The 115,343-nt window shown below is 67.9% G+C and carries 97 protein-coding genes (2 of these 97 cut by a window edge); 54 read left to right on the plus strand and 43 right to left on the minus strand.

Annotated elements, in window-relative coordinates:
- The 7 genes from RIF23_RS01015 to RIF23_RS01045 all read right to left on the minus strand — a co-directional run.
- A protein-coding gene (locus RIF23_RS01015; RefSeq protein ID WP_310910378.1) for a GntR family transcriptional regulator crosses the window boundary here: on the minus strand, positions 1-292 show its 5' end (the start). 473 nt of this gene lie to the left of the window's left edge; only the first 292 of its 765 coding nucleotides appear in the window; the start codon lies at positions 290-292; the stop codon falls past the left edge of the window.
- 222 nt (positions 293-514) lie between these two features.
- Positions 515-1,345 (minus strand): dihydrofolate reductase family protein, encoded by an 831-nt coding sequence (locus tag RIF23_RS01020; protein WP_310910379.1) that lies wholly within the window; start codon positions 1,343-1,345, stop codon positions 515-517.
- A 400-nt stretch (positions 1,346-1,745) separates the two neighbouring features.
- Positions 1,746-3,401, minus strand: coding sequence for an acyl-CoA dehydrogenase family protein (locus RIF23_RS01025; RefSeq protein ID WP_310910380.1), 1,656 nt, complete (start codon positions 3,399-3,401; stop codon positions 1,746-1,748).
- Between the two features lie 81 nt (positions 3,402-3,482).
- Complete coding sequence (locus tag RIF23_RS01030) at positions 3,483-4,262, minus strand: sirohydrochlorin chelatase (protein ID WP_310910381.1); 780 nt, start codon at positions 4,260-4,262, stop codon at positions 3,483-3,485.
- Positions 4,244-4,945 (minus strand): phosphoadenylyl-sulfate reductase, encoded by a 702-nt coding sequence (locus RIF23_RS01035; protein WP_310910382.1) that lies wholly within the window; start codon positions 4,943-4,945, stop codon positions 4,244-4,246. Before RIF23_RS01035 ends, RIF23_RS01030 begins: the two co-directional genes overlap by 19 nt.
- Positions 4,942-5,151: a hypothetical protein gene (locus RIF23_RS01040; protein ID WP_310910383.1), complete on the minus strand. Its 210-nt coding sequence runs from the start codon at positions 5,149-5,151 to the stop codon at positions 4,942-4,944. The genes RIF23_RS01035 and RIF23_RS01040 overlap by 4 nt, the downstream gene beginning before the upstream one ends.
- Before the next feature lie 42 nt (positions 5,152-5,193).
- Positions 5,194-6,894 carry a nitrite/sulfite reductase gene (locus tag RIF23_RS01045; RefSeq protein ID WP_310910384.1) on the minus strand — a complete coding sequence of 567 codons (1,701 nt, stop codon included), beginning with the start codon at positions 6,892-6,894 and terminating at the stop codon, positions 5,194-5,196.
- Between the two features lie 389 nt (positions 6,895-7,283).
- Here RIF23_RS01045 and RIF23_RS01050 point away from each other — a divergent pair, with 389 nt between their 5' ends.
- Complete coding sequence (locus RIF23_RS01050; RefSeq protein WP_310910385.1) at positions 7,284-8,681, plus strand: YhjD/YihY/BrkB family envelope integrity protein; 1,398 nt, start codon at positions 7,284-7,286, stop codon at positions 8,679-8,681.
- Positions 8,682-8,925: 244 nt separating this feature from the next.
- Entirely contained in the window at positions 8,926-9,507 is a 582-nt protein-coding gene (locus RIF23_RS01055) for a GNAT family N-acetyltransferase (protein WP_310910386.1), read from the plus strand.
- A 115-nt stretch (positions 9,508-9,622) separates the two neighbouring features.
- Here the strand turns inward: RIF23_RS01055 and RIF23_RS01060 are convergent, their stop codons facing one another.
- The 3 genes from RIF23_RS01060 to RIF23_RS01070 all read right to left on the minus strand — a co-directional run bounded on the left by RIF23_RS01060 (position 9,623) and on the right by RIF23_RS01070 (position 15,382).
- Positions 9,623-13,006: an NACHT domain-containing protein gene (locus RIF23_RS01060; RefSeq protein WP_310910387.1), complete on the minus strand. Its 3,384-nt coding sequence runs from the start codon at positions 13,004-13,006 to the stop codon at positions 9,623-9,625.
- 114 nt (positions 13,007-13,120) lie between these two features.
- Entirely contained in the window at positions 13,121-13,798 is a 678-nt protein-coding gene (locus tag RIF23_RS01065) for a uracil-DNA glycosylase (RefSeq protein WP_310910388.1), read from the minus strand.
- 21 nt (positions 13,799-13,819) lie between these two features.
- The gene (locus tag RIF23_RS01070; protein WP_310910389.1) at positions 13,820-15,382 is read right to left on the minus strand and encodes a serine/threonine-protein kinase; all 1,563 of its coding nucleotides are present in this window, start codon (positions 15,380-15,382) and stop codon (positions 13,820-13,822) included.
- A gap of 119 nt (positions 15,383-15,501) precedes the next feature.
- Here RIF23_RS01070 and RIF23_RS01075 point away from each other — a divergent pair, with 119 nt between their 5' ends.
- A complete protein-coding gene (locus RIF23_RS01075; RefSeq protein ID WP_310910391.1) occupies positions 15,502-17,403 on the plus strand; it encodes a protein kinase domain-containing protein in 1,902 nt (633 codons plus the stop codon).
- A 76-nt stretch (positions 17,404-17,479) separates the two neighbouring features.
- Here RIF23_RS01075 and RIF23_RS01080 read toward each other — a convergent pair whose 3' ends face one another.
- Positions 17,480-19,291, minus strand: a complete 1,812-nt coding sequence (locus tag RIF23_RS01080; RefSeq protein WP_310911199.1) for a glycoside hydrolase family 15 protein — start codon at positions 19,289-19,291, stop codon at positions 17,480-17,482.
- Between the two features lie 278 nt (positions 19,292-19,569).
- Positions 19,570-20,418, minus strand: a complete 849-nt coding sequence (locus RIF23_RS01085) for an alpha/beta hydrolase (protein WP_310910392.1) — start codon at positions 20,416-20,418, stop codon at positions 19,570-19,572.
- 274 nt (positions 20,419-20,692) lie between these two features.
- Between RIF23_RS01085 and moaA the strand changes: the two genes are divergently transcribed.
- From moaA to RIF23_RS01100, 3 genes are all read left to right on the plus strand, one after another.
- Complete coding sequence (gene moaA / locus RIF23_RS01090; protein WP_310910393.1) at positions 20,693-21,682, plus strand: GTP 3',8-cyclase MoaA; 990 nt, start codon at positions 20,693-20,695, stop codon at positions 21,680-21,682.
- Positions 21,683-21,809: 127 nt separating this feature from the next.
- The gene (locus tag RIF23_RS01095; protein ID WP_310910394.1) at positions 21,810-22,484 is read left to right on the plus strand and encodes a hypothetical protein; all 675 of its coding nucleotides are present in this window, start codon (positions 21,810-21,812) and stop codon (positions 22,482-22,484) included.
- A complete protein-coding gene (locus RIF23_RS01100; RefSeq protein WP_310910395.1) occupies positions 22,484-23,149 on the plus strand; it encodes a hypothetical protein in 666 nt (221 codons plus the stop codon). The genes RIF23_RS01095 and RIF23_RS01100 overlap by 1 nt, the downstream gene beginning before the upstream one ends.
- On the opposite strand, the gene RIF23_RS01105 is transcribed toward RIF23_RS01100, so the two are convergent.
- Positions 23,104-23,610: a GNAT family N-acetyltransferase gene (locus RIF23_RS01105; protein WP_310910396.1), complete on the minus strand. Its 507-nt coding sequence runs from the start codon at positions 23,608-23,610 to the stop codon at positions 23,104-23,106. The genes RIF23_RS01100 and RIF23_RS01105 overlap by 46 nt on opposite strands.
- Before the next feature lie 69 nt (positions 23,611-23,679).
- On the opposite strand from RIF23_RS01105, the gene mobA reads away from it, so the two are divergent.
- A complete protein-coding gene (gene mobA / locus RIF23_RS01110) occupies positions 23,680-24,315 on the plus strand; it encodes a molybdenum cofactor guanylyltransferase (protein WP_310910397.1) in 636 nt (211 codons plus the stop codon).
- A gap of 25 nt (positions 24,316-24,340) precedes the next feature.
- On the opposite strand, the gene pstS is transcribed toward mobA, so the two are convergent.
- On the minus strand, positions 24,341-25,447 hold the full coding sequence (pstS, locus tag RIF23_RS01115; protein WP_310910398.1) for a phosphate ABC transporter substrate-binding protein PstS: 1,107 nt from the start codon (positions 25,445-25,447) through the stop codon (positions 24,341-24,343).
- 431 nt (positions 25,448-25,878) lie between these two features.
- On the opposite strand from pstS, the gene RIF23_RS01120 reads away from it, so the two are divergent.
- On the plus strand, positions 25,879-26,088 hold the full coding sequence (locus tag RIF23_RS01120) for a dodecin (protein ID WP_310910399.1): 210 nt from the start codon (positions 25,879-25,881) through the stop codon (positions 26,086-26,088).
- 123 nt (positions 26,089-26,211) lie between these two features.
- Here the strand turns inward: RIF23_RS01120 and RIF23_RS01125 are convergent, their stop codons facing one another.
- From RIF23_RS01125 to RIF23_RS01135, 3 genes are all read right to left on the minus strand, one after another.
- Entirely contained in the window at positions 26,212-27,627 is a 1,416-nt protein-coding gene (locus RIF23_RS01125) for a metallopeptidase TldD-related protein (protein ID WP_310910400.1), read from the minus strand.
- Positions 27,624-29,111, minus strand: coding sequence for a TldD/PmbA family protein (locus RIF23_RS01130; protein ID WP_310910401.1), 1,488 nt, complete (start codon positions 29,109-29,111; stop codon positions 27,624-27,626). The genes RIF23_RS01125 and RIF23_RS01130 overlap by 4 nt, the downstream gene beginning before the upstream one ends.
- Positions 29,112-29,210: 99 nt before the next feature.
- Positions 29,211-30,044, minus strand: a complete 834-nt coding sequence (locus RIF23_RS01135) for a hypothetical protein (protein ID WP_310910402.1) — start codon at positions 30,042-30,044, stop codon at positions 29,211-29,213.
- A 697-nt stretch (positions 30,045-30,741) separates the two neighbouring features.
- On the opposite strand from RIF23_RS01135, the gene RIF23_RS01140 reads away from it, so the two are divergent.
- On the plus strand, positions 30,742-31,347 hold the full coding sequence (locus RIF23_RS01140) for a flavin reductase family protein (protein WP_310910403.1): 606 nt from the start codon (positions 30,742-30,744) through the stop codon (positions 31,345-31,347).
- A 7-nt stretch (positions 31,348-31,354) separates the two neighbouring features.
- Here the strand turns inward: RIF23_RS01140 and RIF23_RS01145 are convergent, their stop codons facing one another.
- Positions 31,355-32,959 (minus strand): LCP family protein, encoded by a 1,605-nt coding sequence (locus RIF23_RS01145; RefSeq protein WP_310910404.1) that lies wholly within the window; start codon positions 32,957-32,959, stop codon positions 31,355-31,357.
- 466 nt (positions 32,960-33,425) lie between these two features.
- Here RIF23_RS01145 and RIF23_RS01150 point away from each other — a divergent pair, with 466 nt between their 5' ends.
- Positions 33,426-34,106, plus strand: a complete 681-nt coding sequence (locus RIF23_RS01150) for an RraA family protein (protein WP_310910405.1) — start codon at positions 33,426-33,428, stop codon at positions 34,104-34,106.
- Between the two features lie 139 nt (positions 34,107-34,245).
- Positions 34,246-34,476: a hypothetical protein gene (locus RIF23_RS01155; RefSeq protein WP_310910406.1), complete on the plus strand. Its 231-nt coding sequence runs from the start codon at positions 34,246-34,248 to the stop codon at positions 34,474-34,476.
- 9 nt (positions 34,477-34,485) lie between these two features.
- Here RIF23_RS01155 and RIF23_RS01160 read toward each other — a convergent pair whose 3' ends face one another.
- On the minus strand, positions 34,486-35,166 hold the full coding sequence (locus tag RIF23_RS01160) for a FadR/GntR family transcriptional regulator (RefSeq protein WP_310910407.1): 681 nt from the start codon (positions 35,164-35,166) through the stop codon (positions 34,486-34,488).
- Positions 35,167-35,351: 185 nt separating this feature from the next.
- Here RIF23_RS01160 and RIF23_RS01165 point away from each other — a divergent pair, with 185 nt between their 5' ends.
- Positions 35,352-36,641, plus strand: a complete 1,290-nt coding sequence (locus tag RIF23_RS01165) for an MFS transporter (protein WP_310910408.1) — start codon at positions 35,352-35,354, stop codon at positions 36,639-36,641.
- A gap of 145 nt (positions 36,642-36,786) precedes the next feature.
- Here the strand turns inward: RIF23_RS01165 and RIF23_RS01170 are convergent, their stop codons facing one another.
- From RIF23_RS01170 to aceA, 3 genes are all read right to left on the minus strand, one after another.
- Entirely contained in the window at positions 36,787-37,626 is an 840-nt protein-coding gene (locus RIF23_RS01170; RefSeq protein WP_407659348.1) for a CPBP family intramembrane glutamic endopeptidase, read from the minus strand.
- Positions 37,627-37,955: 329 nt separating this feature from the next.
- On the minus strand, positions 37,956-38,240 hold the full coding sequence (locus RIF23_RS01175) for a hypothetical protein (protein ID WP_310910409.1): 285 nt from the start codon (positions 38,238-38,240) through the stop codon (positions 37,956-37,958).
- Positions 38,241-38,582: 342 nt separating this feature from the next.
- Positions 38,583-39,890 (minus strand): isocitrate lyase, encoded by a 1,308-nt coding sequence (gene aceA / locus RIF23_RS01180; protein WP_310910410.1) that lies wholly within the window; start codon positions 39,888-39,890, stop codon positions 38,583-38,585.
- Between the two features lie 150 nt (positions 39,891-40,040).
- Here aceA and RIF23_RS01185 point away from each other — a divergent pair, with 150 nt between their 5' ends.
- The 6 genes from RIF23_RS01185 to RIF23_RS01210 all read left to right on the plus strand — a co-directional run bounded on the left by RIF23_RS01185 (position 40,041) and on the right by RIF23_RS01210 (position 48,976).
- The gene (locus tag RIF23_RS01185) at positions 40,041-41,477 is read left to right on the plus strand and encodes a helix-turn-helix domain-containing protein (RefSeq protein ID WP_310911201.1); all 1,437 of its coding nucleotides are present in this window, start codon (positions 40,041-40,043) and stop codon (positions 41,475-41,477) included.
- Positions 41,478-41,629: 152 nt separating this feature from the next.
- On the plus strand, positions 41,630-44,260 hold the full coding sequence (locus tag RIF23_RS01190; protein ID WP_310910411.1) for a S8 family serine peptidase: 2,631 nt from the start codon (positions 41,630-41,632) through the stop codon (positions 44,258-44,260).
- A gap of 190 nt (positions 44,261-44,450) precedes the next feature.
- Positions 44,451-45,698 carry an acyl-CoA dehydrogenase family protein gene (locus RIF23_RS01195; RefSeq protein WP_310910412.1) on the plus strand — a complete coding sequence of 416 codons (1,248 nt, stop codon included), beginning with the start codon at positions 44,451-44,453 and terminating at the stop codon, positions 45,696-45,698.
- Positions 45,699-45,781: 83 nt separating this feature from the next.
- Positions 45,782-46,597 (plus strand): hypothetical protein, encoded by an 816-nt coding sequence (locus RIF23_RS01200; protein WP_310910413.1) that lies wholly within the window; start codon positions 45,782-45,784, stop codon positions 46,595-46,597.
- Between the two features lie 41 nt (positions 46,598-46,638).
- Complete coding sequence (locus tag RIF23_RS01205) at positions 46,639-47,289, plus strand: TetR/AcrR family transcriptional regulator (protein WP_310910414.1); 651 nt, start codon at positions 46,639-46,641, stop codon at positions 47,287-47,289.
- A gap of 643 nt (positions 47,290-47,932) precedes the next feature.
- Positions 47,933-48,976, plus strand: coding sequence for a tetratricopeptide repeat protein (locus RIF23_RS01210; protein WP_310910415.1), 1,044 nt, complete (start codon positions 47,933-47,935; stop codon positions 48,974-48,976).
- A 1,211-nt stretch (positions 48,977-50,187) separates the two neighbouring features.
- Here the strand turns inward: RIF23_RS01210 and RIF23_RS01220 are convergent.
- The 3 genes from RIF23_RS01220 to RIF23_RS01230 form a co-directional block, all read right to left on the minus strand.
- Positions 50,188-50,733, minus strand: a complete 546-nt coding sequence (locus RIF23_RS01220) for a GNAT family N-acetyltransferase (protein ID WP_310910416.1) — start codon at positions 50,731-50,733, stop codon at positions 50,188-50,190.
- A gap of 73 nt (positions 50,734-50,806) precedes the next feature.
- Complete coding sequence (locus tag RIF23_RS01225; protein WP_310910417.1) at positions 50,807-51,541, minus strand: 4'-phosphopantetheinyl transferase family protein; 735 nt, start codon at positions 51,539-51,541, stop codon at positions 50,807-50,809.
- 4 nt (positions 51,542-51,545) lie between these two features.
- Positions 51,546-52,937 carry an amidase gene (locus RIF23_RS01230; protein WP_310910418.1) on the minus strand — a complete coding sequence of 464 codons (1,392 nt, stop codon included), beginning with the start codon at positions 52,935-52,937 and terminating at the stop codon, positions 51,546-51,548.
- Positions 52,938-53,123: 186 nt separating this feature from the next.
- On the opposite strand from RIF23_RS01230, the gene RIF23_RS01235 reads away from it, so the two are divergent.
- The 3 genes from RIF23_RS01235 to RIF23_RS01245 all read left to right on the plus strand — a co-directional run bounded on the left by RIF23_RS01235 (position 53,124) and on the right by RIF23_RS01245 (position 55,048).
- Positions 53,124-53,306 (plus strand): hypothetical protein, encoded by a 183-nt coding sequence (locus RIF23_RS01235; RefSeq protein ID WP_310910419.1) that lies wholly within the window; start codon positions 53,124-53,126, stop codon positions 53,304-53,306.
- Between the two features lie 94 nt (positions 53,307-53,400).
- Positions 53,401-54,201, plus strand: coding sequence for a DeoR/GlpR family DNA-binding transcription regulator (locus RIF23_RS01240; protein ID WP_310910420.1), 801 nt, complete (start codon positions 53,401-53,403; stop codon positions 54,199-54,201).
- 46 nt (positions 54,202-54,247) lie between these two features.
- Positions 54,248-55,048 carry a polyprenol monophosphomannose synthase gene (locus RIF23_RS01245; protein ID WP_407659349.1) on the plus strand — a complete coding sequence of 267 codons (801 nt, stop codon included), beginning with the start codon at positions 54,248-54,250 and terminating at the stop codon, positions 55,046-55,048.
- Between the two features lie 47 nt (positions 55,049-55,095).
- Here the strand turns inward: RIF23_RS01245 and RIF23_RS01250 are convergent, their stop codons facing one another.
- Both RIF23_RS01250 and RIF23_RS01255 read right to left on the minus strand, forming a co-directional pair.
- Positions 55,096-57,711 carry an ABC transporter permease gene (locus tag RIF23_RS01250; protein ID WP_310910422.1) on the minus strand — a complete coding sequence of 872 codons (2,616 nt, stop codon included), beginning with the start codon at positions 57,709-57,711 and terminating at the stop codon, positions 55,096-55,098.
- A gap of 3 nt (positions 57,712-57,714) precedes the next feature.
- Positions 57,715-58,470 carry an ABC transporter ATP-binding protein gene (locus tag RIF23_RS01255; protein ID WP_310911202.1) on the minus strand — a complete coding sequence of 252 codons (756 nt, stop codon included), beginning with the start codon at positions 58,468-58,470 and terminating at the stop codon, positions 57,715-57,717.
- Positions 58,471-58,860: 390 nt separating this feature from the next.
- Here RIF23_RS01255 and RIF23_RS01260 point away from each other — a divergent pair, with 390 nt between their 5' ends.
- From RIF23_RS01260 to fabI, 4 genes are all read left to right on the plus strand, one after another.
- On the plus strand, positions 58,861-60,273 hold the full coding sequence (locus RIF23_RS01260; protein ID WP_310910423.1) for a sensor histidine kinase: 1,413 nt from the start codon (positions 58,861-58,863) through the stop codon (positions 60,271-60,273).
- Positions 60,270-60,950, plus strand: coding sequence for a response regulator transcription factor (locus RIF23_RS01265; protein WP_310910424.1), 681 nt, complete (start codon positions 60,270-60,272; stop codon positions 60,948-60,950). Before RIF23_RS01260 ends, RIF23_RS01265 begins: the two co-directional genes overlap by 4 nt.
- Before the next feature lie 190 nt (positions 60,951-61,140).
- Positions 61,141-61,845, plus strand: a complete 705-nt coding sequence (gene fabG, locus RIF23_RS01270; protein WP_310910425.1) for a 3-oxoacyl-ACP reductase FabG — start codon at positions 61,141-61,143, stop codon at positions 61,843-61,845.
- Between the two features lie 89 nt (positions 61,846-61,934).
- Positions 61,935-62,699 carry an enoyl-ACP reductase FabI gene (gene fabI, locus RIF23_RS01275; RefSeq protein WP_310910426.1) on the plus strand — a complete coding sequence of 255 codons (765 nt, stop codon included), beginning with the start codon at positions 61,935-61,937 and terminating at the stop codon, positions 62,697-62,699.
- A 272-nt stretch (positions 62,700-62,971) separates the two neighbouring features.
- On the opposite strand, the gene RIF23_RS01285 is transcribed toward fabI, so the two are convergent.
- Positions 62,972-64,861, minus strand: a complete 1,890-nt coding sequence (locus RIF23_RS01285) for a helix-hairpin-helix domain-containing protein (protein ID WP_310910427.1) — start codon at positions 64,859-64,861, stop codon at positions 62,972-62,974.
- Between the two features lie 85 nt (positions 64,862-64,946).
- Entirely contained in the window at positions 64,947-65,912 is a 966-nt protein-coding gene (locus RIF23_RS01290) for an aldo/keto reductase (RefSeq protein WP_310910428.1), read from the minus strand.
- 201 nt (positions 65,913-66,113) lie between these two features.
- On the opposite strand from RIF23_RS01290, the gene RIF23_RS01295 reads away from it, so the two are divergent.
- From RIF23_RS01295 to RIF23_RS01305, 3 genes are all read left to right on the plus strand, one after another.
- Positions 66,114-66,845, plus strand: a complete 732-nt coding sequence (locus RIF23_RS01295; protein WP_310910429.1) for an MSMEG_4193 family putative phosphomutase — start codon at positions 66,114-66,116, stop codon at positions 66,843-66,845.
- Positions 66,846-66,927: 82 nt separating this feature from the next.
- Positions 66,928-67,494, plus strand: coding sequence for a DUF3090 family protein (locus tag RIF23_RS01300; RefSeq protein WP_310910430.1), 567 nt, complete (start codon positions 66,928-66,930; stop codon positions 67,492-67,494).
- 11 nt (positions 67,495-67,505) lie between these two features.
- Positions 67,506-68,264, plus strand: a complete 759-nt coding sequence (locus RIF23_RS01305) for an SCO1664 family protein (protein ID WP_310910432.1) — start codon at positions 67,506-67,508, stop codon at positions 68,262-68,264.
- A 28-nt stretch (positions 68,265-68,292) separates the two neighbouring features.
- Here RIF23_RS01305 and RIF23_RS01310 read toward each other — a convergent pair whose 3' ends face one another.
- Positions 68,293-70,854, minus strand: a complete 2,562-nt coding sequence (locus RIF23_RS01310) for an HAD-IC family P-type ATPase (RefSeq protein WP_310910433.1) — start codon at positions 70,852-70,854, stop codon at positions 68,293-68,295.
- Between the two features lie 207 nt (positions 70,855-71,061).
- Between RIF23_RS01310 and RIF23_RS01315 the strand changes: the two genes are divergently transcribed.
- Positions 71,062-71,283 carry a hypothetical protein gene (locus RIF23_RS01315; RefSeq protein WP_310910434.1) on the plus strand — a complete coding sequence of 74 codons (222 nt, stop codon included), beginning with the start codon at positions 71,062-71,064 and terminating at the stop codon, positions 71,281-71,283.
- Between the two features lie 63 nt (positions 71,284-71,346).
- The gene (gene mshC, locus RIF23_RS01320; protein WP_310910435.1) at positions 71,347-72,591 is read left to right on the plus strand and encodes a cysteine--1-D-myo-inosityl 2-amino-2-deoxy-alpha-D-glucopyranoside ligase; all 1,245 of its coding nucleotides are present in this window, start codon (positions 71,347-71,349) and stop codon (positions 72,589-72,591) included.
- A 283-nt stretch (positions 72,592-72,874) separates the two neighbouring features.
- Here the strand turns inward: mshC and RIF23_RS01325 are convergent, their stop codons facing one another.
- The gene (locus tag RIF23_RS01325) at positions 72,875-73,726 is read right to left on the minus strand and encodes a PAC2 family protein (protein WP_310910437.1); all 852 of its coding nucleotides are present in this window, start codon (positions 73,724-73,726) and stop codon (positions 72,875-72,877) included.
- Positions 73,727-74,023: 297 nt separating this feature from the next.
- Between RIF23_RS01325 and metH the strand changes: the two genes are divergently transcribed.
- Both metH and RIF23_RS01335 read left to right on the plus strand, forming a co-directional pair.
- Positions 74,024-77,497 carry a methionine synthase gene (gene metH, locus RIF23_RS01330; protein WP_310910438.1) on the plus strand — a complete coding sequence of 1,158 codons (3,474 nt, stop codon included), beginning with the start codon at positions 74,024-74,026 and terminating at the stop codon, positions 77,495-77,497.
- Between the two features lie 82 nt (positions 77,498-77,579).
- The gene (locus RIF23_RS01335; protein ID WP_310910439.1) at positions 77,580-78,047 is read left to right on the plus strand and encodes a cellulose synthase; all 468 of its coding nucleotides are present in this window, start codon (positions 77,580-77,582) and stop codon (positions 78,045-78,047) included.
- Positions 78,048-78,293: 246 nt separating this feature from the next.
- Here RIF23_RS01335 and RIF23_RS01340 read toward each other — a convergent pair whose 3' ends face one another.
- The 4 genes from RIF23_RS01340 to RIF23_RS01355 form a co-directional block, all read right to left on the minus strand.
- Positions 78,294-79,730 (minus strand): threonine/serine exporter family protein, encoded by a 1,437-nt coding sequence (locus tag RIF23_RS01340; RefSeq protein ID WP_310910440.1) that lies wholly within the window; start codon positions 79,728-79,730, stop codon positions 78,294-78,296.
- 96 nt (positions 79,731-79,826) lie between these two features.
- Positions 79,827-80,561, minus strand: a complete 735-nt coding sequence (locus RIF23_RS01345) for a response regulator transcription factor (protein ID WP_310910441.1) — start codon at positions 80,559-80,561, stop codon at positions 79,827-79,829.
- Between the two features lie 4 nt (positions 80,562-80,565).
- The gene (locus RIF23_RS01350) at positions 80,566-81,852 is read right to left on the minus strand and encodes a sensor histidine kinase (RefSeq protein WP_310910442.1); all 1,287 of its coding nucleotides are present in this window, start codon (positions 81,850-81,852) and stop codon (positions 80,566-80,568) included.
- 81 nt (positions 81,853-81,933) lie between these two features.
- On the minus strand, positions 81,934-82,776 hold the full coding sequence (locus RIF23_RS01355) for a RecB family exonuclease (protein WP_310910443.1): 843 nt from the start codon (positions 82,774-82,776) through the stop codon (positions 81,934-81,936).
- Between the two features lie 257 nt (positions 82,777-83,033).
- Here RIF23_RS01355 and RIF23_RS01360 point away from each other — a divergent pair, with 257 nt between their 5' ends.
- Entirely contained in the window at positions 83,034-84,125 is a 1,092-nt protein-coding gene (locus RIF23_RS01360; protein ID WP_310910444.1) for a site-2 protease family protein, read from the plus strand.
- On the opposite strand, the gene RIF23_RS01365 is transcribed toward RIF23_RS01360, so the two are convergent.
- Positions 84,122-84,625: a hypothetical protein gene (locus RIF23_RS01365; RefSeq protein WP_310910445.1), complete on the minus strand. Its 504-nt coding sequence runs from the start codon at positions 84,623-84,625 to the stop codon at positions 84,122-84,124. The genes RIF23_RS01360 and RIF23_RS01365 overlap by 4 nt on opposite strands.
- On the minus strand, positions 84,622-85,965 hold the full coding sequence (locus RIF23_RS01370; protein ID WP_310910446.1) for a helix-turn-helix domain-containing protein: 1,344 nt from the start codon (positions 85,963-85,965) through the stop codon (positions 84,622-84,624). Before RIF23_RS01370 ends, RIF23_RS01365 begins: the two co-directional genes overlap by 4 nt.
- A 169-nt stretch (positions 85,966-86,134) precedes the next feature.
- Between RIF23_RS01370 and RIF23_RS01375 the strand changes: the two genes are divergently transcribed.
- The 16 genes from RIF23_RS01375 to RIF23_RS01450 all read left to right on the plus strand — a co-directional run bounded on the left by RIF23_RS01375 (position 86,135) and on the right by RIF23_RS01450 (position 105,616).
- Complete coding sequence (locus RIF23_RS01375; RefSeq protein ID WP_310910447.1) at positions 86,135-86,518, plus strand: hypothetical protein; 384 nt, start codon at positions 86,135-86,137, stop codon at positions 86,516-86,518.
- 149 nt (positions 86,519-86,667) lie between these two features.
- A complete protein-coding gene (locus RIF23_RS01380; protein WP_310911203.1) occupies positions 86,668-87,609 on the plus strand; it encodes a tRNA (adenine-N1)-methyltransferase in 942 nt (313 codons plus the stop codon).
- 185 nt (positions 87,610-87,794) lie between these two features.
- Positions 87,795-89,564 carry a proteasome ATPase gene (arc, locus tag RIF23_RS01385; RefSeq protein WP_310910448.1) on the plus strand — a complete coding sequence of 590 codons (1,770 nt, stop codon included), beginning with the start codon at positions 87,795-87,797 and terminating at the stop codon, positions 89,562-89,564.
- 136 nt (positions 89,565-89,700) lie between these two features.
- Positions 89,701-91,221, plus strand: coding sequence for a depupylase/deamidase Dop (gene dop / locus RIF23_RS01390; RefSeq protein ID WP_407659350.1), 1,521 nt, complete (start codon positions 89,701-89,703; stop codon positions 91,219-91,221).
- Between the two features lie 156 nt (positions 91,222-91,377).
- Positions 91,378-91,587, plus strand: a complete 210-nt coding sequence (locus RIF23_RS01395; RefSeq protein ID WP_310910449.1) for a ubiquitin-like protein Pup — start codon at positions 91,378-91,380, stop codon at positions 91,585-91,587.
- A 157-nt stretch (positions 91,588-91,744) separates the two neighbouring features.
- Complete coding sequence (gene prcB, locus RIF23_RS01400) at positions 91,745-92,602, plus strand: proteasome subunit beta (RefSeq protein ID WP_310910450.1); 858 nt, start codon at positions 91,745-91,747, stop codon at positions 92,600-92,602.
- Positions 92,603-92,676: 74 nt separating this feature from the next.
- Positions 92,677-93,453, plus strand: coding sequence for a proteasome subunit alpha (prcA, locus tag RIF23_RS01405; protein ID WP_310910452.1), 777 nt, complete (start codon positions 92,677-92,679; stop codon positions 93,451-93,453).
- A gap of 62 nt (positions 93,454-93,515) precedes the next feature.
- A complete protein-coding gene (gene pafA, locus RIF23_RS01410; RefSeq protein ID WP_310910453.1) occupies positions 93,516-94,874 on the plus strand; it encodes a Pup--protein ligase in 1,359 nt (452 codons plus the stop codon).
- A gap of 79 nt (positions 94,875-94,953) precedes the next feature.
- Positions 94,954-96,063 (plus strand): FKBP-type peptidyl-prolyl cis-trans isomerase, encoded by a 1,110-nt coding sequence (locus RIF23_RS01415; protein WP_310910454.1) that lies wholly within the window; start codon positions 94,954-94,956, stop codon positions 96,061-96,063.
- Between the two features lie 30 nt (positions 96,064-96,093).
- Positions 96,094-98,121: a helix-turn-helix transcriptional regulator gene (locus tag RIF23_RS01420; protein WP_310910455.1), complete on the plus strand. Its 2,028-nt coding sequence runs from the start codon at positions 96,094-96,096 to the stop codon at positions 98,119-98,121.
- Between the two features lie 280 nt (positions 98,122-98,401).
- Entirely contained in the window at positions 98,402-98,722 is a 321-nt protein-coding gene (locus tag RIF23_RS01425) for a twin-arginine translocase TatA/TatE family subunit (protein WP_310911205.1), read from the plus strand.
- Between the two features lie 113 nt (positions 98,723-98,835).
- The gene (tatC, locus tag RIF23_RS01430) at positions 98,836-99,714 is read left to right on the plus strand and encodes a twin-arginine translocase subunit TatC (protein WP_310910456.1); all 879 of its coding nucleotides are present in this window, start codon (positions 98,836-98,838) and stop codon (positions 99,712-99,714) included.
- A gap of 79 nt (positions 99,715-99,793) precedes the next feature.
- Positions 99,794-100,108 carry a DUF397 domain-containing protein gene (locus tag RIF23_RS01435; RefSeq protein ID WP_310910457.1) on the plus strand — a complete coding sequence of 105 codons (315 nt, stop codon included), beginning with the start codon at positions 99,794-99,796 and terminating at the stop codon, positions 100,106-100,108.
- Between the two features lie 740 nt (positions 100,109-100,848).
- On the plus strand, positions 100,849-103,803 hold the full coding sequence (locus RIF23_RS01440) for a DEAD/DEAH box helicase (protein WP_310910458.1): 2,955 nt from the start codon (positions 100,849-100,851) through the stop codon (positions 103,801-103,803).
- Positions 103,804-103,904: 101 nt separating this feature from the next.
- Positions 103,905-104,825: an MBL fold metallo-hydrolase gene (locus RIF23_RS01445; protein WP_310910459.1), complete on the plus strand. Its 921-nt coding sequence runs from the start codon at positions 103,905-103,907 to the stop codon at positions 104,823-104,825.
- 59 nt (positions 104,826-104,884) lie between these two features.
- Positions 104,885-105,616, plus strand: coding sequence for an alpha/beta fold hydrolase (locus RIF23_RS01450; protein WP_310910460.1), 732 nt, complete (start codon positions 104,885-104,887; stop codon positions 105,614-105,616).
- A gap of 146 nt (positions 105,617-105,762) precedes the next feature.
- On the opposite strand, the gene RIF23_RS01455 is transcribed toward RIF23_RS01450, so the two are convergent.
- The 6 genes from RIF23_RS01455 to RIF23_RS01480 form a co-directional block, all read right to left on the minus strand.
- Entirely contained in the window at positions 105,763-105,996 is a 234-nt protein-coding gene (locus tag RIF23_RS01455) for a hypothetical protein (RefSeq protein ID WP_310910461.1), read from the minus strand.
- A gap of 706 nt (positions 105,997-106,702) precedes the next feature.
- The gene (locus tag RIF23_RS01460) at positions 106,703-106,951 is read right to left on the minus strand and encodes a hypothetical protein (RefSeq protein ID WP_310910463.1); all 249 of its coding nucleotides are present in this window, start codon (positions 106,949-106,951) and stop codon (positions 106,703-106,705) included.
- Between the two features lie 77 nt (positions 106,952-107,028).
- A complete protein-coding gene (locus RIF23_RS01465; RefSeq protein ID WP_310910465.1) occupies positions 107,029-107,976 on the minus strand; it encodes an NAD(P)-dependent oxidoreductase in 948 nt (315 codons plus the stop codon).
- Between the two features lie 331 nt (positions 107,977-108,307).
- On the minus strand, positions 108,308-108,493 hold the full coding sequence (locus tag RIF23_RS01470; RefSeq protein WP_310910466.1) for a DUF397 domain-containing protein: 186 nt from the start codon (positions 108,491-108,493) through the stop codon (positions 108,308-108,310).
- 102 nt (positions 108,494-108,595) lie between these two features.
- Positions 108,596-108,808, minus strand: coding sequence for a DUF397 domain-containing protein (locus RIF23_RS01475; protein ID WP_310910467.1), 213 nt, complete (start codon positions 108,806-108,808; stop codon positions 108,596-108,598).
- Positions 108,808-109,650: a helix-turn-helix domain-containing protein gene (locus RIF23_RS01480; RefSeq protein ID WP_310910468.1), complete on the minus strand. Its 843-nt coding sequence runs from the start codon at positions 109,648-109,650 to the stop codon at positions 108,808-108,810. Before RIF23_RS01480 ends, RIF23_RS01475 begins: the two co-directional genes overlap by 1 nt.
- A 797-nt stretch (positions 109,651-110,447) precedes the next feature.
- Between RIF23_RS01480 and RIF23_RS01485 the strand changes: the two genes are divergently transcribed.
- The 5 genes from RIF23_RS01485 to RIF23_RS01505 all read left to right on the plus strand — a co-directional run.
- Positions 110,448-110,996 (plus strand): ATP-binding protein, encoded by a 549-nt coding sequence (locus RIF23_RS01485; protein WP_310910469.1) that lies wholly within the window; start codon positions 110,448-110,450, stop codon positions 110,994-110,996.
- Positions 110,997-111,246: 250 nt separating this feature from the next.
- Positions 111,247-112,395: a glycosyltransferase family 4 protein gene (locus RIF23_RS01490; protein ID WP_310910471.1), complete on the plus strand. Its 1,149-nt coding sequence runs from the start codon at positions 111,247-111,249 to the stop codon at positions 112,393-112,395.
- A gap of 69 nt (positions 112,396-112,464) precedes the next feature.
- Entirely contained in the window at positions 112,465-113,619 is a 1,155-nt protein-coding gene (locus RIF23_RS01495) for an acyl-CoA dehydrogenase family protein (RefSeq protein ID WP_310910472.1), read from the plus strand.
- Between the two features lie 189 nt (positions 113,620-113,808).
- Positions 113,809-115,053 carry an ABC transporter ATP-binding protein gene (locus RIF23_RS01500; protein WP_310910473.1) on the plus strand — a complete coding sequence of 415 codons (1,245 nt, stop codon included), beginning with the start codon at positions 113,809-113,811 and terminating at the stop codon, positions 115,051-115,053.
- Positions 115,046-115,343, plus strand: partial view of an ABC transporter substrate-binding protein gene (locus tag RIF23_RS01505; protein WP_310910474.1) — the 5' portion only. Its footprint extends 1,025 nt past the window's final position; the window shows 298 of its 1,323 coding nt (coding positions 1-298); its start codon is at positions 115,046-115,048; its stop codon lies off the right edge, out of view. The genes RIF23_RS01500 and RIF23_RS01505 overlap by 8 nt, the downstream gene beginning before the upstream one ends.

The following is a 115,343-nucleotide window of genomic DNA, read 5'->3' on the forward strand; positions in this document are numbered from 1 at the left end:
GACGGCCCCGGCCCCACAACTCGGCGGACAACCGCTTCGGGGCGTGCCGTCGTACCGGCCGGAAGGAACGCACGAAGTTTCCCGAACCACGGACGGGAGTGACGATTCCCTCATCGATCAGGGTTCGTAACGCCTGGCGAGCGGTGGCACGCGCCACTCCGTAGCGGCGCATCAACTCGTTCTCCCCTGGAACACGCTGCCCGTCCACCAGCTCTCCGGTGATGATGGACTTTCGCAGCTTGTCAGCGATCACACGGTAGATCGGACCTGTCTCGTCCTCGGATGTCGGCACTGGGGGTATCCTCTCGCCCGGTGCGTACCACCGCGGGCGAGTCAGCCCCGAGGCCGGATCTCGACGGCGGGGTGCGCAACGGGGCCCTCCACGGTGAGTACGGTCAGTACAGCCACGTCCGGCGGTTCCGATCCCGAGAGGCAGCCACACAGCCGTTGGGGTGACCGTGACCCTCGGTCGGGAACTGGAACTATGGACCGATATATCCGGATCCTCCGGAGATCATGCGTCCGAATCCGGGGTGAGTTCCTCCACGGCCCGCCGATACCGGGCGAACAGGGTCCCGTCTGCGGTGAGTAGATGAGCGAGGTCCAGACCCTGAGGGGCCGGGGTGCCCGATGGTGTGTCTCCGGCAATCACCCGCAGGGCGCCGGGGCCACAGAGCACGGGACTCAGGGTCAGGCAAAGCTCGTCGAGGAGCCCGCTGGAGGTGACCTCCCCCAGCAGGTGGGGACCTCCCTCACACAACACTCGGTACAGGCCGCGCTCCGCCAGCGCGGAGACGACACCGGGTATCGGGACGGACTCCCCGGAGGTGACCGTGTCGTCTGCGCTGTGGGCGCCGGTGGTCCCGTCGGTGTCGAGAACGACGACCTCCGCCCGTTCGGCCACGCTCCGGATTCGGTGGGGGGCTGCCCGCGACGTCGTGAACACGAGGGTTCGGGCGTCATCCGGCGCGTCCAGCAGTTCGGTGTGGAGGTTCAGAGTTCGGCTCACCACGGCAATGCGGGGCGTTGCGGGGCGTCCCCGGCGTAGTGGCTCCCATGTTGGGCGGGCGCGGACGGGACGATAAGCCTCGGCTCGCGCCGTCCCAGCACCGACCAGGATGACGTCACTGAGCCCGCGGAGCAGGGCAAGCACGGTCCGATCGGCAGCCGAGGAGAGTCCCCGCGAGCTGCCGCGGGAATCGACAGCGCACCCGTCGGCACTTGCGACCATGTTGGCCCTCAGCCACGGGCGGTCCGGTTCTTCGGGGTAGGCGTAGATCGCACCAAGATCCACCTCGTCGGTGGCGGCGGGCAGGAGCTGGCGAAACGTTGGGGAGGCTGACACGTGTGTCGAGGGTAGGGCATCCGTGCCCCGCGCCGGCGGGGCACGACACCAGGCTGTGTGGGGTGGACGGGCGTGGGCACCCCACATGGCGTGGTCCCGGCACGACAGGAGAGGCACCCCCGCAGCGAGACCACCACCGTCGCCCCACCGTCGGCGGGGCGTGTGGAGGGTGTTGCGGCCCCCGGGAGGCCGCTCCCGGGCCGGTCCACACACAATCCCGCGCCACGGGCCAACGGGCGGTGGACTCGGTCCTGCGGCCACCTCCGGGAGTGCTGTGGCCGCGGAGGGCCGCCCCGAAGGACATACTGGTGCCAGCCGGACCGGCGCAGGGCGACCGCCGAGGCCACCCGCCAGGCGAGCACTCCAGCCATCCCCGCCCACCCCGGCCACAGCAGACGTTCTAGGTGCGGGGGTGGCTGCGTTCCAGGATCGCCTCGGTGACGTCCGTGCCGCTGCGGGGGGACGACCGGGGCAGCGTGCCGTAGGCGTGACCACCCTCGGTGCCCAGGCGGGTGGCCACGAACGTGTCGGCGACCGGGCCCGGGGCGTGCCGAACCAGGAGAGCTCCCTGGAGGCACAGGGCCATACGTTCCACGATGTCGCGAGCCCGATACTCCATATCCTGCGGATCCGCCACGTCCGCACGCAGCTGCTTTACCGCCGCGTCGAGCACCGCGGAGGCCCCACGCGCGCGGTCCACCTCCGTGAAGTAGGCCTCGACCACCTCGGGACTGCGGGCCATGGCGCGCAGAACGTCGAGGGCAGCGACGTTTCCGGACCCCTCCCAGATCGAGTTCAACGGAGACTCCCGGAACAGCAGGGGCATGCCGCTCTCCTCCACATAGCCATTGCCGCCGAGGCATTCCAGTGCCTCTGCCGCGTGGCCCGGCAGACGCTTAGTGACCCAGTACTTGCCTACGGCCACTCCGATCCGTCGGATATTGGCCTCGGCCTCGTCCCCCTGGATGCCTCGGTCGGCGGCTTCGGCGAGACGCAGTGCCAGTGCGGTGGCGGCCTGGGACTCCAGAGCCAGATCGGCCAGGACGTTGCGCATGAGCGGCGCATCGACCAGCGGTCCACCGAAGGCTTCCCGGTGCCTTGCATGGTGCAGAGCCTGGACCAGGCCCATGCGCATTCCCGCTGCGGATCCGAGGACGCAGTCCAGTCGGGTCGAGTTGACCATTTCGAGGATCACCCGCAGACCGCGTCCCGCGTCACCCACCAGGTAGCCCACGGCGTCCGCATACTCCACTTCGGCCGAGGCATTCGACCGGTTGCCCAGCTTGTTCTTCAGGCGTTGCAAGAACATCGCGTTGCGGGTGCCGTCCGGGAGGACGCGCGGAACCAGGAAGCAGCTCAGCCCGGCCTCGGTCTGGGCCAGGGTGAGGAACAGGTCGCTCATCGGGGCGGAGGTGAACCACTTGTGTCCGGTGAGGCGGAAGGTACCGTCCGGTGCCGCGACAGCACGAGTGGTGTTGGACCGGACATCCGATCCGCCTTGCTTCTCGGTCATGGACATGCCGGCCAGAAGCCCCTGCTTGCCCTCGGGGGGTCGAAGGCCGAAGTCGTAACGTGTGGAACACAGCAGGGGTTCGTAACGCTCGGCCAGCTCGGGAGAGTGGCGCAGTGCCGGGACGATGGCGTAGGTCATGGACATCGGGCATCCGTGTCCCCCCTCCACCTGGCTCCACACGTAGAACCGGGCCGCACGTTCCAGATGGGCCCAGGGGCGGTCCTGGGCCCAGGGTGCCGCCTGGAGCCCCTGGGATACGGCCGTATCGCACAGCACATGCCAGGAGGGGTGGAAATCCACCTCGTCGAGACGATGCCCGAAGCGGTCATGTGTCCGCAGAACCGGGGTCTCGGTGTTCGCCTGCTCGGCCCAACTGCGCGCTCGGGGGCTGGCGGCCAGCCGGCCCAGCTCCTCGAGCTGTGGGCTCGTGGACGTGCCGACCGTGCGGTCGAGTGCCTCCACGAGCGTTGGTTCCGCTGCGAGGTTGTAGCCACACTCCTCCAGTGGAGGTGGCTGATTGCGGACCTCGTGTGTTGCCGGCATGAGGGCTCCCTCCGACGTCCCCGTGGGCGTGTACGCGTCCACAGTAGGCAGCCGGGAGCACAACCGCCGAATCGGGTTCGGTTATTGGGGGGCGCCGATACGGCCGGCCAGTGACCGCGCCTCGTCGTAGCGCAGCAGTGCCAGCTCCGCCAGCTCGGGGCAGTCTCCCAACGTCGGGGTTGTGGTCCACGCTCCGGCGGACCGTGCCTGACGTTCGATGCGGTCGGAAAAGAACCCGGGAGCGAGAAGGTAGGTCGCGGTCACGACTCGCCGGGCACCCCGCTCGTAGGCGGCGGTTACCGCCTCCGCGGGGCCGGGCTCTGTTGCCGAAGCGTAGGCCGCCGTCACGCTGTGCCAGCCCGCACGTGCCTCAAGAGCAGTGGCCAGGTCCCGAATGACCTGGTTCGCCGCCGGGTCGCTGGACCCGGCGGCCGCCAGCACCACCGCGGTGTCCGGGGACGCCGAAACACCGGAGCGGATCAGTCGCCGCTCCACCGCGTCGAGGAGGAGTGCGTGCGGGCCCAGCGTGTCGGCGTACCGCAGCCTCAACCACGGGTAGGTGTGCTGCACCCGTTCCAGCACCTGGGGCAGATCCACCTTGCTGTGGTAGGCCGACGTCAACAGTACCGGCGCCACCACGACCTCCCCGGCCCCCGAGGCAGCGAGGTCGCTGATGGTGTGGAACGGGTCCGGTGACACGTGGTCGAGATAGGCGCACCGGATGTCCAGCTCCGGACGTCGTGTGCGCATACGCGACACCAGGCCGTGCACGGCCGCAGCCGACCGCGGGTCGGTGCTGCCGTGCGCGACCGCGACCAGGGGTGTGGGATGGTCGCGGGTGGTCACTGGTGGATTCCGCATTCGGTCTTGGTCATTCCGGCCCAGCGGCCGCTACGCGGATCAGCCCCCGCCTCCACCCGCCGGGTGCACGGTGCACACCCGATGGAGGGGTAGCCGTCGTACTGCAAGGGGTTGACGAGGACACCGTTCTCGCTCATGTACGTGTCCACATCGTCCTGTGTCCACCGCGCGATTGGATTTACTTTGACCATCTGACGGCGCGGGTCCCACTCCACAACCCGAACCGACGACCGGGTCACGGCCTCATCCCGGCGAATTCCGGTGATCCAGGCCGAGTACGGCTCCAGGGCGCGCTGGAGTGGCTCCACCTTGCGCAGAAAGCAGCACAGCTCGGGGTTGCGCCCGTGCAGACGGGGGCCGAGGTCCCGGTCCTGCTCGGCAACCGTGCGCATCGGTTCCACGTTGACCAGGTTGATCGGGTAGATCGAGGCGACCGCATCCCGGGTCCCGATCGTCTCTGCGAAGTGGTACCCGGTGTCGAGGAACAGCACGTCGACACCCGGCTGTACCTTCGTCACCAGATCCACCATCAGGGCGTCGCTCATCGACGAGGTCAGGCACAGTTCGTCCGCGAAGGTCTGTGTGGCCCAGCGGATGATCTCGGTCGCGGGCGCGTCCTCCAACTCGGCCGCGGCCCGAGACGCTAAGGCCTCCAGGTCGGTTCCCTCAACTGCAACAGTCATGTTGGACCCTCCGTGTCACTGTCGGGGGTGGGCGGGGTGCTGGCGACACTGGCAGCACGGAGTCCCAGAAACTTGACGCGAAACACACGGGCACAGTCCGGGCAGGCCCAGGCGTAGCCGGACCCCTGCTCCCCGTCGCCCTCGTGCGGCCGCAGGTCCTCTTCGGCGCAGTAGGGGCAGTACATGGGGGCAGCACGTTCAGACATCGTTGGCCTCCCGTGGGGCGAAACGACCGGTGTGCGGGTGTCTCACTTGAGGTCTGCCTCCTCCGCGCGGGTCACCCAGGTGGCGAAGGCCTCCCCGTCGGCTCGCTGGTCCAGGAACCGACGCAGGACCCGTTCCACATAGTCCGGTAGCTCCTCGGCCGTGGTCTTGAGTCCCCGGACCTTGCGGCCGAATCGGGCGTTCAGACCCATCCCGCCACCGAGGTGCACCTGGTATCCCTCTACCTGCTGGCCGTTGGCGTCGGTCACCAGCTGGCCCTTGAGACCGATGTCGGCAACCTGAATCCGGGCGCAGGAGTTTGGGCAACCGTTGAGGTTGACCGTGATGGGCTCCGGGAAGTCCGGAAGCCGCCGTTCCAGCTCGGCGATGAGGTCCGCACCCCGCTGCTTGGTCTCGACGATCGCGAGTTTGCAGAACTCGATACCCGTGCAGGCCATGGTCTGGCGCCGGAACGAGCTGGGATTGACTTCCAGGTCTGCGTTCTCCAGTGCCGTGGTGGCCGATTCGATCTGCTCGGGTGCGACGTCGAGCAGCACCATCTTCTGGTCGGCGGTAGTGCGGACCCGGTTGGAGCCGTGCGCCTCGGCGATGTCGGCGATGTGGGCGAGGGTGCGGCCACTGACGCGGCCCACGCGCGGGGTGAAGCCGATGTAGTAGTTGCCGTCCCGCTGTGGGTGTACCCCGACGTGGTCGCGGCGCATGTTCGGTTCCATGGGCGGTTCGGGGCCGTCCGGCAGCGAGAAGCCGAGGTACTCCTTCTCCAGCACCTCGCGGAACTTGGCCGCGCCCCAGTCCTTGAGTAGGAATTTCAGTCGAGCGCGGTGGCGCAGCCTCCGGTAGCCGTAGTCACGGAAGATTGCGGTCACGCCTGCCCACACCTGACTGACCTGGTCGGGGCGAACGAAGGCTCCCAGTCGCTGACCGAACATCGGGTTGGTGGACAGGGCGCCGCCGACCCACACGTCGTAGCCAGGCGTGCCGTCGGGGCCACTCACCCCGACGAAAGAGATGTCGTTGACCTCGTGGTTGGTGCAGTAGTGCGAGCAGCCGCTGATGGAGCTCTTGTACTTGCGCGGCAGATTGGAGAACTCGGGGCTACCGATGTGTTCGGTGTAGACCTGTTCGATCTGTGGGGTGGCGTCCAGCACCTCATCCGCGGCCACGCCAGCCAGCGGGCAACCGAGAATCACCCGGGGCGCGTCACCACAGGCCTCGGTGGTGGACAGGCCAACGGCCTCCAGCCGTTCCCAGATCTCCGGAACATCCTCGATGCGGATCCAGTGCAGTTGCACGTTCTGCCGGTCTGTGACATCGGCGACGTCCCGGCCGTAGGTGGTGGAGATTTCGGCGATGGTCCGCAGCTGCTCCAGGTTCAGCTGCCCGCCATCGATCCGGATCCGCAGCATGAAGTAGCGGTCCTCGAGGTCCTCGGGCTCCAACACCGCGGTCCTGCCCCCGTCGATACCGGGGGCACGTTGGGTGTACAGCCCAAACCAGCGGAAACGACCGCGCAGGTCCGCGGGGTCGATGGTGTCGAATCCGGTCTTGGAGTAGATGTCGATGATCCGACGGCGGACGTTGAGCCCGTCGTCGTTCTTCTTGTTCTCTTCGTTCTTGTTCAGCGGCTCGCGGTAGCCGAGCGCCCACTGCCCCTCGCCACGCCGGGGCCGGGGCCGCTTCGTCTGGGAGTCGGTGCTCGATTGGGTGGAGGACTCGACAGGCACTGGTGGATTCTCCGGTGCGGTCACGGGGCGCGCGCCGAGAATTTCCGGACCCGGGTGGTCACAGCCGCACTGTGCGCGGCTGTGGGCAGCCCGGAGTCAGTCGCGAGAAACCGCGGAAACGTCGGCGCCGCGCCCGCTGCATGGGCGGGACAACTGGCTCGCGGAACTAACCGACGTTACGACAGATGGCGCTGCGGACCCGCAGCAGATCCACGTGCCGGCGCACGCAGAGCATCGGGTCCAGGCAGGCAATCATGGAACTGACAATGGCATGCCCAGATCTGGTTTGTCCACAGCAGACAGCTGTCTCGTAGGGTGATGCGTGTCACGTGCATGCAGGGTGGGGTGGGCTCCTGCCCCTCGGCCACCCGTCAGGGCATAGGTTGGGGATGATGCGGAACGTCACGCAGCACATACGGGACCGGGTCGAGGATTGGCGGAATCGTCATCCCCGCACGGGGGCGTTCGGCACCCTCGCCGTACGAACGGTCCGGGCCGTGCTGCGGATCCGCGTGGTGGGACTCGCCGCCGAGGCTGCCTTCTTCTCCCTGCTGTCCCTACCGGCCCTGCTCCTGGGCATCATCGGAACACTCGGACACCTCCAGGGACTGATCGGGACCCAAACGGTCCTCCAGATCCGCTCCTGGGTGCTGGAGTTGGCCGGAACCGCGTTGACCGAGGAGACCGTCGACAGCGTTGTGGGCCCGCTCGTCGATGATTTCCTTCAGGGCACCCAGGGCGGGCTCCTGTCGGTGACGTTCCTGGTGTCCCTGTGGTCGGGCTCGCGGGCCATGGACGTGTTCATCCAGACGATCACCATCGCCTACGGCTTGGAGCCGCTGCGGGGGCCGGTACGTCAACGCCTGCTGTCCTTCCTGGCCTACCTGGGTGGTCTCCTGTTCGCACTGGTGGTGCTGCCGGTCCTCGTTGCCGGACCCGGGGTGGTGACCGCCCTGTTTCCCGCCGCCAGCCCCTATCTACACCTGATGTACTGGCCGGTGGTCACCGCGCTGTCCCTGATCTGCCTCGTGGCGCTGTACACGGTCAGTGTCCCCGTACCCACCCCGGTGTGGCGCCACGTTCCGGGAGCGGTACTCGCAGCGGTTATCTGGCTTCTCGGATCGTTCGCCCTGCGCGCCTACCTCGAGGCCTCCCTTGGTCAGGTCTCCATCTACGGCTCGCTGGCGGCCCCGATCGCCGTTTTGATCTGGCTGTGGGTGACGGCGCTTGCGGTGCTGATCGGCGCGGCGTTGAACGCCGATATCGATGCCATGTGGCCCACCGAGCACACTGCCGCGGCCCGGGCACGGATCGCGGCCGAACGCCAGGAACGGGCCGCCCGGTTGGCGGAGCGACGCGAAGAAGCACTTCAGGCCCTGACCGGAGCGGACGAGGCCGAGACCTGTGACGATTCCGGTAGCGCGGGCGTCGACAGCGACAGCGACAGCGACAGCGACAGCGACAGCGCCGAGCCGGGGCCGGGGGGCCAGCGCCCAAGTCACGCTGCCCCGAAGGGGAGCGTGGCCGGTGCCCCGATCCCCAGGCGGCGGACGGGTGCGTCGGATCCGACATCCGCAGCAGCCGCGGATGGCGAGGCCCCCGACCCGGACGCGGAGCGTTCTGCTGATCCCAGGGAACCCCAGACCAATACCGCCCCGCGACCGCGGCCTGGCCCGGGAACCGTGGGGGGCGCCCAGGTCCGGCGCCCGTCGCCGCCAGCCGGTGCTGCGGACGGCCGGGAACACGACGACCGGGAGGGGGAGGACGGCGACGCGAACCGTCGCTAGCGCCGGGCAGACTCCCGCGCAGCCGTGTCGCACCGCGCCGGCGGGGAGATTCCAGTGCCTGGCGCCATGGTTGGGAGCGCAGAAGTATGGCAATATCCACAAGTGCTCCGTGTATCCCGATCCCCGGCGTGGAGAAACCGTGACCGTCGGCCGCAGCGGAGCGCTCGCACAATGCCGAGAGCTGATCCGCGCGGTACCGGCGTCGCTGGAGTGAGCCGCACGCCTGGAGTGGAGTCACATCCTGATGATCGATCTTCGCGCACTACGGGAGAAGCCGACCCTGCACGGCAAGCGGGTTCGCCTGGTCCCGCTCTCCCTCGACCACGCCCCGGATGTGTACCGGTCTGTGCTCGATGAGGAGACCCGACGACTTACCGGAACGCACCACGAGTTCACCTGGGAGGAGATCGAGGAGTGGTGTCGCACCCGACCCGACCAGCCCGACCGGTTGGACCTGGCGGTCCTGGAGGAGCCCACCGGACGTTTCGCCGGTGAGCTGTCGTTGGCGGACGTGAATCCGGACAACGAGAGCGCGTCGTACCGTATCGCCCTGTCCAGCAGTGAGTTCACCGACCGGGGGCTTGGTAAGGAGTCCACCCGCCTGGTCCTGTCCTATGCCTTCGACGTCATCGGCCTGCATCGGGTGGGACTGGATGTCTACGCCTTCAACATGCGGGCGGTGGCGGCCTATCGGGCCTGCGGTTTCAGTATCGAGGGCCGGCTGCGCGAGGCTCTCTACTGGGAGGGGCGCTGGCACGACACCTTGGTCATGGGCGTGCTGGACAAGGAGTTTCGCGCCCAGGAGAACACGGAGTTGTCCGAGTAGATGGGTCCCGCGCCGATACTTCGTGTCGACCGAAGCTCCGTTCGAACGAGTCGATCGGCGTTGGGAACGCGTTTCCGGTTTCACCCGGTACCTGCTGCGGAGAAACGGCCGGGGATCAGAATCCACTCTGCCGTTCGTCGGCCTGGGGCCAGGTCGAGGGTAGTGGGCGTCGGGGTGGCGGGGCAGACCCCCATGCCGCCTCGGGCAGCGGCTCGGGATCCGTGTCGAGACGGTGGTCCGGACCGGTCCGGGTATCTTCGTGTTCCGTGGTGAGCCGGATCAGGAGCGCGTGCAGCTCCTTGATTCCCGCAGCGCTGGGAAGTTGGGCACACAGGGCGTCGACCTCACGTTGGGGTACCTCGGTAGCGAGCCCACGCAGGCTGGGCTTCGTACTCACACCGTTGAGCACGTTGAGCAGGTGGTCATGGATATCGCCTCCCCGCGGGACGTCTGGGTTGCTGGTTTCCGTGAACCACAGGCGTAGCCCTTCTACGGCCTGGCGTAGCGCGAGCAGCTCGCGTCGCCCCAGGAGCGTGGATGCCGCCAGGAGTGCCCGCACGTGGTCCACACTGTGTCGGGGATCGGCAGTGATCGGAGCCAGCCGCAGGTCCAGCACCCGCTGTGCCGCCAGCTCCGTCGGTCGGGGCGGAGCCACCGACGTAGAATCCGGCGTCTCGGGGCGCATCGTGGGAGCCGTCCCGGTTGGATCCTCGATCCAGCGCAGCGGATCGGAGTCCACATGTTCCAGGTAGGGAAGCAGGGCGAGGGTTAACCTGGCGGCGGTCCCGTTACCGCGCAGTGCGATACTGCGCAACAACCGTGCGGTGACCTGCTCGGCCGGTAGCCACAGCCGGTAGGGATCGCACACGGCCCGGCTGTCGATGTCGGGCCCCGCAAGCAGGTCGAAGCCCACGCATTCGCCGACGTTGACCTGTTGGCCGCGTTCCCGCTCCAGTAGGGTCCGCGGTGTGTTGGTGCCGTGGCCGTATCCGAGGTGGCGCACCCGCACCACGGTCATCAGGCCGTACCACTCCTCGTCGGCCAGGCAGCCGCGCCACAGATTGGCTTCGCTCGTCCACGCCTCCAGGGGTGAGGCGTCGTCCGGCATCAGTTCGGTGATGTCGGTATGGGGGGTGGCGGCGTCCGGGTCGATTCCCGTTGCCTCCTCGGTGACCAGCGTGAGCAGCACCACCAGATTCGCGGTGTGCACCGCCTGTCGCGCTACCACCGGGACGCGTCGTGGTTCGTAGCCGGTGTGGGAACGGTTGGGGCGAGGATAGGGGGCGTCCCGGAACAGCTCGATCAACAGTTCCCGGTATTCTCGGGCCAGCTCTGGCTCTTCGGTGATTCGCTGGCGCAGCAGCTCGGTCAGGAACTCCAGCAGCTCCCCCCGGCCTGCGGTGACCGCGAAGGACGTCACCGCATAGAAGCGTCCGTCGTCCAGGGGGCGGGCATGCCGTCGCCGGCGAGCATGGGTGTGCTCGTGCAGAAGCTCCTCGAGTTCGGCAACGACCAGTCGCGCCACGAGGTATTCCCCGAAGGTCGCGTGTAGGAACTCGAACACCTGACGGTCGGTGTCCTGGCGGGCTCGGGACTCGTGGACGAAGAAGAAGCGTCCCAGCATGCGTTCGGCCGCACTCAGCTGTTGACGCATCCCGGTGTCGCTCGTACCGGCGGTGGCGAGTGGCGCCAGCACGGCCAGATCGGTGCCGAGCTCCTCGGCGGTGACCGACTGCCGGCGGCGCGCGAACATCGCCAGGGCGGTGACCTCCAGCCGGCGCATTTCGGATTCGGTTGCCTCATCCAGATCCGCGTCACTCATGCCAGGATCGTGCTTGTTGACCTCCCGACGGGCGAAGGAGGCCAGAAGCCGCTCGTAGAGCTGCGCCCGACTCAGGGCCGATCCCGGGCGTTGCAGCGCGTTGTCGTCAGCGTCGTAGAGCAGCAGCATCAGGAGTAACAGGGGCTGTTCGGCCAACTCCCGGTACTCGAGCAGGGTGTCCAGGGGCAGCGCGTGCAGATCGCGTTCCGCCAGAACCCGGGTGTTGGCTTCGGTCCACAGCTCGCGGAGTCGGGAGATGCGCGGTGTGTCGAAGGGTTCCAACCGGGCGAGCACTGTGCGTTCGGGGAACCGAAGCCGGTCGGCGACGACGGTGCGCGTGGTGACCAGCACCGCAACCGGTTGTCCGAACGCCTCCTGGTCTTCCTGGAACGCCTGGACCTGTTCCAGATAGTCGGAGCGTTTCACACCGGTGGCCTGGAGTAGCTCGTCCAGCCCGTCCAGCAGTACTACCGGCAGGGCAGTTCCGGACCCGTCCAGCAGGTCACGCAGGGACACATCCGTGTGCAGGGTCTCGGACAGCGCGTGCTCGACCTGTCGGCGCAACGGTGCCTCCGCCGGCACGGAACGCAGCTGCACCCGGATCGGTAGATAGTCGGTGGCGGGCAGCCGGGCCGCCAGCACCTCGGTGAGCTTGGACTTGCCGGACCCCGGGTGGCCCAGGATGACGAGTGGGCGCTCGGTGGCCAGCGGATGGGTGAGCCAGTGGGTGAGCTGGCGCTGAAGGTCAACTTCCTCGGGCTGGTCCTGCCACCAATGGTCCAGGTGTGGTTGCGGAGAATCGGTGGTGACCCAGGCGAATCGTGCCCGCGGGGTGAGGTAGGCCGTCGCCAGGCTCGGCATGGTAAAGCCGGTCGGGGTGTGCGTGCTGGACAGCACCGGGCGTTCCAGGCCGCGCCGGTACAGGGCCGCGAGTTCGCTGGCATACCGGCCAGCCCGACCCCCCGGAGAGAGTTCACCGAGCCGGCGCTCGACGTCGGACAGGGCGCCGTGCACCTGCCCCAGCCGGTCGTGGGTGGCGTGGTGCTCTGCATGCTGGGCCCACAGGCCGAACTCGGGAACCTCGGTGGCCAGGCGGTGGAAGGCCTCCAGATAGCGACGTTCGGCATGCTCGGGCAGTCGGTCCAGCCGGTGCCACAGGCGTGCGCGTTGGGTCTGGTCCAGCTGCTCGTGCGCGGCCAGTCCCCGGATGAAACGCCGCAGCGGTTCGATTCGGGTACCCGTGCCCCACAGCTGTTGGGCCATGTCCCGCACACCCCCCAGGGGCCAGGGGGGCAGATCCTCCCCGGACCCGAGCATCGCGGTGAGAATGTGTGCCTGCTCCTGCGAACTGAGTTCGAGGTCGGCCGCCGCCAGCGGGATGTCCGGAGCCGTGAGCACCTCGTCCAGGGCTTCGAACAGTGCTGTGGTGACGATGATCCGGTGGGCGGCCGCAATGCGTTGCGTGCGGTCGTGGCGGCTGATGCCGGTGATCTTCTCATGAATCGCCGTGAGCTGCTTACGCCCCTGAGTCAGCACCAGCTCCCGCAGGCCACCGAGGCTGGCGACACCGAGTGCCTCCAGACCGCCGGCGGTGAGCTTCTCCACGAAGTCCAGCGTGGCGGAGTCATGCTTGCCCAGAATACGCAGGGCATCTGTGAAGGTGAGGGGACGAGCCATGGGGGAGGGCCTGTTCCGTGGGATCCGTGCCTTGTCCGACTGCTTCCATAATGCCGTTTGATACGGGCATGTGTCGGCCCTGTCGTCCGGTAGTTCGCTCCCCGCCGGCGTTGGTCAGGGCAGGTGCCAGTCGACCGGCTCCGCGCCCTGTTCGCGCAGCAGCTCGTTGGTGCGGCTGAAGGGCCGCGACCCGAAGAATCCGTTGTGCGCCGACATCGGACTGGGGTGGGTGGACTGCACACACGGAACCTGCGGCATCAGCTGGCGCAGTGATCTGGCCTTGCTCCCCCACAGGATCGCGACCAGAGGCTGACCGCGTGCGGCCAGGGCCCGGATGGCCTGGTCAGTGACCTCTTCCCAGCCCCGGCCCGCGTGGGAGTTGGGTTGCCGGGGGCGCACGGTCAGTGTGCGGTTCAGAAGGAGAACTCCCTGCTTGGTCCACGGTGTCAGGTCACCGCTGCTGGGCTCGGGGAGGCCCAGATCGTCCCGGTACTCCTGGAAGATATTGCGCAGGCTCGCGGGCAGGGGATGTACGTCCTCGGCCACGGCAAAGCTCAACCCGATCGCATGCCCCGGGGTGGGGTAGGGGTCCTGGCCGACCAGCAACACCCGAACCTGGTCGAAGGGTTGGGTGAAGGCCCGCAACACGTGTTCTCCGGCAGGAAGGTAGGTGTTGCCGGCGGCGACCTCCTCGCGGAGGAACGCCCCCATATCCGCGATCCGTCCAGCGACTGGCTCCAGGGCCTGCGCCCAGCCGGGGTCCAGGATGTCGTGTAGCGGTCGGCTCGTCATGGGAAAACCTTACAACCGCGCCTACCGTGGTGGCGGCGTGTTGGGCGGAAGGTGCCCGGGAGGCTTCATCATGGTCGTATCCGCTCGACCGGAGCGCGCGTAGTGCTCCAGATAGCCGCGTGCCCGTCGGCTAACCTTGTCCTCGGGGCCGAGCACCCGGTCGAGATCGCGGCTGAGCTCCTCCAGCGCGACCACAGCCCGCTGCGGCTGACCACCGGCCCCGATGTCCACGGCCCAGCGAAGTCGACACAGCAGGGTCATCCGACTGTCCGGTCCGTGGCTACGGCACAGGTCGTCCAGGAGTGTCGCCTGCTCGCCGGCGGCTGTGTTGGGATCACCAGCCAGGCTGAGGTTGACGGCGCGGTAGTAGCGGGCAGTCAGGGTCTCCGCATGATCTGGGCTGTAGACACGGGCGAGATCACCAGCCAGCTCTCCGAACAAGTGGGCCGCCCGCTGAGGGTGACCGGCCTTCCCGGAGGCGTAGGCATGACGCCTGCGGACCCGCAGCGTCTCCGGGGCGCTGCTGCCGAACACACGCTCCGTCTCGCTGGTGAGTGTGTGATATCCATGGGCGGCGGCAGCGAAGGAGCCCTCGTCGAGTCGACGTTCCAGATCAGCGAGGCGCTGGTCCAGGTGGGAGCGTTCCGCGCTCATCTGGGTCCCGGTACGGGCCGTGGGTCTGGAATCCGGGGTGTTCTGGTGCGTCTGGGCCGCGTGCCGCAGCTGCTCCAGTTGTGCGACAACGGATTGTGCGCTCTTCGGGCGGCGTTCCGGTGCCTTCTCCAACAGCTGAAGGACGAGGTCGTCCAACCCCGCAGGCAGGTCCGGTCGGCTGGCGCGCAATGACTCGGGCGGTTGGCTCAGGTGTTGCTGGAGAATTCCGTGCGGGGTGTCGGCAACGAATGGCGGACGGCCCAGCACCATTTCGTGAAGCACCGCGCCGATCGCATACAGGTCACTCTCCGGCCCCACGGAAAGCCCCTGTATCCGCTCCGGGGACATATAACTGGGGGTTCCGATCACAGCACAGGTCTGCGTGAGGCGTTGACTCCGGGTTGCGGCCTCGTTGAGCCCCGCAATACCGAAGTCCACGACCTTGAGCTGGCCCGGATCGTCAATGGACACCACGCCATGGCTCAACACGAGGTTGCCGGGTTTGACGTCCCGGTGCACAACCCCGGTGGCATGAGCGGCCGCGAGTCCGCGGCATGCCTGGGCAGCCCAGGTTATCGCCAGGACGGTCGGCAACGGTGCGTGTGTACGGAGTACCGCCGACAGGCTGGGGCCCGGGATGAGTTCCATGACCGTGTACAGTGCTCCACTGTCCACATCGTGGCCGTAGTCGTGGACGAGGACCACGTTCGGATGGCCGGACAGGCGGGCGGTGAGGCGAGCCTCGCGCTCGAACCGGGAGCGGGACACAGCCTCCGAACGCGCCGTATCGGTGGCGGCTGGTTCGTGGTGCAGGAGCTTCACCGCTACCGGGCGTTGTAACAGTTCGTCCTGGGCCTGCCACACCTCGCCCATGCCGCCACTGCCGATTCGGCGCGCGAGGCGATACCTCCCGTTCAGGGTGCCGGACACGCTTGCTCCCATTAGCTCTGAGTTGCCCGCCGAGTCCCGGATGTCCGCGTGGATCCGGGCGATAGGCTATTCCTGGCGCACGACGCGCGTTCTGACCCCCCGATCGAATGAGTGTCCCAGTGAGTACTGCGCTGCATGTCGGTCCGGACTCCGAGCCGGACAAGTATCGGCTGATCCGTTCGGTCGGGCGAGGTGGAGAAGCCACACTGTATCTCGCGGAGGTCGCACTCGCCGGAGCAGCCGAACCGGTCGTGGTTAAGGTACTCCCCGAAGCTGCCGCGGATGGTCCCGAGTCCTTCCGGGAGCTCGGTGCACGCTGGAGCGAACAGGCCGAACTTCTGCGTTTTATCAACAGGATGGGCGTGGTCGGGGTGCGTGAGCACTTCGACGGACCGGCCGAACACCCCGCCACGGCGGCCGCCGAGCAGCCCCAACGGGCCCTGTACCTCGTGATGAACCATGTGAACGGAGTGGATATACGGGAATGGCGGGCCGAACACGCGGCGGAGGGAGCCGCGGGCCAGCGCTCAGCCCTGCGGTACTTGGAACAGGCTGCTGAGGTGCTGGACTGGCTGCACTCGGGCAGAGCCACCCCCTCGGGACGCGTCGTCCTGCACGGTGATCTGTCTCCTGGGAACATCATGATCAGTGCCGATGGCCAGGCCACCCTCGTCGACTTCGGCCTGAGTAAGATCGCCGCGCACCATCTCACCACGAGCCCCTGGTTCACCCCGGGCTACGCAGCTCCGGAAGTGGTCAGTGGCGAGTATTCGGCGGCAACCGATCGGTACGCCTTCGGGGCGGTGGTCTACTACGTGCTATCCGGACAGGAGCCACCTCCGGCACCAGAACAGCTCCGGGAGCGATTCGCCCAGCTGGAGCTGTTGAGCCAGGCGGGACAATCCATGCTCACCCGGGTCCAGGCGATGTTCGCGGTCGACCCGGAGCAGCGGCCAGGAGCGTTGGCCTGGATCCGGGAGCTCCGCTCGGTCAGTACCTCGGTGCCGTGGAGCGCCCCGGCCTCCGCACCGGTGCACGGCGGCACCGGTGCGGACGTACCGCAGCCCGACCCGAGCGGGCACGACTCCACCGCATCCGGTGCAGCTATGCGTCCCTCTGCCGCCCGCACCGTGGCCCCAGCCGAGGGTGCCCCGCCTCCCGAGCCCGGTTTCGGATCGCCGCCCCCCGCGGCGGAGCAACGGACGCCGCCTCCCAATCCACCGCCCCCACCCCCTGCCAACGCAGCCACCGGGCTTGGCCCGCCACTCCCTCCTGGAACGACGCCGGTCGAGCACGCTGCCGGGTCCGGAGGGCCGCCCCCCGGACCGGCGGCAGCGGCACAGCCGTCCGGCCCCCCGGCCCCAGCCAGCCGCCGTTTTCGCAAACTCAAGCTGGCCGGGCTCGCCGCGCTTCTCGTGCTGGGGATGCTGGCCGGAAGTGCCGGAACCTACTGGATTCTCGATATGTACGGAAGCACCACTCCGGTGGCTGCCGAGGACCATCAGCCTCCACTCGCCACGGTGACCCAGACAGCCACTCCGGCGGAACCGGTGACGGAGGATCCCGACGGCGTCGAGGACGGGAATGGCGACCACGATGCGGAGGACAGCGAGCGATCACTAACCCAGATGGATCCCGTAGACGAGTCCGAATCGGAAATCGCGGTTGTGGATCGGGCCGAGGTTGACGCCGACGTCTACTCACAGGCACTGGTCATGTCGACGCTGGGGCAGTACCACCGCGGTGCGGAGTGGACCGAATTCAACCTGAGACGCTCCTGGGACGAGCTCAACGTCACAGTCGGGCTCGACGACGCATCCTCGGCCGACATCCCGGTGACGTTCTCGGTCTACGCCGATGACGACAACCTCGCCTCCGAAAGCGTAGCCCTCGGGGAAACCCGGGAGATCACTGTGGACGTCTCCGATGCACTGCGGCTGCGACTGGAGGTGGAACGGGGTGACGGTGAGGGCGAGGTTGCCATCCCCGTGTGGTCCGAACCCACACTGCACCGTTCCTAGCTGGACGCATCCTGGTGGGTCGCTGCCCGCCCGTGGGGCGCGGTAACCGCCCACCAGGTGCGGTCCAGAGCCGCATTCAGCATGCCTCGGCGCGACGGTGCCCGTCGTGGTGGGAGAGATTGAGTGCCGTCGTCACCAGGGGAACGTGGCTGAAGGCCTGGGGGAAGTTACCCACCATGCGGGCCTCCTTCGCGTCGTACTCCTCGGAGAGCAGACCAACGTCGTTGCGCAAGGCCAACAGGCGGTCGAACAGATCGCGGGCCTCCCGCTCCCGACCGATCGCCAGCAGCGCGTTGGCCATCCAGAAGCTACAGGCCAAGAACGCGCCTTCGCCACCGGGAAGACCGTCGACCGACTCCTCCGCGTCGGCGCGGTAGCGGTGCACGAAGCCGTCCACCATCAGCTCGTCCCGGACGGCCTCGATCGTGCCGACCACACGGGGGTCGTCGTAGGGCAGGAATCCCACCTCCGGGATGAGGAGTAGTGCGGCGTCCAGCTCCTCGCTGCCGTAGTACTGCGTGAAGGTGTTACGGCGGGCGTCGTACCCGTACTCACAGACCTCCGCATGAATCGTGTCCCGCAGCGCCCGCCAGCGCTCCACCGGTCCCTCGCGACCGAATTCCTCAATCATGCGTACCGCCCGGTCCGCGGCCACCCAGGCCATGACCTTCGAGTGCACAAAGTGTTGGCGGGGGCCGCGCACCTCCCAGAGGCCCTCGTCCGGCTCGTCCCAGCACCATTCCAGGTAGTTCACCAGGGACCGTTGGAGGCCCCACACGTGCTCGGCGCCCTCCAGCCCGGCCAGCCGGGCCAGGTGCAGAACGTCCATGACCTCACCGTAGACATCCAGCTGGTACTGGCCCACCGCGGCGTTACCGATCCGTACCGGGCGTGAACCTTCGTAGCCGGGCAGCCAGTCCGCTTCCCACTCCGACAGTCGCCGTTCACCACGGATGCCGTACATGATCTGGATCCGCTGCGGTTCGCCGGCCACGGCACGCACCAGCCACTCCCGCCAGGCCGCAGCCTCCTCGGTGTAGCCACTGCGCATCAGCGCCTCAAGTGTGATGGTCGCGTCCCGCAGCCAGCAGTAGCGGTAGTCCCAGTTGCGCACCCCGCCGATCTCCTCCGGCAGGGATGCGGTGGGGGCGGCGACAATTCCCCCGGTGGGGCGGTAGGTCAGCGCCTTCAGGGTGATCAGGGAACGAACGACCGCGTCCCGGTACCGGCCGTCATACGTGCACGTGTCCACCCACTGGCGCCAGAACCGCTCGGTGCGCGACAGTGCCTTCTCCGCATCGAGATGGTCGGATTCCTCGTGATGCGACGGGTGCCAGGTGAGCACGAACGGAACGCGTTGACCTGCGCTGACAGTGAAGGTTGCGTCGTGGGTGAAGTTGTGCCCCTCGAGTGGAATCGGGGAACTGATCCACACCGAGTCCGGACCGGCTACGGCCACCACCTCGGTTCCGTTGCGGTGGATCCACGGTACGACGTTGCCGTAGTCGTAGCGCAGGCGCAGCGCGGTGTTCATGCGTACCGTTCCACGGACGCCCTCCACGATGCGCACCATGTGTGGTGACTGGCTACGCGGGGGCATGAAGTCGATGACACGTACGGTGCCCTCGGGGGTGTCCCACTCACTCTCCAGAATGAGCGTTTCGTGCCGGTAGCGGCGCCGGGTGGCCTGTGGTGTTCCCGTTGCCGGCCGGATCCACCAGTTGCCGTTCTGTTCGTCACCCAACAGAGCCGCGAAGCAGGCGGGGGAGTCGAAATGCGGTAGACACAGCCAGTCCACGGAGCCGTCCCGGCCCACGAGCGCGGCTGTCTGCATGTCGCCGATCAGCGCATAGTCTTCGATCCTGCTCGACACGCAGTTCACCCCCAGAACACATGATCACTACTGGCCGCCGTACCGTATCCGGTCCCGCGGGATCCGCACGCCCCGTTCGAACGCGGTTTCCAACTCGACGTCCGTCAACGGTAGCGTCCGGGCCACCCCACCTCCCGCTCTCGCTGTCGCCGCGAGTGCGTGTCGTACGACTATGCCCACGCTACCGGCTCAACGAACGTGCGTCCGCTTCGCGTACGTCACTGGCTTGGAGTCCGACATGACGGGATGATCCGGGCGCTGCGGTGGGGGATACTGGTCGAAACCGAATGCCCTCAGTCCGGGACCAGCCTGGTCGTGAATTCCCGGACCTGGTCCAGGACCTCCTGCCAGTTGAGCTCATTGAACACCTCGTGGCGGGCACCGGGGTAGACCCGGGCTGTGAGGTCCGAGCCGAGTACCTCACCGAGGCCGGCGAAGGTGTCGGCCAGCGGTACGATCGCATCGTCGGAACCGTGGAGCCACAGCGTGGGTAGCGTCCCGAGGCTGCCAGCCTCGGTGATCCGCGTCAGCTCCGTGCGCAGCGCGTGCAGGGTACGCTCCTGGAAAGCACCGTGCCAGACCAGTTCGTCCTGGGTGTAGGCGGTCGCCACGTTCGGGTCACGGGACAGTGCCGAGGCGTCCAGTGGCGCTTCTCGCAGCTCGGGATGGTCGATCAACGCCGTAAGCGCCGACCAGGGGCCCAACACGGGACCCGACAGTACGAGGCCACTCACCCCGGCGCCGTGCTGCTGTGCGTAGCGGGTGGCGATCATTCCCCCCATGGAGTGGCCGACCACCACGAGCGGAATGCTGCGGTAGGCGGTGCGTGCCTGCGTCACCAGGCGGTGCAGGTCCTGCACGACGGTCGCGAAGTCGTCGATGTCCACACGCGGCCCCGCTGAGCGGCCGTGCCCCTGGTGATCCAGGCCGTAGACCACCGCCCCGGAATCAACCAGCTGCTCGGCGACGTGCGTATAGCGGCCGATGTGCTCTGCATAGCCGTGGACGAGCACCACGAGGTGGTCCGGATCCCGACTCGGATGGCTCCACGCCTTGGCGAACAGGCGTCCCTGTGCCCCTGCCAGGTACCACTCCCGTGTGGTCACCGTCCGCGCCTCGGTCGCATCCTCGGGTCGTGGCATGCCGCCCACCTTTCGTGAATTGGTGATCCCACCGAATCATCAGCTCGGCGCCGCTCCGGAATCGTGCGGGCACACGAGCATCCCTGCGGATCGTAGCGGGTAGACCGGAATCGGCCCGAGCAGTGGCGGTCATCCACCGACTTCCTCCGACAGTTCCGAGGGTGATCGACCACCTGGGGCCGTCCGTCTTCTACGCTGGATCCAGTGGCAGGGCCGAGTCGCTGTGACGTGGGCGAGCCGCCCGCCCCCTGCCACCACCTTGGAGGTGCCGCCGATGCTTGCCGACTCCTACGGGCGGGTCGCGACCGACCTTCGGGTCTCGCTGACCGACCGGTGTAACCTGCGCTGCACCTACTGCATGCCGGCCGAGGGGCTGGACTGGCTGCCCAAACCCGAGTTGTTGAGCGCAGCGGAGCTGGCCAGACTGATCCGCGTGGGCGTGACCCGGCTGGGGATCCGCGAGATCCGGTTCACCGGGGGAGAGCCGCTGTTGCGCCGGGAACTCCCCGAGATCATCGCTGCCGCCAGTGAACTGGAACCACGCCCCCACACCGCGTTGACCACGAACGGAATCGGGCTACGGCGCATCGCCCCCGAGCTGGCCCGGGCCGGCCTGGACCGCGTCAACGTGTCGCTGGACACCCTGGATGCCGAGACCTTCCACCAGCTGGCCCGCCGCCGGAGGCTGGACGACGTCCTGGACGGTCTGGCCGGAGCCGCGGACGCCGGGCTCACCCCAGTCAAAGTCAACACGGTGTTGATGCGGGACATCAACGACCACGAGGCCCCCGACCTGTTGCACTACTGCCTGGAGCGTGGCTACGAACTTCGGTTCATCGAGCAGATGCCGCTGGACGCCCAACACGGCTGGCGACGCGACACCATGATCACCGCCGACGAGATCCTCGAACGGCTCAGTGCCCATGTGGAGCTAACCCCTGCCGACGCGGAGGAACGGGGCAGTGCCCCAGCCGAGAGTTTCTTCGTGGACGGCGGCCCGCAGCGTGTCGGAATCATCGGTTCGGTGACCCGGCCGTTCTGCGGGGCTTGCGATCGGGTTCGGCTGACCGCCGACGGTCAGATCCGTAACTGCCTGTTCGCCCGGGAGGAGTCCGACCTGCGCGGGCCACTGCGGGATGGGGCCGACGACGCCGAGTTGGCCGAGCGTTGGCGGGCGGCGGTAGCCACGAAGATGCCCGGCCACGGCATTAACGACCCAAGTTTCCTTCAGCCGGCGCGCCCGATGTCCGCGATCGGGGGATAGCTGGGGCCGAGGTGCCGGTGCCCGGATACCTCTCTGTAGCGGTGTGGAGAGGGTTCCGCCCCCCGGGCGCGGGGCAGCCTGCCCACTGATCGGGCACGCTGCCCGCCGTCGAGGTCGGGAGGCCGCAGTGGGTACCCCCGTCGCTGTGGGAGCTGGGATCATCATCGCGGTGCTGATCGGTGCCACCATCCTGGCGCTGGTCGCCCACCGTTGGTCCCGCAGATCCGGGCTGCGTTCCCGGTTCGGTCCCGAGTACCACCGGTTGGTGGAGGCGCTGGGCAGCGAACGGGAGGTAGATCGGGAACTGGCACGTCGCGAGCACCGACACCGGTCCTTCGAGCTGCGGGAGCTGTCCCCACGGCAACGTGCGGAGTTTGCCGCGGAGTGGCAGGAGACCCGTCGTGAGTTCGTGGAAGACCCCTCGCGTGCGGTAACAGCGGTTTCGGATCTGGTTCAGCGCCTCATGACCGCGCGCGCGTATCCGCAAGGCTCGGTCGAGCAGCGGATGGCCGATCTGTCGGTGCGCTACCCCCACCGTGTGGCCACCCTTCTCCGGGCACAGCACCAGGTGCAGCAGGCCGGAACGTCGGCCAGTACCGAAGAGCTTCGCCGGCTGATGCGCGCCGCTGGGGACCTCATCACGGCGTTACTGGAGGCGGGACACAGCGCAGCCCAGCGTCCCGCCTCCAATGACGCCGACGGGCCGGGTGTGGAGCCGGCCCCGCACCCCGTCACAAATCCGGACCCAGGCACCGCGGATCCAGCCGGGGATCCGACCGGCCCGGGGGAGGCGGGGCGGTAGTGTTTGGCGGCGCCTTCGGTTCCCAGCGGCACCGTATGCGGCTGGCGTTTCGACACGCCGAGTATCGGCGCAAGCGCACCCTCGCGGCCCGATGTCCCGAGCAGCCCCAGCAGCCCCAGCAGACCGGGCAGGCAACGAGAGTGACGGAGGTGACCGTGCCGCAGGGAACCCGTTCCGGAACGAAGGCCACGGCGACGTCCAAGGTGAGCGGGAACGATGCCGACCAAGACACCCAGACACCACCATCTGGTGCCGAGGGTGTGGACTCGGTTGCCCCCGCTTTCCCCGCGCCGGCGCAGAAACGGCTACGCGCGCGGTGGCGTGAGGTCCAGGGGGATTTCGTCGACGATCCCTCGGCCGCTGTTCGTACGGCGGACGCACTCGTGGCAGAGGTGATGGGCGATCTCATCGAACACCTGCACCAGCAGCGCAGCGCCCTGGCCCGCCAGTGGACCACGGAGCACGCTGGCACCTCGGAGCCGGACCACCGGGCTGATTCCGCCGCGTTGGCCGCGGATGTCGACAGCGCCCACCACCCCAGCGGTGGGGACGACGACGCAACCGCGTCGGCCTCGGCACCCAGTCCGGATACGGAGGCGCTGCGGTTGATCCTGCGTGGTTACCGCGCCCTGTTGGAGAAGCTGCTCGACAGCGGGAGCCGGTAGGCCAGAAGCTGAATGCCCCGGCCCGGGGTCCAGTCCCGCTCGGGCGCCCGGACAAAACCTGCCTTCTGGTACATACGTTGGGCTGTGACCATATTGGACTGCGTGCTGAGCACGATCGCCCGAGCAGCGGCAGCCTCGGCCCGCCGTAGAACCGCCTCCAGGAGCAGGCGCCCGATTCCGTGGCCCTGTGCCCGAGGAGAAACCGCCAGTGCCCGCAGTTCCACCTCGTCGGGAGTTCTGGCGACCTCACTGTCGGGACGGTATCCCATCAGGGTGGCCGTGCCGAGAATGTCGTCCTCGTCCACAGCAACCAGAACCTGCCCCTCGCCGTCCTCCCCCAGGGACCGGAGCGTGGGAATGTAGGGTGAGTCGGGATCCACGAGGCCTTGGCCCACATAGGTGGTGACCCGGAGGTCCCCGGCGGCGGGAAGCTCGTGGGGGCGGGCACAACGCACTAGCATGGCCAGTACTCAATCACATGAGCCCACAGTGCCGCACACGGACCGCCATGCGGGGGGAGGGGCTGCGCCGTGCCAGCCGAACCAGCCACCGTGGATGAGGCGTTCGACGCCGTGATTCTCGCCGGGGGAGCGGCACGCCGCCTCGGCGGAGTCGACAAGCTGGAGCTGTCGGTGGGGGGAGCAACCCTGCTGGAACACGTCACCGCGGCGGTTGTCCACGCGGAACAGGTGATCGTGGTCGGGCCGCCCCGTACCCGGCCACCAGCCCGGTATGTACGTGAGGAGCCGCCGGGGTCGGGGCCGGTCCCGGCCCTGCGAACCGGCATGCGCCTGGTGTGCTCGCCTCGGGTGGTCCTGCTGGCCGGGGATATGCCCCTGCTCGGGGCCCAGACCGTGGAGCGGCTGCGCAGGGAACGGCGTGCCCGTGCCGCCGCAGGTGCGGTTCTGCTGGACAGTCAGGAGCGTCACCAGTGGCTTGCCGGCGTGTGGGACTCGGGGAGCCTCAGTGCCGCGCTGGCCGACTATGCGGGGAGTTCGCTACACGGACTGCTGGCACCGTTGCACCCCGTTCTGGTCCGCGAGGCGGAGTCCACCAGCCTCGACTGTGACACCCCCGCGGACCTGGAACTGGTGCGTCGCCTCGCGTCCACCGGTTCCGAGCAGCAGGATCCCCAGCACGGTCGGGCTCGCCGCGGTGATGGATGACTCCGGCCCGGAGAAAACAGCTGCCTCAGCGAGACTCGATCGCGGCGATGGCCTCTTGGAGGTCGGTCTGTAGATCCTCGGGGATCGGTGCGGAACCCACCTCGGCGGACACCGCCTCCTGGCCCACCTCGCTCACGGTGTAGTCCAGAAAGGCCTGGAGTAGCTCCACCTCGTCCGGATCCTCGTACTCGGTGCACACGATCTCGTAGGTCGCGAGGACGATCGGGTAGGCCCCCTCGGCGGTCGTTCCGTAGTCGAGTTCCAACATGTGGTCGTGCTCGTGGCTGGAGTCCACGCGCTGGGACGTCTCCAGCACGGCCGCTGCCGCCTGCGGGTCCGGAGCCACGTACTCGCCATCCACGCCGATGTGGGCAGAGTCCATATCGCCGATGTGTGAAGCCTCGACGTAGCCGATTGTCCCGTTCCCGGCCTCCACGGCCTGGGCCACACCGGAGTTGCCCTGGCCTGCCTCGACCGGGGGGATCGGCCACTGTCCGTCGGCGGCGTGTGGCCAGGATTCGGTTGCCGCAACCTCGAGATAGTTGGTGAAGTTCTTCGTGGTCCCCGACTCGTCGGAGCGGCTGACGGGTTGGATCGGTAGGTCTGGAAGGTCCGTCTCCGGGTTGTCGGCAGCGATCTCGGGGGCATCCCACCGAGTAATGTCCTGGTTGAAAATGCCGGCGATGGTCTGGGGACTGAGATTGAGCTCGTCGATCCCGTCCAGGTTGAACACCACGGCGATCGGGACCACGTAGACGGGTAGGTTGAGGATGTCCGAACCTCCGCAGCGCTCGACCGCCTCCTCGCGCTCCCCGCCGACCAGCGCGTCGTCCGATCCGGCGAAGGTCACGGCCCCGTCGATAAACTGGCTACGCCCGCCACCGGACCCGATCGCGTCGTAGTAGATGGTCGAATCCGTACATGCGGTCTGGTAGCCGGCGAGCCACACCTGCATCGCCAGTTCCTGGGCGCTGGAACCCGCCCCGCTGATGCTGCCCGGTGGGCAGGCGAGATCCTCAGGTACGGGCACCCGTTCGTCCTCGGGTGCGGCCTGATCGGTGCCGCATGCCGTGACCGTGAGCGCTGCGCACAGCGCCACGGAAATGCCTTTGGTCACGTCGGATCGACGCACGTACCCCCCTCTGTGTGAACTCGCCACCGAGCACAAGCTAGCAGCCGTCTCCCACCGGGTCGCGACGACGGGGTGGTGGTCGGCAGGCGAGAGCGGCGCTGGGTGGCTACGGGGGCAAACCACCCAGCGCCGCGCACGGTGTTCCGACGGGGGCTCGAAACACCGGCTGCGCGCCCCGACGGGGGATCGAAGCGCTGGGACCCAATGTACATGGCGTATCCGCGCTGCACGTCAAGACTCAGTTACGAGGTGATCTCGGGAATGTCCCGGGAAACGCCGAAACCCAACCGAAATGCAGGGTCCGGGCTCGGGATGGGAGCATCGCGTGGCACACAGGTGGATCCTTCGCGGTTGATGAGGTCGACAACCGGGAAGCGTCGACTCAGTAAGCATCCGTGGGAAGTTGACCCGCACACCGAGGAGCGAGACTGATGTCGAACCACACCTACCGGGTTACCGAAATCGTCGGAACGTCGACCGAGGGGCTGGAATCCGCGATCCGCAACGGCGTTCTGCGCGCCGGGACAACACTGCGCGGCCTGGACTGGTTCGAGGTCACCGAGATTCGCGGCCATCTCACCGATGGCGATATCGGACATTTTCAGGTGGGGCTGAAGGTGGGTTTCCGGCTCGAGGAGTAGCGCGTCCCGGGGTCGCCACGTCCTCCCCTCGGGGGCCGATCAGACCAACACCGGCGGGTGCCCCGGATCAGTGCCCGTGCACCGTGGGTGCCCCGGACCCTGGCCGGGGCACCCACGAGGTCGTCAGGACGCCTGGCTCACGGTGGACATGTTGAAGTCCGCGATCCGTAGCGCTGGCATGGCGGTGCGGGAGAAATAGTCGCCGAATTCACGGGACAGGGTCGGCTGTGAGGTTCCGGCCTCAACGGCGCGTTCGAGGAGGCCGACCGGTGACTCGTTGAACCGGAAGTTGTTGACGGCCGCGGTCACCTCCCCGTCCTCCACGAGGTAGACCCCGTCGCGGGTCAGGCCGGTCAACAGCAGGCTCTGCGGGTCGACTTCGCGGATATACCACAGGCAGGTCAGCAACAGTCCGCGTTCGGTGCTGGCGATCATGTCGTCGAGCCCGGAACTCGCCGTGGAACTGTTTAGCAGAAGGTTGTCGGTGAAGGGCGTGACCGGTTGCCCGGTTAGCTGCGCGGAATGGCGTGTGTGTGCCAGTGCGGACAGGCGCCCCTGGGAGATCCATTCGGTGCGGTCGATTGCCAGACCATTGTCGAAGGCGCTGAGGTTGCGCCCCGGGGCCTCGGCCAACACGAACGGCGCACATTCCAGGCCGGGCTGCGTTGGGTCACTGTACAGGGTCAACGGAAGGTGGGACAGTTCCGCACCGAGGCGGGTGCCGCCGTCTGTGGTGGAGAATACGGTGCGTCCCTCGACTGCGTCCCGGGCCCCGAGATTTCGATAGAGTCCCACCATGAAGTCGGCCACCGCGGATGGTGGAAGCAGGGTTTCGTAGCGGCCGGCCGGAAGTTCGACCTGGCGTTGGCCCCACGAGATCCGCCGTTCCAGTTCGCCTTCGAGGCTTTCGGCGTTGACGTCGGTGAAGTCGCGGGTGGCCTGGGCGACCCATGTGGAGTGTCCGCCGGTGGTGCCGGGTGCGGCCGTTTTCGCGTTGATTTCGACGGTGCCCGTGGGTTGGTCGTGGCGCAGGCGCAGCCCGCTGGAGGTGCCCAGGAACGTTGAGGTGACCTCGTGTTCGGCGAAACCGTACAGCAGGTGTCCCGCCGTGGACTGGCGGTTGAAGGCCCCACCCAGGGACCGGGCGAAGTCCGCGAGCACGTCCATGCTGGTCGACTCCACGGCGGCATCCCAGTCCGTGCCGGAGCCGGCCTGGGCCGGCTCGAGCAACGGTTGGGCGTCCTCAGCAGGCTGAGCTGAGGCAGCGGCGCGTTCGGCCGCGCGCACCAGCTCTTCCAGCTCCTCGGCGCTGGCGCCCGTTCGCTCCATGACTCCGGCCGAGGTGCCAGCGGTTCCGTGTACGAGCGCCAGCACGGTCACCGAGCGTTGGGTGGTCACGGCATTGGTGGTCAGGGAGTTTCCGGCCCAGCGCAGATTGGCGGTGCTGCGCTCGGTAACCACCACCATGCACTCGGGGGTCTTCGACAGGGCGAGCGCGCGCTCCACGATCTCTGGGGCAGTGGACGCAGACTGGCTCACTTTCCGGCCTCCTGAACCGTGTTGAGGACCCGCACGCCGCTGAACAGCGCGCTGGGGCAACCGTGACTGACCGAGGCGACCTGACCGGGTTGGCCCTTGCCGCACATGAACGATCCCCCCAGCACGTAGGTGCTGGGCCCGCCCAGGGCGGCCAGGGAGTTCCAGAAATCGGTCGTGGTGGCCTGGTAGGCAACATCGCGCAGCATCCCGGCCAGCCGGCCGTTCTCGATCCGGTAGAAGCGCTGGGCGGTGAACTGGAAGTTGTAGCGCTGCATGTCGATGGACCAGCTGCGGTCGCCCACCATGTAGATACCGCGCTCCACGCCGGAGATCAGCCCGTCGGTGTCGGGGCCCTCCGGGTCGGCGGCCAGGGACACGTTGGCCATGCGCTGGAGGGGCATGCTCGCCGGAGAGTCAGCGAACGCACAACCGTTGGAACGCGCATAGCCCTGCGCGGCCGAGATCCGCCGGTCCCGCTGGTAGCCGACCAGCATCCCGTTGCGGACGAGGTCGAAGGAGGAGGTGGCCACGCCCTCGTCGTCGTACCCGATGCTGGCCAGCCCGTGCTCCACGGTCCGGTCGCCGGTGACGTTCATGATCGCAGAGCCGTAGCGCAAGGTCCCCAGCTGGTCGGGGGTCGCGAACGAGGTGCCGGCGAAGGCCGCCTCATAGCCCAACGCCCGGTCCAGCTCGGTGGCGTGCCCGATCGACTCGTGGATGGTCAGCCACAGGTTCGAGGGGTGGATCACCAGGTCATAGTCACCCGGCTCCACCGACGGGGCGGCGAGCTTCTCGGCCAACAGCTCCGGGAGCTGGTCCAGCTCCCGTTCGACGGTGGGCAGGTACTCCTGGCCCCGCCCGGCCGGTGGGGTGATGGTCCGCATGCTGTCCAGCACCCCGTCCCGCACCGCCAGGGCATCCACGACCGGCGCCATGCGCACCCGTTGCTGGGTGGTGGTCGTGCCGGCGGTGTCGGCGTAGAACTTCTGGTCCTTGGCGATCGCGAGCATGGCATCCACGTGGTCCACCCGCGGGTCGGCCAGCAGACGCTGGCTCCACTCGGCCAGGACCGCGCTCTGTTCGGTGCTGGGCACCTCGAACGGGTCCACCTCGTAGGACGACACCCAGGTCACGTCTGAATGGGTGGGCTCGGGGGCCAGGTCCACCCGGTCGGTGGCTGCGGCAGCCGCGACGCGCGCCACGTTCACGGCACGTTCCGCAACCGCGGTCGCGGCCTCGGGGGTCAGTACCGTGTCGGCGGCGAAGCCCCACACTCCATTGTGGATCACCCGTACGGCGAACCCGCGGGTGTCGGTGTCCGCAGCGGTCTCCACGGCACCGTCCGCCAGGCGGAGATTGCGTCCACGGACACGCTCCAGTCGAAAGTCGGCATGCGCCGCGCCGAGATCACGGGCACGTTGGAGTGCCGCGTCCGCCAACACACGCAACGGCAAAGCGAGGAAGTCAGAATCGATATCACGCACGCCACGAACCGTAGCGTGCCGATGATGGGATTGCCCAGTGGTGGCACAGGGGCCGTGTTCCCGCCTTCAGTGGCCTCCCCGTTCCACGCCAGTGGCTGGTTACTCGCCCCGTTGGACGTCAACGTGGACGTGGTCGAGGTGGCGCAGTACCTCGTTGTCGGGATCGGCGGCGTCGTAGTCACGCCAGCCCGCCGCGGACAGAGGGACGCTCCAGATCCGATCATCGAAGATCACCACCGAAACGTGGTACTCCTCGGCGTGGGCCACCAGCCAGTGCGCCAGAATCCAGCCTTCGCGTCGATTCTCCTCGGTAACCGGCCGGTAGAAGATGTCGATGGCCCTGCCCTCGTAGTGGGTCGAGTCCTCGGAGTGTCCCTCCTCAACACCGCCGGGTGCGAATCCGCCTACGCTCACATCCCCGAACACGGCACGGATCTGTGTCAACAGTGTCTCGGCCCGCGGGGTGAGTCCAGTCTCGGTCATGTCCTGACGTTGGAGCCCCTCGGTGCGCCCCGCGCGACAGGTCAGGCTTGGGCCCGCGTCCTCCGGCGGTCCGTGCTGGAGTCGCTCCAGGACCTCCGGATCGATCCCCTCCACCTCGGCCCGCCCGCCATCGGTGGCAGCGCGTGCAACCGCGGTGGTGGCCTGGCGGGCTTCGCCGCGGCTGAGCCCGCGGCTATCGCCGTCCGCGAGCGTTACCGTGCATTGCGGCCCCCACGGCAACGCGCTGGTGGTCAGCCCCGCGCGGTCCAGAAGCGCGGGGGCGGCCCACCACGTCACGGTGGCGAGCATCGCGATGACCGTAAGCCACAGTGCCGCCCGCACTGCGGTGCGTCCACCGGAACGTCGGGAGCCGGTCCGGCTCCACGCAGGAGTTGGGTTGCCGGATCCGAGCTCAGCACCGCGATGGGTGTCCCCCGGAGACTGGCTCATGCCCGTGAGCCTATCGAGTACTCCAGTGCAGCAGAGGACGGTGCCACCCACAGCCGCAAGCGTGCTCAGGGGCCGGGTGGGCGTGCCCCACGCCCACCCGGCCCCTGAGCACTGTCCCGGAACGCGGTTCCCAAAGCCACCGGGACTTCGGATGCAGCCATTGGTACGCGGTTCCACGGGTCACCGGTGCGCTCGGGCGAATCCCGCCCGTGCGCGCCGCACCCGTCTCAGCGGGTAGCGCGGATGAATCGGTAGGGTGTTCGTGGCCAGCGTGCGGTGCTGACCCTGCGCCCAGGCCCTGGCTGGGAAGCCACATGTCCGTGCCGAAGCGCAGGAGGTTCTGGCGCCACACCGAGCATGGGCCGATGGCGCCGCAGCCCCACGGTCACGCCAGGCCGTGGGGCATTGATCCACGGCCTGGCGTCGACCCCGGACGATGCCTGGACGGGGCAGTGCCCTTCCCCCTTCGGGGCCTCACCGGTGGACGGTGTGGGGCAGGGGCCGGGGGACCGGGTGGTCGAGAGATATCGTCACGCGACGTGTCGGTGCGGACCGCTCCGGTGTCGGGTGGGTGGTTGTGGCCGCGAGGTCGGACCCATGGGGGCGCCCGTGGAATACCCGGCGGTGGGTGGTGCGCTGTGCGTCGTGGTGGTCCGGGACGGGGATCCACCCGAGACCGATGTTGCGAGGAGGCCAGGTGTCCGCACGACCGTCGATGGAGTCCGTTGAGACCACCGCGGAGCCGAACGGACAGGTGGACGGGGCTTCGGGCCAGCATGTGGCTTCGGTGGGGCCGGCGGTAGCCCCTGGTGACTCAATCGACCCGGACACCTACCGGCAGGCGATGGCCACCCACGCCGCGGGTGTGGTCGTGGTCACGGCTCCGTCGGACCGTGGTCCGGTGGGGCTGACGGTGACGTCCTTCACCAGTGTCAGCCTGCGGCCGCCGCTGGTCTCGTTCTATGTCGGAGCCAGGGCCAGTGCCTGGCCTGGAATCCGCGATGCCGGAACCTTCGCGGTGAACGTGTTGGGAGCGAACCAACACGAGGTTGCCACCCGGTTCGCGACCAGCGGTGTGGACCGCTTCGCCCCACCGGTGAGCTGGCACCGCAGCCTCGAGGAGATCCCGCTGTTGGACGGGGCGATCGCCCACATTCTGTGCCATCACCACAATGTTCTCGCGGTCGGGGACCACTGGCTCGTGGTGGGCCGGGTGACCGGGGCGGTCAGCGTGGAGGCGGGGGAGCCCCTCCTGTACCAGCGAGGTGGCTACGCACGCCTGCACCCGATCATCGAGACCTGAACCACGGTCACGGGCACAACTCATCGAGCGGCGACGGTTGCGCTCCCGCCTGGCGCCCCGGGTCCTGGGGCTCGGGCTCGTCCGACCCACTCCACTCCTGCCAGTCGGTCCGTTGCTCCTCCCCGGTTGCGGGCTCGGTCTCCTGCTCCTGGGTGTCCGGAGCGTCTGCGGTGTTGCGCTCTTCGTCCTCCGCCGGGGCGTCAGCGGCGTCGGTTCCGCTCGGCCCGGCCTGGGCGGCTTCCTGTTCCTGAACCGCGTTGGAGACCATGGAACGGATCTCGATCCAGTTCGGCCGTGGTGGATCCACCTGGGGTGGGGAAAGCTGGAGCGTGCGCATCCGCCCGTCTGGAACCAGCTCGGCCACGTCGACGAAGTGGCGTAGCTTCGACTGGGGAATGTCAGTACCCAGGGTGACCTCGGTGGCACGGGCGAGTTCCTGGAAACTGGTCAGCACCGTCCAGGGGTCCGCCTGTTCGGCGATGGCCTGAACCAGACAGCCCTGCCGCCCCATACGCGTGTAGTCGTCACTGCCGATCCGTGAGCGTACGTACCACAGCGCCTCCTGCCCGGTGAGTGTTTGCATCCCCTCTTCCAGAACATCTCCCTGGTGTCCCCAGGGGATCGGTTCGGTGATACGGATCTGCACGCCGCCGATGGCGTCGACGATATCCCGGAAGCCCCGCATGTCGATCATGGCGTAGTAGTCGATGTCCAGGTTCAGCGCATGACTGACCGTCTCCCGGACCGTGTCTGCGGCCGGATCGTCTGCGGTCGGGTCGATAGCGAGCCCCTGTGGCTCCTCCTGCACGGTCTGGTAGATGTCCAACAGGAGTTGGTCGTAACCGTCGGGGTAGCGCTCGTCGAGGGCAGTTCCCGGAGGGAACGGGATGTCCTCCAGATTTCGGGGGAGCCCGATCAGGATCACGTCACCGTGTTCGACATCGATGTTCGCCACCATCATGCTGTCGATACGGGTCCCGATCTCGCCCTGGCGTTGTGGGTGTCCGTCGTTGCCCATGAGCAGGACCGAGATGCGGTCGCGTCCGTCCCAGGGGTCGCTGGCGTCGTGGGGGCGTTCCTCATCGTCCTCGGCGAACACATTGCTCATGGTCGCGTAGGCCGTGTAGGAGATGTGGAGCACGCCGGCCGCGGGGGTTGCCACGACCAGACACAGCAGAGTCACCACGCCGACCGCGAGGACTCGCAGCCCGGGTCGGGTTCCCCGGGGACGCAGCAGGAGGTAGGAGTGAATAACCGTCGCTATCCACAGCACAGCCCCTAGGGCTGTGGCCGCGGCGAGCCCCAGCAGCCAGTCGGTTTGCAGGAACATTCGGCTCGAACTGGCGATCTCGTCACCGAAGAGCATCAGCATGACCGTGGCCAGGCCAACGCAGGTGAGGAATGTGCCCAGGATCACACTGCCCAGGACACGGTGGCCGGCACGAAGGTGACCGAGTCCGGGGATGGCGGTCGCCCCGGCGGTCCAGGCAAGTGCGGTGCCCAGATCACGAGTGTCCCGGGGCCTCGGGGCCGATCCGACGTCGCCCGTCGACGTGTCCCCGTCTGGGCGTGACTCCGAGTCCTGTGGCTGTTCCTCGGACTGGTCGGCCATCGTGTCCTCTCCGCGGCCTGGGGGCGATCCTGCACGCTGCCCTTGATGTTGTAGGTATCCATACCGCACCGGGGCATGGTCAATGCGTACCACAGTGTCCGACTTGTCGGTCACGTGCATGGTGGTGGCATCGGTGCCCCGGAAGGTTCCGACAGCTGGAACGCCGGGGTGGCAGTCAAGGTGGGGTTGCCTGAGGAACTACCGCGGATGGGGGAGGACCGGCTCTGGGGGGTCGGCCCCGGGATATCCGAATTTACCTGGTGCGTGGACATCCCTTTCACGTGTCCGGATGTCCTGCCGTCGGGGGCCGTCGATCACAGGCAGCAGTGAGTTGACGCACTTTTTGTGCTCTCGGGGGCTTGCGCACCCCCAAAGTTACCCGTGAGTATTAACGGGGGAGGAATCGGTCTCGGGGGCGTCGTAGTGACCAACCCGGGCCGTCGGCGCGGTTCTGTTGGAGGCTGAGGTGGCGCTCGCGGACACCCTTACGGCAGTGGGAACCACTGCACTCGCCCGCAACGGTGCACGCATACTCGGGGGGCAGCTCTTTCCGGTCTGGCCGGAGGCGGCGCTCGCCGCACCCGTGTTTCCTGTGCGCTGCGCCCCCGGCGACAATCTTGCCGTGCACGTGGCGGTGGCACAGGCGGCCGCGGGGACGGCACTGGTGATCGATGTCGATGCCGACCCGGACTGTGGTTACGTGGACGAAATCCTCGCTGTGGCCGCTCGGATGCGTGAACTCGCCGGCATCATTGTTACCGGTTGTGTGCGTGATGTGGCGGCCATTGCCCGGTGTGGGCTGCCCGTCATCAGCGCCGGAGTGTCGGCACGTGAGCCCGCTCGAGAGGGGGGTGGCACCGTCGGCCGGGACATCCGGATCGACGGGGTTGCGATCCGCCGCGGTGACTGGGTGATTGGGGACGATGACGGCGTCGCCGTACTGCCACGTGGGAAGGTCAGTGACACGGTGGCCGCGACCGTCGCGTCCGTGGAGCAGGACCGTGCCGTGTTGGCGGAGTTGAGCCTGGGGCGCAGTACCCTGGAGGTGCTGAACCTTGATCCGACCCGGGTAACGGGCTGGGCGGACCGTCCGGCCGCAGCCGAGGCGGTTCCGCTTCGCGGGAGTTCCTCGGCACATGGTGGTTGACCGGGACGAGCTCCGTGGCCGCGGCCCCCAGTATCGTGGTCACACCGACCCCCGGCCGATGTGACCACGAGTGACCACGGCGCCGGCCGTGCAGAAACTTCCGAGGACAGTGCGACCGTCGAGCGCTAGCATCCCCGGTATGCGAATCCTCGGCTCCGGCGATCACTACCAGACCGAGTTGCTTCAGGGGGGCACCGTGGTCGAACACGGGGTCACCGTGCTGGACAGTGAGGGGGAACAACGGTTCGCTCCGTTGGCTGACTGGGCGCAACGGGCCGCGAACGTGGATGGTCGGCCTACCGTATGGCGTGCCAGCCAGGGCGGCCGTGTCGTAGCCGAAGGCCTTCGGCATCCCGAGCCATTCGACTGAGACTCGGGATCAGGGCTGTCCCATCGTGGTGAGTCCCTCATCGATGTAGCATGCGGTCTCTCGGGTCGCTGCGGCGACGTCCCCGGCGCGGATCGCCTCGACCAAACTGCGATGGTCGACGATGGGATGCTCGCCGGAGTGTTCCTGCACGGCCTGGGATACGGTTTCGTGTACGACCTGGGCGATGTCGCCGTACAATTCAATCAGGAGTGAATTGTGGCTGGCCTGCACAATCGTGTGGTGCAAGCCGACATCCGCCTCGACAAACGCCGTCATGTCCCCTTCGGCGAGGGCGCGTTCGGCGAGCTGAAGCGCATGGTCCATCTCGGCGAGGTCCGCTTCGGTCCGTCGATCCGCGGCGAGTCGGGCCGACTCCAGTTCCAGGGCGCGACGCACCTCCAGACTCTCGCGTAGTCGTGACCGCTCCACACGGCGCCGCAGCGCCCCTCCCAGCTCGCTGGAGGCGCGGACGAATGTGCCGGCTCCCTGCCGGATCTCCAACAGGCCGGCGTGTGCGAGGGCACGAACAGCCTCTCGAACCGTGTTCCGTCCGACCTCCAACTGGTCGGCAAGCTCCGACTCGGTGGGGATACGATCTCCGATCGCCCATTCGCCCGAGTCCACCTGAGCACGAAGTTGGGCGATGACCTGGTCGACGAGTCCTGTTCGTCGCGTTGAGGCGAGGGGCACGCTCAAAACCTCCTGCGGAGTGAGATTCAGCCGGATCTGGTCTGGCCGAGCCTACTGGGCGTGGGGAGAGCTGGTGCAATCGGCCACTCTCGCTGCGTGCCCCGGGAGCACACACGAGGAATGCGTCCTCGTATACGTTATCCTCGACCTGTTAGATCCGGTCATCCTATGAATGAAGTGAGGTTATGACGAGCAAGCCAGCGACGTTATCCACCCTCGCGACCGGCTCTCGATCCCCGCGGACCCCCGCCTGGAGTCTGCAAGCCATCGTACTGGCGCTCGGGGTGGGACTGGCGGCCCTCAACCTTCGAACCGCGGTTACCAGCGTCGGATCCGCATTGGATGAGATCATCGTGGGGCTGGGCATGTCCGCGGTTGGCGCGGGAATACTGACAACACTGCCCGTGCTCTGCTTCGCGGTGGTGGGAATCTGTGTGCCCGCGCTGGTGCGGCGGTTCGGTGAGCACCACGTGATCGCTGCGGCGTTGCTCCTGGTGACAGCCGGACTCGGCACCCGGGTGCTGGTCGACTCGGTGTGGATGTTCCTGCTGTTGAGCGCAGTGGCCCTCTCCGGTGGTGCGATCGGCAATGTTCTGTTGCCAACCCTGGTCAAGCAGCACTTCCCACACCGGGTGGGGCTCATGACCACTGTGTATACGACAGCCCTGGCTCTGGGAACCGCAGTGGCGGCGGCCGGAACCGTGCCCCTCGTGTCCGCCAGTGGATCCTGGCGCCTGGCCCTGGGCGTGTATGCCCTGTTCGGGTTGGTCGCGGCCGTGCCCTGGCTGCTTGTACTCCGCCGGGAGCCCACCCGGGACACCGGGCAGAGCCCCTTGGGGGTGGGGCGGGTGCTGGCTACCGGCGTGGGCCGACAGAGCGTGGTGTACTTCGCCACCCAGTCCACCATCGCCTACATCATGTTTGGATGGTTTGCCCAGCTCCTCCGGGATCAGGGAATGAGTCCGGCGGCCGCGGGAATGGCCCTGTCCTATCTGACAGCGCTCGCGATCCCCACCTCCCTCGTGCTTCCGGGACTCATGGCCCGCACCCGGGATCATCGCGGTTTCGTCACAGTCTTCTACACGGTCTACATGTGCGGTTTCGTGGGGCTGTGGGCGAGTCCGCTCGAGGGGACGTGGGTGTGGGCCACACTGATCGGTTTGGGGATGAGTAGCTTCCCCCTGGCACTGACGTTCTTCGCGGTCCGGGCCCGCACCGCGGCTGGCACCGCCGCATTGTCTGCCACCAGTCAGAGCCTCGGCTATCTGGCCGGTGGCATGGGGCCGCTGATGTTCGGATTCCTGCACGAGCTGTCCGGTGGCTGGTCACTACCCATCGCTATGGTAATGATCGTGGCAACGGTCAATCTCGCCACGGGGCTCCTACTGGGGCGTCCCCGCCACCTCGAGGACGAGCTGTCTCCCGGGCCACAGTCCGTCGCTCCGACGACCCAAGGGTCCGGCGGGAGCGCCTAGCCGTCGGATCCTGTGCCCCGGTTCGGGGCGATGTGCGCTGGGCGCACAGGGGCGGGGCCGGTGGGGTCCGCCCCCGAAGGCTGGATCACCGCCCGGGACCACTGCGCACACATTTCACAGGGGCAGTTGTTTCCGCAGACGCTGTCTATGGAAGCCAGCTCAGGGTGTCGAGGAGGTACAGCGCCCCGAGGAAGGCCACGACGTCGATGAGGGCGTGCGCTATGACCAGGGGCATCACCCGCCCGAACCGATGGTAGAACCAGCAGAACACCACGCCCATCACGAGGTTGCCCACCGCCATACCCAGACCCTGGTAGAGGTGGTAGAGCGCGCGCAGGCCAGCGCTGAGCAGGATCGCAACGATCAGGGTGTTTCGCGCGGGCCAACCACGCATCTTCCCGAGCTGGCCGAGTCGATGCATGAGGTAGCCAACCACGATCACCTCCTCAAGGACCGCGTTCTTGAGGGCCTGCGCCAGCAGGACCGGAACCACCCACCAGTGGTCGTTGAGGGTGCTCGGGACGATGGGCCGCGTCCAGCCGAGCTGGTAGCTGGTGACGTAGACGACGAGTCCGCCGATCCCGATCAGCGCGGCCAGCAAGGCGCCCGCCGTGAAGTCGAAGCCGCGACGGCGGATGTCGAACCCGATAGTGGCCCGGGACTCGCCGGAGCGGCGCAGGAGGTAGACCACCAGTGCCACCGGAACGAGGGCGTACACCAGGGCGTATAGCTGGCGGGTCAGGTCCAGCCATGGGCGTTCCTGCGCCGCGTGGGGATCCACGAGGCTCGTGGCCTGCTCGGCCAGCGCAGCGGGGGCCGTCACCGCGCCCAGGAAGGAGATCGTCGACGACACGGCAGCCGCGCCGAGGGACAGGCCAAGAACCAGGCCCATTTCGGCGCTCAGGAGCCCCGGAGTGAGGTGTCGGGACACACCGGCAGGGACCGGGCCACCGGTTTCCGGCGGGGGTGTGTGCGCGCCGGTCACGGGCTCTCCCCGGCGGCGATGGCCGTCACGTCACCCGGGGTGCGGTGGTACCGGTACGGCACGGCACCTCCTGAACCACGACAGCGAATTCCGTCGGATGTGACCATACCGCCAGAATCGCGTGGGGCGGTTGGGGCGGTCCTGAACGGCCGGCTCCCGGCACTCCGGAACCCGTGCGTGGTTCGGAGGCACCCACGATCGGAGGGGCCAACACACGCGCGGGGCCGGCACGTGGCGTGCCGGCCCCGAACGATGTGGGGCACGCGGGTCGTTTCGGGGCGGCGCTCCCCGATACGACCCGGTGACCACAGGGACGTGGTGGACGAGTCTTACTGGTCGTCCGCGGGGTCGTCCTCATCCATGGGGTCGTCGCCCTCGTCCTCATCCATGGGGTCGTCGCCCTCGTCCTCACCCATGGGGTCGTCGCCCTCGTCCTCACCCATGGGGTCCTCGTCCTCGAGCGGGTCCTCGCCGTTCTCGTCGACCTGCTCGCCGTTGTCAGCCGGCTCGTCGTCCACGTCGTCACAGGCCGCGAGTGGGAATGCGGCGACCGCGGCGATGGCGGAGGCGGCGAGCCCGCGGCGGAACAGGGAGGTGGTTTCGGTGATCTGCACGATGTACTCCTTGTGGTCCGGTTTATTACCTGGCATCCGGGACTGGCGCCCGTCCCGGGATGCGTGTCGCGAACCTAGCAGAGTGTTCGATAAAGGCGCAGTGAATTCCGGATGGTCCGGCGTTGGCAACCCACACGAGGGGAATCGGGAGCGAGGCACGGCGCGTCGGAAGCGGCGGACGCGGAAGGCCGGTCCGGGGTGGATCGACCAGTAGTAACACGTCGCCCCTCCCGGTCGGGATGTGTGGGAACCGGGAGGGGCGACGGGGAGGGGTGGTGCCTCGCCCTGCCCCAGCCACGAAAGCAGGGCGGGCACCACCTCATTGGGGCGGAGGAACAGTTCTCAGTGAGCCGCCGTGAACTGGTCCTCCTCGGTGGATCCGGACAGCGCGGTGGTCGAGGCATCCGGCGTGATCGCGGTGCTGATCCGGTCGAAGTAGCCGGTGCCGGCCTCGCGCTGGTGACGGGTGGCGGTGTAGCCGTCGCTCTCGGAGGCGAACTCCCGCTCCTGGAGCTCGACGTAGGCACTCATGCCGTGATCGGCGTATCCACGGGCCAGGTCGAACATGGAGTGGTTCAGCGAGTGGAAGCCCGCCAGAGTGATGAACTGGAACTTGTAGCCCATGTGCCCCAGCTCCCGCTGGAACTTGGCGATCGTGGCGTCGTCCAGGTGGCGCTTCCAGTTGAACGAGGGCGAGCAGTTGTAGGCCAGCATCTGGTTCGGGTACTTGTCCTTGATCGCCTCGGCGAACTGTCGGGCGACCTCCAGATCTGGTGTCGAGGTCTCCATCCACAGCAGGTCGGAGTACGGCGCGTAGGCCAGACCGCGGGAGATGCAGGCCTCCAGGCCATTGCGCACCCGGTAGAAGCCCTCGGCGGTGCGCTCTCCGGTCAGGAACGGGCGGTCCCGCTCGTCCACGTCGCTGGTGAGTAGCGTCGCGGCCTGGGCGTCGGTGCGTGCGATGACGAGGCTGGGCACGTTCGCCACGTCGGCTGCGAGCCGGGCGGCGTTGAGGGTCTTGATGTGCTGGGAGGTGGGGACCAAGACCTTGCCGCCCAGGTGGCCACACTTCTTCTCCGACGCCAGCTGGTCTTCCCAGTGGACTCCGGCCGCGCCGGCCGCGATCATGCCGCGCATCAGCTCGTAGGCGTTCAACACGCCCCCGAACCCGGCTTCCGCGTCGGCGACGATCGGTGCCAGCCAGTGCGGCGCACTGTCATCCGCCTCCGACCAGGTGATCTGGTCCGCGCGCATCAGCGCGTTGTTGATCCTGCGCACGACGCTGGGAACCGAGTTCGCGGGGTAGAGGCTCTGATCGGGGTAGGTCTGGCCCGCCAGGTTCGCGTCGGCGGCCACCTGCCATCCCGACAGGTAGATCGCCTTCAGTCCGGCGCGGACCTGCTGCACCGCCTGGTTGCCGGTCAGTGCGCCCAAGGTGTTGATGTAGTTGTCGCCTTCCCCGCCACGCAACAGGTGCCACAAGCGCTCGGCGCCCAGCCGGGCCAGGGTGAATTCTTCGGTAACCGAGCCGCGCAGCTCCGCCACGTCCTCGGCGGTGTAGGTGCGCTCCACGCCGGCCCAGCGCTCCTCGGTCTCCCACGCGTGCCGTAGTTCCGCGCTGACTGCCTTGCGTCGCTCAGTGATGCTCATGGTCTCCTGCCTTCGGCCGTTCCCGTTGGGGTCCTGACTACGATTCTTGGACAAGTTCAAGCGATTTTCTACCCAAATCGATGTGAAGAACCTCGAAAGTTTCTGTAGGATGAATCCATGTCGTACTTTGGGGCTGAAGAAGTCGTGTCCTTGCCGGAAGACCTGGACCTCGTCACCTTTGGGCAGCGGCTGCGGCACCTGCGTCGGGCGCGCGGTATGACCCTGTCCGACCTGGGGGAACGGGTGGGGCGAGCCCCTTCCCAGCTGTCGTTGCTGGAGAACGGTAAGCGCGAGCCGAAGCTGTCCCTGCTGACGTCGTTGGCTAAGGCCCTGGGCGCCTCAGTGGAGGAGCTGCTGTCCAAACAGCCTCCGACGCGTCGGGCCCAGTTGGAGATCGCGGTGGAGGAAGCCCAGCGGGATCCCCTCTACCAGTCCCTGGGGCTGCCCCATCTCCGCGTGGGCAAGCGGGTTCCCAACGACGTGCTGGAGCACATCGTCGCCCTCTACGAGGAGCTACGCCAGCGCACGGCGAAGCCTACCGCCACGCCGGAGGAAGCTCGGCGTGCTAATTCTGAGCTGCGGCAGTGGATGCGGGAACGCAACAACTACTTTCCCGAAGTGGAGCAGGCTGCCCAGGGGGTCCTCGACTCCATCGGATACCAGGGGGGTGCGCTGTCCCAGGGCCTCATCCTCTCCATCGTGACGCACTGTGGCTTCACCCTGCGCTATGTTCAGGACCTTCCCCGATCGGTGCGTTCGGTGACCGACCTCAAGAACCGTCGGCTGTTCCTCAAACGGGAGTCCTTGGGGATGCACACACCCCGCACGGTGCTCCTGCAAACTCTGGGTCACTTCGTACTCGGGCACGGTCAACCCCGGGACTTCGCCGACTTCCAGCGCCAACGTGTGGAGGCCAACTACTTCGCGGCGGCAATCCTGATCCCGGAGTCCACCGCGGTGCCGTTTCTCCAGGACGCCAAGCGGCGTCGGGACCTGTCCGTGGAGGACCTGAGGGACGTCTACTCCGTGTCCTACGAGATGGCCGCCCATCGGTTCACCAATCTGTCGACACGACACCTGGATCTGGTTGGCCACTTCATCCGCAACGACGAGACGGGAATCATCTACAAGGCCTACGAGAACGACGGGCTGATCTTCCCCACCGATGACACCGGCGCGATCGAGGGGCAGCGGATGTGCCGCTACTGGTCGGGGCGCCAGGTTTTCGCCTCCCCCGACCGGTACTCGATCTACTACCAGTACACCGACAAGCCCAACGGCACGCACTGGTGTGTGGCCCACGTGGATCCCAGCCGTGAGCGCAACTTCGCGATCACACTGGGAGTTCCCTACAAGGAGTCCCGTTGGTTCCGCGGTCGGGAGACCACGAACCGTGCACGTTCGGCCTGTCCCACCGGAGAGTGCTGCCTACGCCCGCCGGCGGAGTTGGCGGCCCGCTGGGAGGGAAACGTCTGGCCGTCCGCCCGTGCACACTCCCATGTGCTGGCAGCGCTCCCCCCGGGAACCTTCCCCGGCGTCGATGACACCGACGTCTACACCTTCCTGGAGCGGTACGCGCAGGAGTGAGCCCGGCGACCGACCCCGTGGCGGCCGGGCGGCGCGCTGGGGGACATCGCCGTGCGATTCGGAAAAAGTCAGATACGCGGGGATCTGGTACTCGATCTTCTCCTGTGTCACGGTAGGCCCTGTTTGGTGCCTCCATCCCCCCAGGAGAGCAAGTGAGACACAGATTCCCCCATATCCCCTTCCATCCCACGTCCTACTCATCCGGTGACCACACATCGTCCGTCCTTCGATGGTCGGTCGTTCGTGGCGCATCCGCCAGTGCGGCCGGGATCTTGCTTCTGGTCGGACTCGCCACCGGTTCCGCCGCGGCCGAGCCGCACCGCGAGGACAAGATCGGCGACCACGGGCGGGCCCTTCTCGCCGAATACCAGACGCAGACGTTTGCGGCAGCGGATGCCGATGACCCCGACGTTCCCGTGGACACCGACTTCGTGACCCTGATCGTCGCAACGAACCCAGGCTCGACAGACGAGGTGGCCGAGCGCGTCGAGTCGTTCGGCGGTGAGGTGAACGGGGTCGAGGACCAGCTCGGCTACCTGCGCATCAACGTGGACTTCGCCGATGTCGAGCGAGTCGAAGACATCGACGAGGTGCTCGCCATCGACGTGGACGAGCTGATCGAGGTCCCCGAGGTTGCGCCGCGCACCACGGAGGCCGCGGGCGACGTCGACGCCGAGGCGCCGGGGCCGGACACCCCCGACGACAACCCCTACATGCCGGCCAACGAGATCGGAGCGGTGGACTTCCGGGACCGTCATCCCCAGGCTGACGGCCGGGATGTGACGATCGGCGTGCTCGACACGGGGGTCGATCTCGACCATCCGGCACTACAGGAAACCACAACCGGGGATCCCAAGATCGTTGACTGGGTCAACGCGACCGACCCCAACAACCTGGTGGATCTCGTCAACGACGACTTCTTCGTGTTCATGAGTGATGTCTCCGGCCCGACCTTCGAGGCCCACGGACACACCTGGACCGCACCCGATTCGGGCGACTGGCGTTTCGGTCTCTTCGAGTACCCGGTTGCGGGAGCGGAGGAGGATGACTGGGGGGTGTTGTTCCGTCCGGAGGACGGCACCATCCTGGTCGATCTGCACCAGAACCGGGACTTCAGCGATGAGGAGCCCATCGAGGAGTTCTCCGAGAGTCGTGACGTACGGCACTTCGGCGAGGACGACCCGGACACCGAGATCAGTGAAGCCCATGCCTTCGTCGCCACCGGGTTGGACGCCCACGGTGGCATGGTGCATATCGGGCTGGATCACCACGGCCACGGCACGCACGTGGCAGGGATCGCGGCCGGACACGGCCTGTTCGGTGGACAGATGAACGGCGCTGCCCCCGGCGCCGAGGTCGTGTCCATGCGTGCCTGCTACAGCACCCAGTGCTCCACCGCCGCCCTCACCGACGGCATGGTCCAGTTGGCGACCAGCCATGGCGTGGACGTGATCAACATGTCCATCGGGGGGCTCCAGGCGCTCAACGACGGTCAGGACGCCCGCGATCTGCTGTACAACCGGCTCGTGGAGGAGACCGGGGTGCAGATGTTCATTTCCGCCGGTAACGACGGTGCGGGCATGAACACTGTGGGCCTGCCCTCGGTCGCGGATCGGGTGATGGCCGTTGGCGCCTCTGTGTCCGCCGAGACCTGGGCCGCCAACTACGGTGCCGAAGCCGTCCGGGATCACGGTCTGTTCCCGTTCTCCTCGCGGGGGCCGCGCGAGGATGGTGGTTTCAAGCCCGACATCACCGCTCCCGGATCGGCGATCTCGGCGACACCGGTGCACACGGAGGGGGCTCCGGTTCCGGAGGCCGGATACGAACTGCCGCCGGGATACGCGATGTACAACGGAACCTCCATGGCCGCCCCCCAGGCGGCAGGTGGCGCGGCGCTGTTGCTGTCCAAGGCCGACCAGGAGGGCCGGTACGTCTCGCCTGCCGAGCTGCGTGCCGCAATCGCGGGCAGTGCCGAATTCCACGACTCGCTTACCGCGCTGGAGCAGGGCAACGGCCAGTTCGACGTGCCCGAGGCATGGAACTTGTTGCGCCACGACAGCCCGGTGGACGACGTGACGGTCACCGGTCCGGTCTGCACCGAGCAGTCCGGGCAGCTGGTGACCCCGGGATCGGGTCCGGGCCTGTACAACCGATGCCTCGTCGACGACGGTGGGCACGCCCCCGGGGAGACACAGACCTATGATCTGGAGGTCTCCACCGCGGCCTCGGGGACGCAGCGCTATCGGGTGTCCGTTCTCGGTGACGAGGACGTCTTCCAGCTACCCCGTACGCTTCGGGTGGACGACGGTGCGGCCGCCGAACTGGAGGTCACCGCGACCGCCGAGCAGGGAGTGCACAGTGCGGTACTCCAGTTGGACAACCCCCGTACCCGAGGGGTGGACCACACGGCGCTGTTGACCATCGTCGCCGGAGCTGAGGTCGCGGACTCGTGGTCGGTGTCCGAGGAGGTTGACCGGGCCGGGGTGGACAACCATCCGGTGGCGGTGCCCCCGGGGACGCAGGAAGTAACCGTACGGATGTCGGGTGTGGCTGACACCAGTGTCCTACGTTGGGTGGCGTTCAGCCCGTTGGGGCCCACAGCCGAGGAGGTTCCCCCCGGCGATTGCTACACCGGACGGCCCAACGTCGAGTGCGACCCGCTGGTGCGCACCTATACCGACCCGCAGCCCGGGGTGTGGGACCTGGCCGTGGATGCGTCGAGACTCAGCGGCCCGGACCAGAGCCCTTACGAGTTGGAGGTGACGCTCACCGGAGGTGAGTGACGGCCGTCCCGGTCGAGACGGCGACCGGTGACGAACGGCGCCCGCCACGGGGCACACAGCCCATGCTGTGAATTGCGACCGGGCGGGCGCCGTTGTGGGGCCGGCCGGGAGTTCCCCAGGCCAAACAAAAGTGTTACCCTTGGTAACACTTAGCGTTCGTCCCTTCCCCAACCACCGGAGGAACCCCGTCATGGCAGACACGTCAGGGGCCACGGCCGAGGCAGCAACCCCGTTCAGTCTGGAACTCAGCGAGGATGTGCGCGATATCCGCGACTGGGTGCACGGATTCGCACGGGACGTCATTCGTCCCGCGGCAGCCGAGTGGGACCAGCGGGAGGAGACTCCCTGGCCGATCCTGCAAGAGGCTGCCAAGATCGGGCTGTACTCGCTTGACTTTTTCGCCAACCAGTGGTTCGAGCCCAGCGGCCTGGGCATTCCGGTGACCTACGAGGAGTTGTACTGGGGCGACCCGGGCATCGGCCTGGCCCTGACCGGGACCACGCTCGCCGCGGTCTCGGTGGCGGCCAATGGCACCCAGGAGCAGCAGGTGGAATGGGTGCCTCAAATGTTCGGCACACCGGATGACATCAAGCTCGCCGCGTTCTGCTCATCCGAACCCAACGCCGGCAGTGACGTCTCGGCCATCCGGACCCGCGCCGTCTATGACGAGGCCAAGGACGAATGGGTCCTGAACGGAACGAAGACGTGGGCAACCAACGGCGGCATCGCCGATGTGCACGTTGTCGTTGCCAGCGTCGATCCGGAGTTGGGATCGCGCGGCCAGGCCAGCTTCGTGGTCCCTCCGGGAACTCCGGGCCTGAGCCAGGGGCAGAAGTTCCACAAGCACGGAATCCGGGCCTCGCACACCGCGGAGGTCGTCCTCGACGACGTGCGGGTCCCCGGACACTGCCTGCTCGGTGGCAAGGAGAAGCTGGACGCTCGTCTTGCCCGAGCCCGCGAGGGGCAACGTTCTGGCGGACAGGCCGCGATGCGCACCTTCGAGACCTCACGCCCCACCGTCGGGGCCATGGCCGTCGGATGTGCCCGCGCCGCCTACGAGTACGCCCGGGACTACAGCCGCGAGCGGGAACAGTTCGGTGGACCAATCGGGGATAAGCAGTCCGTCGCCTTCACCCTCGCCGACATGGCCACCCGCATCGACGCTGCGCGACTGCTGGTCTGGCGGGCCGCGTGGATGGGGCGCAACGGCAAGGACTTCACCCAGGCCGAGGGGTCGATGAGCAAACTCTACGCGAGCGAGACCGCCACCTGGGTCACCGGGGAGGCGATCCGGCTGCTGGGTGGAAACGGCTACACCACCGAGTACCCGGTCGAGCGGTGGCACCGCGATGCCACGATCTTCACGATCTTCGAAGGGGCCAGTGAGATCCAACGGCTCATTATCGGACGTACGGTTACCGGCCTCCCGGTTCGCTGAGGGGTGGGTCTGGCCTCGCCGCGGTCGTCGGCCGGGACGAGGCCACCGCTCGGGGAGCCATCCCACCGGCGTAGGCTGGAACCATGACCACGCCACGCGACGGGGCCGGCGGGTTCGCCGCCGCGGACAGTCTGGTGATACCTCCCCGATTCAACGGTCCAACGGATTCCGCCAACGGCGGCTATGCCAGCGGTCTACTCGCCCAGAAGCTCGTTGGTGCACCGGGGAGAGCGGAAGCTCACGCCGGATCGTCCCTCGAGGGGATGGGTGCCGTCCGTGTCCGCCTGCACGCGCCTCCACCACTGGGGACCTCGCTCACGGTAATCCCCGAGCACGACGGAGCCGCGGTGCGGCTGTGGGACCAGGGGCGTCTCATTGCCGAGGCCACGCCGGACATCGATCCGCAAACCCGGGTCCCCTGGGTGGCACTCCCGGAGGCACGTGCCGCCGAGCGGCGGTTCCGCGGCGCCACCGAGCATCCGTTTCCAACCTGCTTCGCCTGCGGACCCGAGCGTGCCGCCGGTGACGGGCTCGCTCTGGCGCCGGGGCCCGTGGACGGTGCTGCGGACCACACCGCCTGCGTGTGGACGCCCCCTATCGACCTAGTCGACACCCGCGATGCCCACCTCAGCTCCGGGCCCGCCGTGTGGGCCGCGCTGGACTGCCCCGGCGGCTGGACCAGTGACATTGTGGGCCGCCCGATGGTGCTCGGCCAGATGACCACGCGCATCTGGCGGCATCCCCACATCGGTCGTGCCCACATCGTCACGGGCCGACAGCTCGCGGTGGACGGGAGAAAGGTGCGCACCGCAACCACCCTCCACGACGAGAACGGCGCGGTCCTGGCCACCGCCGAGCATGTCTGGATCATTCTGCGGGAGGGAGCGCAGCCACAGTGAGCTGTACGCAGCACGCACCGTATCCCCGTTAGGCTCGTGCCATGACCGCGACACCTGGGGCCACCGCCACCACCCCCGCCACCCACCGGGGACGCGATCCGCAGCGCCGTCGGGCCATCCTCGAGGCGGCGGACTCCGTGATCCAGCGGGACGGACCGGATGCCTCGATGGCGGCGATCGCCGGCGAAGCCGGGATCAGCAAACCCGTCCTGTACCGGCACTTCGGAGACAAGAGCGGACTGTACCGAGCCCTGGCCGAACGTCATGTCGAAGAGCTCCTCGCCCGCGTGCGCAGCGAACTGCACGGTGACGCCGAGCTCACGGCGCGTGCCCGTTCCACCATCGGTGCCTACCTGGGCATGATTCGGGCGAATCTCAACCTCTACCGCTTCCTGATGCACCGTGCGACCGCCGAGGATCCACGTACGCACAGCGATGTCGGCCTCATGGTGCGGCGGCTGGGGGAAGAGCTGGCCGAGTTGCTGCGCCGAGAGGGCCAGGTACCGGATCCGGTACGGGCGCAGCTATTGGCGCACGCCGCGGTGGGCATGGTCCAGGCAGCGGGGGAATGGCTGCTCGACCAGCCGGAGCTTGCCCCCGACCTGGTTATCGAGGACCTGACCCGTGCGGTGGTTCGGGTCCTGTCCGGGGCTGGTGACGCCCAGCCGGGAAGCCGCGCCGGACGCTCCTGACGCTTTGGACCGCGGGTCCCAGCCCATGTCGGGCCGGGTGCAGCGGGACGGTGTCCCCCTCGACCTTCCCGGATCGGGAGTGCACGTCGTGGTGGCGCGATTTGGCGCGATCTCGTGAAGGCGAGGCCACAGCGATTCCCACCGGGATTCCCGCGAGGAGCCGCTGCTGGTCCTGGGCGCCGAGCCGCCGCGGACCCGGTGGCCCCAATTTGTCTGCCACCCGGCCGAACTCGGGTATCGAGAATTCCGGTACCGGTGCACCAGTGTGGCCACCGCGACCGTCACCGAGCGCTCTGCGGCCGTGGCCGAGGCGTGCACTTGCACTGCCCGCGGAGTGCCGGGCACCGGCATGGCGGTATCCATCGGTCCGGAAGCCGACCGCCAGTGAGATTCCTGCTGGACCCCGGTTCCGGGTGTTCGTTGAGCGGAGTCGGGTGTCACGACGGCCCGTCGACCACGCCGTAGGGGCGATTCGAATCCGGGGTGTGGCTGCACCGTATGCCTGGCTCCGGCACGTCGACACCGGAGGTGATCCTCGCGTGTCGCTTCGCGTGGGGTGTTCCGTCCTCTCCGTTCCGGATGGTTGACGCAGGCCCGCAAAACAGGTCATGTAGAGACATCTCGGATGTAAGGGGGTCGGTCGATGACGGAGCCGGACACCGCGAGACACACAGACGAGTCCCTGGCTGCGGCTCGGGTGTTGTGGGAACACGCCGAACCCGATCACGAACGGGAATCCGAGCCGTCCCCGGAGGCGATCGAACTCGCGGCGCAGCTCGGGGCGGAACCGTTGGCACTGCGCCTGATGGGCAGGCTGCTCCGGGAACATCCGCTGACCATCGGTGGCTATGCCAACGCTCGTAGCCTCCTGGACCACCACGACCCGGACACCCGGGCTGACGCCGCTACGCACAACAATTCCGCCCTGCACCGGGTCTGCGTTGTCTCCATGACCCACCTGGACCAGCAGCGACTGACCCGCGCACGTCCACTCCTGGCCGTTGTGGCCTTTCTCGGAGCGGCTGGGGTTCCCGTTCCGTTGCGTCGGCTCGATCCGGCGTCACTGCGAGGGACGATTCTGGATACGCACGACGATGTTCCCGGCAGCGACGAGGTGGAACTGGGGCTGGGCGTGCTTGCCGCCCACGGATTCGTGAGCCGCCGGCTCGTAGACGGGGAGGCCACGATCACCCTGCATCCGGTCGTGACCCGGGTGATCCGGGAACTGCTGGGAGCCTCGGCGTTGGAGGTGGCCGAGTCCGTCAGCGTGATCCTCGCCCGCGGCAAGGGTGCCGACGGGGACTTCGACATGGAGGACGCAGCCTACCGTGCGGTCCTTGCTGTGCGGGACCAGCGGCTGGGCAGTGAGCATCCCGACACGCTGTGGACCCAGCACCGGCTGGCCGATCTCGCCGCACGCCGGGGGGATCTGGACGCGGCCGAGACCGCCTATCAGGAGGTGCTTCGGGCCCAGACACAGGCCCTGGGGGCCGAACACCCCGACAGTCTGTGGAGCCGGTACCGCCTGGCGTGGGTGACCCAGCGCCGCGGTGATCCGGCTGCGGCGGAAGCCAGCTACCGAGAACTGCTCGGCGTCCAGCGGCGCGTTCTCGGGGATCGCCATCCGTACACCCGGCTCACCCAGGAGGCACTGGCCGAGATCACGCGGGGAGCGTCCGCTCGGTGACCGGGTCCGCTAGGGAGTGTTTCTTGAACGCTTTCGGATGAGGGAGCGGCTCTCCAGAGCGAGAGGTCTCGCAAGCCGATGTGCGAACGGCATCCTGGTTTGGCTGTGTGCGCGCATCGGCGCAGCGAGCGTCGTCCTGGGAGACGCGAGCCCGAAATGGTTCACGAAACAGGACCTAAGTCGGGCTGGGAACGTGGCGTTCCACACGCGCGCCGTCGGTACGGAATCGATCCCACTGGGCTGCACCGCCCTCCAACTCATCGTCATCGCGATCGCTCGCGGAGCCGCCGCGGTGCAGGTCGGCAGGTTGGCAGGTCCGCCGAGCCGTTCCGGGGCGTCACCTTCGCGGCGCTGGACATGGTGCTGGGGTGGATCATTCGTCTCGCGCCGCTGGGTATGCCGGCCTCCTTGGCCACGCGGTCTACTTCCACCGCTGGCAGACCATCGGCGCGTTGGGCTACGTCTCGCTAGCGGTGTACCTCGGCCTGGCCGTCGGGTGCCATCGTCATGCTCACCTGGCCCTGGCCACTTTGGGGACTCCCCTGGAGGGTGTGGGGCCGGGGTGCTCCGCGCGCCGCCGGGAGCATGTCCGCGGCGGGGGGACTGGTATCCCCTGGGCGTTACAGGCCAGTGGGCACGGGTGGTGGTTTCCCCGCAGGCGTTGTCGTGGCCGTGGTGGTGGGGGTCTGCCGCTGGTGGGTCGGGTCAGGGTTTGGTGTCGGGAACTCCGGATCCCGGAGGGTTCTGGTGGCGGTGGTTGGTTGCCCGTGCGCGCCGTTTTGGCCGCTGTGGCCCAGGTGGCGCCTCCCCGTAACCATGCACCACCATCCGGGTACCTGTGGGTGGACCACAGCGCCCCCACCTCGGGGGCGTCGTGCAGAGGACCACAGCGCCCCCACCCCCGCTGGCCGTCGTGCGGGGGAGCGCCCCGGAAACAGGACATCAGCGGTGGCCACCGTGGCGCGACGCCGCCGGCGGCCGACACGGCGCGTGCGGATCGGTGCTTGCCGCGACCACAATCCCCGCCCCTTCTGGGGGTGGTGGGGCCGGGGTGCTCCGCGCGCCGCCGGGAGCATGTCCGCGGCGGGGGACTGGTCTCCCCCGCACGACGGCCAGCGAGGTGGGGTGCGGTGATCGTGGGGCGCGCATCCCGTTGCACCGAAAAGTCCCGGTGACCGGGCGTTCGGGATCCTGGCTGCACCGGTCACTCCCTACGGGCGGGGGTCAACACGGGGCTGCTGATACTCCGTCTCCAGCAGCCCCATCTCCACGAGGGGCCACCACTCGCCATCCACAAGCGCGACGTCGCGCAGCACACCTTCGCGTGTGAACCCCAGGCGCTCGTACAGGCCCAGTGCCCGTGCGTTGTGTTGGAACACACCGAGACTCGCACGGTGCAGGCCCCGCTGGCCGAAGATGATGTCCAGTACCGCGGTCATAAGCGCGGCGCCGTACCCCCGTCCGCGATGGTCGGGATACACGAGCACACGTCCGATACGCGCACTGCGATGGGCGGGTGTGACGCGTACCGAGGCATGTCCCACCACAGTGTCGTGGTCTGCCACAGCAGAGAGGATCATGTGGTCGACGTTCGCATTGTCGACGTAGGAGCGCAGCTGATCCTGCGTGAGCGGCCAGTGCAGCTGCGTTCCCGACCACAGCACCAGGTCCGCGTGCGTGGTCAGGGCGGCGTGCAGCAGGGGGATCTCGGCCCGGTCGAAGGGACGCATGGTCAGTGTGGATGCGGAGGTGGACATGGCATGGTCCTTTCGAGGTCTCGACAGTGCGATGGGCTGGGTGGCACGACGGCCGGGATGCCGGACCGAATGACTACACGGAGTCGAGAATCGTGGCGGATCGTGTCGAGTCATGCTCGATAACCTGCACCGGTCCGGGGGCCAGGAGGGCCAATGCGCCACAATGCTGGTCGCCGGGGCTCAGATCGGTAAGCCACACCGTTGTGGGTGCGGCCGGCCCCTGCCAGGATCGGACCGCCGCCGTCTCGTCGGGAGCGGTGACCTCGATGGTGCGCAACCCCCCGGACAGTCCCAGGCCTGTGGCCTTCAACAGTGCTTCCTTCCGGGACCAGTAGGTGAAGAATCCACGTTCCCGCTGGCGGGTCGGGACCCGGTCGAGTGCGATCCGCTCGCCCTCGGTCAGCACGTGCTCGGCGAGGCGGTCAAGGTCGCGGGTCGACGTGACAGCTTCCACATCCACCCCCACCTCGATATCGGCCAGCACGGCCACGCCGACCCGGTCACCAGAGTGGGTGAGCGACACCTGTAGCCCCCGCGCGGGGCCGGACGGATATGGTTTTCCGTGCCCCCCACCGTGGTCACAGTTGGGACAGTGATACTCGAAGCAGATCTCGCCCGGCCGCTGCCCACTCCTGCGGGCGCAGACGCCGCGCAACAGGGCATGGCCGACCAGGTAGCGATCGGCGTCGGCACGGCGGTGGAACCGCGCGTGGCGTTCACGTTCCCGGCCGTCCAGGACGTCCAGAAGGCGGGGGTGGGCCTGCCGTGGGCTGGCCCACCACACCTCGCAGGTGTGATGATTACGCACTGGCCTATTGTGCCGTATCCGCCGCGAGGGGAACCCGGTCGGACCACGCTACGGTCATCTCGACGGCGCGTGCCACCGCGAGCAGCGTATTCTCCTCGTGCGCTCGCCCAATGAGTTGCACCCCCATCGGGATGTCCGCTGTGTCCAGGCCACACGGAATCGTGATGGCGGGGCGCCCGGTGAGATTGGCGGGCTGGGTGAGTCGTGTGTGCCGGATGCGCGGATCCTGCCCGGGGTCGGTGCTCGCGGCACCGAACGGGCGCGCCGTCGCGGCCAGGGTGGGAGTGACGAGGACGTCGATGTCGCGCAGAACCGCATCCCAGCGGCGGGACACCGACCGCAGGGTGCGCTGTGCGTCCAGGTAGTCCACGGCGGAGATGTCCCGCCCAACCGCGAGTTTGCTGCGTACCTCGTCTGTCAGGGAGTCGGGATCCTCCTCCAGGAGCCCTCCGTGTTCGGCACCGGCCTCGGCACCCACCACGATTCCGCCAGCGGTGGCCAGTTCCTGCCCGTACGGTAGCGCCACCTCACGGGTCTGGGCCCCCAGCTCGTCCAGGGCCGCGATCGTGCGGTGTGTCGCCGCGGCGATCTCGGGGTCGCAGCCGTCGAAAAAATAGGTGGTGGGAACCCCGATCCGCACCTCGGACAGGTTCAAGCCGTTGGGGAGCCGGGTGGCATCGGGGAGGCCGGGGTTGAGGTCCATCCCGGTGAGGACGGCCAGCACGGCAGCGGTGTCGTCGACGGTGCGACCCAACGGGCCGGGCGTGTCCAGGGTCTCCGACAGGGGCACGATCCCGGTACGGGGCACCAGTCCAGGGGTGGGTTTGAGCCCGACGGTGCCGCACACCGAGGCGGGAATCCGGACCGAACCCGCCGTGTCCGTGCCCAGCGCCACCGGCCCGCAGCGCGCTGCGACCAGCGCGGCCGCGCCGCCACTGGATCCGCCGGGGGAACGGTCGTAGCGCCACGGATTGTGCGTTCGGGGAGTGGTCACACCATAGGCAAGTTCGTGCGAACGGCTCGTCGCGAACACAATCGCCCCGGCCTCACGCAGGCGGCGCACCGCAACGGCGTCCCGGGCGGGAACGTGGGCGTCCGGATGGGCCGCACGGGACGCGGAGCCGGCCAGGGTGGGCACCCCCGCCAGGTCGACGATCTCCTTGACACTGATCGGGATTCCATGAAGGGGGCCCCGCGGCCCGTTCCGGACAATCTCCCGTTCCGCCGCTCGGGCGCAGGAGCGCGCCGCATCGTGGAAGACCGCGACGGTCGCGTTCAGGTGGGAATCCAGGGCCGCGACGCGCGTGCAGACCGCGTCAAGCAACTCCACCGGGGACACCTCTGCCCGGGCGATCGCACGATGTGCCTGGGTGAGGGTGAGTTCCGCCGCGTCCATCGTCCCCCATCTCATCGCTCGCCGTGGGGCGGGCTTGGAAAAAACGAGTGCCCGCAGCAGTGTAGACAAGCCACCCGGTGGGCATACGGCCAGTGGCTCTCCTCCCCGAGGGGAGCCCGCGCTGCGGAACACCACGACCCTATGCGCGACCACGGTCAGGTCATCCCCGAGCTGAGGGAGGCGAAGGTGTCCGGCACTGTGTTGTTCGGTCTGGCGACACTCGCAGTGTTCGTTGTTCTCGTGGTGGTGTTCATCGCCACGCTCACCCTGGCCATGCCTGCGGGGACCGGAACGGATCCCGTCGGTGCCGAGGAGGAAGAGGGCATCCTCGATGCCCGTCTGGATCGGGGCGGCGTGCACCTGGGGTGAGCCGGTTCCGCACTCCGCCGGCGGTCCTTCCGGGCGCCCAAGTACGATCGGACGCGCAGACTTCCGGGCTGGACGATCGTGAGTGGGGGAAAGCGTGACCGAGGGCGTGCGGCCGACGTTCGGTGCGGAGCGGCGGGGACGCATCCTGGATCTGGTCCGTGCCCACGGCAGCATGACCCTGCGCGACATCGCAGTCCAGGTGGGGACCTCTGAGGTCACCGTACGGCGGGATGTGCGAGCGCTGGAGGCGGACGGTCTGGTGGATCGTGGCCGTGGCGGGGTCGCGCTTCCCGGTCGGCTCGCCCGCGAGCAGCGGCGACCGGCGCGGGGGGCGCCGAGGGAAGCCCAAGCCATCGCAGAGCTGGCCGCGGGCCTGGTCAACGATGGCGATGCGGTGGCGCTCGGCCCGGGAACCACGTCCGAGCTGTTGGCCCACCATCTGGTTGAGCGTGTCGAGCTGACCGTGGTGACCAATGCGCTGTCGGTGGCACAGGCCCTGGCGGGAGCGACCGGCGTGACCGTGGTGATGACCGGAGGCACACTGCACGGGCCGACCATGGCCTTGACCGGAGCCGAGGCAGAGCAGGCGGGCACGGGGCTGCGGGTGCGCCGAACCTTTCTGTCCGCCGGGGGGGTGAACGCCGAGCGTGGGCTGAGTACGGCCAGTCCCGCCCTGGCCAGTGTGGAGCGGGTGTTGGCTGCCGCAGCGGAAGAGGTGGTCGGACTCGCGGACCACGCCGTGGTCGGCGCGGAAGCCACCGTCCAGACCGTCGCCGCGGAGCAGCTCACCCACCTGGTTACGGACAGTAACTCAGATCCGGAGCTTCTCCTGGCCGTGGGGGAGTACGGAACACAGATTCACATCGCTGTTCCGGATTCCGATCGCGGACAGTAACCCTCGGTCGTAGAGTGGGGCGAGTCACCGCGTCCCGGTAACCCGCATGGAGGTCGCGTCCGTGTCCACCCCCGCCGCCCTGCCGCCGAGCTGGGCCACATCGCGCCTGAGCGTGGTTATCCCCACCTACAACGAGGCGCAGAATCTCCCGTTTCTGCTGGACCAGTTGCTGGCCTTGGAGCTGCCCAACCTGAGGGTGGTCGTCGTCGACGATGGCTCCCCCGACGGAACGGGAGAGCTCGCGCAGAAGTTCGCCGACGACCACGGGGGAGCAGGAACGAGCCCGGTCACGGTGGTACACCGCAGAACCAAGGACGGGCTGGGGCGTGCCTACGTCGCGGGAATGAGCCAGGCCCTGACCGACGGGGCGGAGTTCGTCGCACAAATGGACGCGGACCTGAGTCACCCGCCGCGATACCTCCCCCAGCTGCTGGGAACCCTGCTCGCCACCGGTGCGGGGGTCGTCATCGGTAGTCGCTACGTCCCGGGCGCGAGTCTGTCCGGCGACTGGGGGCCAGGCCGCCGGCTCCTGAGCGGCTGGGCCAACGCATATGTGCGCACCATTCTGGAACTGCCAATCCGCGACGTCACCGCCGGGTACAAGCTGTGGCGTCGTGACGCCCTGGAGGCCGTCGATCTGGAGACCATGGCCTCCAGCGGTTACAGCTTCCAGGTGGAGGCGCACTACCGCGCGTACCGTCGGGGGCAGAAACTCGTGGAGATTCCGATCCATTTCGAGGACCGGCAGCAGGGACACAGCAAGATGGACCTCGGTGTGCAGCTGGAGTCGGCCCTGCGTCCGTTCCAGCTGCGACGTGACATCCACCGGCGCCGCAGGGCTTCCTGAGGCGGGGTGGTGCTCCGTCGCACACCACCCCGCCACTATGCGCCCTGCTATTCGCGGGCCAGAGCGGAGGTCACCGAGGTGCGGCTGGCCCGCCGGCTGGGCAGGATGGCGGCGATGATCCCCGCGAGGACCGCAATGCCGAGGAACATCGCGATCTGGCTCCAGGGAATGACCGTCAACATCGAGGGCAGTGTCACGGCTCCCGCAGCCCAGCCGAACAGCACACCGAGCCCGATCCCGATCCCGGAGCCGATCACACACAGCAGCACCGCCTCAACCACGAGCATCCGACGCAGCTGGGAACGGGACAGGCCCAGAGCACGGAGCAGGGCCGACTCCCGGGAACGTTCCAGCACGGACAGGGCCATGGTGTTGGCGATCCCGAACACCGCGATCAGTACAGAGAGCCCCAGCATCGCCGCCACGGCGAGAAACGCGGTGTCCAGGATCTCGGTGAACTCGGATCTGGCCTCGGCCGTCGATGTGACCTGTAGGGTCGGGTCCTCAGCCGCCTCGTACACCACGTCACGTACGTCCGCCGGGTCGGCATCGGGATCCGCCCGCACGTTGACCGCGGTGGCCTCGGTCACCGACGGGAACTCCTCGGTGAACTGGTCGGGCGCCATGGTCAGCCCCCAGAGCTGCTGCATATCCCCGACCACGGCCACGATCTCCAGCTCCGTTTCGCCACGTTCCGTGTCGAGCTGCACGGTGTCGCCCACCGTGTGCGATCCGGCGTGATCCTCCGAGATCACGGCCCGCCCGGGGCCGAGATCCGTGAGCTCACCAGCCTCGACCTCGGCGGTGAGATCCGTGCCCACCGTCGCACCGAGATAGGCACTGACCGGGATCCGCTGCCCAGCCTCCAGCCCCGGTGCAGTGGCCCGGAGTTCGGAGAACACCGTGTCCACCTCGGGGGCGTCCTCCAGCGCGGAGACCACCGCGGGGGCAACGCCCTCCGCCGCGTCCACGGCAGTGGCAGTGGCAGTGTCAGTGTCAGTGTGGTTGGTTTCGCCGTCACCCGGTTCGTTCGCCTGCTCCGGAGAGCTCAGGTCGAACTGCTGGGTGATCGTGTAGTCCGCCGGGAACTGTTCGTCGAGCTGGTTGAGCAGTGTGCGTTCCACCGACGCGTTGATCACCGCGTAGCCCGTGATGAGCGTGGCCCCTACCGTGAGGGCGAGCATGGCCGTGGCTGCCCGCTTCGGGCTGCGGCCGGCATTGTCCACCGCCAGTCGACTGGCCACTCCCAGGCGCCGTATCGGCACCTCGGCCCCGGCGATCGCCCCGCGAACCAACAGCGGCCCCAGGACCACCACCGCGAGGAAAGCCACCATGCCCGCGAGCGTGACCAGCAGCATCGCGGTTTGGCCACCCTGGCTCCCCAGGGCGAGCCACAGCATCGTGGCCGACACCAGCCCCAGCAGCAGCCCCGCCCCCGAGCGCAGCCACCCCGCGCGCCGTTCCAGGCCGTGCGCCACGGCGCTGGAACGCAGTGCGGCCAACGGCGAAACACGGGTCGCCCGCAGTGCCGGAACGAGGGCGGCGGCCATCGTGGTCACGAGCCCCACGCTGAGGCCAGCGCCGATCGCCACCGGGCTGACCGTCAACGACGAGGCCGACACTGCCGCACCGAAACTGTCCCCACCGAGGTAGAAACCCACATAGCCCACACCGATCCCGCCCAGGACCCCGAGTGTGGCGCCCGTGAGACCGACGATGAACGCCTCCAGCAGCACCCCACGCAGCACCTGGCCACGGTGGGCCCCCACGCAGCGCAGGAGGGCCAGCTCACGTTGGCGCTGGGCGAGCAGAATAGCGAAGGTGTTGTAGACGACGAGTCCGGCAACCGCGACCGAGACCAGTGCGAACAGCAACAGCGCCATGTTCATCGTCGCGGCGTCGGCTCCACCGGATTCGGCCAACCGCTCGCCCATCTCCGTTCCGGAGAGGACCTCGACGCCGGGGCCGCCCACAGCGTCCTCGACGGCCGTGGTCACCTCCGCATCGGGGGTGTCTGCGGCCGCCCGCACATTGATCTCGGAGTAGTCCGTGTGGCCGGTCATCGTGACGGCGGTGGATTCGGTGAAGGCCACGGCCCCGCGGATCAGATAGGGATCACCGATGCTGACATCGATGAGTCCGGTCACGGTGAACGCGTGTGCCTGCCCCTCGGGATCGAGTACCTCCACCGTGTCCCCGACGTCGAAGCCCGTCTGTTCGGCCGTGGTGGTCGCCAGCGCCACCTCGTCCGCGGCGCTGGGCAGAGTTCCGGTTTCGGGCGAGTAGCGGGTGTCCTCCGTCACGGACAGCCCGGCGGTGGGTACCTGCCCCAGTGCCTGTCCGTCCTGGTCCAGGAGCGGGGCGTCGCCGGAGATGATCCCCGTGGCCGCGCCCACCTCGGGAAGGTCGGCGATGTCGTCCCTAAGCGTCGGGGTGAGTCGGGGCTCTTCCTCGCTTTGGGGATCCCAGTTCTCGGTGTCAGGCAGCACGACGCTGGCCAGGCGGTCGGTCGCCCCCATGGTTGTGTCCTCGAAGCCCGTGCGGAGCGAGTCCGTGAACACCAGGGTCCCCGAAACGAACAGAACCCCCAGGGCGATCGCCAGGACCGTCGTGACCAGGCGTCCTTTGTGTAGCCGGAGTCCGGCCAGGGTGGTGCGCAGCATCGCTCACGCCTCCAGGTGCACGAGACGGTCGAGCACCGACTGTGCGGTCGGGTCGTTCAGTTCGTCCACCAGACGCCCGTCCCGGAGGAAGACCACACGTTCGGCATAGGCGGCCGCCACCGGGTCATGCGTCACCATCACGATGGTCTGGCGGAGTTCCTCCGCCGACTCGCGGAGGAACGTCAAAATCTCCGCGCCGGTGCGGGAGTCCAGATTTCCGGTGGGTTCGTCGGCGTAGACCACCTCAGGAGCGCTCAACAACGCCCGTGCCACAGCCACCCGCTGCTGCTGGCCCCCCGACAGGGTCGCGGGCAGATGGTCGAGGCGCTGCCGCAGTCCCACGACGTCCACGATGTGATCGAAACGGTCCCGATCGATGGTGCGTCCGGCGATCTGGCTGGGCAGCAGGATGTTCCGCTCCGCGGTGAGCATCGGCAGCAGATTGAACGACTGGAAAACGAAACCGATCCGGTCCCGCCGTAGCTGGGTGAGCTGCTTCTCCCGGAGTTGAGTGAGGTCAGTCCGTCCCACCATGATGCTGCCGGACGTGGCGGTGTCCAGCCCCGCCAGACAGTGCATCAGGGTGGACTTGCCCGACCCCGAGGGCCCCATGATGGCGGTGAACGCACCCCGGGTGAAGTCCACGTTGACCCCGTCCAGGGCGCGTACCCCCGTTTCCCCAGACCCGTACACCTTCACCAGGTCCCGGGCGGTGACCACCGGCGGTGTGTCGTAATGGGGCAGAGCCGGCTGGCCCAGCGTGGCGCTGTCACTCACGCGTGTCTCCTCGATGTTCCTCGACGATGGCGTGTCCCCACGATTGCGGCGACCGGTCGGCAGACTAGGTGGGCAGTGCCGGTGCCTTCATCGTCGGCGCGGATGATCCCTGATGTCCCCTTCGTCGGTGGGGTGCGATGCCGTGTATCGCTGTGGTCGCCCGTCCGGACCGACTTTCGGCGGATGGAGTCCGTCATCGCGCCGGGCACCCGACGGGGCAGCGCACCGCCCCACCTACCGCTCCGCGCGTCACAGCCGGGGGAGCAGCACAGCACCACCTGCCGGCGACTTTCGTCGGTGCCACTGACCGCGTGCGCCCGCCACGGCCAGCCTCGGTCGGAGGAACACGCTGCGCACCTAGACTCTCCCCACGTGTTCCATGGTGAAGAGGAGCGTCTGCGCGACGCCTTTGGCGAGCGTCCGGTACGCATCTGGCGGTGGTGGTGGAATCGACGTTTCCGCATCGCCGACTGGATCTATGCCGCCGCGTTGTTTCCATGGGCCGCCCTGATCAATCTCACCGTATTCGACAGCCCGGACCCGGGGACGGCCGGCGGGCCCCTGTACTGGGGGCCGTTGCCGTTGTCCTGGACCGTTGGTCCGTTCGTGGGCGCGGTCGTTGTCCTGGTCGTTCCCGCCCTGGTCTCGGCCACGGTGCTCCTACGCCGAAGCCGGCCCCGATGGCTGCTGGGAGCGGCACTTCTGCTGCTGGTGGCGTTCGGTAACCCGGTTGCCGTGCCCCTGGCACTGTACTCCTACGCCGTATGGTTCACCGATCGGCGCGGTTTGGCCGCCTGGACCCTTGCGATGTTCGGCGGCACCGTATTCTGGGTCCTCGTTACGGAAGGCAGCCTCACCACGATCGTTGTCGTCGCGATCGTGATGATCGCCTTGCCCCTGACCATTGGCCTGTGGGTGGGGACCCGCCGACTGCTTATCGCCAATCTGCGTGAACGGGCCGAGCGTCTGGAACGGGAGCACCACCTGGAGGCCCAGCGGGCCCGCGCGGCCGAACGTACCCGGATCGCCCGGGAGATGCACGACGTGGTTGCCCACCGGGTCAGCCTGATGGTGCTGCACGCCGGAGGCCTGGAGGTGTCCGCACCCGACCCGGCCACCTCCGAGGGCGCTGCACTCATCCGCAGTACCGGCCGGGAAGCCCTCACCGAGCTGCGGGAGATCCTGGGTGTGCTGCGTGACGACACCGACATCGGTGCCGGGGGCGATGCCGCAGCCACTGAACCGGTGGTGGGGGCCGACAGTACTGTGTCCGCGACGACCCCCCAACCCCGGCTGGCCGACCTGGACCGTCTCGTCGCCGAGTGGCGGGGCCTGGGGCGGGACGTCGAGGTACAGACGACGGGGCACCCCCGTGCCCTGTCGGCCCAGATCGAACGCACGGTTTACCGCACGGTCCAGGAGGGGTTGACCAATGCGGCCCGACACGCACCCGGTTCCGCGGTGCGAGTTCGGATCCGCTACAGCCGTACCGAGGTTGAGGTCACGGTCACCAACGGGCCTGCCACAACCGCCGCAGTGGATGGAGACACCGCGTCCGGAAGCGGATACGGGCTGACGGGACTTCGGGAACGTCTGGCCCTGGTGCAGGGTAGCCTCAACGCCGGCCCGTATCCGGACGGTGGATGGCGCATCCGTGCTGCGGTGCCGTTGCCCGCCTCGCCATCGTCGGTGGGGGAGGCCGGCGACGCGACGGACGGACCGGGGGCCGGTCCGTCCGGAGAACGGCACACCCGCCCCGACGACGAGGAGGAACACCGGGCGTGATCAGGGTCCTGTTGGTGGACGATGAACAGCTCGTGCGCTCCGGTCTGCGTATGATTCTGCATGCCCACACGGACATCGAGGTTGTGGCCGAGGCCGACGACGGTGCCGCGGCTGTGCGCCTGGCCGTGGAAACCACTCCCGACGTTGTGCTGCTCGACATCCGTATGCCCGGAACCGACGGAATCAGCGCCACCCGTGAGCTGACCGCACTGGACCAACCGCCGCGCGTGGTGTTGTTGACCACCTTCGACCTGGACGACTACGTGCACCAGGCGCTACGTGCCGGTGCGGTGGGCTTCCTGTTGAAGGACACCCCACCCGGGGACCTGGCCCAGGCGGTGCGTACGGTCCATGCGGGAAACGCCATGCTGGCTCCCAGCGTCACCAAGCGCATGCTGGAGCACTTCGCCGCCCCCGACGACAGTAGCGGCGCCGATGGTGCGGGCGGCGGGAAGTCCAAGGCGGCGGTGGCAGCGGCCCGTCTGGAGGCGCTGAGTGATCGGGAACGTGCAGTCCTGACGGCAGTGGCGCGGGGCATGTCCAACGCCGAGGCTGGGCGGTTGCTGCACATGCGGGAGGCGACGGTCAAAGCCCACGTCAGCCGCATCCTCGGCAAGCTCGATGTGACCAACCGGGTACAGGCTGCCATTCTGGCGCACGATGCCGGATGGGGCTGATCACCCCGCGGTTCCCCGCCGTGCCGCCCCTGGGGCATGTTCCCGTCAGCGTGCAGAGGTCGGTTCGGGATACCCAGTGGTAGCCAGATACGCTCGTGCTGCATGCCGAGCCCGGCTAGTCCGCGTGACGGCCCCACCGGCTATCATCACCCGCTCAGCTAGGCAACACAGTACGGAGGTCCCTGCGTCTATGTCCCGTTCGGCACTGGTCACTGGAGGCAACCGTGGGATTGGTCTCGCCGTCGCCCAGCAGCTCCAGGCAGCAGGCGACAGCGTGGCCCTCACCTATCGATCCGGGGAACCGCCCGCGGGTTTCCTCGGAGTCCAGTGCGATATCACGGACAGCGACCAGGTGGATGCCGCGTTCACGCACGTCGAACAGGAGCAGGGCACGGTCGAGGTGTTGGTCGCCAATGCCGGCATGACTCAGGACCAACTACTGGCACTGATGAGCGAGGACGCCTTCAGCTCGGTGCTGGACACCAACCTCACCGGAGCGTTCCGGGTGGCCAAGCGCGCGGTCCGAGGAATGATGCGCCAACGCAGTGGCCGCATCATCCTGGTGTCCTCGGTTGTGGGGATGTTGGGTTCCGCTGGCCAGGCCAACTATGCCGCGGCGAAGTCCGGAATGGTCGGGTTCGCCCGGTCGCTTGCGCGAGAGCTGGGGTCGCGCAACATCACGGTCAACGTGGTTGCTCCAGGATTCGTGGACACGGCGATGACCGCAGACCTCGGGGAGGACCGCAGAAACGAGATCATCGCCAATGTCCCCCTCGGGCGGCTTGCCCAGCCCGCGGAGATCGCCAGTGTGGTCCGTTTCCTCGCCAGCCCGGAGGCCGGTTACGTCACCGGGGCCCTGATTCCGGTGGACGGCGGACTCGGGATGGGGCACTAGTTCCCTCGACGTCGCTGGCGCGTCCCTGCGCTCGCGTCCCGTAGCCCGTAAGCCCCCTAGCCACATCGACTCACGACCAAGGAAACCTCATGGGACTTCTCGATGGTAAACGCATTCTCGTCACCGGAGTGTTGACCAACTCCTCGATCGCCTTCCATGTGGCCCGGCTCTGCCAGGAGGAAGGGGCAACGGTGGTGCTGACGGGGTTCGGCAGGATGAGCCTCGTTGAACGCGTCGCCAAACGGCTACCGGAGCCGCCCCCGGTCGTGGAACTGGACGTCACCGACTCCGAGCACCTGGACAGTCTCGCCGCCCGGGTGGGCGAGCACACCGAGACCATCGATGGTGTGGTCCACGCGATCGGGTACGCCCCCCAGGCGGCGCTCGGCGGAAACTTCCTGGACACCCAGTGGGAGGACGTCGCCAGCGCCTTCCAGATCTCCACCTACTCACTGAAGTCCCTGACCATGGCTGCGCTGCCACTCATGCGCGACGGGGGCTCCGTCGTGGGGCTCGACTTCGATGCCACCGTCTCCTGGCCCGTCTACGACTGGATGGGCGTGGCGAAGGCGGGACTGGAGTCGACGTCGCGCTATCTGGCACGCTACCTCGGTGAGCAGCAGATCCGGGTCAATCTGGTGGCCGCCGGCCCCATCCGGACCACCGCCGCTGCCAACATCCCGGGCTTCGAGGAGTTCGAACGGACCTGGAGTGAGCGGGCCCCACTGGGGTGGGAGATCACCGATCCCGAGCCCGCGGCCCGTGCGGTCGTCGCGTTGATGTCGGACTGGTTCCCGGCTACGACCGGTGAGATCGTGCATGTCGACGGTGGGTTGCACGCCACCGGGGCCTGACCTGGTGCCTCCGGCGACCCGACGTCAGCCGGAGGCACGCCCGGCAGCCATCGTGCGGCACGGAGCGGGGAGTGGACCCTGGACCTGGGACCAGCCGGCGCATCCGTGCTGGTCACGGGGGACAGCCGGGGCATCGGGGGTGCCGTGGCCGAGCCAGAGGACGTCGCCAGGGCCATGACCATCCTCCTGAGCCCGGCGGCGGAGTTCGTCCCCGGGGCCAACCTCGTCGTCGACGATGGCTTCCGCGGCCGGGTCCGGGACCTGAACCCGGCTCAGCCCTCCCGAACGGCGGGAACGAGCCGGGTGTGCCGTCGCCCCCCGGGCGCCGCGGTCACCCCTGTACCGGCGGTGACCAGGGGGTCGGCCCCCCACACGAGGGACACGTGGAGCTGGGCCCGGGTCAGCATAGTGTAGGCGAGGTCCGGTGGGAGCGGGCCCGTCCCCGGCGTGGGATCGACAACAGCAATCACGGCGGGCCAGCGCCCACCGTGCGCAACCGAGGTCGGGAACGCCCAGCCGTGCCGAAGCAGGGTGGAATCCTCGACGAACACGGGGCCGGCGGTTTCACTGGGCGAGGACCCCGCGCGGTCCCACCGCACCCACACGCCCGTGTCTGCGCATTCGTGCACGGTCCCGCGTTCCCCCGCCGCACGACCTTCCGTGGCCCGCACCTGCACGACCCGGTCTCCCACGTCGAAGCCCCAGCAGGCCCCGGGGCCCGGGTTCAGCTGTGCCTTACACGCGGCATTGAGCGCCTCGGCACCACAGGATCCGGACCGTGCCACGGTTACCACCAGCGTGTCATCCGGATCCACCCCGAACGCCCGAGGGATGGAATCGGTCAACAGTTGCAGAGTGCGATGGGTGGCCTCGGCGGGAGAGGTAACCGTCACCGGGACCACCTCGTGTCCGGGGCTGGGTTCCGCGGGAACACGCCCTGCGAGCATCTCCAGGGCCACCCGGGCAAGGGGCTGGGGAGCGTCGGGCGTGCCAAGTTCGGCCACGGGGACGATGCCACTGGCCCGCAGATCGGGGACCACCTGGCCCGGCCCCGGTGCGAAGCGCTCGTGTGGATCCGCGAGGAGCACGAGGTGGGTACCGTCCGCACAGGCGGTGACGAGCTCAGCGGCGGTGGTGGTATCCACGGCCATGGCGTCGGCAACGATGACGAGGTCAGCGGCCAATGCGGGTGACGCGGCCGTCGGAACCGCGGCCGTTCCTCCCGGGGATGCTGGCGCTGACGGCTCGGGATCCAGCAGCTGTGCCAGCGGATACACCGAAACGGGGACGTCGTCCGGCAGTGATTCCGCCAGGGCCCGGGCGCTGGCGGCGAGCGGGGTGACGACGGTGGTCCGGCCCCCACCGGCGTGTGCGATATCCGCCGCCCCAGCGATGAACTGCACCTGGGCCGGCATGTGTGCCGCATGGGTCACAATCGACACCCCCCGCAGCGCCACCGTGATGAGCGCCGCCTCCACCTCGGGGGCGATGTCGACCGACAGGCGGGTGGCCGTCGCGGCTACCGTTTCCCGGGCAGTGAACGGGTCCATAATCGGCTCACTGGTGGCGATGAGCCGGTTGATTCCGGATGCGAGCTGGTCCTCGGATGCTGCCAGCTCCGGCAGCGCGAGGTAGGTCCGGTCCTGGTCGGTGGGGGCCTCGGCCTCCACAGCGGAGTCGTCTTCCGGTGTGTCGGCCGCCTCCGCCGCGTCCGTCCCCGCGTCAATGTCCTCGTCGGAGTGACTGCGGGCTGTGACCAGATTCCGGTCCAGCGCCTCCTGGACCGCCGCCTCCGGGCTGGTCACACCATGACCACGCAGCTGTGCGGATACCTGCTCCTGGGGCAGAGCGGTGTGTCCCTGCCGGGTGGCCCGGACCAGAACATGCTGGACCAGGGCGGCGCGTCGTCGCGGATCCTCGGGCCGCACCGGCCCGCTCTGCCCTGCCAGGTGTTGAGCGGCGTGGTCGGCCTGCTCCACCGTTACTCCCGGAAGCCGCAACAACAGCCACGGGTTGGCCGTGAGGTCCTCGGCCGCCGTGGCTCCCAGCGCCCGGTGGAGTCCGGGGGCGAGCGCCGGCGGCGCCCCCATTCGCTGGAGGACGGACACGATCGGGGCCACGGTCTGTGGGCTGGCATGCTGCGGGATACGTGACTCGGACACACCCCAGAGACTAGCGAGTCACCCGCCCTGCGCTCACCGCCCTCACCGCACCAGCCCGAGCGGCTCGGGTACGCGTGTGGGCTTCTCACGCCAACACCGGCCCCACCGCGTCGGCAGAGGCGTCATCCAGGGCGTCGCGGATCTCTCGGGGGAGGATCAGTGCCTCGCTGGCCAGCAGCTCCTCCAGCTGGGGCGCCGTGCGCGCCCCGACCGGGGTGGAGGCGACGTAGGGCTGGTCCCGAACCCAACTCAGTGCGACCGCGTGTGCCGACACCCCCAGGCCCCGGGCAGCCGTACACACGGACTCCACGATGCGTCGGCTTCGTTCGTCGAAGTACGGTTCGACGAAGGCGGCCATGTCCTCGGCCGCGCCGCGGGAGCCATCGGGGCGCCCGTCCCGGTACTTTCCCGTCAACACTCCCCGCCCCAGCGGCGACCAGGCAAGCAGGCCCGCCCCGGCGTCGGCCACCGCGGGCAGGAGGTCGGTCTCCACACGGCGGTTCACCAGCGAGTATTCCGTGCCAACCGAGATCACCGGGGTGCGTCCGGTTACGGCCCGCTGCCAGGTCGCGTACTTGGTGAACTGCCAGGCCGTGACATTCCCGACGCCGACGTAGCGCACCCGCCCGGACGCCACCGCCGTATCGAGTGCCGCCAGGGTTTCTTCCGTGGGCGTGTCCGGGTCGTACACGTGCACCTGCCACAGGTCGACGTGCTCGGTGCCCAGACGGGAGAGCGAGGCGTCCAGGGCGGCAAGTAGGTGCCGGCGGGATGTGTCCTGGGGTCGGTAGGCCTGAGGGCTGTGGCCGGCCTTCGTTCCGATGACCAGGTCCTCGCGGCGCGCCACCGTGTGCAGGAGGCGCCCCAGGATGCGCTCGCTGTCCCCTCCCGCGTAGATGTCGGCGGTGTCCACGAAGGTTCCACCAGCGTCCAGAAACGTCGCAACCTGGTGCGCCGCCTCCTCTTCGCCGGTGTCCTTTCCCCAGTTCATGGTGCCCAGTCCCAGCCGCGACACCCATAGACCCGACCCACCCAGCTGTCGCTGCTCCATGTCGCGGAGCGTACCCGGAATCGATGCGCAGGCGGGGGAAGCACGCCCCGGAACTGGCATGACGATAGGATCGCCGAACATGGACTGTGCGTACCCCTCACGGACCGGTGGCCGTGAGACCGAGGTGGTATTCGCCCCCCGGGGAGCCGAGGTGCCTGCGATCTGGCGCCACGTGGCCGGACTCCTGGCGCGGGGGCCGCGGTGACGGGTTCCGCCACCGTGCTGCTCGTACGGCACGGATCCACGACCGAAACCGGTGCCCGGCTCACCGGGAGAAGACCCGGCATTGGCCTGGACGAGCGTGGCCGGGGCCAGGCCACGCGGCTCGCTCAACGCCTCGCTCCACTACAGCTGAACGCCGTCGTGTCCAGCCCCCTGCAACGCTGTCGTGAGACGGCCGAAGCCATTCGGGCCGCGCAACCTGCCGAGTCCGGTGTGGAAAACGTGCGCACAGACCCGGAACTCATCGAGTGTGACTACGGCGACTGGACCGGGAAACTCCTGGTGGACCTGGTGGACGAGCCCGCCTGGCACACGGTCCAGCACCATGCCAGTGCCGCACGCTTTCCCGGCGGGGAGGGGCTCGCCGAGGTTGCCCACCGTGCTACCCGGGCTGTGCGCGATCACATCGAGCGACTCCTCGACACCCACCAGCACCCGGTGCTGCTGGTATGCAGTCACGGCGACGTTATCAAGGCCGTTCTCGCCGACGCGCTGGGCATGCACCTCGACCTGTTCCAGCGCATCCAGGCCGATCCCTGTTCGCTCAGCGCGATCCGCTACACCTCGGGGCGTCCGTTCGTACTCCGACTCAACGACTGTGGCGAAACCCTGGTCGGTCTCGTCCCGCGCGGTGAGTACCCGAGGATCGACGACACGGATGCGGTCGTGGGAGGCGGCGGTGGCGGCGAGGCCGAGAACCCGCGAGTATGACAGCAGGACACTGACCACGCGCACCGGCGTCGCACTGTGTGCATGGATCGCGACGCGGCCGTCGATCATCTAGGGTGCTCACATGCCCGTCTTTCAGTTCGATCCGCCCGAACGCTTCGTGGCCGGAACCGTGGGACAACCCGGAGAGCGCGCCTTCTTCCTCCAGGCAACCGGTGGCGGCCGTGTCACCAGTGTTGCGCTGGAGAAACAGCAGGTTGCTGCCCTGGCGGAACGCGTCGAGGAACTCCTGAACGAGGTCCGCGAGCGTTTCGGTGCCCTTCCCGACGAGGAGGCCGAACTGGAGCCGGACGAGGATCCCCTGGAACTGCCGATCGAGCAGGATTTCCAGGTCGGCACGATGGCACTGGCCTGGGACCAGGATACGGGGCGGGTCATCATCGAGGCCCAGGAGCTCAGCGAGGAGTCTGCGGAGGAGGACGCCGAGGAGAGCGTCTTCGCTGAGGAGGGGCCCCAGCTGCGCGATGTCCTGCGTGTGCACCTCACCCCGGCGGCGGCACGCGCTTTCGCCAAGCGCGCCATGCGGGTGGTGGCGGCCGGCCGCCCCACCTGCCCCCTGTGTGGCCAGGCCCTCGACCCAAGCGGCCACGTGTGTCCACGGCAGAACGGCCATAAGCGCCTGGTTCTGTAGCCGAGGCGACCATGTCCTTGCCCCGCGACAACCAGTACCCCGCTGCGACGGAGGCGCTCCAACTGCTGCGTACGGGGGAACTGGACGTGGTCGGGCGCCTGGCAGTGGCGTCCAACGCCACGCTGTACTGTGACGTGCGTGCGCCTGAGACGGGAACGGTCGCCGCGCACTGCGTCTACAAGCCGGTGGCGGGGGAACGTCCACTGTGGGATTTCCCGCAGGGAAGCCTCGCCGGCCGCGAGGTAGCCGCCTACGCGGTCTCCGAAGCTCTCGGGTGGCGCGTGGTGCCCCCCACGGTGTATCGGAGCGGACCATACGGCCCCGGGATGTGCCAGTGGTGGATCGACGGTGATCCCGAGGTGGACCTGGTCGAGCTCTCCCGGGACACCCAGAGTCCGGGGCTACGTCGTATGGCGGTGTTCGACGCGGTGATCAACAATGCGGACCGCAAGATCGGACATCTACTGCCGGTTCCGTGCGGGCACCTGTACGGCTGTGATCACGGGCTGTCCTTCGCCGTGCCGGACAAGCTGCGGACGGTTCTGTGGCAGTGGCAGGGTGCACAGCTGCCCCCCGACGTCCTCGACGACCTCCGGCGGCTGGAGGCCCAGCTTCGGGATTCGGGGAGTCCGCTGGCGCGGTGTCTGGCCGAGTACCTGAGTCCAGCCGAGCGACGTGCCACCCTGCATCGGGTCATGACCCTGCGGATACAGGGCGTGCATCCATCCCCCCAACCGGACTGGCCATCGATACCGTGGCCACCGGTGTAGTCGACAGCGCTGGCGCGACAGCTCGGAGTCAACGTGCCGGCGTCGTGACCTGGTCCGCGCTCGTCTGTGGGAGCGAGGTGTCCGGCGTAGCGGCGCCTCGATGCAGGAACCGGTCCAGCCACCGGTCATCGGCGATGCGGATGACTGTGATCCACGCCGCCGCAATCACAGCAACGACGAGAGCTATGGTGACCTTGGTGGGATCGCTGGGGTCGAGAGCGAAGAACTCCTGGGCCGGCGGGACCATCATCACGGCCACCAGCAGTCCGCCCATACTCGCCACCAGGACGACCTTCCACCACACATAGGGTTTCGCCACCAGCAGAAGCACCCACATGGTCACGACACTGAGCGTGATCACGGCTGCCGTGCGATCGGTCAGGTCGGGAGGGGTGCCGTCCCCCAGCACCAGAAGGTAGGTCGTTGTGGTGGCGATTCCAGCGAGTAGGCCCGCCGGAATCGCCAATCGCAGGGTGCGGGAGACGAAACCCGGACGGGCCCGTTCCCGGTTGGGAGCCAGTGCCAGAAAGAACGCCGGTATTCCGAAGGTGAGCGCGTTGATCAGGGTGGCGTGCCGGGGAAAGAACGGGTAGGCCACTCCGAGTAGTCCGACCACCGTTGCGACCGTGACCGAGTAGACGGTTTTGGTCAGAAACAGGGTGGCGACCCGTTCGATGTTTCCGATGACGCGGCGACCTTCCGCCACGATGCGGGGTAGCGCTGCGAAGCGGTTGTTCAGTAGGACGATCTGTGCGACGGAACGGGCTGCGGGGCTTCCCGAGCCCATAGCGATCCCGACGTCGGCCTCCTTCAATGCCAGGACATCGTTGACGCCGTCCCCGGTCATCGCGACCGTGTGGCCCCGACCGTGTAGGGCGCGAACGAGGCTGCGCTTGCCCTCGGGGGACACGCGTCCGAATGCCGCCGCCGACGTCGTCTGGTCCGCGAGTGCCTGCGGATCTGTTGCCAGGTGTTGCGCATCGATGGCCCGGTGCCGGACCAGGTTCAACTCTCGGGCCACTGCCCCGACGGAGGCGGGCGTGTCCCCGGAGACGATCTTGACGTCCACGTCCTGGTCGGTGAAGTAGGCGACCGTGTCGCGGGCGTCTGCCCGAAGTCGTTGTTCCAGCACGACGAGGGCGTAGGGACGGACCTCGGGGAGGGGCTCGTGGGGATCCGGCCGATCCCCCGCCTGTGCGAGCAGAAGCACCCGAGCGCCCCGACCAGCGATTTCGTCGGCCGTGGCGAGGATCTCGGCGGGGTCCCTGCCCTGCGCGGATCCAGCATGGTTCAGTACAACCTCGGGTGCACCGAGAATCCAGTGGTGCTCACCCTCGTCGTGCGCGAAACTGACTCCGCTCCACTTCCGGGCTGACGAGAAGGGGGCCTGGGAAACGACCGGCCACGGTGGTGGCGGTGGACAGCCGGCGGCGATTGCGGCCATGCTCTGGTTCGGTCGCGGGTCACTGGCAGCGAGGGCGGACAGCACGTCCACCGCCTCGACCTCGGCCGGCGCCGAACCGAGGGGTGCGGTCGGTAGGGTTCGCACCTCCCGCAGCCGCATCCCCGGCTCGGTCAGGGTTCCGGTCTTGTCCGCACAGATGACATCCACCCGGGCGAGCCCCTCGATGGCCGGGAGTTCCTCCACCAGGCAGCCACGACGCCCCAGCCGAACCACCCCCACGGCCAGGGCGATGCTCACCAGCAGGACCAGCCCTTCGGGGATCATCGTGACCAGTGCCGCCACCATGCCGCGTAGAGCGTCGGCGAAGGCCGGGGAGACCAGGTCCAACCCCAGGTAGGAAGCCAGGCCGGACAGTTCCGCCTGCGTGGCGGCGTGTCCCGCGTCTGCGCTGCGCACCAGCTGGCTGTAGATCAGGAGGCCACCGACCGGGATCAGCAGCCAGGTGATCCAGCGCAGGATGCGGTCGATCCCCTCGCGGAGTTCGGAGCGCACCAGCGTGAAGCGACTGGCCGCCTCGGTGAGCCGTGCAGCGTAGGAGTCGCGGCCCACGCGGGTGGCTCGAAGGCGAGCTCGACCGGCAACCACGTAGCTCCCGGAGAGCACGTCATCTCCGGGACGCTTCCGCACGGGCTCGGCCTCACCGGTCAGGAGGGACTCGTCGACCTCCAACCCCACGGCGGACACGACCACACCGTCCACCACGGCCTGGTCGCCCAGCGCGAAGTCGATGACGTCGTCGACGACGATCTCCCGGGTGGAGACGTCGCGCAGTTCGCCGTCCCGGAGTACACGTGGTCGGGTGGCGTTGATGATGGCCAGCCGGTCCAGAGTGCGCTTCGCCCGGAGTTCCTGAACGATGCCGATCAGCGTGTTGATGACGATGACGAGTGCGAACAAGCCGTCCTGGACCGGACCGATGATCGCGATGATTCCGAACAGGACCGCGATCAGGGCGTTGATCCGTGTGAAGACGTTGGCTCGGATGATCTGGACCAGACTGCGACTGGCACGCAATGGAACGTCGTTGCTGAGTCCCTGCGCCTGACGGTGGGCAACCTCGGCAGCAGTGAGGCCCGTGAGCTCGGACACGACGGGAGCGTCCCGCCCACCGACGGCCTCGTCCATGCAGCCCCTCTCGCCTGGTCGTCAAGCCACAGGCTAATCGAGAACATCGCCTGCCGGTACAGGTGCGGTGCGGCTGGGGATACGGTCCGCAGTATCGTTTCCTGGGTTCCCGGCCCACAGCCACGACAGGCGGTGACACCGAACGGAAGGTCGAGAGGTCGAGGTCCCGCGGTAAACCCGAGCGGTATCCCGACCGTCCCCAACGGCGTGAGGCAGCACAGATCCGACGTCTCCGGCACCGACCCGCCTGTGGGACCCGGGCGGGACATCTCCCGATGCTGGACCAGGGCCACCTACTGGCTGATGTATGCGGTCGCGGTCGCTGCTGCCTGGGTGCACTGGCAGAGTGGGAGCCATGCCCTGGCGTTTGGCTGTGCGGTCGTCGCGGCGCTGGGCGCCTGGTTCATCGCCCGGGAACGGGGCCGCTGAGGCGGGGGCGGTTCGTGGGATGTCGGGCGATTTCGGGGCGTGGGGGCGGATATTCTGGGATCCATGCGCTCTTGGTCCGCGGCCAACCCGCCCCGTCTGCCGGGAGCAGGTAGCCCACTCCTGCTGCACGACAGTGTCACCGGAACCCGACGTGCGGCTCCTCCCGGGCCTGCGGCACGCATGTACGTCTGTGGCATCACTCCCTATGACGCGACCCACGTTGGCCACGCCTTCACCTACGTCACCTTTGATCTGGTCAATCGCGTGTGGCGGGATGCGGGATTGCGCGTCGACTACGTGCAGAACGTCACCGACGTGGACGATCCGCTGCTGGAGCGTGCGCACGCCCAGGGGGAGGATTGGCGGGAGCTCGCCCAACGGGAGATCGAAGTTTACCGTGCCGACATGAGTGCTCTGGGGGTGCTTCCGCCCCGAGCGTTCGTGGGTGTGGTGGAGTCCGTGTCGTTGATCGCCGATCTTGTCGAGCGGATCCGGCGGGCGGGTGCCGCCTACGAGGTGGACGGGGACGTCTATTTCTCGGTGGCCGCGGCGGACCGATTCGGTTCGGTGAGTGGGCTGGACCGGGCCACCATGCTCCGGTTGTTCGGGGAACGTGGCGGGGATCCGCAGCGTCCCGGAAAGAAGGATCCTCTGGACTGGCTACTGTGGCGTGCCGAGCGGCCGGGGGAGCCGGCGTGGGACAGTCCCCTGGGGCGGGGGCGGCCCGGGTGGCACGTCGAGTGCAGTGCGATCTCCCTCAACGAGTTGGGTTCCGCCTTCGATCTCAACGGGGGTGGGGACGACCTTGTGTTCCCGCACCACGAGATGGGGGCAGCGGAGGCACGGGCAGCCACGCCGGGTGGTGCGGCACGCGCCTACACGCACGTCGGTGCCGTGGGCCTGCACGGTGCGAAGATGTCCAAGTCCCTGGGAAACCTGGTGTTCGTCTCGGCCCTGCGGCGGCAGGGAGCCGACCCCATGGCGGTGCGGCTGGCTCTCCTCGCACATCACTACCGCAGTTCCTGGGACTGGACGGAGGACGGGCTCACGGCGGCGACCCATCGTCTGCGACGGTGGCGGTCCGCGGTTTCCCTGGCCAGTGGTCCGGATGCGGCCCCGGTGTTGGCGCAGGTTCGGGCGGCTCTCGCAGACGATCTCGACACGCCGACAGCCCTGGCGGCCGTGGACCGGTGGGTGGACCAAGCACTGGCCACTCCGGAGCAGGACACCGCCACAGCTGGGGCGGGCGCGGACCATCCACCCCTCGTCCGTGACACCGTGGCGGCCCTGCTGGGCGTGCACCTGTAGTCGAGGGGGAGCCCCGGCGCCCCGTCGCCCTAAGCGACTCTGTCCCGGGCCGGGGACGCCCAACGATTACCGGACTGCGTCCCGGCCCGACCCCTACGAGGACAGCGGCACGTGGATGCCCCGTAGCCCGTAGGGGCGCAGGACGCTCGCGACAGCCCCGGTGGCCCAGCCATATCCGCCACGAACCGCAGTGTGCGCGGCTTCGCTCCCCAGAGTCGTCGCTCCGTGGCTCGGGATGGCTCGGGAGCGTCCGTGGGGCTCGGAAGCCGGGGCACAACGCAGCCTAACTGTGCCCCGTGTCGCGACGACGAAGGTAACGCTCGAATTCTCGGGCGATCGCGTCTCCGCTGGCCTCGGGAAGCTCCGCAGCATCCTTGGCTTCCTCCAGGCTGCGGACATAGCTGGCGATGTCGGAATCCTCCGACGCCAGCTCATCGACGCCGTGCTCCCAGGCGCGCGCCTCCTCCGGAAGGTCACCCAGCGGGATCGTGACATCCAGGATGTCCTCCACCTTCCGCAGGAGCGACAGGGTGCCCTTGGGGCAGGGCGGCTGTGCGAAGTAGTGAGGTACGGCCGCCCACAGCGCCACCGAGTCCAGACCTGCCGCGGCACAGGTGTCCTGGAGCACCCCCAGAATTCCGGTGGGGCCGTCGTAGGCCGTGGGCTCGAGATTCAGGGATCGGGCCAGGTCGCTACTGGAGGCCACCGTCGTCACGGGGACCGGGCGGGTGTGGGGAGCGTCGGCGAGGAGCGCGCCGAGGAGAACCACCTGACGAACATCCAGCTCCCGAGCCACGGTGAGGAGGTCGCTGGAGAAGCCCCGCCAGCGCATGTTCGGCTCTACACCCCGGACCAGGACCATGTCGCTGGGCTGGCCATCGGGACGGGCAACACTGACCCGGGTCGAGGGCCACACCACCCCTTGGCTCACCCCGCCGACGGTACTGGTGCGTGGTCGGGCCACCTGATAGTCGTAGTAGTCGTCGGCGTCCAGGGTGAGCAGGTTGTGCGCGTCCCACGTCGTGGCCAGGTGGTCAACCGCCCCGCTCGCGACGTCTCCGGCATCGTTCCAGCCCTCGAACGCGACAACCATGACGGGCTCGACGAGCTCGGGTACGCTCTCGAGCTCAGGCACAGGCCGCCTCCTCAACGCGATTCCAACAACACCCGGCTCCCGTGGCAGAGCGTTCAACCCACCCACACTACGCATCCCGCAGCCTCGGCAGGCTCAGCTCCGAAGGGAACCACGACCACCCTACGCCCTACGACCCGGTCGCGTTCCGTGCCCCGCGCCCGGACTTGGTTGGTTCATTACTCACTTCTCAATCGGACCGATACGGAAGCGCTGTGACCTGCGGGTCTGTGGCCCCGTCCCGGTCCGGGCGGGAGCCCCCTGCGGGCGCCGAAAGGCCGCGCAGTAGAGTGGTGTCCCATGAGTTCTCGACTCTCTTTCCGAGATGCCCTCGCTCGACGCGTCATCGTGGCCGACGGTGCCATGGGCACGATGCTCCAGGCGTACGACCTCAGCCTGGACGACTTCCAAGGACACGAAGGCTGCAACGAGATTTTGAACGTCACCCGACCCGATGTGGTCCGGGAGACACACGCAGCGTTCTTCGCCGTCGGTTCGGACTGCGTGGAGACCAACACCTTCGGCAGTAACTTCGCGGCTCTGGCTGAGTACGACATTCCGGAGCGTACCTACGAGACCGCCGAGGCGGGCGCTCGTATCGCCCGTGAGGTTGCCGACGACTACAGCACACCCGACCACCCCCGATATGTTCTCGGTGCGATGGGGCCGGGCACGAAGCTTCCCAGCCTGGGGCACGCCCCCTTCGCCACCCTGCGTGACTACTACCAGGAGTGTGCGCGGGGTCTGATCGACGGTGGAGCCGACTCCATCCTCGTGGAGACCTGCCAGGACCTGTTGCAGACCAAGGCTGCCATCATCGGCGCCCAGCGGGCCCGCGCGGCCGCCGGCACCGACACGGTCATCATTGGCCAGGTCACGATCGAGACGACCGGCACCATGTTGTTGGGATCCGAGATCGGTGCGGCCCTGACCGCACTCGAGCCTCTCGGTATCGACATGATCGGCCTGAACTGCGCCACCGGCCCGGCCGAGATGAGCGAGCACCTGCGCTACCTGGCCCAGCACTCGCCCATCCCCATCTCCTGTATGCCCAATGCCGGGCTGCCGGAGCTCGGTGCCGAGGGCGCGGTCTACCCGCTCACCCCGCCGGAGCTCGCCGACGCACACGACAACTTCACCCAGGAGTTCGGCCTGTCCATGGTCGGCGGGTGCTGCGGTACCACCCCCGAGCACCTGCGCCAGGTCGTCGAGCGCGTGGGCGGGCGCGAGGTCCGGGCCCGCGACTCCAGGCTCGAGCCGGCCTCCGCCTCCCTGTACCAGAGCATCCCCTTCCGTCAGGACGCCAGCTACCTCGCTGTGGGGGAGCGGACCAACGCCAACGGATCCAAGGCCTTCCGTGAGGCGATGGTCGAAGAGCGCTACGACGACTGTGTGGAAATCGCCCGGGACCAGATCCGAGACGGTGCCCACATGCTCGATCTCAACGTCGACTATGTGGGCCGGGACGGCGTTGCCGACATGAAGGAGCTGGCCTCCCGACTGGCCACGGCCTCCACCCTGCCGATCATGCTGGACTCCACCGAGCCGGCCGTGCTGGAGGCCGGACTGGAGATGCTCGGCGGTCGCGCCGTGATCAACTCGGTCAACTACGAGGATGGCGACGGCCCGGACTCCAAGATCAACAGGCTGATGCCGGTGATCAAGGAGCACGGTGCCGCCGTCGTTGGCCTCACCATCGACGAGGACGGGCAGGCGCGGACCGCGGAATGGAAGGTTCGGGTCGCTGTCCGGCTCATCGAGGAGCTGGTGAACAAGTGGGGGATGCGGCACGGTGACATCGTCATCGACTCCCTGACCTTCCCCATCGCCACCGGCCAGGAGGAGACCCGGCGCGACGGCATCGAAACCATCGAGGCGATTCGGGAGATCAAGCGTCGCTACCCCGAGGTGCAGACCACCCTGGGGTTGTCCAACCTCTCCTTCGGGCTCAATCCCGCCGCACGTATCGTGCTGAACTCGGTCTTCCTGCACGAGTGCGTGGAGGCCGGACTCGATTCCGCGATCGTGCACGCCTCCAAGATCCTGCCGATGAACCGGATCCCCGACGACCAGCGGCAGGTCGCCCTGGACATGATCTATGACCGTCGGGAGGAGGGCTACGACCCTCTGGAACGCTTCATGGGCATGTTCGAGGGTGTCGACGCCCAGGCCATGAAGGCGTCCCGTGCCGAGGAACTGGCCGCGCTGCCGCTGTGGGATCGGCTGGAGCGGCGGATCATCGACGGCGAGATGAATGGCATGGAGGCCGACCTCGACGAGGCCATGGCCGAGAAGGCGCCACTGGAGATCGTCAACGACCATCTCCTGGCCGGCATGAAGGTGGTCGGTGACCTCTTCGGTTCCGGCGAGATGCAGCTTCCCTTCGTGCTGAAGTCCGCCGAGACCATGAAGACGGCCGTGGCCCACCTCGAGCCGCACATGGAGAAGTCGGAGGACGACGAGGGCAAGGGCCGGATCGTGCTGGCCACCGTCAAGGGCGACGTGCACGACATCGGCAAGAACCTCGTGGACATCATCCTGTCCAACAACGGCTACGACGTTGTCAACATCGGCATCAAGCAGCCGGTGAACGCGATCCTGGAAGCGGCCGAGGAGAACAAGGCCGATGTCATCGGGATGTCCGGGCTCCTGGTCAAGTCCACGGTGATCATGAAGGAAAACCTCCAGGAGATGAACAACCGGGGCATCGCCGAGACCTATCCGGTGCTGCTCGGGGGCGCGGCCCTGACCCGCTCCTTCGTGGAGGAGGACCTCGCCGAGATGTTCGACGGGGAAGTCCGCTACGCCAAGGACGCCTTCGAGGGGCTGCGGCTGATGGACGCCGTCATGGCCGTGAAGCGCGGGGAGGAGGGAGCCGAGCTCCCCGAGCTGCGCAAGCGCAAGGTCAAGGGCGGCGCCCAGCTCAAGGTCACCGCCCCGGAGGACATGCCCGCCCGGAGCGACGTCTCCGTCGACAATCCGGTACCCACCCCACCGTTCTGGGGCGACCGGATCAGCAAGGGGATCCCCCTGGCCGACTACACGGCCTATCTGGACGAGCGCGCCACCTTCATGGGGCAGTGGGGGCTCAAGGGAGCCCGTTCCGACGACGGGCCCAGCTACGAGGAGCTCGTCGAAACAGAGGGACGTCCCCGGATGCGGATGTGGCTGGACCGCATCCAGACCGAGGGGCTGCTCGAGGCGGCCGTGGTCTACGGCTACTACCCCTGCTACAGCGAGGGTGACGATCTCGTGGTCCTCACTGAGGACGGAGACGAGCGCACCCGGTTCTCCTTCCCACGCCAGCGTCGGGACCGCCACCTCTGCCTGTCCGACTACTTCCGCCCCAAGGAGTCGGGAGAGACCGACGTCGTGGGGTTCCAGATCGTGACCGTGGGTGGTGCCATCAGTAACGCCACCCAGGAGCTGTTCGAGAAGAACGCCTACCGCGACTACCTCGAGCTGCATGGGCTGTCCGTCCAGCTCACCGAGGCCCTCGCGGAGTACTGGCACGCGCGGGTTCGTTCCGAACTCGGATTCGCGGGGGAGGACCCCGAGGACATCGAGCAGTTCTTCAAGCTCGGATACCGGGGTGCGCGGTTCTCGCTCGGCTACGGGGCCTGCCCCAACCTGGAGGACCGTGCGAAGATCGCCCAGCTGCTCGAACCGGAGCGGATCGGGGTCAGTCTCTCCGAGGAGTTCCAGCTACACCCGGAGCAGGCGACCGACGCGATCGTGATCCATCATCCCGAGGCGAAGTACTTCAACGCCTGATTGCTCCGCAGTCACGCACCGGCGGCTCCCCTAGGGGAGCCGCCGGATGCACGGCCCGCATCCGGAGTGCGACACTGGAGCCATGGGTGAGGAGTTTCAGTACGCGGGCGAGATGTTGGGTGCCACCCTCTTCCTGGTGGGGATGATCATCTCCTGGATGGTGTGGCGGCGTCGAGGTGCGGCCTACGGCCTCCGGGGGGTGTCCTGGTCACTGCTGGCTCTTGCCGCCGGACTGATCGGCCTCATCGAGGCACTGTGGGGATTCGTGTCCACGCTGTTCGGCTCCATTCTGAACCCGATCCTGTGGGCCGGATTCGCCGTGGGTGGCCTCGGTGTCCTGTTGTACGTGGTCACGGGGGTCATGAAGGCTCGCGGCCTTGGCACCTCGGGGCGGGGCAAACGTGCTGCCGCCACAACCGAGGCACCCCCGGAGGACAACAGTGCCGCGGGCGAATCCGAGGCGCAGCCGCAGCAGGTGGCGGCCAGCTCCGAGAGCGGTGACGACTTCAGTGACATCGAGGAACTGCTGCGCCGCCGTGGTATCAGTTGAGCCGTCTGGACCATGGCCCACCGGGCACGAGATGGACCTCGCAGCCGGCCCGCGGCCCGGCGTAGGCGTGCGGGTTGCCTGGCCGGAGCGGGAATGGTCTGCGCGGCGACCCGCGCCGTGGTGCGGGCGGGAAACGCGCCCTGGCCTGGCCAGGACCGTTTCCCCACGACGGCCAGCACGGTGTCCCGAAGTGATGCCACCGTTTCGGGACACAGCACGTGCCCGCCTGGCCGTCGCGCGGAGGAGCTAATAGCTGCCGCGGGTACGCCGGGCCGCGGGCCGACTGCGCCGCCCCGCCCCGGCCAGTCCACCGCGTTGGAAGGCGCGAACCAGTTCACCACCGAGATTGACCCCGGCACCGAGTGCCAGACCCACGGCGACAGCTTCAGCCAGGGTCAGCAGTCCCTGCGCGGCGTCGCCCATGCTCAGCTCGATCAGGCCACGGTAGAGAATACTTCCGGGCAGCAGCGGCGCGATCGAGGGGATCAGGTAGGGCAGCACCGGCCGTTGCCCGTGACGCGCCAACCAGTGTCCGATCATCCCGATCACGATCGCGCCACCCACCGTTGCGATAACCGTGGGCACCCCCAGCGAAGTACGCAGTATGGCGTAGATGAGCCAGATGAGGATCCCCATTCCCCCGATCGCCGGCAGAATGCGCGCGGGGACAGCCAGGGACACGGCGAAGGCCATAGCGATTCCGGCGGCGCCGACCAGGACCGGAAGTAGCACTCCCAACCGCAGATCCGTACTCGCGATTGGGAGATCATCCAGCTGCATGTTCACCCCGAGCTGGAGCGCCACGTAGGCGACGGCTCCGACACCGGAGACGATCGCTCCCAGCGTGAAGAACACTTCCAACAGCCGGGCCGAGCCACTGACGTAGGTGCCACTGATGCCTTCCTGGAGGCTGGCCACCAGGGGCCGCCCGGGGAGAAGTGCCATGATGTTACCGATGATCACGGCCCCGGCGTGAACGTCGAGTCCAGCCCAGGAGTCCACCCACAGCAGGGCCACGCCGATCGAGGACGCACAGACGGCAGCGGCGGTCATCTGGTAGAACTCGGCCACCCCCCGTCTGGCCAGATAGGCGGCGACGCGGTCACCCAGGACCGTGGCGAGGAAGGCCACCGCCGCGACGAGAATTCCACCGCCCATCATCACGCTGGCGCTGGAGGCGATCAGCCCGAAGCCACTGACGAGCACCCAGCTCGCATAGGGCGGCTGCGCGCGTTTGATCGCGCGAAGCCGTTCGATCGCCCCTTCCAACTCCAGCTGGCCGAGCGCGGCGTCCTGTACGAGGATGTGCAGTTCGGTGACACGGAAATAGTCCAGGCTACGGCGCCGCACCACCCGCTCTCCCGTGACCGGTGGCTGGTCACTGCCGGGGTGACAGGACAGAGTGATCGCAGTGAACGTCACCGACACTTCACTGCGGGGAAGCTCGAAGGCCACCGACAGGCTCAACATCGCCTCGCTGACGGCTTCGGTGCCCTCGCCACTGGCCAGCAGGAGCTCGCCTACACGAAGAATCAGGTCGATCGCCCGCGGGTCCGGAAGGGTGGTTTCCTCGTCCAGGCCGTCAGCGGGAACCTCGGGGCCCGAACCGGCGCGCCATTCCCGGATCCGGCTCAGGAATGTCCCATCCGTCGGTGGACTCGGCCGCCGTGGCCGTCGCGCCATCTGCGTTTCCTCCTCGATCCCGGCTGTGACCGTTGTGAGACGCCGTTGTCGGCCGTGGAGTTGCCCCATGCCGGTGCTTACCCGCAGTGACCTCGGTCACCGCGGTTGCTGCGATGGTCCGGGCTCCGGGCCGGATCCACCGTCGTCGCCGGGACGGACCAGCCCGATTTCGTAGGCGTGAATCACGGCCTGCACGCGGTCGCGCAGCTGGAGTTTCGTCAGGACGTTGCCGACATGGGTCTTGACCGTGGTTTCGCTGACCACAAGGGAGCGCGCGATCTCGGAGTTGGACAGCCCACGGGCGACCAGCTGGAGCACCTCCCGTTCACGTTCGGTGAGGTGCTCGGCCTGGGCGCGGGTTTCCCCGCCCACGGACGGTAGGCGGTCTGCGAACCGGTCCAGCAGGCGCCGGGTTACGGTGGGGGCCACGATCGCGGCCCCGTCGGCCACCACCTCGATCGCGTTGACCAGATCCTCCGGTGGGGCGTCCTTCAGCATGAAGCCGCTGGCGCCGACACGCAGTGCCTCGACCACGTACTCGTCGAGGTCGAACGTGGTCAGAATGAGGACCCGCACGGCCCGCTGGTTCCCCCTGGCCCAGGACACGATTTCGCGAGTGGCGTCGATCCCGTCGGTCCCGGGCATCCGCACGTCCATCAGGATCACGTCGGGAACCAGACGTTTGGTGGCCCGTACGGCGTCGGCTCCGTCTGAGGCCTCACCGACCACCGTCAATCGGGACTCCGCGTCCAGGATCATCCGGAAGCCGGTGCGCAACAGCGGTTGATCGTCGACGAGCAGGACCCGGACACAGGCAGTGGGGCTAGACATGCCGCTATTCTCCTGTATGGCGCACGGCTGCCGGCAGTGGAACACGAGCCTGAACGAGGAATCCACCGTCAGGGTGGGGGTGGGCAGTGAGTTCCCCGTCGAACAACGCTACCCGTTCGGCCATACCCAGGAGGCCGTGCCCGGGGCTGTCCACTACTTCGGTGTTCGTGGCCCCGGATCCGGAACCGTCGTCGTTGATCTCCAGCGCCACTGTGGCGTGGCTGAAGCGCAGGGTGACCGAGACGTGAGTCCCCGCTCCCGAGTGCTTGAGTACGTTGGTCAGCGACTCCTGGGTAAGTCGGTACAGGGTCAGTTCCAGTCCGGCGGGTAGCTGACGGCGATGGCCGTGGGCATCCTCGCTGTGGTCCACGTGCAGCCTCGCGTGCAGGCCCGCGTCCCGAACCTGGCGGACCAGCCCCTCGAGGTCGTCCAGCCCGGGCTGGGGGGCGGTGTCTGCTTCCTGGGGCAGGACTTGGTCCGGGGGCTCGGACGTGGACGGCGGCTCCGCGCTGCGGAGAACGCCGACGAGACGCCGCATCTCGGCCAGGGCCTGGCGTCCGGTTGTCTCGATTTCGAGGAGCGTCTCACCTGCCTGTTCGGGGTCCCGCTGGATCACCCGCCGTCCCGCCGTTGCCTGGACCGTCATCACGCTCACGTGGTGGGCGACGACATCGTGGAGTTCGCGGGCGATTCGGGATCGTTCCTCGGCCAGAATCGCCCGGGTGTGTGCGTCCCGGGCCAGCTCCAGCCGCTCGGAATGCGCCCGCAGCTCAGCGAGGTGGAACGAGCGCAGCCGTCCCAGCCGCCCGGCCCACCAGGCGCCCACGAGCAGGGTGAGGAAGAGCGCGGAGGGGACCCAGCCCCCGAGGCCGGTCTGTATCAGTGCCCGGGTCGCTTCAACGGCCAGCGCGGCCACCAGGGACAGCAGGGACCGGGCGAGTGCGAGGTAGCGGCCGATGCTGTGGCTGGCCACCACCATCCCCAGGGCGACCACGGTCCAGGTGTAGATCCCGGCAAGCTCAGCAGCGGCCCCACCCGCGGCGAATACCACCAGAGTGGTCAGCGGTAGCCGGCGACGAGCAAGCACCACCGGCGCCAGCAGGCCGGAAGCGAGGGCGGGCCACAACCAGTTCTGGGGCTCGTAGGTCGCAGGGTGGGCCGCGGACAATTCCCGGGCAACGTGCGGCCAGGAGACCAGGTGGGCCAGGAGCAGAGCCGCGACGAGTAGGGCGTTGACCGACCAGGTACGGAGCCTGGGGTCGGCGTCGCGGACTCGGGCGAACAGGGCCATCCAGCGACCCTCGGCGGGAGCACGGTGTTCAGCGGGCTGCACACCAGTCACGGTAGGCGTCGTGGCGGGGCCAACACACCCTCACCCGGGGGGATCCTCGCTCCTGCCCACGGAGGATTCCTGGGGGAGCGGAGGCGGAGTACCCCCGAATTCGGGACAGTGGGCCTGATGGTCGCACCACGCACAGAGCTTGCTGCGCTTGGGACGCCAGTCACCCGTGTGGGCGGTGGCCTCGATCCGGCGCCAGATACCGGTGATCTCCGCTTCGACATCGAGGAGTTCCTGTTCGGTGGGCTCGTACCACAGCCATCCACCATCCCCGAGGAACATGAGCTGGAGCCGCCGTGGAATCTCCCCGAGCTCCCGCCAGACCATGAGCGCGTACAGGTAGATCTGGAGCCGCGACTTGTCGGTGTATTTGGGGTGGGGGGCACGGCCCGTCTTGTAGTCGACGACCCGGATTCCGGCCGAGGCCACGTCCAGTCGATCCACATAGCCACGCAGCCGCAGCCCGGACTCCAGCGTGACCTCCAGTCTGAGTTCGCGCCGGTGTGGTTCCAGGCGTCCCGGGTCCTCCATGGTGAAGTAGCGCCGTACCGCCCGCCGCGCCTCCTCCAGCCAGGAGGTGCGCTCCGAGGCGTCGTCGAACAGCTCCCGCAGCTGGGGCTGGTTCTCTTGCAGGGCCTCCCACTCGGGGCCTACCAGCTCCAGTGCCCGCGCCTGGGTCCGGTCGGGAGCCGGAAGTTCGTACAGTCGCTCCAGCACGGCATGCACCAGCGTGCCACGCACCGCCGCGGGTTTCGGTTCCTCGGGTAGCCGGTCGATGGTGCGGAAGCGGAACAGAAGCGGGCACTGGAGGAAATCGAGAGCCCGGGAGGGAGACAGCACGGCGGGCACCGCGCTGGAACTGGTGGAGGTGACCATGCCCGAGACCTTAACGGACCTCGCCCCGAGCCACGTCCGCGCGGATCGAACCGTCGGGGGCCGACCGGGGAGTCCGTGCATCGTTCGTGGCCTGTTCTTCCGAGCCACGTCCGCGGTTTCGGGGTGGGGTCGTCACTGCCATCGGGGACCGTCGTGAAGCACGTAGCCTGGATTACGTGGCGGAACACGGATCAGGAACGTCGAGTGCGGACACGGGCGCCCGGGCCCGGCGTGGCGGACAGCGCCAAGGGCTCCTCATGGGCAGGCCGTTCGGAATTCCCGTCTATGTGTCGCCCTCCTGGCTGATTATCGCGGCCATCATCACCGTGCTCTTCCAACCAATGATCGATCGCACCTTGGCCCTGGGGGCGTTGTCCTACGCCATCGCGTTCGCCTTCGCCGTGCTGTTGTACCTGTCGGTTCTGGTGCACGAGCTCGCGCACTCACTTGTGGCCCGGGCCTACGGGCTTCCGGTCCGGCAGATCCGGCTGTATATGCTGGGTGGTGTCTCGGAGATCGAACGCGAGGCTCCGCTGGCCCGCCAGGAGTTCTGGATCGCGGTGTCCGGCCCGCTCCTGTCCCTGGCCTTGGGAGCCGGCGGGTGGCTGGCCTACCAGGCGATGGATCCGGTGACCGTGGTGGGCGTGCTGACCTGGCAGTTGTGGGTTGCCAACCTGTTGGTCGGGGTGTTCAACCTGTTGCCGGGCCTCCCCCTGGACGGGGGACGAATCCTGCGTGCCGGCGTGTGGGGGCTCACCGCCCGTCCGGGAACCGGGACCCTGATCGCGGCGGCGGTGGGACGGGCCCTGGCGGTAGGTGTGGTCGCGCTGCCGTTCCTGTTCGCCTGGGGTGCCGGTAGCGCTCCGAATGTCTTCGGGGTGCTGTGGGCGGTGCTGCTCGGTGCCTTCATGTGGATGGGTGCGACGTCGGCCCTGCGCTCGGCCCGGCTACGGGAGCGCGTGCCGAGTCTCCATGCGGGGCGACTGGCCCGCGCCGTCGTTCTGGTTCGTGCGGACACTTCCGTGGCCGAGGCGTGGCGACGCCGGTCGCAGTCCGGGGCCGAGGTCATTGTGGTGGTGGACGCGGCCGGTCGGGCAACCTCCATTGTCAGTGATCCGGCGGTGCAGGCGGTCCCCGAGTCCCGCCGTCCCTGGGTGCCCGTGGCCGATGTGGCCCGCTCGGTGAGCCAGGCGGATGGGCTCTCCTGGGACCTGGCCGGTGAGGATCTGCTCGCACAGCTGCGTCGGCATCCGCGTGCGGAGCATCTCGTCCTGGGTGCGGACGGCAGCCCGGTGGGTGTGCTCTACGTTCGGGACGTCAACAGTGCTCTCTCCCGCTCCGGGGACTAGCGCACGGTCCCTTCCGGCCAGATGACGGTGACCGGAACCTGGCGTCGGTGCGCGTAGGCGACCACGTCGGCGGTGCCCCCCGGACCGCGGGCCGGGAGTCCGTCCCACACGGCCACGAGTTCCTCGGCGTGGTCCACCATGTATTGGCTGGCGGCGAGGTGCGCCTGGGGCGTTGACTCGGGATAGGCCAGCCGGTGGACGTGCGTCGCCTGGGCGAGGAGCTCGTCATAGCGCGGATGGTGCTGATCCGGAAGCTCGTCGCGATACGTCCGGGCGGGGACGATCACCTCCAGGCTGCCACCGAGGGCCAGCAACTCGGTGGCGAACAGAGTGTCCGCCCCGTCCGCGAGACAGGACAGCCCGGTCAGGCCAGTGGGCCCACGTGTTTCGTCGCTCAGCACCTGAGCCCGCTCCCGTAGGTGCCTGCGGATGTGTCGCGCGATGATGGGGATCGCAGTTGTGGGCAGTGCGCGATGGCCAGTGACAGCGATGCGTCTCACTCGTCCTCTCCCTGAGACACGGCTCCGGTAACGCCCGCGGCGAGTTCCGCCAGGCGGGCGTCGAGTTCCTTCGCCTCCCGCGGGTGCGGACCACGGTAGGAGCGGCGGAACCGGCGGACCCTGCTGATGACACGTTCGGAACGGTAGGTGACACCGAGGCTCAGCGCTTCTGCGGCGAGCCGGAACGCCGCGTCGACACCCCCGGAGTCGCGGTGGGCCTGGGCCCACTCGACGAGCAGGACCGCCCGCTGCTTTGGGGGCACCACGGTGCGCTGGAAGGCGTCCACGAAGGTCTGTAATGCTTCGGCGGAGCGACCGGACCGTGTCGCTGCCTGGGCACGGTAGCGGGCCAGCTTCGCACCGTCGAAGGGAAACACCCAGGGCCAGGGCGGATCGGTGTTGCTGGAGTGTTCCGCGCAGCGTTCGGCCGCGGCGAGCTCGGAGCGGGCGGCTGGCACGTCGCCGCCTGAGCTGTGTGCGAGTGCCCGCACACAGCTCAACCAGGCGCGGGCAGTCGGGTGCGCGCTCGGCCCCAGAAATCGGCCCGCCGATTCGGCCAGAGACAGTCCGAGGTCGACCTCATCCTCCTCGATTTCGAATGCCGCGAGGCTGCCCATCATGTAGGCGGTGAGTAGACCGTTGCGGGCCTGGCGGGCACGGCGCACCGCAAGTCGGTAGTAGCCGCGCGCCGATCCGGCGTCGCCCATGTCGGTGTGCAGCCACGCAGCCAGGCCGGCCGCCTCGCTGGCGGCCGCGGCGATCTCGGTGACCCCGGGTGCGGAAGCACGTTGGGCCCGGGCAAGGGTGCGCCCGGAGAGTTCCAGATGGGCTACCGCTGACCGAGCCAGATCGTGGGCGGGCAGGCTGCCCTCCAGCCGGCGCTGGCTTCCGGTGATCGCGCAGATTCGTTGTGCGGTGGGGTGGCTACCAGGTCCGGTCTCGGTGGCCATGCCCACCGGTGGTCGGGTGGGGGAACCGCGCAGTGCCTGTGCCTGTGCCTGTGCCTGTGTGCGTGCGGGAACACCGGCACGGCCGGCAGCAGTCGGAGCGGTCGGTTGGTCGGAGAACCGGAGGAGATGCAGGGGGATGTCCAGCCGGGTACTCAGTTCCACGACCTGGTCCAGCGTCAGGGACTGGCGGGCATTGACGACGCGGGAGACCCAGCTTTGGGAGTACCCGACGGCCTGAGCCAGATCGGCCTGGGACCAGCCGCGGGCACAACGCACCGTTTCCAAGAGTGTGGGGAAGTCACATGTGCTCAGGGCGCGTGCGACATCCGGACGATTCCACAGATCTGCGTTTGTGGTGCCGCCACGGAGGGGGGCCTCGTTCTGGGGCATGTGTCCAGGCTAATCACCTCCACCAGGGGCTGTGGCTATTTGTAGTGATCATATTTCGATTCGTAATGCGCATCGACGGTAGTGGTGGGGTGTCTGATTTGTAGCCTCAGACGTCGAATCGGGGGAAACCTCGGCCCGAATGTTGGCCTTTTGGGGGGAATTGTGGGAGGTGACTGTGTCGCTGGACGTGCCGCCCGAGCCCGTTTTCGTGGCCGGAATCGGACATCTCCTTGACGCTGAGGGAGTCGTCGAGCTGCGTCAGCTCGTGGCAACCCTGGACGGCTACGGTCTGCGCACCCGATGGGATGCCGCTGCCGGAACGGTCGATGCCATCACCTACGGCCCGGGTGAGCTAGCGCCGGTCGAACGACTGGTGCAACGGGTGGTACTCCGGCGCAACCCCGCTGCCGACGACGTCCTGTGGTGGTGGATCTACTGGCCGGCGGACCGGACGTCGAACGCCGGTGCCTCGGTTGCTCCGCTCGCCCCCGTACACGCGGTGGCCCTCGTCGCCCGTCGGATCCACCGTGTCCTCGTCCTGGACCATCACTGACCGCGGACACCGGCCGGTGTTCCGCATGGCCACGGCCCACCGATTACTCCGCGCCCCGAACGTGCGGATACCCTGCCATGGTCATTCCACACGTACGACGCCACCGCAGAGCGCGTACGACCAGCCCAACCACCAGACTCGGGGGACTCGTGTCGGGAATCCACGGCCGCCGCGGGCCGTTCGTCGACGGGGACATCGTGCAGCTCACCGACCCCAAGGGGCGCATGCACACGATCACCCTGCGAACGGGGAAAGCCTTCCACACACACCGGGGGCAGATCCAGCATGACGAGCTGATCGGGCAGCCTGAGGGCAGTGTCGTCACCGCCACCTCCGGCACCGGATACCTGGCCCTGCGTCCGCTCCTTGCCGACTTCACGCTGTCCATGAAGCGGGGCGCCACCATCGTCTATCCGAAGGATGCTGCTCAGATCGTGGCGCACGCCGACGTCTTTCCGGGGGCCCGAGTCCTGGAGGCCGGCGCCGGGTCCGGAGCGTTGTCCTGTTGGTTGCTCCGGGCCGTGGGTCCGGAGGGGATGGTTCACTCCTTCGAGCGCCGCTCCGATTTCGCCGACATCGCCCGGACCAACGTGGAGCGCTATTTCGGTCACCTCCCCCCGGCCTGGCACCTCAGTGTGGGGGACGTGGCCGAGCCTGCCGAGGACGGTGCGGACCGGGAACAGGTGCCACGAGACCTGGACCGCGCCGTGCTGGACATGTTGGCTCCCTGGGAGTGTCTGGACATCGTCGCTCGGGCCCTGGTTCCTGGAGGGCTGCTGTGCGTGTATGTCGCCACCACGACCCAGATCTCCAGCACCGTCGAAGCCCTGCGTGGCGACGGGCGCTTCTTCGAGCCGCACACCTGGGAAACCATGGTGCGTACCTGGCATGTGGACGGGCTCGCGGTGCGTCCCGATCACCGGATGATCGGCCACACCGGGTTCCTGATTACAGCCCGCCGACTCGCCGATGGCACCGTCGCCCCGGAACGTCGGCGCCGTCTGGCCAAGGACGCACACTCCCGTTCCGGTGCACAGGCTGTTTCGCGGGCGTCCACCGACTCCGCGGGGAACACCCCTGGGGAGCAGTAACGCGCAGTCGGTTCGATCCAACGTGGACGCCACGTTACAACTGTGTAGCGCAGCGGTATCGCCTATCAGTATGACCAGCTCAGATGCAAGGTCGTAGAGTGAGGGCCTCAACACGTCACCGAAGATGAGGTTAGGAGTGGCCCTCGGGTAGGTAGGGTTCCGTGTAGTCGTCCTCTTCTAGGGAGGTGGCGGACGTGGCCGATCGCGAAGACGAGCGTCGTGCCGAGCGTGACCAAGAGATCGCCGACCTGACGGCGCAGGTCTCCTACTTGGAAAAGGAACTGAGCGTACTGCGGCGAAAGCTCGCCGACTCCCCACGTCATCTGCGGCTCCTGGAGGACCGGCTGCGTGAGACGCAGGCCAGCCTCGCCGCCGCGAACAGTCGCAACGAACGTCTCGTTTCGACACTCAAGGAGTCCCGGGAGCAGATCGTCGCCCTCAAGGAGGAGGTGGATCGGCTTTCGCAGCCGCCGTCGGGTTTCGGGGTGTTCCTGGGAACACGTGAGGACGAGACCGTCGAGATCTTCACCAACGGGCGCAAGATGCGGGTCAGTGTGAGTCCCTCGGTGGATGTGGCCCAGCTCGTTCCCGGCCAGGAAGTCATGCTGAACGAGGCTTTCAACGTGGTGGAGGCCCAGTCGTTCGAGTCGGTCGGTGAAGTTGTCATGCTCAAGGAGGTCCTGGACGGAGGCGACCGTGCCTTAGTCATCTCCAACCACGATGACGAGAAGGTGGTGCGTCTCGCCGAACCGGTCCGCGACCTGGCTCTGCGGGCCGGCGACTCGCTGATGCTGGAGCCGCGGTCCGGATACGTCTATGAACGGATCCCCAAGTCCGAGGTGGAGGAGCTGCTCCTGGAAGAGGTGCCGGATCTCGCCTACACCGACATCGGCGGCCTCGGTGGGCAGATTGAGATGATCCGCGACGCCATCGAACTGCCGTACCTGCACAAGGACCTGTTCTACGAACATCAGCTGCGCCCGCCCAAGGGTGTTCTCCTCTACGGGCCGCCCGGCTGCGGCAAGACCCTCATCGCCAAGGCAGTCGCCAACTCCCTGGCCAAGCAGGTGGCGGAACGCACCGGTCGGGACGTCGGTAAGAGTTTCTTCCTGAACATCAAGGGTCCCGAACTGCTGAACAAGTACGTCGGCGAGACCGAACGGCACATCCGGCTGGTCTTCCAACGCGCTCGGGAGAAGGCGGGCGAGGGCACACCGGTTATCGTCTTCTTCGACGAGATGGACTCCATCTTCCGCACCCGGGGCTCTGGCGTGTCCAGCGATGTGGAGAACACCATCGTGCCCCAGCTGCTCAGCGAGATCGACGGAGTTGAGGGGCTGGAGAACGTCATCGTGATCGGTGCCTCCAACCGGGAGGACATGATCGACCCGGCGATCCTGCGCCCGGGACGTCTCGATCACAAGATCAAGATCGAGCGCCCCGACGCCGAGGCCGCCCGCGACATCTTCTCCAAGTACCTCACCCCAGACCTTCCCCTGCACCCCGAGGGCCTCGACGAACACGACGGCTCCCCCCAGGCCACGGTGGACGCGATGATCCAGCGGGTCGTGGAGCGGATGTACGCCGAGACGGAGGACAACCAGTTCCTGGAGGTCACCTATGCCAACGGGGACAAGGATGTCCTGTACTTCAAGGACTTCAACTCCGGGGCGATGATCCAGAACATCGTGGACCGGGCCAAGAAGATGGCGATCAAGGAGTACATCGACTCCGACCGCAAGGGAATCAGCGTCTCCCACCTGATGCAGGCCTGCGTGGACGAGTTCAGCGAGAACGAGGATCTGCCCAACACCACGAATCCCGACGACTGGGCGCGGATCTCCGGGAAGAAGGGGGAGCGGATCGTCTACATCCGCACCCTCGTGTCCGGGAAGAAGGGCGCCGACTCCGGTCGGTCCATCGATACCGTGGCCAACACCGGCCAGTACCTCTGAGACGTTCCCGGGCCCGGCCGTGTCCTCCGCGATGTCCTCCGCAATGCGTGGGCACCGCGGGGGACACGGCCATCGAATCCCCGACGATTCGGCGCCCGTGGGTTCAATGAAGCCTCGTGCTGGATAACCTCAAGTCATGAGTGTGCGGCGGATAATGGGCACCGAGACCGAGTACGGCATCGCCGTACCCGGCAACCCCGGCGCGAATGCAATGGTGACCTCCACCCAGGTGGTCAACGCCTATCTGGCGGCCTCCGCGGCGCGGGCCCGCAAGGCCCGCTGGGACTTCGAGGAGGAGAATCCCCTACGGGATGCCCGTGGGTTCGATCTCGGGCGGGAGGTGGCCGACCCGTCCCAACTCACGGATGAGGACCTCGGCCTGGCCAATGTGATCCTGACCAACGGAGCCCGACTCTACGTCGATCATGCCCACCCGGAGTATTCCACCCCGGAACTCACCGGCCCCCGGGACGTTGTGGTCTGGGACAAGGCCGGGGAGTGGGTGATGGCCGACGCGGCGCGGCGTGCCACGGCCGTCCCCGGGGCGGAACCGATCCAGCTGTACAAGAACAACACCGACAACAAGGGTGCCTCCTACGGCTGTCACGAGAACTACCTCATGCGGCGATCCACGCCGTTCGCCGACATCGTGCGGCACCTCATTCCCTTCTTTGTCTCCCGCCAGGTGGTCTGTGGGGCCGGGCGTGTCGGTATCGGTGCCGACGGCCGCGACCACGGTTTCCAGATCAGCCAACGTGCCGACTTCTTCGAGGTCGAGGTCGGACTCGAGACGACACTGAAACGTCCGATCATCAACACCCGAGACGAGCCGCACGCCGATCCGGAGAAGTACCGGCGCCTGCACGTCATCATCGGGGATGCCAACATGAGCGAGGTATCGACCTACCTCAAGCTCGGTACCACCGCGATTGTGCTGTCCATGATCGAGGACGGGTTCCTGTCCACGGACCTGTCTCTGGAGACTCCGGTGGCTGACGTCCGGGCCATCTCCCACGATCCGAGCCTGGAACACCGGGTGCGACTGCGGGACGGACGCCGCATGACCGCGGTCCAGCTCCAGACCGAGTACCTGGAGCTGGCACGCAAGTACGTGGAGGATCGCTACGGCAGCGACGTGGATTCGGAAACTGCCGAGGTCCTGGAGTTGTGGGAGTCGGTGCTCCAGCGGCTCACAGATGATCCCAGTCAACTGGCCACGGAGCTGGACTGGGTGGCCAAGTATCAGCTGCTGGACGGCTACCGCCGCCGAGACGGGATCGACTGGGACCATTCTCGTCTCCAGCTGGTCGACCTCCAGTACTCCGACGTGCGGCCCGACCGGGGACTGTACAACCGCTTGGCGGCACGGGGACGGATGCGCAGAATCACTTCGGATGCGGAGGTGGAGCGTGCCATCACCGAGCCGCCGGAGGACACACGCGCCTACTTCCGCGGCCGGTGCCTGGCGAAGTACGCCGACTCCATCGCCGCGGCGTCCTGGGACTCGGTCATCTTCGACATTCCTGGGCAGGACTCGTTGCAGCGTGTTCCCACCCTGGAGCCCCTGCGCGGCACCCGCGAACATGTGGGTGCGCTGCTGGACCGTTCGGAGACCGCAGCGGATCTGGTGGCCGTGCTGACGGGAGGGAGACGGTGACGACCGCGGCGGCGCCATGGTGCCCACGCGTCGGACGTGAGATGCCACCCGGGATCCGGGCAGCGTTGGGCGAACGGAGGGTTGAACTCCGCAGAATTGGGCCACAACGCAAGCGAGGGCTCGGTGGTGTGACGAGGCAGCGAGGAGGAGTTCGGTATGGCAACGAAGGACACGGGAGGCCAGAAGCCCGCGGAACGGCGGGAGGACGAGGCCGTCGAGGAGTCCACGGAGGCCCAGCCTGAACAGGCGGAGCGCAATCAGCAGCTGGACGAGGATGTCGACGATATTCTCGACGAGATCGACGATGTGCTCGAACAGAACTCCGAGGACTTCGTGCGACAGTACGTGCAGAAGGGGGGGCAGTGACACCGTGCCGCGGTCGTCTGGTGCCCCGGAAGGGCCGGTCGCGGGGCTCCCCTGAACCCGTGCACCGGGTGGCCCCGGTACGGGCGTAGCCCCATCGCAACCAACCACAACCATCCTCCCCGTGCCGAGCTCGGGGAGCGACATCGAAGGGAGCAGTGTGTCCCCAGTGTTCGAGGGCACCGGACCGTTTCCGCACAGCGCGCTCACGCGGGCTGGATCCTCGTCGTTCGTGGACTTCCTGCGGGCCCACAATCCCGAGCTGCTACCCGGTGGGAACGCCCCCCGCTCCGGGACGCACAGCGATGCGTCCCACCTCACCCCCGAAGGGACCACAATCGTGGCCCTCACGTTTCCCGGTGGCGTTGTGCTGAGTGGAGACCGACGCGCCACTTCGGGCAACGTCATCGCCAATCGCGACATCGAGAAGCTGTACCGCACCGACGAGTTCTCGGCCGTGGCCTTCGCCGGCGCGGCCGGATTCGGCATCGAACTTGCCAAGCTGTTCCGGGTGCAGCTGGAACACTACGAAAAGATGGAAGGGCGGCCCCTGTCCCTGGAGGGGAAGGCCAACCAGCTGGCCGCCCTGGTCCGTGGCAATCTGGGCATGGCGATGCAGGGATTTGTTGTGGTTCCCCTGCTCGTTGGCTTCGACGAGGGGGCCGAGCGTGGTCGAATCTTCAGCTACGATCCGGTCGGCGCCCGCTATGAGGAGCACCAGCACCACTCGATCGGCTCGGGCTCGGTCTACGCCCGGGGCTCGCTGAAGAAGCTGTACACCGACGAACTCTCCCAGAACGACGCCGTGTTGGTCGCCTTGCAGGCTCTCTATGACGCAGCTGACGATGACACGGCGACGGGAGGCCCCGACGTACACCGCAAGATCTACCCCCTCGTCGACGTGATTACCGACGAGGGGCACCGCCGGCTGCCCGAGGCCGAGATCGCGGAGTTCGCCGAGACCGTGGTACGCGGGCGGGCTGAGCGACCGGACGGTCCCACAGCCTCCGTGCGTTGACCTGACCGGTCCGGCCTCGCCGGTGCGTTCGCGACTCTACCCCTTCGACCAGCAAAGGAACTCTCGCGGTGTCGATGCCGTTCTACGTTTCGCCCGAACAGCAGATGAAGGACAAGGCGGACTACGCGCGCAAGGGGATCGCGCGTGGCCGCAGCGCCGTTGTCCTCCAATACGACGGCGGAATCCTGCTCGTGGCCGACAACCCATCCCGAACGCTGCACAAGATCAGCGAGATCTACGATCGAATCGCCTTCGCCGCGGTCGGTCGGTACAACGAGTTCGAGAACCTGCGCCTGGCCGGGGTGCGGGTGGCCGACACCCACGGATACGCCTACGACCGCCGGGACGTGACCGGGCGCATGCTGGCGAACTTCTATGCCCAGAACCTGGGAATGGTATTCATCGAGAGCAGTAAGCCGTGGGAAGTGGAGGTCGTGGTCGCGGAGCTTGGCGACACTGTGGACACGGACCAGCTGTATCGGATCACCTTCGACGGCTCGGTCATCGACGAGCGGGACTTCGTGGCGATGGGCGGCTCGGCCGAGCAGGTCACGAATTCCCTGCGTGAGCACCACCGCAAGGACGCCTCGCTGGAGGAGGCCTTGGGGGCGGCCATGACGGCCCTGGCCAACGAGAACGGGGGAGACCAGGCACCCGATCCCGCCAGCCTGGAGGTCGCGGTGCTCGACCGGTCGCGCGATCACCGCACCTTCCGCCGAATCCAGGGGACCCGCCTGCAACGCCTCATCGAGGCAAGGTCTACCGGCGACACCGCACCAACCGCCTCCGAGCAGGAGGACACCTCCGATGGGGAAGCAGGGAGCACAGATGCCACAGACTCCCGGGAGTAATCCCGTCGAATTCCGGGCGCCAGCCATGGCGCCGCGGGCCGTAGGGCAATAGTGTGAGCGTCGTGGAACGTCGCATATTCGGCCTGGAGAACGAGTACGGGGTCACGTGCACCTTCCGAGGCCAGCGGCGGCTGTCCCCGGACGAGGTCGCCCGTTACCTCTTTCGGCGGGTGGTGTCCTGGGGGCGCAGCAGTAATGTGTTTCTCCGCAACGGGGCACGGCTCTACCTCGATGTCGGCAGCCATCCGGAGTACGCCACCCCGGAGTGTGACAGCATCGTCGACTTGATCACCCACGACAAGGCTGGGGAACGCATCCTTGAAGGGTTATTGGTCGACGCTGAGCAGCGTCTACACGAAGAGGGGATCGCCGGCGAGATCTACCTGTTCAAGAACAACACGGACTCCGCCGGCAACTCCTACGGCTGCCATGAGAACTATCTTGTGGGCCGCCACGGGGAGTTCGGTCGGCTCGCCGACGTTCTGATCCCGTTCCTGGTAACCCGACAGATCACCTGTGGGGCCGGCAAGGTGCTCCAAACCCCACGGGGGGCGATGTACTGCGTGAGTCAGCGGGCCGAGCACATTTGGGAAGGGGTGTCCTCGGCAACCACGCGTTCCCGTCCAATTATCAATACCCGAGACGAACCGCATGCCGACGCCGAGCGGTTCCGGCGGCTGCACGTGATCGTGGGCGACTCGAATATGAGCGAGACGACCACGTTACTGAAACTTGCCTCCACCGATCTCGTGTTGCGGATGATCGAAGCCGGCACCGTAATGCGGGACTTCACCCTGGAGAACCCGATCCGTGCGATCAGGGAGATCAGCCACGACATGACCGGCCGACGGCGGGTGCGCCTGGCCAACGGTCGGGAGGCTAGCGCCTTGGAGATCCAACGGGAGTATCTGGACAAGGTGCGCTCCTTCGTGGATCGCAACGGCACCGATGCGACCGGCAAGCGAGCCCTGGAGTTGTGGGAACGCACGCTGGAAGCGGTCGAGACCCAGGACCTGACCAGGGTGGAGCAGGAAATCGACTGGGTCGCCAAGTATCTGTTGCTGGAACGTTACCGCGCCAAGCACTCCCTGGCCCTGTCGTCGCCGCGGGTGGCCCAGCTCGATCTCGCCTACCACGACATCCACCGAGACCGGGGGCTGTTCTACCTGCTCCAGTCCCGCGGCTCGATGGACCGGGTGGTCCGGGATCTGGAGGTGTTCCAGGCGAAGTCCGTTCCGCCCCAGACGACCCGGGCTCGACTGCGCGGTGAATTCATTCGGCGGGCCCAGGAGCGTCGACGTGACTTCACCGTGGACTGGGTTCACCTCAAGCTCAACGACCAGGCCCAGCGCACGGTTCTGTGTAAGGATCCGTTTCGGGCCCACGACGAACGGGTGGACAAGCTGATCGCCGGCATGTAGGCGGTGGGCGGTCCAGACACCACCGCCGCTTCGATAGGGTAACGGAGACCCTAGCCTGAACCTGCTGAGATGGTGACATATGCGTCGACGTGCGACTGCGGCGGTCGCGCTTCCCGTGTCCATGGTGCTGTTCGCGGCCACGGGATGCGGGGCGCTCGACGAGAGCCTGAAACCCTGGTTCATGCGCTCTGACTCCGAGTACCCCTCCGGGCTGCCCACCGTCAGTGGTGAGGTCGGCGAGGAGCCCAATGTGGAGTTTCCTGGAGAGGAGCCTCCGGAGGAACCGTTGACCGGGATCGCGGTCGAGGGACCGGAGGAGGACCAGGGCGACCTGGTGCGGTCTGGTGACGCGATCGTCTCCCAGATGGTCAGCTACGAGTGGAGCGGTCAGGGCGAAACCCAGGAGCTGTCCTCCACCTACGACGACGACACACCTTTGGCGGTGTCGCTCCAGCCCGGACCGCAGGTCGCCGATCTGATCGAGTGTGTCACTGACGCCACCGTCGGAAGCCGGGTGGTGTGCGCCTTCCCGCCCGATCCCGAGCAGATGGGCGCGGACCCGGCCATGCAGCAGATGGCAACCCAGGTCATCATCCTCGATATCGAGCAGCACTATCCCCAGGGCAGTACGGTAACCGCCGAGCAGACCGAGGACGGCGGTGGCGACCTGCCCACTGTGACCGAGGTCGACGGGGAGCAGCCGGAGATTTCCATTCCCGATGAGGACCCGCCCGAGGAGCTGGAGACGGTGGTGCTGGCCGAGGGCGACGGGCCCGAGGTTGAGGCCGACGAACAGCTCATCACCCAGTACACCGGCATGACCTGGGACGATGGTGAGGTGTTCGATTCCACCTGGATGCCGGGGCGGAACGGAACACCGCAGGAGTTTCAGGTTGCCGACGGTGCCGTCATCGACGGATGGGTCGACGGCCTGGTGGGACAGAACGTCGGGGATCGGGTCATGTTGGTGATTCCCCCCGATCTGGCCTACGGGGAGGACGAGGATGCCGCCGGTGGCCAGCCCAGCGGAACGCTGGTCTTCGTCGTCGACATTCTCGGATCCGCACCTCCGGTCCCGGAACAGGAAATGCCCGAGCCAGACATGGAAGACATGGAAGGCATGGAGGGTATGGAAGGCATGGAGGATCTCGATCTGGAGGATCTGGACCTCGAGGGTATGGAGGAGTAGGCACCGCGGTCCGAATGGGGGGAGCGCGGCATGGCGGAGGAGAAAACCCGCCGGCAGCTGAATCTCGTCATCTGTCTGTTGGCAACCCGCCGGTATCTGTCGGCCCGGGAGATACGGGCGACAGTCCAGGGGTACGAGCGTGTGGCGGGTGACGAGGCCTTCAAGCGGATGTTCGAGCGGGACAAGGACGAGCTGCGCGCCAGCGGGATCCCGATCGAAATCGGTGACGTGGACGTCTGGGGCGACGAACAGGGATACCGGATATCCCGTGCTGCCTATGCGCTTCCCCCGGTGGAACTGCGCCCGGACGAAGCAGCTGTTCTCGGGCTGGCGGCGCGCGCCTGGCGGTTCGCCGCTCTCGGCGATGCTGCGACCGAAGCCGTACGCAAACTGCGCGCCGCGGATATTCCCGTCGACACCGAAGCCCACCACGGGTTCTCCCCGGTCGTCGGTACGCACGAGCCCACGTTTCTCGCGGTGTGGAAGGCGGTGCGGGACCGCCAAGCCGTCACGTTCGACTACCGGGCTCCCGGCCGGGATGTGGCCCGCCGCACCCTGGAGCCATGGGGGGTGGTGAATCGGCACGGGCACTGGTACGTCGCCGGTTACGACCGGGATCGTGCCGCCCCGCGCGTGTTCCGGCTGGGGCGGATTGTCGGTCCGGTGTCGGGGGTGGGCGGTACCCCCGTTGAGGTGCCCACCGACGTCGATGTGCGGTCGCTGGTTTCACTGGAGCGCCCATCCGAGCCCCGCCAGCTGGCGACACTGTGCGTGCGCGCCGGAGCGGCCCACGAGCTCCGGCGTCAGGCAGAGCAGATTCAGGTGGATGCGGGCGGGGCGGGCTGGGACCTGGTGCGGTACCCCTACAGCGACGCTACGGAATTCGCCGCCGTGCTGTCGGGCTACGGAGCCCATCTTCGGGTGCTCGATCCGGCGGAACTCGCCGAGGCGGTGGTTGGTCAGCTTGCCGCGGTGGTGCAGCAGTACCGCGGAGCCCGGTCGACCGCCGCGGCGGAGGGCTCGCTGGGCACGGTGTGGGGCACAGCGAGCAGGGTGGACGATGAGCGGGGGGACCGGCGAGCGCCCATGGTCGGAACCGCACGACTACGCCGCCTGTTGACCCTCGTCCCCTACGCCCTGAATCGCGGGGACGTGCGCGTGTCCGACATAGCCGTGGAGTTCGGGTTGAGCGAGCGGCAGGTGCTGCGCGATCTCAGCCTGCTGTGGACCTGCGGCCTGCCCGGCTACCTACCCGGCGATCTGATCGACGTGGACATGGACGCCGCGCGGGAATCCGGCGAGGTGGTGCTCGCTAACGCGGAAACTCTGGCCGCACCCCTGCGACTGACCACGGACGAGGCGGTCACCCTGCTGGTGGGGCTGCGGCTGTTGGGGGAGCTGTCCGACGGGGCCGACAGTGCCGCCTGGCAGCGGGCCAGTGCCAAGCTCCGAGAGGCCGCGGGAAGTGCGGTGAACGAGTTCGCGGCGGCCGTTGACGTGCGGGTGGAGCATCCGCCGCGGGTGCGGAAGCTGCACAGCTGCCTGGAGGAGGCGCTGCACCAGGAACACCGGGTGCGACTGCGCTACCACTCCTACTACCGCGACGCGGTGACGGACCGTGAGGTGGACCCGATGCGGCTGGTTCTCGTCGACGGGTTTCCCTACCTGGAAGGGTGGTGTCGCTCCGCCCAGGATGTTCGGATGTTTCGGCTGGATCGAGTTCTGGAGCTGGAGGTCCTCTCCGCGCCGGCGCAGGTGCCTCCGCATGCGCAGCCTCGCGAGCTGGCAGCGGGTGCCCTCCAACTGACCGGGGACGACACTCTGGTCACGGTTGAACTGGATGCGGGGGCGCGGTGGGTAACCGAGGAGTACGTGTGTACCCAGGTGTCCGAACGGCCGGGGGGAGCGCTTCTCGCCACACTGCGTACCCCCGACCCGGCGTGGGTGTGTCGCCTGATGTTGGGTCTGGGGCCAGCAGCGCGTGTTGTGGCGCCGGCGGACCTTGCCCACCGGGTCGCCTCCGAGGCGCGGCGTGCGTTGGAGTTGAATCGGGCCTAGGATCGGCACCGTGTACATCGCAGTGGTGGTGGCGGCGGTAGGCGGCTGTGTGCTCACGGCCCTGCTCGTGCGGGCATGGCGCGGGTTCCTGGTGCTTCGGGAACGAGTCCGGAATGCGCGAGGGGCCGTCGTGGGGTCATGGACGAGCCTTCGGGCGGCGACGGAACGCGCCTCCCGGGGCGGGGGGGTCGATGCCTCCAGCTTGAGGACGTACCATCGGGGTGATAGACGACGGTGTCCCGGTGCGCCGTCTGGGCCTTGAGGGAGGCTGCTCGTGAGCATGGGCACAAACGAAATCTTGCTGCTGGTACTGATCGCACTGCTGCTGTTCGGCGCGACCCGCCTGCCAACTCTGGCTCGCTCCATGGGCCGTAGCCTGCGCATCTTCAAGGCCGAAACGCGTGGACTTCGCGAGGAGGGGAGCGAGAGTCAGGAGGGCGGTGACACCGAGGACGCCGCCCGTGCGGATACCTCTTCTTCGGGGCAGAGCGCGCCCCCCTCCAGCTCGGAGAGTACCCCGGGGATCTCCCGGCAGCTACCCGCGGGGCACACTGTCATCGAAGAGACCGGCGACACCACGCATCGCCCCTACGGACGCTGACCGGACCGAGAACCAGCGGTAGCAGCATGCATCAGGACCGGATCGGAGGCTGTGCCGGTCACCGATCCGCGGCCACGCATGCGGGGTGACGACAGAAAGGCAACCACACTTCGATGTTCGTCGGCCAGACCTCGCGTCGGCCCGCGCGCGACCCCGAGGGGCGCATGCCGCTGATGGACCACCTGCGGGAGCTGCGCACCCGGATGGTCAAGGCCCTGATCGGGCTTGCACTGGGGATAGGCGCGGGATTCGTGGTCTTCGAACCGGTGTGGGCGTTCCTACAGACGCCCTACTGTGCCCTGCCCCAGTCCGCCCAGCTGGATTCCGACGAGTGCCGCCTGATCTTCACCGGCGTGTTTGACGCCTTCTTCCTCCAGTTCAAGGTTGCCGTCATCGTCGGGATTCTCGTGTCGTGTCCCGTGTGGCTGTGGCAGATCTGGCAGTTCGTCACACCGGCGCTTCAGGGGCGAGAGCGCTGGTACAGCGTCGCGTTCATGGGGGCGGCGATCCCCCTGTTCACGGCTGGAGCCGCTCTGGCCTACCTCATTTCCGAGCTCGCGCTGCGCGTGATGTTCTCTTTCGCGCCCGAGGGCGCAGACGCGCTGATCACCATCACCAACTATCTCAGCTACATGCTGACCATCATGCTGGTGTTCGGTGCCGCCTTCGTATTGCCGTTGTTCGTGGTGCTGCTCAACCTGATGGGGGTTCTTCCCCACGATCTCATCGCCAAGTGGCGGCGGGTGGTCTTTTTCGTGGCCTTCGCGTTCTCCGCGATCGTCACCCCGGCGGATCCGTTGACCATGGTTGTGCTTGGCTCCTCGATCATCGTGTTGTTCGAGGCGGCGGAACTCGTGGCCTACATCAACGACCGTCGTCGAGCCGCCACCACCTTCGACGACGTGGGTGACGACGAGATCTCCCCCCTGCCTGACGACGCGTCGGCGGGGGAGTTGTCCGGGGACGACGCAGCCCCACCCCGGAACCGCTAAGGTCGGTAGGCGCATTCGCCCCGTGGGCGGCCACGGGGCGACTTCCCGGCCAGCAGAACCGGAGTCAGGAGTGAGCACGATGAGCGATTCCGCCCGGCCCGATCTTCCGCCCGAGGCTCAGGGCAACGAGAAGTGGCACGACACGACGAACGCGGTCTGGCACCGGTCGTCGCTGTCACGCGAGGACTCCGACGCGATCGTCGAGGTCGCGAAGTTCGATGACGGCTTTCGTGCCGTGCGTGACGGTAAGAATCCGGAGAAGGGCATCCTCTTTTTCACCCCGGCCGAATGGGAGGCGTTCGTTCTGGGGGCGAAAGACGGCGAGTTCGACATCCCCGAGGAGTACCTGACCGAGGAGGAGGCCGCGATCCAGCGCGGGGAGTACCCCACCTAGGCAGCGCCGTTCGGGATGGCCGTGGAGTGGGCTGGTGGGCAAACGCAGACGCAGACACTCTCGGTGGGTGTGCGCGGAGGTGCAGGTGACCGCACCGATACTGAGTGGGCATTGCTCGCCCCGCTGATGCCCCCAGCCCCATCCTTCGGGTCCCCGGTCCGGCGCGGCGGGCGCACACGCGCAGGCCACTCCCAAGGACCGCTCGGCGGACATGGTGATGGCTCTGGCTCGAGCACACGTCCACGTCGCCCCTGCATTCCCGCTGGCCGTCGTGCAGGGGAGCGCCCCCAGGGCGGAACGCCGCCGGCGGCCAAGACGGTGTGTACCCCCAACCAACCACCGCCACCACGACGCCTCCCGGGAGTTGCGGTTTCTGCTCCGCATCCTGATGTGTCTCGGTTGCGGGCAGTATTGCTCGATTGCTCGTAGCACCGACACGCCCCACCATCGCCGCCGCACGGGGTCCCCGTGGAGGCGACCGGCCGGGCGAGCCCCAGCCGCACCGGAGACCGTGTTCTGCTGATTTTTCGGCCGGGCGTCTGCGGGGCCACCTGCGGCCCCTGGCCGCACCACCTCGTCCCGCCGGTGTGGGGTGTGGCCCTCGTGCGGTCTGGGGGTGATCCCTGGCCGATGCGGGGCAGGATCAGACGATGCCGGGATGGCTGGTTCCCCGGCCGGGCCTGTCGCCACGCCGGTTTCCCGGGCGCGGGATTGCGCTATGAGCCCTAGGCTGGATCACCATGAGCAGTCATGCCGCGCGCCACGCAGCGTCTCGCGAGCGCCACACCACAACCGGCTCCGTGATCTCGGACTTCGAATCCGGATACTCCTTCGGATTTGACCGGTTCCAGCTGCGGGCATGCCAGGCCCTGGAGCGCGGCCACGGCGTACTGGTGGCCGCACCCACCGGGTCCGGAAAGACCGTGGTCGGGGAGTTCGCGGTCCACCTGGCCCTGCACGAGGGGCGCAAATGCTTCTACACCACCCCCATCAAGGCCCTGTCGAACCAGAAGTATGCCGACCTCCAGCAACGCTACGGCGCGGACAATGTCGGCCTACTCACCGGGGACAACAGCATCAACGGGGATGCCCCGATCGTCGTCATGACGACCGAGGTGCTCCGGAACATGCTCTATGCGGGCTCCGGCACCCTGTCTCGGCTCTCCTACGTTGTGCTGGACGAGGTGCACTATCTGGCTGACCGGTTCCGCGGAGCGGTCTGGGAGGAGGTCATCATTCACCTGCCCGCCTCGGTGCGGATGGTGGCCCTGTCGGCGACGGTGAGCAACGCCGAGGAGTTCGGGGAGTGGTTGCAGCAGGTTCGGGGGGACACCACGGTCATCGTGGACGAGCGTCGTCCGGTCCCCCTGTGGCAGCACGTGATGGTGGGCAAGCGGATCCGTGACCTCTTTGTTCCTGTCGAGGACAGCAGTGCGCAGGCCCCCGGCCAGGGGTCTGCGGGCCAGGACGGCGCGGGTGACGGCCACCGGCGTAGTCGTCGCCGGGATCGGCGCCGGCGTTCCGACAACGGTGACCAGCTGGGTGAGGTCCTCGTCAACGGTGCGCAGATGCGGCTCAACCCGGAGCTGGTGCGGCTCGCCCAGGAGGACGAACGCGAGACCCAGCTTGCTCACCGGCGGCGCCATCCGCGAGCGCGGGGTGGTCGCCCCCGCCCGCGCACCCGGTTTGCGCCGCCACGGCGGGTGGATGTACTCACCGAACTGGATCGTGCGGCGCTTCTGCCTGCGATCACGTTCATTTTCAGTCGGGCGGGCTGCGATGCCGCCGTGCGGGAGTGCCTGCGCTCCGGACTGACGCTGACCACCGCCGACGAGGAGGACGAGATCCGCGAGGTCGCGGAGGAGCGCTGCGCAGATATGAGTGACCAGGATCTTGCGGCGCTCGGGTATGATGAGTGGCTCGCAGCCTTGCAGCGTGGGGTCGCCGCACACCACGCCGGGATGTTGCCGACCTTCAAGGAGGTCGTCGAGATCCTGTTCACGCGGGGACTGATCCGCGCAGTGTTCGCTACCGAGACCCTGGCACTGGGCATCAACATGCCCGCCCGCACGGTGGTCATCGAGAAGCTCGACAAGTGGAACGGCGAGACCCACGCCGATCTCACCCCGGGCGAGTACACCCAGCTAACCGGTCGGGCCGGTCGCCGCGGCATCGATGTGGAGGGCCACGCGGTGGTTCTGTGGCAGCCGGGCATCGACCCGGAGCGGCTGGCCGGGCTGGCGAGCACCCGTACCTATCCGCTGAACTCCAGTTTCCAGCCGTCCTACAACATGGCGGTGAACCTCGTCGGGCAGGTGGGGCGGGAACGAAGCCGCACCATGTTGGAAGCGTCTTTTGCGCAGTTTCAGGCGGATCGTTCCGTGGTTGGGCTGGTGCGTCAGCTGCGTAAGCAGGAGGAAGCCTTGGCTGGGTACGCCGAGGCCGCCCAGTGCCACCTGGGAGACTTCATGGGCTATGCCCGCCTGCGGCGGGAGTTGTCCGATGTGGAGTCCCGGCAGGCCAAGCAACGTGGCCATCAGCGCCGCCAGGAGGCTGTCCGATCGCTGCATCGGCTGCGGGTGGGCGATGTGATCCGGGTACCTGCCGGGCGTCGTCCCGGGTATGCGGTGGTACTGGATCCGGGGCTCGCGTTCGGAGGGGATCCTGCACCCCTGGTGTTGACCGCCCGTGGCCAGGTACGCCGGTTGGGTCCGGGAGACTTTCCCGCGCCGGTTGAGGCCGAGGATCGGATGCGGATTCCCAAACACTTCGCGGCCCGGTCTCCGCGCGCACGTCGCGATCTCGCCTCCACGCTGCGAAACCGGCTCGCCGGGTTGCCCAGGGACGAAGGGGGAGATGCCGCCGCGGCGCCGGACGATGCCGCGGACACGACTGCTGGGGTCTCCACCGAGGTCGAGGAACTGCGCACCCGGATTCGACACCATCCGTGTCACGACTGTGCGGATCGGGAGGACCACGCGCGCTGGGCCGAGCGCTACCTGCGTCTGGAACGCGAGACCGAAGGGCTGCGGCGCAAGGTGGCCAGCCGTACCCATGTGATTGCACGCACGTTCGACCGGGTGTGTGCGGTGTTGGAGCAGTTGGGCTACCTGGCCCCGGCCCCCGAGGTGGAGCCTGCGGCCAACGGCAGTGGGGAGGAGCAGCCTGACCAGCGGCCCCGGGATGCCGTCACCCCGGCCGGCCGGAAACTCGCGAAGATCTATTCCGAGTTGGATCTGCTGGCCGCCGAGTGCCTACGTCAGGGAGTCTGGGACGATCTCGTCCCCGATGAGTTGGCGGCGTGTGTGTCGGCCCTGGTATACGAGTCCCGCCGCAACGACGACCCCGAGCCGCGGATTCCGGCGGGGGCCACGGAGGCGGCCCTGACCGAGATGGGCCGGCTGTGGGGGGAGCTGCACCGGGTGGAGCGGGACCATGATCTGTCCTTCCTGCGGCAACCGGATCCCGGGTTCGCTTGGATCGCCTACCGGTGGGCCCAGGGCGCGGCCCTGGAGGCGGTACTCGAGGACGCCGACATGCCGGCCGGGGACTTTGTGCGGGCCACCAAGATGCTGGTGGACATGTTGGGCCAGATCGCTGACGCGGCTGGTGAGGAGAGTCCGGTGCGGCGCAGCGCCCGCGCGGCGGTTGGCGCGCTGCACCGGGGTGTCGTGGCCTACTCCTCGGTCGGGTGAGGCGCGCGGTATCCAGCGGTGGCTGGGGTGGTACACGTGGGCGTAGGTAGGCAGTGGGGACGGAGTTCCCGGTCTGTGCGCAGACGAGTGAGAGGACGATCGTGGACGAGCCCTACACTCGAGAGCTGGCACCCGGCGTTTTCGCCTACGTGCAGCCGGACGGGTCCTGGTTTCTCAACAACACCGGGATCATCGTGGCGCCGGAGGTCGAGGGTGGTGTGGTCATGGTCGACCACGTTGCGACCGAGCGCCGGGGCCGTGCCCTCATGGGCACTGTGGAACGCCTCGGTGCGGGACGTGCCCTGACCACCCTCATCAACACCCACCACCACGGTGACCACACTTTCGGGAACTACCTGGTTCCGGCCGGCACCTCGGTGGTCGGCCACGAGCTGTGCCGTGCGGAGGTGATCGCGACCGGAACCTCGGTGACCACCCTGTTCGAGGGGCCGGACTGGGGGGACATCCGCCTGCGCCCGCCCGAGATCACGTTTCGGGAGCAGCTGACCGTCTGGGCGGGAACACTCCGATTGGAGCTGGTGCATTTCGGTGGGCCGGCACATACCACCAATGATGTCGTGGTCCACGTTCCGGACCACGGGGTGGTGTTCTGCGGGGACCTGGTTTTCGCCGGCGGAACACCCCTGGCGGTTCAGGGCAGCATTCGTGGTTGGCTCACCGCGTTGGACCGGCTTGCCGAGCTGGGGGCGCGGACGCTGGTGCCGGGGCACGGTCCGGTGTGTGGGCCCGAGGAGATCAGCCAGGTGCGCGGGTACCTGGAGTTCGTGCGGGACACGGCCGCCGCGGGCTGGCGCCGCGGCCAGTCACCCCTGGAGCTTGCCGAAAACACCGATCTGGGACAGTTCGGCGGGCTCACCGACCCGGAACGCATTGTGGCGAATCTGCACCGTGCCTACGCCGAGCTCGACGATCCCCACAATCTCGGCAAAACTCTCGATCTCGCTCCAGCTATGCTGGACATGCGCCGCTATCTGGGCGGCCCCCTCGTCTCCTACGCCTGACCAGACGTGGCGCCCCACGGTGCCACACCCGGAAGCGCACCTCGCCCAGGGAGAGTGAGATGGGTACTGGCCCCGCACTGGTCCTGGTGCACAGCCCGTTGGTCGGCCCCACAAGCTGGGAACCGGTGGCCGAGACGCTTCGGGGCCGGGGCCATCGGGTGGTTGTCCCCGACCTGCTCCCCGCGCTGCGCGACAGCGGACCCTACTACCCACGGATCGCCCGCACCGTCGCCACGGGGATCGACGCGCACGGTGCGGACACTGTCGAGGAAGTGGCGCTGGTAGCACACAGTGGTGCCGGGGCCCTCGTCCCAGCCATCGCCGCGGCGGCGCAGTCCACCGTGACGGTGCCGGTGTCGGTGTTCGTGGACGCCCTGCTGCCACACCCCGGACGCAGCTGGTTCGACACCGTCCCGCCGGAGCTGGGCAGCCAGCTGCTGGACCGGGCTACCGACGGATTCCTACCTCCGTGGCCGGAGTGGTTCCCACCGGGTGCGGTGGCGGGACTGCTCCCCGAAGCAGAGATGCGCTCGCGGTTCCTTGCCGAGGTGCCGCGTCTTCCGGTGGACTACACCACGGAGGTGCCTCCGGACTGCGCAGATCCGGACCCTGACCGGTGCGCCTACCTCCAGCTGAGCGAGGCCTACACCGCGGAGGCGAACCAGGTGGCCGCGGCCGGATGGGCCGTGCGCCACCACGACGCGCACCACCTGGCCATACTCACCGACCCGGAGAGTGTCGCCAGCGCCATCGTGGAGCTGGTCGGCGAGCGCGTGCGGCGACTAGGTTGACTGGCTGCCAGACAGCGCGCACGCCACGGGATCGGGCGGGGCTCACGTGTCGAGCCAGTTTGCTGGTGGAGCCATGCGCCCGGAAACAACCGGTGAGGGGAGGCGCCCCCTGCCCGTAGCCACCCTGCGGGCCAGCAGGGGAGGCATCACGGAAGCGCCCCGATCAGCGCCTCGATGATCTCTGTGGCCGCGTGCAGCCCCTCCTCCTCGGATGGCGTGTCCACGCCTTCGGCATGCTCGGGCAGCTCCACCCTGTACGTCACGGCGAGGTGGAACTGGTCCTCGACAACGCGCAGTTCTGACTCCCCGTCCTCCTCCGTGTAGGAGAACATGGCGACATCGCCGACATCGCCGACATCGCCGACATCGCCGAGGTCCACAGTCGTCGGTCCTGCGTTCGAGGTCTTTGACCGCATCCTCGTGGGCCGGCGCCGCGGCCCCGGTCACAACCATCGTGCTGATGGTCTGGCCGGGTAGATCCCGGTCAACATTGGAGAGTACGCAGGTCTGGCTCACGAGCGGATTGTCCCGGCTCGTGTCGCTCGACGGGGCAGTCATCACCTCGTCGGTCCCGAGATATCTGCGGAGCTGATCGGAGTCGGGTACGGCACACATGTCTCCAGGAAGGAGCCCGTAGAGATCCCCCTGACGTGTGACCGCGTCCTCGTCGTCCTCGTCCTGCGGGGTGGCAGGGCTCTCCTCCGGAGGGGAGCCTCCGCTGGCAACATCGGGCGGTATACACGCAGACAGGACCGGTGCGATGGTCACCAGGACCCCCGTGACCAGGAGCCCAGGGGTACGTCGCGCATTCGCTGCCGCGTGGGGGAGCGGGAATGAGGCACAGTGTCTCCTTCGGGGTATTCCTGGTCACGGCTCTCATTATCCGGGGCCGTTTCGCGCTGTGGGACGTATTCAATGGTCAGTGGCGCATGGGGCCAGCGCCGAACGTCCGGCACGGACGTCCGGCGCACCGTTCCGTCAGCGGCACGGATGGACGGGGGACGCGAGGCGGTGGGATCGACTCGGGTGTCCCACCTGGGCTTCGCTCGGGCGACATTCTGGGTCGGCACTGCTCCAGTGAGACCCTCAGTACACGGCGGCCGTGATCGTGTGCAGTCCGCGGGCGCCGTCGGGGTGGACGCCACTGTCCTGGCCCCTGTGCCTTGCCGTCGGCGTCCACGGACCCACTGCCGCCAGGTGTCGGCGGCGGTCACCCTCGTCGCGGTGATGCTGGGCGGGATGGTGATCCAGCCGCAGCGCCACGACTTCGAGCTTGCCGCGCACAAGGACCACAGGGAGTACCTCAGGGCGGCTCGGGGTACGTCGCAAGTCCATCGCATCACAACAGGTCACAGCGGGCACCAACCCACGAAGCTCCCGGGGGATGGGCGACAGTTTCGACGAGTCCAACCTCAGTATCCGCGGGCCGGGTCGACGACCCCGATCAACTCCTCGCCTGCCGTCCAACGTCGGACATTGTCGGCCAGCCGCTGGCGGAACCCCCGCCGCGTCATCGCCGCGTCGGCTATGTGCGGCGTCACGATGGCCCTGGGGTGCCCCCACAGTGGATGGGCTGCGGGAAGTGGCTCCGGGTCGGTGACGTCAAGGCCCGCGCCGGCGATCCCGGCACTGTCCAGTGCCCCGAGCAGCGCCTCAGTGTCCACGATGGGACCGCGCGCGACGTTGATGAGCCAGGCGGTCGGCTTCATCGCATCGAGTTCGGCCGCGCCGACCAGGTGACGGGTGTCCGGGGTGTCCGGGGCAGCGAGCACCACATGGTCCACCGCTTCCCAGAAGTCGCCGATTCCGGCTATGGGCCGGGTTTCGGCGGCTCCGGGCACCGGCCGGCCGCTGCGGTTCACGACCCGGGCCTCTGCACCCAGGGCGGTGAGCGCCGGGATGAGGGCGCGGGCGATACCGCCGCCGCCGACGATCCCCACCACGGTTCCGCCCAGGGTCCCCGCGCGGGGCAGCAGGTCCGTCCTGGCCCATTCCGCGGCCCGAAGACTCTCCGGAAGCAGCCGGACTCCCGTCAGCAGCAACGTCAGCGCGTGTTCGGCCACCGGAACCGCGCATACCCCCGCGGCCGAGGTCCACACACGCGCTCGGTCGATGATCCCGGCCTCCACCCACCGTTCGATACCGGCGGAGGGGAGCTGCACCCACGCGACGCTTGCGGGGAGCGATCGCGGGAAACTCGCCAGATCGGTCCATGCCGTCCAGGCGAGAGCCTGGGCGTCCGCGAGGTCAACCACGACAGCATCCGCCTGGTGAACCAGTTCGACAACGGCCTCGTCCGCCTCCGGCGCGACGGCGAGACGCAGCGGTTTCGGCCGCGCGCGCTCCGCCCCCTTCTCCATACCACCGAGCCCAGTGATACCCCGACCTGTGCGTCGAGGTCCCCCGGCGTAGGGGTGGTTCAAGGGTGCCATCTCTCCCGCACGCATCTGCACTCCCTGGGCGGCGAGGACGGCGCCGAACCGGTCGCACCGCCGGCCGTGCTGCCCGACCGCCCTGCTGCCGGCAGATCATGAATGCTGTCGGTGACGCCACCCGAAACCCAAGCCCACAGGCATCCACCGAACCGAGGCAACGCCAGCAGGATCGTCAGTCCACGTCAGCCCGGAACGGCTCCTCGCGCTGGCTAGGGCTGCACGTCTGAGAGCACCGTCTTGCCTCCTCGTGCGGCTGCTACATCTTGCCGATGCGGACCGCGTGCAGGAGGGCGGTCCACGCGTGGGTGGGGAGAGTCATGTAGCCGAGGTGGGGGTGTTGGGAGTCGCGAACCTGGACGCGGTTCTCAGCGGTGCGGCACTCGACGCAGTTGGGTTCGCGCCCTTCGCTGTAGCTGGACTTGGTCCAGGGGGTCTGGTGCATGGGTTCTCCTGCTTCCGGGATGGGGCCGGGTGTGCAGTTGGTGTACCCAGTGTGGCGGGGTACGGCCCTGGCCTGGTGTGGCCAGGGCCGCAGGCGGTGGGATTAGAGGTCCCCGTTGCGTACGGCGGCGAGGAAGGCCCGCCATTCGGCTGCGGGAAAGTACAGCGCGCCCCGGCTGCGCTGCTTACTGTCGCGCACCCCGGTTTGGGCGCCCTCGCTGACCTCGACGCACTCGCCTCGCTCTTGGGTGTAGCTTGCCGTGTGCCAGCGCCGAGGGGTGGATGTAGCTTGTTCCGCGGCACGGGTTCTGCTCATCAGCGCCTTTCCAACTCTTCTGCCGCACCTCGAATGAAGGTGGTGCTCTCGTCCAGGGGGAGTGCGGCGGCCTGTAGATAGTCGAACTGTTGCTCGTGCTCGCGAAGCACACTCTCCCCTTCGAAGAAGTGACCGCTGGGTGGGACATCGAGGTAGCCGACCTGTTCGGCATCCCCAAGGGTGAGCAGGATGAAGCCGTACGGGCGGGCCATGCCCTTGGCCAACGGGAGCACCTGGATGTCGAGGTTGGGACGGTTGCTTAGCTCGACCAGGTAGTCAAGCTGGGTCCCCATTATGCCTGTGTCACCGATGAGGCAGCGCAGCGCCGATTCGTCGATCACCGACCAGACCCGGGGTGCGCCCTCACGGTCCAGCACGCTGTGCTGTCTCTCGATCCGGGCGTCTACCCGGCGCTTACGCTCGGTCGCATCGGCAACCAGGCCCCGGGCCATCAGCGCATCCACGTAGTCGGGGTGTTGGAACAGTCCAGGGATGAGACCAATGGCGTACTGCTGGATCTTGGTGGCCTCGTTCTCCAGACCGTAGAAGGCGTTCCCTGCCACATCCTCGTACTGGAACCACCAGGGCTTGTGTTTGCGAGCCGCCTTCGCGATCGCGACCAACTCCTCGCGCAGCGCGTCGCTGCTGCCGTAGAGCCGACATAGCGCAGCAACCGCTTCGGTGTTCAACCGCACGAACCGCCCGTTCTCGATGCGGTACATCTTGCTGACATCCCAGCCCATCTCCTCGGCGACCTGCTCCTGGGAGAGCTGAGCCTGGCTGCGAAGACGCTTCAACTGGCTGACCAGGTAGTGCCTGCGTACGGGGGAACCCTGGTTCATCGCGACCTCTCCTTCTGACCGGCCGGGATATCAGTGGCACCGACTGACTGGCACGGGAGAAACCAGACACTCGTTCATAATCCAGGCTCTTTGAGTTACAGGGCTTGTATTTTAGCCTGTCGTCAGTAAGCTTAGAGCTACGAAGGGTTAATAAGCAACATGCGAGACGAGCCGTGGGCCGGCCCATATGCGCTCGGGCCGGGGTGCTGCCACACCCCGGCCCGAGCAGAAGAAACCCCGAAACTGCGACGAAACGAGGTTCTGTCATGAACTCTAACTGGCCTGGCCAGTTGATCTCCCGTGGCGGGGAAGTCTCACCCGGCTTGCCCGGTGACGCCAAGTCAGACCAGTCCGACACCCACCGAGCCCCGGTCGTGGTTTGGCAGTGTCCGGTGGTGGAGTGTTTGTGGGCGTCGGTGAATCCGTTGGAACATCCGTGTCCGTTTCCGCTGGCGTGTGTGTCTGCCGGCACAGCCGGTGGCGTGACCTCCCCGGTTTCTGGCGGTCCGCCTCGGCCGGATGTTCCGCCGCCTGCGGTGCTGGAGCAGGTGTTGGCGGGGTTGCGGTGGCTGGATGCCGGGCGTGGTCAGCACCCGGGGGAGCGGCCGGCCCAGGAGCTGTCCGGGGACGCACCCACGGTGCCGCTGGGGGTGGTCACGCCATGACCGGGCCTCAGGAGGAGCCCCGGGGATTGGGGGCAGCGGAGACGCACCGGTTGGCCAAGCAGCTGCGTGTGGCGGCCTCGGGCACGACCATCGTGCTCCCTACTCGGGCACGGCCGATGGGGGGTGGGGAGCATGTGTGAGCGCTTTCAGCGCACCTTCCCCGGGATCCCGGCCAGTGTGGCCCGCGCCCGCGCCTGGGCCACCGAGGTGCTGAGCCCGCGCATCACCGACGAGGAGGCCATCGGGGATGCCCGATTGGTGGTGAGCGAACTCGTCACCAACGCGCTTCAGCACACCAGCAGTGGCGATCGCGGCATGGGACGCGCTGAAGCACGGCTGCGGGCGATCCTGGGCCGGGTCGAGCTTCGCCTGCTCCTCGCGCCGCGCCGCATCCGCGTGGAAGTCACCGACACCGGCACATTCCCGCGACCGGAGGGCGCGATACCACACGAGGCCAGCGAAGATCGCCCTGGAACGCCCGGCCCGATAGTGCGGTGTCCCGACCCGGACGCCGAGCACGGCCGCGGACTCGCGTTGGTGGATCACCTGGCACAGCGCTGGTTCTCGCGCGGTGACCACACCGGCCGCACCGTCACCGCGGATCTGGCCCACCAGTCCGCCCCGGTCACGGTGGGCGCCGGCGGCGTGCCCGCCCAGCGGTACTGCCCCCGCACCGAGTAATACCCCTCCGGGTGGTGAAGCGCACCCCGCACGGCCCCCAGCCGTGCCCGGGGCAGGCCACACCACCCCGAACAACCCCACCTGGGTGAGATTGAGGCGGCCCGGACGAACGTGGGGCCGCCCCCAGGTGATGAGGCCCCGTCAAAGCCGATGGGGGTGGCAAAAGGCCGATGGGGGAGTAGGGCGTAAATGATCTACGATGTAAAGGTGCCGGTTGTGTTCACCCACCCCACCGGGTACACCCGAGCCCGTGACCCACACCCTGCTCATTACCAACGACTTCCCACCGCGCACGGGCGGCATCGAGACCTTCTGCCACGAACTGGCCCGGCGCATGTCACCCGCCGCCGACGGGGCGCCGGGAGTCGTCGTCTACACCTCACATGCCTCGGGAGCGAGCGAGTATGACGCCGCATTGCCGTTTCCCGTAGTGCGGGATACCGCGCGGACGCTGTTGCCAACCGCACGGGTGGCCCGGCGCGCCGCGCAGCTCGTGCGGGAATTCGGCTGTGACCGGGTGGTGTTCGGCGCGGCGGCCCCGCTGGGCCTGTTGGCCCCGCACCTGCGCGCGGCCGGAGCACGGCGCATCGTGGCGATCACGCACGGCCACGAGCTGTGGTGGGCGCGCCTTCCGGGTTCCCGCCAGCTGCTGCGGTGGATCGCGGACGGGGTGGACGTGCTCACCTACCTGAATGCGCACACTCGTGGGGTTATCGAGCCCGCCCTGGCGCCAGCCGGCCGCGCCCGGCTGGCGCAGCTGAGCCCGGGGGTGGACCCGGCGCTGTTCCGTCCGGATGTGGACACGGGCGCGATTCGGCAGCGCTACCGCCTGTACGGGGCGCGGATGGTGCTGTGTGCCACCCGGCTGGTGCCCCGCAAGGGCGTGGACACGCTGCTTCGCGCCTGGCCCAGGGTGCACAGCGCCATCCCGGACGCCCGGCTGCTGGTGGTGGGCGACGGACCGGACCGCACCCGCCTGCACCGGCTTCGGCGACGGCTCGGTGATGCCGCCACCACTGTGACCTTCGCGGGTAGCCACCCGCATGCGGCGCTGCCGGAGTTCTTTGCTGCCGCCGACGTGTTCGCGATGCCGTGCCGCACCCGCCGGGCCGGGCTCGAACCCGAAGGGCTGGGCATCGTCTATCTGGAGGCCGCAGCCAGTGGTCTCCCGGTGATCGTCGGGGACTCCGGTGGGGCCCCCGAGGCGGTGCGGGATGGCGAGACAGGCTACGTGGTCAACGGGCGGGATTCGCGGGAGGTGGCCCAGCGGCTCATCACCCTGCTCACCACCCCCGCACAGAAGCAGGCGATGGGGGAGCGTGGGCGGCGCTGGGTGCGTGTCGAGTGGACCTGGGACGCAGTGGCCTCACGGTTGGAATCCCTATGTCCCCCCGGGTAGTACATCGTGACCGTGATCACCATATACTTGGACGTCCAAGTAGATTGCGGTGCGGATACTGGAGTGCACATGCCGGTGGAACGGGCCCTGCCCACGGAGGAAGCTGGGGACCTGCTGGAGTTGACCCGCGACGTGGTCGCCAAGGAGCTGGGGCCACGGGTCGCCCGCGACGAGGCCCGGGGCACGTTTCCGCGGGATGTGTTCACCACCCTCGGTGCGACGGGGCTCCTGGGGCTTCCCTATCCGAGTGAGTACGGCGGGGGAGACCAGCCCTACGAGGTCTATCTCCAGATGGTCGAGGAACTGGCTGCCGGTTGGTTGGCCGTGGGGCTCGGCCTCAGCGTGCACACCCTGGCCTGCTTTCCCGTCGCCACCTACGGCACCGAGGACCAGCGTCGGCGGCTGCTGCCCGAGCTACTCGGCGGCGAGCTCCTGGGCGCCTACTGCCTTTCCGAGGCGCACTCCGGTTCCGACGCCGCCGCGCTGGCCACCCGCGCCGAGCCGGAGGCGGACGGTTACCGCGTGTCCGGAGGTAAGACCTGGATCACCCACGGTGGGGTCGCCGACTTCTACACCCTCTTCGCCCGCACCGGAAGTCCGGACAGTGGCGCCAAAGGCATTAGCTGCCTGCACGTGCCCGCGGCAACCCCTGGACTGGAGGCCCAAGCCCCGGAACAGAAGATGGGCATGTCCTCCTCGCCCACAGCGGCGGTCAGCTTCGATGGTGCGCTCGTGGCCCACCAGGACCGGATCGGTGCCGAGGGGCAGGGGTTCTCTATCGCCCTGGCGGCCCTGGACTCCGGACGGTTGGGGATCGCCGCCTGCGCGGTCGGGCTCGCCCAAGCCGCCCTGGACGCCGCGGTGGACTACGCCCAGCAGCGAGAACAGTTCGGCCAGCCCATCGCCAACTTTCAGGGCGTGTCCTTTCTCCTCGCCGATATGGCCACTCAGGTCAGTGCAGCCCGGGAACTCTATCTCTCGGCCGCGCGGCTACGGGACCGTGGCCACGCCTATTCCCGACAGGCGGCAATGGCGAAACTGTTCGCTAGTGACGCTGCGATGCGCGTGACCACGGATGCCGTTCAGGTGCTGGGCGGATACGGATACACCACCGACTTTCCCGTGGAGCGGTTTATGCGGGAGGCAAAGGTCCTACAAATCGTCGAGGGGACCAACCAGATCCAGCGCATGGTCATCGGGCGTTCGTTAACCGGTCAGGGATAGCCCGCGCGGTATTCCCGCGATTAGTGCTGGTCAAAGCCATTTTTCGATGATGGGGCCGGTTCGGCCGTGGGAATCGGTGTTCACCGTTCGGATACGGATGAGTAACAGGAACTTTCGGCGTCTGTTCGTGACGGCAATTCGCTGATACGACTCTTCCTGAGGCGAGGTCGAGTCGTTGGGAGAACGGACGTGGCCGAGGTCGAGCTCTCGGGTGTCTCCAAGATTTATCCGGACGGAACCCGGGCGGTGGACTCCCTGGACCTCACCATTACCGATGGTGAATTTCTCGTCCTGGTGGGGCCGTCTGGCTGTGGCAAGAGTACGGCCCTGCGCATGGTCGCCGGCCTGGAGGAGGTCAGTGCCGGAACGCTGCGCATCGGACATCGTGTCGTCAACCGGGTGCCGGCACGTGACCGCGACGTCGCCATGGTGTTCCAAAGCTACGCCCTGTATCCACACCTGTCGGTGCGCGACAACATCGGATTCGGTCTGCAACTGCGGCGCACCCCCAAGGCCGAGATTCGCCGCAGAGTCGACGAGGCAGCTGCCACCCTGGGGCTGACCGAGCACCTGGAGCGCAAGCCGCGCAACCTGTCGGGGGGACAGCGCCAGCGCGTCGCCATGGGGCGGGCGATCGTCCGCAACCCACAGGCGTTCCTGATGGACGAGCCACTGTCCAACCTGGACGCGAAGCTGCGCGTGCAGATGCGCGCGGAGATCTCCCGGATTCAACGCTCCCTCGGGGTGACCACCCTCTACGTCACCCACGACCAGGTGGAGGCGATGACACTCGGCGACCGGGTCGCGGTACTCAAGCGCGGACTGCTTCAGCAGGTCGCCGCTCCCCAGGAACTGTACGAGCGGCCGGCGAACCTCTTCGTCGCCGGGTTCATCGGCTCCCCGGCGATGAACCTCGTGGATGCACAGCTCGAATCCGACGGTGCGGGCGCGGTGCTGCACCTGGGGCAGCAGCGGCTGAGTCTGTCTGGGGCGGTCCTGGCCGACCGTCCGGCCCTGGGCTCCTACCTTGGCCGGCGGGTGGCCGTGGGAATCCGTCCCGAGGACATGGAGGACGCCACCCTGGCCACGGACGGCGCCGCGGCCGTGCTCACCGCCACGGCAGACCTGGTGGAGGCACTCGGATCGGAGCTTCTCGTGCACTTCCGGGTGCCGGCGCCTCCCGTCGTCACCGAGGACACCCGAGAGTTGGCCCGGGACCTCGGCGCGGAGGAGACGGCAGGGCCGTCCGCTGCGGAACCGGGGTCGGTGCTGATTGCCCGGTTCAGCCCGCGGTCGGCGACCACGGCGGGGGAGCGGGTGCACGTTCGGGTCGACACCGAACGGCTCTACTTCTTCGATCCCGTGACCGGAGCAGCGATCCGGGGCGACAACCCAGTAGCCACGCAGCCGGAGAGAGAGGGAACTCATGCGTAACCACCAGCGCGGACTCGCCCGGGGGCGGGCGGCCCTGGCAGTCACGTCCGCCGCAGCGTTGCTCGGCGCCACCGCCTGCAACGGGGAGGACCCCTTCGACGGCTCCGAACTGTTGGTCGCCGCGGTGTGGACCGGCGCGGAACAGGAGAATTTCGAGGAGGTTCTGGCCCTCTTCGAGGAGGAGAGCGGCCACCGCGTGACCTACGACGACACCGGGGAGGACACCGCCGCCTACCTGGGACCTCGGCTCGAGGCCGGAGAGGCACCCGACGTGGCGATGCTGCCCCAAC

The organism is Lipingzhangella rawalii (assembly GCF_031628175.1).
Lineage (GTDB): Bacteria > Actinomycetota > Actinomycetes > Streptosporangiales > Streptosporangiaceae > Lipingzhangella_A > Lipingzhangella_A rawalii.

Bases quoted from the DNA above. Each gene is read 5' to 3' on its own strand.
- RIF23_RS01025 (WP_310910380.1), bottom strand. From the start codon at position 3,401: ATGCCGGCAACACACGAGGTCCGCAATCAGCCACCTCCACTGGAGGAG.
- RIF23_RS01030 (WP_310910381.1), bottom strand. From the start codon at position 4,262: ATGCGGAATCCACCAGTGACCACCCGCGACCATCCCACACCCCTGGTC.
- RIF23_RS01035 (WP_310910382.1), bottom strand. From the start codon at position 4,945: ATGACTGTTGCAGTTGAGGGAACCGACCTGGAGGCCTTAGCGTCTCGG.
- RIF23_RS01040 (WP_310910383.1), bottom strand. From the start codon at position 5,151: ATGTCTGAACGTGCTGCCCCCATGTACTGCCCCTACTGCGCCGAAGAG.
- RIF23_RS01050 (WP_310910385.1), top strand. From the start codon at position 7,284: ATGATGCGGAACGTCACGCAGCACATACGGGACCGGGTCGAGGATTGG.
- RIF23_RS01055 (WP_310910386.1), top strand. From the start codon at position 8,926: ATGATCGATCTTCGCGCACTACGGGAGAAGCCGACCCTGCACGGCAAG.
- RIF23_RS01060 (WP_310910387.1), bottom strand. From the start codon at position 13,006: ATGGCTCGTCCCCTCACCTTCACAGATGCCCTGCGTATTCTGGGCAAG.
- RIF23_RS01065 (WP_310910388.1), bottom strand. From the start codon at position 13,798: ATGACGAGCCGACCGCTACACGACATCCTGGACCCCGGCTGGGCGCAG.
- RIF23_RS01085 (WP_310910392.1), bottom strand. From the start codon at position 20,418: ATGCCACGACCCGAGGATGCGACCGAGGCGCGGACGGTGACCACACGG.
- moaA (WP_310910393.1), top strand. From the start codon at position 20,693: ATGCTTGCCGACTCCTACGGGCGGGTCGCGACCGACCTTCGGGTCTCG.
- RIF23_RS01105 (WP_310910396.1), bottom strand. From the start codon at position 23,610: ATGCTAGTGCGTTGTGCCCGCCCCCACGAGCTTCCCGCCGCCGGGGAC.
- RIF23_RS01120 (WP_310910399.1), top strand. From the start codon at position 25,879: ATGTCGAACCACACCTACCGGGTTACCGAAATCGTCGGAACGTCGACC.
- RIF23_RS01135 (WP_310910402.1), bottom strand. From the start codon at position 30,044: ATGAGCCAGTCTCCGGGGGACACCCATCGCGGTGCTGAGCTCGGATCC.
- RIF23_RS01145 (WP_310910404.1), bottom strand. From the start codon at position 32,959: ATGGCCGACCAGTCCGAGGAACAGCCACAGGACTCGGAGTCACGCCCA.
- RIF23_RS01155 (WP_310910406.1), top strand. From the start codon at position 34,246: ATGCGAATCCTCGGCTCCGGCGATCACTACCAGACCGAGTTGCTTCAG.
- RIF23_RS01165 (WP_310910408.1), top strand. From the start codon at position 35,352: ATGACGAGCAAGCCAGCGACGTTATCCACCCTCGCGACCGGCTCTCGA.
- aceA (WP_310910410.1), bottom strand. From the start codon at position 39,890: ATGAGCATCACTGAGCGACGCAAGGCAGTCAGCGCGGAACTACGGCAC.
- RIF23_RS01195 (WP_310910412.1), top strand. From the start codon at position 44,451: ATGGCAGACACGTCAGGGGCCACGGCCGAGGCAGCAACCCCGTTCAGT.
- RIF23_RS01200 (WP_310910413.1), top strand. From the start codon at position 45,782: ATGACCACGCCACGCGACGGGGCCGGCGGGTTCGCCGCCGCGGACAGT.
- RIF23_RS01205 (WP_310910414.1), top strand. From the start codon at position 46,639: ATGACCGCGACACCTGGGGCCACCGCCACCACCCCCGCCACCCACCGG.
- RIF23_RS01210 (WP_310910415.1), top strand. From the start codon at position 47,933: ATGACGGAGCCGGACACCGCGAGACACACAGACGAGTCCCTGGCTGCG.
- RIF23_RS01220 (WP_310910416.1), bottom strand. From the start codon at position 50,733: ATGTCCACCTCCGCATCCACACTGACCATGCGTCCCTTCGACCGGGCC.
- RIF23_RS01230 (WP_310910418.1), bottom strand. From the start codon at position 52,937: ATGGACGCGGCGGAACTCACCCTCACCCAGGCACATCGTGCGATCGCC.
- RIF23_RS01245 (WP_407659349.1), top strand. From the start codon at position 54,248: ATGGAGGTCGCGTCCGTGTCCACCCCCGCCGCCCTGCCGCCGAGCTGG.
- RIF23_RS01250 (WP_310910422.1), bottom strand. From the start codon at position 57,711: ATGCTGCGCACCACCCTGGCCGGACTCCGGCTACACAAAGGACGCCTG.
- fabG (WP_310910425.1), top strand. From the start codon at position 61,141: ATGTCCCGTTCGGCACTGGTCACTGGAGGCAACCGTGGGATTGGTCTC.
- fabI (WP_310910426.1), top strand. From the start codon at position 61,935: ATGGGACTTCTCGATGGTAAACGCATTCTCGTCACCGGAGTGTTGACC.
- RIF23_RS01290 (WP_310910428.1), bottom strand. From the start codon at position 65,912: ATGGAGCAGCGACAGCTGGGTGGGTCGGGTCTATGGGTGTCGCGGCTG.
- RIF23_RS01300 (WP_310910430.1), top strand. From the start codon at position 66,928: ATGCCCGTCTTTCAGTTCGATCCGCCCGAACGCTTCGTGGCCGGAACC.
- RIF23_RS01305 (WP_310910432.1), top strand. From the start codon at position 67,506: ATGTCCTTGCCCCGCGACAACCAGTACCCCGCTGCGACGGAGGCGCTC.
- RIF23_RS01310 (WP_310910433.1), bottom strand. From the start codon at position 70,854: ATGGACGAGGCCGTCGGTGGGCGGGACGCTCCCGTCGTGTCCGAGCTC.
- mshC (WP_310910435.1), top strand. From the start codon at position 71,347: ATGCGCTCTTGGTCCGCGGCCAACCCGCCCCGTCTGCCGGGAGCAGGT.
- metH (WP_310910438.1), top strand. From the start codon at position 74,024: ATGAGTTCTCGACTCTCTTTCCGAGATGCCCTCGCTCGACGCGTCATC.
- RIF23_RS01335 (WP_310910439.1), top strand. From the start codon at position 77,580: ATGGGTGAGGAGTTTCAGTACGCGGGCGAGATGTTGGGTGCCACCCTC.
- RIF23_RS01340 (WP_310910440.1), bottom strand. From the start codon at position 79,730: ATGGCGCGACGGCCACGGCGGCCGAGTCCACCGACGGATGGGACATTC.
- RIF23_RS01345 (WP_310910441.1), bottom strand. From the start codon at position 80,561: ATGTCTAGCCCCACTGCCTGTGTCCGGGTCCTGCTCGTCGACGATCAA.
- RIF23_RS01350 (WP_310910442.1), bottom strand. From the start codon at position 81,852: ATGGCCCTGTTCGCCCGAGTCCGCGACGCCGACCCCAGGCTCCGTACC.
- RIF23_RS01355 (WP_310910443.1), bottom strand. From the start codon at position 82,776: ATGGTCACCTCCACCAGTTCCAGCGCGGTGCCCGCCGTGCTGTCTCCC.
- RIF23_RS01360 (WP_310910444.1), top strand. From the start codon at position 83,034: ATGGGCAGGCCGTTCGGAATTCCCGTCTATGTGTCGCCCTCCTGGCTG.
- RIF23_RS01370 (WP_310910446.1), bottom strand. From the start codon at position 85,965: ATGCCCCAGAACGAGGCCCCCCTCCGTGGCGGCACCACAAACGCAGAT.
- dop (WP_407659350.1), top strand. From the start codon at position 89,701: ATGAGTGTGCGGCGGATAATGGGCACCGAGACCGAGTACGGCATCGCC.
- RIF23_RS01395 (WP_310910449.1), top strand. From the start codon at position 91,378: ATGGCAACGAAGGACACGGGAGGCCAGAAGCCCGCGGAACGGCGGGAG.
- prcA (WP_310910452.1), top strand. From the start codon at position 92,677: ATGCCGTTCTACGTTTCGCCCGAACAGCAGATGAAGGACAAGGCGGAC.
- RIF23_RS01415 (WP_310910454.1), top strand. From the start codon at position 94,954: ATGCGTCGACGTGCGACTGCGGCGGTCGCGCTTCCCGTGTCCATGGTG.
- RIF23_RS01420 (WP_310910455.1), top strand. From the start codon at position 96,094: ATGGCGGAGGAGAAAACCCGCCGGCAGCTGAATCTCGTCATCTGTCTG.
- RIF23_RS01425 (WP_310911205.1), top strand. From the start codon at position 98,402: ATGGGCACAAACGAAATCTTGCTGCTGGTACTGATCGCACTGCTGCTG.
- tatC (WP_310910456.1), top strand. From the start codon at position 98,836: ATGTTCGTCGGCCAGACCTCGCGTCGGCCCGCGCGCGACCCCGAGGGG.
- RIF23_RS01435 (WP_310910457.1), top strand. From the start codon at position 99,794: ATGAGCGATTCCGCCCGGCCCGATCTTCCGCCCGAGGCTCAGGGCAAC.
- RIF23_RS01440 (WP_310910458.1), top strand. From the start codon at position 100,849: ATGAGCAGTCATGCCGCGCGCCACGCAGCGTCTCGCGAGCGCCACACC.
- RIF23_RS01450 (WP_310910460.1), top strand. From the start codon at position 104,885: ATGGGTACTGGCCCCGCACTGGTCCTGGTGCACAGCCCGTTGGTCGGC.
- RIF23_RS01460 (WP_310910463.1), bottom strand. From the start codon at position 106,951: ATGGACTTGCGACGTACCCCGAGCCGCCCTGAGGTACTCCCTGTGGTC.
- RIF23_RS01465 (WP_310910465.1), bottom strand. From the start codon at position 107,976: ATGGAGAAGGGGGCGGAGCGCGCGCGGCCGAAACCGCTGCGTCTCGCC.
- RIF23_RS01470 (WP_310910466.1), bottom strand. From the start codon at position 108,493: ATGCACCAGACCCCCTGGACCAAGTCCAGCTACAGCGAAGGGCGCGAA.
- RIF23_RS01475 (WP_310910467.1), bottom strand. From the start codon at position 108,808: ATGAGCAGAACCCGTGCCGCGGAACAAGCTACATCCACCCCTCGGCGC.
- RIF23_RS01480 (WP_310910468.1), bottom strand. From the start codon at position 109,650: ATGAACCAGGGTTCCCCCGTACGCAGGCACTACCTGGTCAGCCAGTTG.
- RIF23_RS01485 (WP_310910469.1), top strand. From the start codon at position 110,448: ATGTGTGAGCGCTTTCAGCGCACCTTCCCCGGGATCCCGGCCAGTGTG.
- RIF23_RS01495 (WP_310910472.1), top strand. From the start codon at position 112,465: ATGCCGGTGGAACGGGCCCTGCCCACGGAGGAAGCTGGGGACCTGCTG.